The 115,343-nt window shown below is 43.8% G+C and carries 89 protein-coding genes and 1 pseudogene (2 of these 90 only partly in view); 27 read left to right on the top strand and 63 right to left on the bottom strand.

Annotated elements, in window-relative coordinates:
- The 6 genes from MKX41_RS09245 to MKX41_RS09220 form a co-directional block, all read left to right on the top strand.
- A protein-coding gene (locus MKX41_RS09245) for a Ger(x)C family spore germination protein (protein ID WP_076283629.1) crosses the window boundary here: on the top strand, window positions 1–201 show its 3' end. Its footprint begins 990 nt before the window's first position; the window shows 201 of its 1,191 coding nt (coding positions 991–1,191); the start codon falls outside the window, past its left edge; it ends in the stop codon at window positions 199–201.
- A gap of 190 nt (window positions 202–391) precedes the next feature.
- On the top strand, window positions 392–1,765 hold the full coding sequence (locus tag MKX41_RS09240; protein WP_340969814.1) for an extracellular solute-binding protein: 1,374 nt from the start codon (window positions 392–394) through the stop codon (window positions 1,763–1,765).
- 76 nt (window positions 1,766–1,841) lie between these two features.
- Entirely contained in the window at window positions 1,842–2,735 is an 894-nt protein-coding gene (locus tag MKX41_RS09235; RefSeq protein WP_042188566.1) for a carbohydrate ABC transporter permease, read from the top strand.
- 17 nt (window positions 2,736–2,752) lie between these two features.
- Entirely contained in the window at window positions 2,753–3,577 is an 825-nt protein-coding gene (locus MKX41_RS09230; protein WP_042188564.1) for a carbohydrate ABC transporter permease, read from the top strand.
- Between the two features lie 77 nt (window positions 3,578–3,654).
- Window positions 3,655–5,436: a cache domain-containing sensor histidine kinase gene (locus MKX41_RS09225; RefSeq protein WP_340969809.1), complete on the top strand. Its 1,782-nt coding sequence runs from the start codon at window positions 3,655–3,657 to the stop codon at window positions 5,434–5,436.
- Entirely contained in the window at window positions 5,417–6,601 is a 1,185-nt protein-coding gene (locus MKX41_RS09220) for a response regulator (protein WP_340969807.1), read from the top strand. The genes MKX41_RS09225 and MKX41_RS09220 overlap by 20 nt, the downstream gene beginning before the upstream one ends.
- 75 nt (window positions 6,602–6,676) lie before the next feature.
- On the opposite strand, the gene MKX41_RS09215 is transcribed toward MKX41_RS09220, so the two are convergent.
- Window positions 6,677–6,994: a DUF4190 domain-containing protein gene (locus MKX41_RS09215; RefSeq protein ID WP_340969804.1), complete on the bottom strand. Its 318-nt coding sequence runs from the start codon at window positions 6,992–6,994 to the stop codon at window positions 6,677–6,679.
- Between the two features lie 24 nt (window positions 6,995–7,018).
- A complete protein-coding gene (locus MKX41_RS09210) occupies window positions 7,019–7,798 on the bottom strand; it encodes a GNAT family N-acetyltransferase (RefSeq protein WP_340969803.1) in 780 nt (259 codons plus the stop codon).
- A gap of 175 nt (window positions 7,799–7,973) precedes the next feature.
- Here MKX41_RS09210 and MKX41_RS09205 point away from each other — a divergent pair, with 175 nt between their 5' ends.
- Together MKX41_RS09205 and MKX41_RS09200 are read left to right on the top strand one after the other, a co-directional pair.
- Window positions 7,974–9,197 (top strand): MFS transporter, encoded by a 1,224-nt coding sequence (locus MKX41_RS09205; RefSeq protein WP_340969800.1) that lies wholly within the window; start codon window positions 7,974–7,976, stop codon window positions 9,195–9,197.
- Window positions 9,194–9,718, top strand: a complete 525-nt coding sequence (locus MKX41_RS09200) for a GrpB family protein (protein ID WP_076283636.1) — start codon at window positions 9,194–9,196, stop codon at window positions 9,716–9,718. Before MKX41_RS09205 ends, MKX41_RS09200 begins: the two co-directional genes overlap by 4 nt.
- Before the next feature lie 11 nt (window positions 9,719–9,729).
- Here the strand turns inward: MKX41_RS09200 and MKX41_RS09195 are convergent, their stop codons facing one another.
- The gene (locus MKX41_RS09195) at window positions 9,730–10,593 is read right to left on the bottom strand and encodes an AraC family transcriptional regulator (protein ID WP_076283637.1); all 864 of its coding nucleotides are present in this window, start codon (window positions 10,591–10,593) and stop codon (window positions 9,730–9,732) included.
- A 254-nt stretch (window positions 10,594–10,847) separates the two neighbouring features.
- Between MKX41_RS09195 and MKX41_RS09190 the strand changes: the two genes are divergently transcribed.
- From MKX41_RS09190 to MKX41_RS09130, 13 genes are all read left to right on the top strand, one after another.
- The gene (locus MKX41_RS09190) at window positions 10,848–12,146 is read left to right on the top strand and encodes an alpha-glucosidase/alpha-galactosidase (protein WP_340969797.1); all 1,299 of its coding nucleotides are present in this window, start codon (window positions 10,848–10,850) and stop codon (window positions 12,144–12,146) included.
- 130 nt (window positions 12,147–12,276) lie between these two features.
- Window positions 12,277–12,954 carry a succinylglutamate desuccinylase/aspartoacylase domain-containing protein gene (locus MKX41_RS09185; RefSeq protein ID WP_340974854.1) on the top strand — a complete coding sequence of 226 codons (678 nt, stop codon included), beginning with the start codon at window positions 12,277–12,279 and terminating at the stop codon, window positions 12,952–12,954.
- 161 nt (window positions 12,955–13,115) lie between these two features.
- A complete protein-coding gene (locus MKX41_RS09180) occupies window positions 13,116–13,496 on the top strand; it encodes a GntR family transcriptional regulator (protein ID WP_042188506.1) in 381 nt (126 codons plus the stop codon).
- A complete protein-coding gene (locus tag MKX41_RS09175; RefSeq protein WP_340969795.1) occupies window positions 13,493–14,362 on the top strand; it encodes an ABC transporter ATP-binding protein in 870 nt (289 codons plus the stop codon). The genes MKX41_RS09180 and MKX41_RS09175 overlap by 4 nt, the downstream gene beginning before the upstream one ends.
- Window positions 14,355–14,990 carry an ABC-2 transporter permease gene (locus MKX41_RS09170; protein ID WP_340969793.1) on the top strand — a complete coding sequence of 212 codons (636 nt, stop codon included), beginning with the start codon at window positions 14,355–14,357 and terminating at the stop codon, window positions 14,988–14,990. Before MKX41_RS09175 ends, MKX41_RS09170 begins: the two co-directional genes overlap by 8 nt.
- Window positions 14,991–15,007: 17 nt before the next feature.
- Window positions 15,008–15,646, top strand: a complete 639-nt coding sequence (locus MKX41_RS09165) for an ABC-2 transporter permease (protein ID WP_340969790.1) — start codon at window positions 15,008–15,010, stop codon at window positions 15,644–15,646.
- Window positions 15,647–15,729: 83 nt separating this feature from the next.
- A complete protein-coding gene (locus tag MKX41_RS09160) occupies window positions 15,730–16,827 on the top strand; it encodes a HAMP domain-containing sensor histidine kinase (protein WP_042188498.1) in 1,098 nt (365 codons plus the stop codon).
- A gap of 146 nt (window positions 16,828–16,973) precedes the next feature.
- Window positions 16,974–17,396 carry a MarR family winged helix-turn-helix transcriptional regulator gene (locus MKX41_RS09155; RefSeq protein ID WP_231573276.1) on the top strand — a complete coding sequence of 141 codons (423 nt, stop codon included), beginning with the start codon at window positions 16,974–16,976 and terminating at the stop codon, window positions 17,394–17,396.
- A gap of 26 nt (window positions 17,397–17,422) precedes the next feature.
- Entirely contained in the window at window positions 17,423–17,647 is a 225-nt protein-coding gene (locus MKX41_RS09150; protein WP_042188496.1) for a DUF896 domain-containing protein, read from the top strand.
- 276 nt (window positions 17,648–17,923) lie between these two features.
- Window positions 17,924–18,862 carry an alpha/beta fold hydrolase gene (locus MKX41_RS09145; RefSeq protein WP_340969786.1) on the top strand — a complete coding sequence of 313 codons (939 nt, stop codon included), beginning with the start codon at window positions 17,924–17,926 and terminating at the stop codon, window positions 18,860–18,862.
- A 106-nt stretch (window positions 18,863–18,968) separates the two neighbouring features.
- Window positions 18,969–20,150 (top strand): hypothetical protein, encoded by a 1,182-nt coding sequence (locus MKX41_RS09140; protein WP_340969783.1) that lies wholly within the window; start codon window positions 18,969–18,971, stop codon window positions 20,148–20,150.
- 171 nt (window positions 20,151–20,321) lie between these two features.
- Window positions 20,322–22,199, top strand: a complete 1,878-nt coding sequence (gene asnB / locus MKX41_RS09135; protein ID WP_340969781.1) for an asparagine synthase (glutamine-hydrolyzing) — start codon at window positions 20,322–20,324, stop codon at window positions 22,197–22,199.
- A gap of 15 nt (window positions 22,200–22,214) precedes the next feature.
- Window positions 22,215–22,739, top strand: a complete 525-nt coding sequence (locus tag MKX41_RS09130) for a putative immunity protein (protein ID WP_340969778.1) — start codon at window positions 22,215–22,217, stop codon at window positions 22,737–22,739.
- 943 nt (window positions 22,740–23,682) lie between these two features.
- Here the strand turns inward: MKX41_RS09130 and MKX41_RS09125 are convergent.
- The 30 genes from MKX41_RS09125 to MKX41_RS08985 all read right to left on the bottom strand — a co-directional run bounded on the left by MKX41_RS09125 (window position 23,683) and on the right by MKX41_RS08985 (window position 60,663).
- The gene (locus MKX41_RS09125; protein ID WP_340969776.1) at window positions 23,683–24,681 is read right to left on the bottom strand and encodes an NADP-dependent oxidoreductase; all 999 of its coding nucleotides are present in this window, start codon (window positions 24,679–24,681) and stop codon (window positions 23,683–23,685) included.
- A gap of 80 nt (window positions 24,682–24,761) precedes the next feature.
- Window positions 24,762–25,844, bottom strand: coding sequence for an alkene reductase (locus tag MKX41_RS09120; protein WP_340969773.1), 1,083 nt, complete (start codon window positions 25,842–25,844; stop codon window positions 24,762–24,764).
- A 43-nt stretch (window positions 25,845–25,887) separates the two neighbouring features.
- Entirely contained in the window at window positions 25,888–26,586 is a 699-nt protein-coding gene (locus tag MKX41_RS09115) for an SDR family oxidoreductase (protein ID WP_076283650.1), read from the bottom strand.
- 239 nt (window positions 26,587–26,825) lie between these two features.
- Window positions 26,826–27,404 (bottom strand): TetR/AcrR family transcriptional regulator, encoded by a 579-nt coding sequence (locus tag MKX41_RS09110; protein WP_076283651.1) that lies wholly within the window; start codon window positions 27,402–27,404, stop codon window positions 26,826–26,828.
- Between the two features lie 466 nt (window positions 27,405–27,870).
- A complete protein-coding gene (locus MKX41_RS09105; protein WP_340969770.1) occupies window positions 27,871–29,742 on the bottom strand; it encodes a M56 family metallopeptidase in 1,872 nt (623 codons plus the stop codon).
- On the bottom strand, window positions 29,739–30,152 hold the full coding sequence (locus MKX41_RS09100; protein WP_339264886.1) for a BlaI/MecI/CopY family transcriptional regulator: 414 nt from the start codon (window positions 30,150–30,152) through the stop codon (window positions 29,739–29,741). Before MKX41_RS09100 ends, MKX41_RS09105 begins: the two co-directional genes overlap by 4 nt.
- A gap of 75 nt (window positions 30,153–30,227) precedes the next feature.
- A complete protein-coding gene (locus tag MKX41_RS09095) occupies window positions 30,228–30,959 on the bottom strand; it encodes a hypothetical protein (RefSeq protein ID WP_340969768.1) in 732 nt (243 codons plus the stop codon).
- 411 nt (window positions 30,960–31,370) lie between these two features.
- Window positions 31,371–31,766 carry a BlaI/MecI/CopY family transcriptional regulator gene (locus MKX41_RS09090; RefSeq protein ID WP_076283655.1) on the bottom strand — a complete coding sequence of 132 codons (396 nt, stop codon included), beginning with the start codon at window positions 31,764–31,766 and terminating at the stop codon, window positions 31,371–31,373.
- Window positions 31,767–32,315: 549 nt separating this feature from the next.
- Window positions 32,316–34,517 carry a M1 family metallopeptidase gene (locus tag MKX41_RS09085; protein ID WP_340969766.1) on the bottom strand — a complete coding sequence of 734 codons (2,202 nt, stop codon included), beginning with the start codon at window positions 34,515–34,517 and terminating at the stop codon, window positions 32,316–32,318.
- A 334-nt stretch (window positions 34,518–34,851) separates the two neighbouring features.
- Window positions 34,852–35,820: a glycoside hydrolase family protein gene (locus MKX41_RS09080; RefSeq protein WP_340969764.1), complete on the bottom strand. Its 969-nt coding sequence runs from the start codon at window positions 35,818–35,820 to the stop codon at window positions 34,852–34,854.
- A gap of 208 nt (window positions 35,821–36,028) precedes the next feature.
- The gene (locus MKX41_RS09075) at window positions 36,029–38,323 is read right to left on the bottom strand and encodes a chondroitinase-B domain-containing protein (RefSeq protein WP_340969763.1); all 2,295 of its coding nucleotides are present in this window, start codon (window positions 38,321–38,323) and stop codon (window positions 36,029–36,031) included.
- Between the two features lie 142 nt (window positions 38,324–38,465).
- Entirely contained in the window at window positions 38,466–39,596 is a 1,131-nt protein-coding gene (locus MKX41_RS09070; RefSeq protein WP_445671311.1) for a glycoside hydrolase family 88 protein, read from the bottom strand.
- A gap of 20 nt (window positions 39,597–39,616) precedes the next feature.
- The gene (locus MKX41_RS09065; protein WP_042188472.1) at window positions 39,617–40,492 is read right to left on the bottom strand and encodes a carbohydrate ABC transporter permease; all 876 of its coding nucleotides are present in this window, start codon (window positions 40,490–40,492) and stop codon (window positions 39,617–39,619) included.
- A gap of 12 nt (window positions 40,493–40,504) precedes the next feature.
- The gene (locus MKX41_RS09060; RefSeq protein ID WP_340969759.1) at window positions 40,505–41,458 is read right to left on the bottom strand and encodes an ABC transporter permease; all 954 of its coding nucleotides are present in this window, start codon (window positions 41,456–41,458) and stop codon (window positions 40,505–40,507) included.
- Window positions 41,459–41,561: 103 nt separating this feature from the next.
- Complete coding sequence (locus tag MKX41_RS09055) at window positions 41,562–43,232, bottom strand: extracellular solute-binding protein (protein WP_340969756.1); 1,671 nt, start codon at window positions 43,230–43,232, stop codon at window positions 41,562–41,564.
- Between the two features lie 173 nt (window positions 43,233–43,405).
- A complete protein-coding gene (locus MKX41_RS09050; protein ID WP_340969754.1) occupies window positions 43,406–45,760 on the bottom strand; it encodes an AraC family transcriptional regulator in 2,355 nt (784 codons plus the stop codon).
- Window positions 45,761–45,781: 21 nt separating this feature from the next.
- Window positions 45,782–46,963 (bottom strand): polysaccharide lyase 6 family protein, encoded by a 1,182-nt coding sequence (locus MKX41_RS09045; RefSeq protein WP_052404304.1) that lies wholly within the window; start codon window positions 46,961–46,963, stop codon window positions 45,782–45,784.
- Window positions 46,964–47,245: 282 nt separating this feature from the next.
- Window positions 47,246–47,956 (bottom strand): metallophosphoesterase family protein, encoded by a 711-nt coding sequence (locus MKX41_RS09040; RefSeq protein ID WP_042188466.1) that lies wholly within the window; start codon window positions 47,954–47,956, stop codon window positions 47,246–47,248.
- A 996-nt stretch (window positions 47,957–48,952) separates the two neighbouring features.
- Window positions 48,953–49,879: a VanZ family protein gene (locus MKX41_RS09035; protein WP_042188463.1), complete on the bottom strand. Its 927-nt coding sequence runs from the start codon at window positions 49,877–49,879 to the stop codon at window positions 48,953–48,955.
- Window positions 49,880–50,696: 817 nt separating this feature from the next.
- Window positions 50,697–52,445, bottom strand: coding sequence for a S41 family peptidase (locus MKX41_RS09030; RefSeq protein ID WP_340969751.1), 1,749 nt, complete (start codon window positions 52,443–52,445; stop codon window positions 50,697–50,699).
- A gap of 246 nt (window positions 52,446–52,691) precedes the next feature.
- Entirely contained in the window at window positions 52,692–52,844 is a 153-nt protein-coding gene (locus MKX41_RS09025; RefSeq protein WP_340969748.1) for a hypothetical protein, read from the bottom strand.
- Between the two features lie 158 nt (window positions 52,845–53,002).
- A complete protein-coding gene (locus MKX41_RS32300; protein WP_445671310.1) occupies window positions 53,003–53,137 on the bottom strand; it encodes an S-layer homology domain-containing protein in 135 nt (44 codons plus the stop codon).
- Between the two features lie 358 nt (window positions 53,138–53,495).
- On the bottom strand, window positions 53,496–54,071 hold the full coding sequence (locus MKX41_RS09020; RefSeq protein ID WP_340969745.1) for a CPBP family intramembrane glutamic endopeptidase: 576 nt from the start codon (window positions 54,069–54,071) through the stop codon (window positions 53,496–53,498).
- Window positions 54,072–54,216: 145 nt separating this feature from the next.
- Entirely contained in the window at window positions 54,217–54,984 is a 768-nt protein-coding gene (locus MKX41_RS09015) for an ABC transporter permease (protein WP_340969743.1), read from the bottom strand.
- Window positions 54,981–55,754 (bottom strand): ABC transporter permease, encoded by a 774-nt coding sequence (locus tag MKX41_RS09010; protein WP_340969740.1) that lies wholly within the window; start codon window positions 55,752–55,754, stop codon window positions 54,981–54,983. The genes MKX41_RS09015 and MKX41_RS09010 overlap by 4 nt, the downstream gene beginning before the upstream one ends.
- The gene (locus tag MKX41_RS09005) at window positions 55,751–56,473 is read right to left on the bottom strand and encodes an ABC transporter ATP-binding protein (protein ID WP_445671309.1); all 723 of its coding nucleotides are present in this window, start codon (window positions 56,471–56,473) and stop codon (window positions 55,751–55,753) included. Before MKX41_RS09005 ends, MKX41_RS09010 begins: the two co-directional genes overlap by 4 nt.
- Before the next feature lie 83 nt (window positions 56,474–56,556).
- The gene (locus MKX41_RS09000; protein ID WP_340969735.1) at window positions 56,557–57,564 is read right to left on the bottom strand and encodes a sensor histidine kinase; all 1,008 of its coding nucleotides are present in this window, start codon (window positions 57,562–57,564) and stop codon (window positions 56,557–56,559) included.
- On the bottom strand, window positions 57,561–58,238 hold the full coding sequence (locus tag MKX41_RS08995) for a response regulator transcription factor (RefSeq protein WP_339264845.1): 678 nt from the start codon (window positions 58,236–58,238) through the stop codon (window positions 57,561–57,563). Before MKX41_RS08995 ends, MKX41_RS09000 begins: the two co-directional genes overlap by 4 nt.
- A gap of 353 nt (window positions 58,239–58,591) precedes the next feature.
- Window positions 58,592–60,370 carry a peptidoglycan D,D-transpeptidase FtsI family protein gene (locus MKX41_RS08990; RefSeq protein WP_340969733.1) on the bottom strand — a complete coding sequence of 593 codons (1,779 nt, stop codon included), beginning with the start codon at window positions 60,368–60,370 and terminating at the stop codon, window positions 58,592–58,594.
- Complete coding sequence (locus tag MKX41_RS08985; protein ID WP_340969730.1) at window positions 60,364–60,663, bottom strand: hypothetical protein; 300 nt, start codon at window positions 60,661–60,663, stop codon at window positions 60,364–60,366. Before MKX41_RS08985 ends, MKX41_RS08990 begins: the two co-directional genes overlap by 7 nt.
- 227 nt (window positions 60,664–60,890) lie before the next feature.
- Here MKX41_RS08985 and MKX41_RS08980 point away from each other — a divergent pair, with 227 nt between their 5' ends.
- The 3 genes and pseudogenes from MKX41_RS08980 to MKX41_RS08970 all read left to right on the top strand — a co-directional run bounded on the left by MKX41_RS08980 (window position 60,891) and on the right by MKX41_RS08970 (window position 63,436).
- Window positions 60,891–61,022, top strand: a complete 132-nt coding sequence (locus MKX41_RS08980; protein WP_256716327.1) for a hypothetical protein — start codon at window positions 60,891–60,893, stop codon at window positions 61,020–61,022.
- Between the two features lie 572 nt (window positions 61,023–61,594).
- Window positions 61,595–62,743, top strand: a pseudogene (locus MKX41_RS08975) (glycosyl hydrolase family 8); the annotation flags it as partial.
- Window positions 62,720–63,436, top strand: coding sequence for a galactose-binding domain-containing protein (locus tag MKX41_RS08970; RefSeq protein ID WP_340974851.1), 717 nt, complete (start codon window positions 62,720–62,722; stop codon window positions 63,434–63,436). The pseudogene MKX41_RS08975 and the gene MKX41_RS08970, both read left to right, overlap by 24 nt.
- 374 nt (window positions 63,437–63,810) lie before the next feature.
- Here the strand turns inward: MKX41_RS08970 and MKX41_RS08965 are convergent, their stop codons facing one another.
- From MKX41_RS08965 to MKX41_RS08910, 12 genes are all read right to left on the bottom strand, one after another.
- On the bottom strand, window positions 63,811–70,584 hold the full coding sequence (locus MKX41_RS08965) for a stalk domain-containing protein (RefSeq protein ID WP_340969727.1): 6,774 nt from the start codon (window positions 70,582–70,584) through the stop codon (window positions 63,811–63,813).
- A gap of 109 nt (window positions 70,585–70,693) precedes the next feature.
- On the bottom strand, window positions 70,694–71,635 hold the full coding sequence (locus MKX41_RS08960) for a hypothetical protein (RefSeq protein ID WP_076283672.1): 942 nt from the start codon (window positions 71,633–71,635) through the stop codon (window positions 70,694–70,696).
- Window positions 71,636–72,057: 422 nt separating this feature from the next.
- Window positions 72,058–73,014, bottom strand: a complete 957-nt coding sequence (locus MKX41_RS08955) for an alpha/beta fold hydrolase (RefSeq protein ID WP_340969725.1) — start codon at window positions 73,012–73,014, stop codon at window positions 72,058–72,060.
- 18 nt (window positions 73,015–73,032) lie between these two features.
- Entirely contained in the window at window positions 73,033–73,755 is a 723-nt protein-coding gene (locus MKX41_RS08950) for a sugar-binding protein (RefSeq protein WP_340969723.1), read from the bottom strand.
- Window positions 73,670–75,826, bottom strand: a complete 2,157-nt coding sequence (locus tag MKX41_RS08945; protein WP_340969721.1) for a hypothetical protein — start codon at window positions 75,824–75,826, stop codon at window positions 73,670–73,672. Before MKX41_RS08945 ends, MKX41_RS08950 begins: the two co-directional genes overlap by 86 nt.
- 18 nt (window positions 75,827–75,844) lie before the next feature.
- Window positions 75,845–76,261, bottom strand: a complete 417-nt coding sequence (locus tag MKX41_RS08940) for a hypothetical protein (RefSeq protein WP_340969719.1) — start codon at window positions 76,259–76,261, stop codon at window positions 75,845–75,847.
- A 109-nt stretch (window positions 76,262–76,370) separates the two neighbouring features.
- The gene (locus tag MKX41_RS08935; protein ID WP_076283675.1) at window positions 76,371–77,219 is read right to left on the bottom strand and encodes a carbohydrate ABC transporter permease; all 849 of its coding nucleotides are present in this window, start codon (window positions 77,217–77,219) and stop codon (window positions 76,371–76,373) included.
- A gap of 17 nt (window positions 77,220–77,236) precedes the next feature.
- On the bottom strand, window positions 77,237–78,106 hold the full coding sequence (locus tag MKX41_RS08930) for a carbohydrate ABC transporter permease (RefSeq protein WP_340974849.1): 870 nt from the start codon (window positions 78,104–78,106) through the stop codon (window positions 77,237–77,239).
- Window positions 78,107–78,224: 118 nt separating this feature from the next.
- A complete protein-coding gene (locus MKX41_RS08925) occupies window positions 78,225–79,562 on the bottom strand; it encodes an ABC transporter substrate-binding protein (RefSeq protein WP_076283676.1) in 1,338 nt (445 codons plus the stop codon).
- 104 nt (window positions 79,563–79,666) lie between these two features.
- Window positions 79,667–81,103 (bottom strand): response regulator, encoded by a 1,437-nt coding sequence (locus tag MKX41_RS08920; protein ID WP_340969714.1) that lies wholly within the window; start codon window positions 81,101–81,103, stop codon window positions 79,667–79,669.
- The gene (locus MKX41_RS08915) at window positions 81,075–83,099 is read right to left on the bottom strand and encodes a cache domain-containing sensor histidine kinase (protein ID WP_340969712.1); all 2,025 of its coding nucleotides are present in this window, start codon (window positions 83,097–83,099) and stop codon (window positions 81,075–81,077) included. The genes MKX41_RS08920 and MKX41_RS08915 overlap by 29 nt, the downstream gene beginning before the upstream one ends.
- A 102-nt stretch (window positions 83,100–83,201) precedes the next feature.
- A complete protein-coding gene (locus tag MKX41_RS08910) occupies window positions 83,202–85,451 on the bottom strand; it encodes an FAD-dependent oxidoreductase (RefSeq protein ID WP_340969711.1) in 2,250 nt (749 codons plus the stop codon).
- A 127-nt stretch (window positions 85,452–85,578) separates the two neighbouring features.
- Between MKX41_RS08910 and MKX41_RS08905 the strand changes: the two genes are divergently transcribed.
- Entirely contained in the window at window positions 85,579–86,370 is a 792-nt protein-coding gene (locus MKX41_RS08905; RefSeq protein ID WP_076283679.1) for a helix-turn-helix domain-containing protein, read from the top strand.
- A gap of 541 nt (window positions 86,371–86,911) precedes the next feature.
- On the opposite strand, the gene MKX41_RS08900 is transcribed toward MKX41_RS08905, so the two are convergent.
- From MKX41_RS08900 to MKX41_RS08850, 11 genes are all read right to left on the bottom strand, one after another.
- Window positions 86,912–92,518: a golvesin C-terminal-like domain-containing protein gene (locus MKX41_RS08900; RefSeq protein ID WP_340969709.1), complete on the bottom strand. Its 5,607-nt coding sequence runs from the start codon at window positions 92,516–92,518 to the stop codon at window positions 86,912–86,914.
- A 297-nt stretch (window positions 92,519–92,815) separates the two neighbouring features.
- Window positions 92,816–94,024 (bottom strand): GDSL-type esterase/lipase family protein, encoded by a 1,209-nt coding sequence (locus MKX41_RS08895; protein WP_340969707.1) that lies wholly within the window; start codon window positions 94,022–94,024, stop codon window positions 92,816–92,818.
- A 17-nt stretch (window positions 94,025–94,041) separates the two neighbouring features.
- Window positions 94,042–96,258, bottom strand: coding sequence for an FAD-dependent oxidoreductase (locus MKX41_RS08890; RefSeq protein ID WP_340969705.1), 2,217 nt, complete (start codon window positions 96,256–96,258; stop codon window positions 94,042–94,044).
- A 99-nt stretch (window positions 96,259–96,357) separates the two neighbouring features.
- On the bottom strand, window positions 96,358–97,983 hold the full coding sequence (locus MKX41_RS08885; RefSeq protein ID WP_340969703.1) for a response regulator transcription factor: 1,626 nt from the start codon (window positions 97,981–97,983) through the stop codon (window positions 96,358–96,360).
- Window positions 97,980–99,719: a sensor histidine kinase gene (locus MKX41_RS08880; protein WP_340969701.1), complete on the bottom strand. Its 1,740-nt coding sequence runs from the start codon at window positions 99,717–99,719 to the stop codon at window positions 97,980–97,982. The genes MKX41_RS08885 and MKX41_RS08880 overlap by 4 nt, the downstream gene beginning before the upstream one ends.
- 291 nt (window positions 99,720–100,010) lie before the next feature.
- The gene (locus tag MKX41_RS08875; RefSeq protein WP_340969699.1) at window positions 100,011–101,597 is read right to left on the bottom strand and encodes an extracellular solute-binding protein; all 1,587 of its coding nucleotides are present in this window, start codon (window positions 101,595–101,597) and stop codon (window positions 100,011–100,013) included.
- Between the two features lie 66 nt (window positions 101,598–101,663).
- The gene (locus MKX41_RS08870) at window positions 101,664–102,533 is read right to left on the bottom strand and encodes a carbohydrate ABC transporter permease (RefSeq protein ID WP_313636918.1); all 870 of its coding nucleotides are present in this window, start codon (window positions 102,531–102,533) and stop codon (window positions 101,664–101,666) included.
- A 13-nt stretch (window positions 102,534–102,546) separates the two neighbouring features.
- On the bottom strand, window positions 102,547–103,494 hold the full coding sequence (locus tag MKX41_RS08865; protein ID WP_042188436.1) for an ABC transporter permease: 948 nt from the start codon (window positions 103,492–103,494) through the stop codon (window positions 102,547–102,549).
- A 350-nt stretch (window positions 103,495–103,844) separates the two neighbouring features.
- On the bottom strand, window positions 103,845–103,994 hold the full coding sequence (locus tag MKX41_RS08860) for a hypothetical protein (RefSeq protein ID WP_231573272.1): 150 nt from the start codon (window positions 103,992–103,994) through the stop codon (window positions 103,845–103,847).
- An 18-nt stretch (window positions 103,995–104,012) separates the two neighbouring features.
- Entirely contained in the window at window positions 104,013–104,594 is a 582-nt protein-coding gene (locus MKX41_RS08855) for a TetR/AcrR family transcriptional regulator (RefSeq protein WP_076283687.1), read from the bottom strand.
- Between the two features lie 93 nt (window positions 104,595–104,687).
- Window positions 104,688–105,698 (bottom strand): fumarylacetoacetate hydrolase family protein, encoded by a 1,011-nt coding sequence (locus tag MKX41_RS08850; protein WP_340969691.1) that lies wholly within the window; start codon window positions 105,696–105,698, stop codon window positions 104,688–104,690.
- Window positions 105,699–105,853: 155 nt separating this feature from the next.
- On the opposite strand from MKX41_RS08850, the gene MKX41_RS08845 reads away from it, so the two are divergent.
- Window positions 105,854–106,876: an MBL fold metallo-hydrolase gene (locus tag MKX41_RS08845; RefSeq protein ID WP_076299837.1), complete on the top strand. Its 1,023-nt coding sequence runs from the start codon at window positions 105,854–105,856 to the stop codon at window positions 106,874–106,876.
- 163 nt (window positions 106,877–107,039) lie between these two features.
- Here the strand turns inward: MKX41_RS08845 and MKX41_RS08840 are convergent, their stop codons facing one another.
- The 3 genes from MKX41_RS08840 to MKX41_RS08830 all read right to left on the bottom strand — a co-directional run bounded on the left by MKX41_RS08840 (window position 107,040) and on the right by MKX41_RS08830 (window position 108,949).
- On the bottom strand, window positions 107,040–107,864 hold the full coding sequence (locus tag MKX41_RS08840; protein WP_340969689.1) for a hypothetical protein: 825 nt from the start codon (window positions 107,862–107,864) through the stop codon (window positions 107,040–107,042).
- Between the two features lie 85 nt (window positions 107,865–107,949).
- The gene (locus MKX41_RS08835; RefSeq protein WP_042188431.1) at window positions 107,950–108,543 is read right to left on the bottom strand and encodes an RNA polymerase sigma factor; all 594 of its coding nucleotides are present in this window, start codon (window positions 108,541–108,543) and stop codon (window positions 107,950–107,952) included.
- Between the two features lie 283 nt (window positions 108,544–108,826).
- Window positions 108,827–108,949 carry a hypothetical protein gene (locus MKX41_RS08830; RefSeq protein WP_269321747.1) on the bottom strand — a complete coding sequence of 41 codons (123 nt, stop codon included), beginning with the start codon at window positions 108,947–108,949 and terminating at the stop codon, window positions 108,827–108,829.
- A gap of 58 nt (window positions 108,950–109,007) precedes the next feature.
- Between MKX41_RS08830 and MKX41_RS08825 the strand changes: the two genes are divergently transcribed.
- Window positions 109,008–109,535, top strand: a complete 528-nt coding sequence (locus MKX41_RS08825; protein ID WP_042188430.1) for a DUF1036 domain-containing protein — start codon at window positions 109,008–109,010, stop codon at window positions 109,533–109,535.
- Window positions 109,536–109,603: 68 nt separating this feature from the next.
- On the opposite strand, the gene cydC is transcribed toward MKX41_RS08825, so the two are convergent.
- The 4 genes from cydC to MKX41_RS08805 form a co-directional block, all read right to left on the bottom strand.
- Complete coding sequence (gene cydC / locus MKX41_RS08820) at window positions 109,604–111,331, bottom strand: thiol reductant ABC exporter subunit CydC (RefSeq protein WP_340969685.1); 1,728 nt, start codon at window positions 111,329–111,331, stop codon at window positions 109,604–109,606.
- A complete protein-coding gene (gene cydD, locus MKX41_RS08815) occupies window positions 111,328–113,127 on the bottom strand; it encodes a thiol reductant ABC exporter subunit CydD (RefSeq protein ID WP_445671342.1) in 1,800 nt (599 codons plus the stop codon). Before cydD ends, cydC begins: the two co-directional genes overlap by 4 nt.
- A 101-nt stretch (window positions 113,128–113,228) precedes the next feature.
- On the bottom strand, window positions 113,229–114,245 hold the full coding sequence (locus tag MKX41_RS08810; protein WP_042188427.1) for a cytochrome d ubiquinol oxidase subunit II: 1,017 nt from the start codon (window positions 114,243–114,245) through the stop codon (window positions 113,229–113,231).
- Window positions 114,242–115,343 carry the 3' portion of a cytochrome ubiquinol oxidase subunit I gene (locus MKX41_RS08805; protein ID WP_076283693.1) on the bottom strand. 263 nt of this gene lie beyond the right edge of the window, so the window shows 1,102 of its 1,365 coding nt (coding positions 264–1,365); its start codon lies off the right edge, out of view — the gene reads right to left on this strand; its stop codon occupies window positions 114,242–114,244. Before MKX41_RS08805 ends, MKX41_RS08810 begins: the two co-directional genes overlap by 4 nt.

The following is a 115,343-nucleotide window of genomic DNA, read 5'->3' as shown; positions in this document are numbered from 1 at the left end:
ACCCAACAAATCAATGCTCTTATCAACAAAATGCAATCCACTTACAAAGTGGATGTAGCAGGATTCGGAGATTGGTTCAGCATTAAAAAGCCTCATGTCTGGAAACAGATTAAGGATCATTGGGACGAGGAGTTTACTCGGATTCCAGTGACCTTTGATCTAAAGCTTAAGATTACCGATTTTGGTACAACTTCTGATTGAACGAATTTCCAGACAGAATATCGAAAATATTGTTAATCGAAGCACCCCAATTAGCGGGTGTTTCGTTATGTTCGGACATATATTGTATTTTTCTAGAAAAAACAAACCATATATCTTAAATTTGACACCTTGTTGAAAGCGCTTAACAGTACAATAATAAGCCTATAACGAAAATAGGGGGCGTCAAACAATGGTCAGCAAAAAAATGAAGGCAACTTCAACAATTGCGTTATCAGCAGCTTTGGTTTTAAGTATGGCAGCGTGTGGAAATTCAAACAACAACGAGAGTAAAGGCGCTACAGAGTCGAAAGGAAATACAGCTACGAATGCTCCAGATGCCGGAACTACAAAAACCGAAAGCGGTAAGAAGGTCACGATTACTTTTCAAAATATTTACCCGGATCCAGCAACACCTTCTTATAAGATGCTTCATGAATTAGTTGACCAATATGAAAAAGAAAACCCTAACATTCACATCGAACTGGATACTTTAAATACGGACCAGCAAAAGGTCAAATTGAAAACACAAGCCGCTTCCAAAGAAATCCCTGATATTACGATTGTTAACCCGGCTGCACAAATGAAACCTTTCGTTGATGCAAAGCTGTTTGCTCCTCTGAATGACATGCTGGATCAAAATGGACTGAAAGACACTTATCAATCCGGTCTACTTGATTACTACAGCTTCGATGGTAATGTTTATGCGCTGCCAGATGGTAATAACATCGAGGTAGTCTACTATAATAAAGAACTCTTCGAGCAAGCGGGCATCGCAGACACTCCTAAAACATTCGATGAATTACTCCAAGATGTAAAAACCTTGAAAGCAAAAGGCATTACGCCAATCGCGATCGGTGAAAAAGATTCCTGGACGGGTTCATTCTTGTTCATGAATATCCTGCTTCGCACCAATGGAGGCCCTGGTTTCCTTCAAGACGTACTTGATGGCAAAAAAACATTTGAAGATCCTGCTTTCATAGAAGCTGTAGATCGTTTCCAAGACCTCGTGCAAGCAGGTGCATTCCCAGATGGAGCAACTTCCATCGATGCTAATGCAGGTGGTAATATCTTCAAATCCGGTAAAGCCGCTATGTGGGTTATCGGTTCATGGGAAACGGGTGCAATTGACGCATCCTCAGTTGCTGGTAAAGCAGGAGCCTTTCAATTCCCAAGTGTTAATGGTAAGGGGGATCCAAATGAATTCATGCTCGCACCAGGTAGCGCCTTTGCGATTTCTGCAAACAGTGAGCATTTACAAGAAACGAAAGATTTCTTGAATTTCTTCACACTGAATCTTCCTAAAAAACAATTTGAACTTAAAAATGCTGTAGGGATTGGTCAAAAAGTGGATGGAGACCTGAAAGGCGCAGGATATTCTGATCTGGCGATCAACATTTCAGGATTGTTCAATCAGGTTAAAGGTGGCGACTTGGCCTTTGACAACACCATGAACCCAGCTACCGCACAAGTCCATCTAAGCAGTATCCAAAATCTTTTTGTTCAAAAAGTGGATTCCGCTCAAGTAGCTAAAGAACATCAAACCGCATTTGAAGCTAATAAATAAGAAGGTTTTGAAAACGCGATGCGAGGGTGCTTAAACGCTTCTTCGCATCGTGTTTACATTCTAGGGGGCGGAAATAATGAAGGTACTAAAGGTTCCAGCGCGCACAATCGCCGTCTTCGTGTTACCTTGCCTGCTTTTGTATGTGTGCTTGGTGTTTGCTCCTATACTAGTATCCTTTTATACAGGATTGCTGCAATGGGACGGAATTACGACTACGAAAACATTTGCTGGACTTGCTAATTTCAAAGAGATGTTTTTTCATGATCCAGTGTTTTGGCCATCTGTAAAGAGAACGTTACTCTATGCTGTGGCTTCCATGGTGGAAATTCCATTTTGTTTATTGATGGCTATCCTGCTAAATCGGTACGTGAGAAAAGGAAACACTTTAGTTTCTATTTACTTTACACCGGTTATTTTGTCGGTGGTTATCATTGGGCAGCTCTGGAAAACGATCTATGACCCTGTCTCCATGGGCGGGATGTTGAATGGCGTCCTGATCTCTCTTGGGCTGGATAGCTGGACTCATAATTGGATCACAGAACCTAAAATTGCGATGTTCGCGCTTTATGCAGTATCTCTTTGGCAATATTTTGGCTACCATTTGCTGATTCAATATACCGGTGTTCAGAATATTCCAGATGAGCTGTATGAAGCGGCAAAGATTGATGGGGCTGATGGATTTAAAGCCGATCGATATATTACTTTTCCACTGATTATTCCAATCTTTAAAATATCTATCGTACTCGCCTTTATAGGGTCTTTGCAGGCTTTTGATCTCGTTATGGTCATGACAGCCGGTGGACCTGCTCACGCTACAGATGTTATTTCTACACATATGTACAACAGTTCTTTCTTATCCTTTAAATATGGATATGGTAGTGCTATCGCTTCGTTCTTGGTCATACTGTGCCTTGTGTTTACTGCTAGCATTAATACTATCTTTAATAAGCTTGAGAAAAAATTCAGTTAGCAAAGGAGTGCGCGATCATGCGGAATGTCAAGAAAGGACTCGTGTATCTTCTCTTTGCGATTCCTGTCGTTACCCAGCTATATCCTCTGCTATGGCTAATGCTCTATTCCTTGAAGACCAATGAAGAGATTTTGGGAGGAAGTTTTTTCTCATTTCCTAAAGTATTTCAGTGGCATAACTATAGCGAGGCTTATAAGTCCGGTAGCTATTTAAAGTATTTATCTAACAGTGTAGTGGTTACCGGTGTAACGATGATCTTCGTCATCCTGCTTAGCTCGATGGTAGCTTACGCGATCTCACGGTTCCGTTGGCGTTACGGCAACTTGGTCATGACGATCTTCTTAATGGGGATGATGATTCCCATGCAGGCCACCTTGCTTCCGCTGATGATCATTTTCAAAAATATGCATATTCTGAATACACACTTATCGCTCATATTGCCTTATGTAGCTTTTTCAACCCCAATAGCGGTGTTCATATTAAGTGGCTTTATGAAGAGCATTCCGCATGAAATTGAAGAATCAGCCTTTATTGATGGGGCGAGCGTATATCGGATCTTCCGCACGATCATTCTTCCTGTATCTGTACCACCTGTAATGACTGTATGTATTCTAACGTTCATCAACATTTGGAATGAGTATATCTTAGCGGCCACCTTCATTTCCTCCGAGAAATTGAAGACCTTGCCCTTTGGCGTGTACACATTCGTTAGTCAGTATTCTGTAAACTATGGGAATATCGGTGCATTTCTAGTGATGGGTGCGTTACCCGTCATTTTAATCTATTTCTTCTTATCCAATCAGATTACAAAAGGAATGGTGGCGGGCGCAGTAAAAGGATAAATCTATATTGCAAATTACAATAATGGAATTATAATGAAGAAGCAGCAGGACAGATGAGTTTGAGGAGGGAAGCCTTTTTGAGAAACAGCTTTCATTCCATCCACCATCGATTGTTTTTGCTGTTTCTTTTTTGCATGTCTAGCATTCTATTAATTGTGAGTCTGCTCTATTACAACCGGACAACCGTACAGTTTCATGAGAAAATAAGTGATTTGTCGCAGAAGAATGTCGCTCAGACAGCGGATCTATTCAGCTTACTGTACAAAGGGTATGATAGTCTCTCTAAATCACTCAGCAATAACTTTGAATTGATACGTTTGATTAATGAGACAAGCACAGAGCCCGCGGTAGCTTACATCAATGAACAGACGATTACCAATATTTTAGGAGCTATATTTTATTCTCGGGATGATCTCGTAGGTATTCATGTCATTACAGATAAAGGTAAGATCTATAATTACGGAAACTATATGAATGTGGTTGATCCCGAATATATGAAGGAAGATTGGTACCATCAGCTGCAAGCTTCCTCCGGTAAAATGGTCTGGCTCGGCGTCTATGAACATTCTCTTATCGATCAAGTGGAGGATAGTCCTGTGTTTGCCTTCGGACGTCAGATTTACGATCTCAATGAGCACAAACCGATTGGCATTGTTCTGTACGAGACGAATCCGAAGCCTGTTCTGGATGCGCTGGATAATGTGAAGCTGGGTGAGCATAGCCAGGTGTATTTAATGTCGCAGGATGGACGATTCGTATCCTCTGCCGAAGATCAGGAACCTGATTTAACTCAGCTCCCGTCTTTGCAGAACTCCCAGAATGTTGTGGTCGAACAGACAGCCAATCGTCTGCTTGTCGCTTCTAAACTGTCCTTCTCTGGTTGGTGGGTGCTTAGTATCACTCCTAATCGCGACCTAAATGTAGAGTTGGTAGAGATGAAACGTTATCTGTTCATTGTATTTTCGATTCTTGTTCTCGTCTCTACTTTGATAGCTTCTATTGTTTCACGAACGATTTCTTTGCCGCTTAAAAAGGTGATTCGAGAGATGAAACAAGTGGAGATCGGTAATTTTCGGGGAATGGTGAATGTTTCATCTTATCAAGAGATTAATATTCTTGTTGCTTCGTTTAATCGGATGGTTCGCCGAATCGAAGAACTAATCGAGCGGGTAAAACTATCTTCCGTTAGTGAGAAGAATGCTGAGCTTCATGCCTTGCAATCTCAAGTGAACCCACATTTTCTATACAATACTCTGGATATGATTTATTGGATGCTGGATGAGGAAGGGAATGAGCAACTAGGTGAACTTGTTCTCTCGCTATCTTCGATGTTCCGGTACAGCAGTCATTGGGAAGTTGATGTAGAAGTCACGCTAAGAGAAGAACTGGAACAAATCGGGCACTATCTAAATATTATTTCTATCCGACTGGAAGGTCGTCTACGGATTGAGATAAATATAGATGAACGATGGCTTGAGGTTCGCCTTCCCAAGATGACTGTACAACCGGTCATTGAAAATGCTGTAAAACATGGCTTGGAATCGCTCGATCGTCAAGGTATTTTGAAGGTGAGTATACTTGAAGAAACTGGATTGCTGAATATCGTCGTTCAAGATAATGGCAAAGGTATGGATGCAGAGAAGCTGAATGCGCTGGTGGAATCCTTGGATCGACCTACAACGAAAGAAAATGGAAAAATGGGGATCGGTCTTCAAAATCTGCATCGGCGGCTCCAGCATATGTTCGGAGAATCCTATGGTCTTGTGATTCGAAGCTTACCTGGAGAAGGAACCGTGGTTGCTATTATGCTGCCGATTCCGCAGGAAGGAGAGCATAGTCGTGAACATTCTCATAGCTGATGATGAACGGGTGATCCGAGAAGGCATTAAGCGCACTATAAGAAGTATCTATCCAGATTATTGTGTACATGTTGCTGCGTCGACAGAAGAAGCTGTCAAGATTATGGAGGAACAGTCCATCCATATCGTCTTAACAGATATTCTTATGCCCGGTATGAATGGTCTAGAGTTCATGAGGATTTCTAAGCGGCGGTATCCTTATGTCAAATGGGTGGTCATCTCTGCACACAGTGAGTTTGCCTACGCGCAGGAGGCAGTTCGTCTTGGAGCGAGAGATTATCTACTTAAGCCGATCGGTAAAAGCAAGCTACTTGAGATTATTAGTAACTTATCGCTAGAAATAGAGCAGGATCATAAGCTTATTAAAGATGAAGACCGATTAAGGTCAAGTCTGAAATATTTAAGAGAAGGTGTATTTCAGAGGCTCGCTTCTGGTTTTAATCTCGGTAATTTAGACATCAGCCAATTAATAGAAGACCATCAATATTTCTATTTGATTTTGCTGCAAATGGATGCGGGTGATAAAAACATTCGGATAGAACATTTTATTGTAGAGAATGTGTTAACTGAGCTGATAGAGCGGGACGGGAGCGGGTTTGTGGTCAGTTATGACCGACAGAGTCTGCTGGGATTAATCACCTTAAGGGAAGAAGCAAAATTAGAATCTTTTCTGGAAGATGGGCGGACCTATTTGAAGCAATATTTAAGAACACCTTTCCAAATGATCCATTCCGGACTTAGCTACGATATAAATACTGTCCCTCAGATCGTAACGAGCTTAAGAGAGGCGGTGAATTCGCAAGTATTGGATTTAACGCCAGCGAAAGGTAGTGGCGAAAAAGCAATCGACATCGCATTGCAATATGTAAAGGAACACTATTACGAAGACCTTACTTTGGAAAAGATTGCTTCCGTTGTATTTCTGAATCCGGTCTACTTCAGTCAATTATTTAAACAGAAGACGGGTCAAGGCTATAAAGAATATGTGACATCCTTACGATTGGAGCAAGCGAAGCTGCTGCTAGTAAACTCGAAGCTTAAGGTGGCAGAAATCGCCGAACGTATTGGATATCAGGACATGCGACATTTTACACAGATGTTCCGCAAGCGGTTCCTCGTAACTCCTACGGAGTATCGTCAGCAGCTTAACAACGGAACCTACTGAATTCTGTTCATAGGAAAGGAAAAAGGATCTCTGCAGCCATTAGGTTGGCTGTAGAGATCCTTTTTTTTGTGTGGATCAGTAGGGGGTGTAACTTGCTGCTGCGTATATAAAAATAATGAATAATAAAATTAATATGGCGTAAAGTAGAGTGCCGACAATCCCGCATACCAGACCCGCAATAGCTAAGCCTCTTCCTTGCTCATACCGAATCCGTATTTCTTTAAGGGATAGGGCAGACAGAATAACCGCTACAATCCCTAACAAAAATCCGATATAAGGAACAATTATGGAAAGCACTCCTAAGACGAAACCAGCAATTGACTTGCCATTCATCGGTGTTGGTGGAGGCGGGGGAGGATAATAGTTTTGATTCTCGTTTGGCCCATAACTCATGCATATCACCTCCTATCAAACGTGTTATTGGCTGTAGTTAATCCAGTGTTCAAGCTGTACACAAGGAACGAGTCCAATAGATTCAGCTAGTCTAATGGAAGCTTGATTTGTTTCAAGCACATGATAGCGTGGAATAAACCCTCGTTCTAACGTTTCTTGTATGGCGGTTTGGACCACCTTTTTCGCATATCCGTTTCTTTGAGAGGATTCTAAAGTATGTACAGCGCCGATTTCCCAGATGGTTTCTTCATTACGGAACGCTAAGCAGGTACTGACCGGATTGTCGTCTAGGAAAATTGACACGGAAAAAGCTCCGTTTTGAAAATAGTCTACTATTTCGTCTTTCGTGTAATGATTAGCGGCCCACAGCGGAATTAAACTGTCGTCAACTACATGACTGATAACAACATCTTCGTCCTTCGGATAGATTTGTCCCTCAGCTGTACTGTATGAGTAGAACCCCCGGACTTTCTCCATTGAAAAATGTGATGATAATGCCTCTTTATAGTTCACGTCTTGCAGTTTAAAAACAATTTTTGCTTGCGGAGGCAGGAATTGAAACAGAGCCGGAAATACATCTGGGCTGCTGTAATCCATAAATACGATGTAATCCGCTTGAGGATATACTCTATGATCATATGCGTACGCTGAAGCAGGAAGAAGCAATAAAACACCCCATTGATTTCCTTGCTCCACAAGATGAGACTCCATGACTTCATGGAATGAGGTTAGCATTTTTAATAAACTGACATTCTTTAACGGTTCTTTGCGCAATCTGGTTATAATTCGGTCATTCTGGTGCATGTTATTTACTCCCCGCTCAATATATTTCAATATAAATTGCACTTATGCAGATCATTGTATTTAAGATAATTATTATATCGCAGAAATACGTCAGCTTGACAGTGACTGCTATAATGTATTAGGAAAATAAAGCTTGCTGTTTATGCAGCATACGTAATCGGAGGCACAGAATTTCATGACACAATCTATCACACCCGCTGCAGTTCGTGTAGGAGGAGGCCTAACTAAGCAATTCATACTTATTTTAGCCATTGCATCAGGTTTAAGCGTTGCAAATATGTATTACAATCAGCCCCTTTTGGCCGATATAGGACGAACATTCCATGCATCCTCTAACGCAGTAGGATATGTATCGATGCTTACTCAGATCGGTTATGCGCTTGGGATGTTATTCTTTGTTCCGTTGGGCGACATCCGTGAACGAAGAACACTAATATCCGGACTTCTTATTGCTGTATCACTGTCACTTGTTGGTTTCGCTACAGCTCAGAACCTTATTTGGATGTATATCGCCAGTTTTTCTATTGGCATAACTACGGTCGTGCCGCAGGTCATCATTCCTCTCTCGGCGGAGCTCGCTTTGCCAGAAGAAAGAGGTAAGGTTATTGGAACCGTAATGAGCGGGCTATTTTTTGGTATTTTGCTGGCAAGAACAATATCCGGAATTATAGGAGATATGTTCGGCTGGAGAGCCATGTACTGGATTGCCGCAGCTATAATGCTATTGTTATCCCTTATCTTATACCAACTAATTCCAAAGACGAAACCAGAAAATAATTCATCCTATACAGATCTACTGAAATCAATGGGGAATTTGATTCGCAGATATTCGACGCTTCGTGAAGCATCATTGATTGGTGCTTGTATGTTTGGTGGCTTCAGCGTGTTCTGGACTTCACTGGCTTTCTTTCTAGAAGGTGAACCTTACCACTATAGTAGCTCTATCACAGGCTTGTTTGGGTTGATCGGTGTAGCAGGTGCTGCGGGCGCTCCATTTATCGGGAGGTTAGCTGATAGGATCGCACCGAAAAAGATAGTAGGTATACTACTATTGCTGACATTGATTGCTTATGGATTCTTCGGGTTAGCTGGATTTACAATTTGGAGCCTGATTGCCGGTGTTATTATTCTGGATCTTGGAGTACAAGGGTCGCAGGTTAGTAACCAAACACGAATCTATGCACTTGAGCCGGCGGCGCGGAGCCGAATAAATACGGTGTTTATGGTTAGCACTTTTACAGGTGGAGCTATTGGATCAACACTTGGAAGCTTTGCATGGCAGCATTGGGGCTGGAATGGCGTCTGTCTGATGGGTGGAATGCTAATTGTGGCCGCTATATGCATATGGATAGTCTATAGAGGAATTGAGAAGAAGACATTCAACGCAGGAGGTGCATGAGCATCGCTCAGAAGACGAAAGTCGTAGAAGTTGTCCCTTATGATCCAGAGTGGAAGGTAGAATTCGATAGAATAAAAGAACAGTTGTTATCTTATGTTGGCGACCTCATTATTACGATAGAGCATGTGGGGAGTACTTCCATTGAAGGACTCGCTGCTAAACCCATCATAGATCTTGATCTTGTAATGGATAGCTACGATGTACTCCCACAAATCATAGAACGTCTACAACAGCATGGTTATGAACATCAAGGGAACTTGGGAATCGAGGGCAGGGAAGCCTTCAAAAGACGTCAAGCGGACGAATTCATGAAATATCATCTGTATGTATGCCCTAAGGATGGAAAAGGGTATTTGGAGCATATCGCTTTTAGAGACTATCTCCGTTCAAATGCGGAAGCACGTCAAGCATATGCAGAAGTCAAACAGCATTTGGCGGAACAACATCGCTACGATATGGATGCTTACTGTGAAGGAAAGACAGCTTTTGTCACCTCGATTTTATCAAAAGCCATGAAATAACCCATAAGCAATCATATGCCAGATCGAAGATGGCTTCGATATTCACTGGGGGACATACCGCTCCACTTACGGAACTGCTTGGAGAAATATAACGCATCATTGAAACCGACCGAAGAGGATACCTGGTCGATGGTGAGCGTTCCTCCAAGCAGTTCCTTTGCTTTATCCATGCGAACCTTTAACAAATATTGCTTGGGTGACATTCCGATCTTTTGCTTAAAGGCCTTAGAGAGGTGTGCCCTATGATAACCAAGAGAGGATGCCATGTGGTCGATACTGATCTGTTGATGAAATTGGAGAGAGATCCAGCGGATCGCTTGATTGATCTGGCGGTCGATAACATCCGGTAATTGTGCGGATTTAGGGGTGAGCGAACTTATGTTCGCAAGACCGAATTTGTGCACCAGAAGGCGCAGCCACCCAGAAGCCTCCAAGCTTTCCAACCTTGGATAAGCAGACTGCTGAAAGGAAAAACGAATATGCTCATACAAGTTATGTATCTCTACAAGGTTATCTAAGTGTATTAACGGCTTGTCCGGTGTAATCCCCACTTCTTTAAATAGCTGTTGAACGGCTTCCCCTTGCAAGGCCACCCATACATAAGTCCAAGGCTGTTCCATGTCTGCCTGATAGCTGAATAATACCCCTGGGAAAATAACAAAGGTATCTCCTGTACCACATACCTGTGAGTTACTTCCACTCTGAAATATGCCTTTTCCATCTATTACGGTATGTATAAGGTAGTAATCGTGAACGGATGGCCCCATTTTATGTCCAGGAACCGGTTTGCCTTCACCGCTGAACAATACAGTCAGGTCGGGTTCATCTGGAGCAAGATTAAGCCCTGCTGAGAAATGATAATGCTCTGAAGCCATTTGCTTCTGACCTCCTATACATGATTTGAATTACAATTAGATTATAGGACATATCACTAAAATGCAACAAACATCCATATATGAATTGTATTTCTCCATACTCATTGAGACCGCTCTCATTTATAGTGAATAGTGAAGAGAGAGACGGATATCCTCTGACATTCTAGTGTTTATAAGGGGAATTCATTGAGGTTTTCTGAGTGGCTAGCGATGTCGAGACCGTAGAACTCACTACTTAAGGAGGAATATTTCATATGTCCAAAATTACATTTATCGGAGCGGGTAGTACTGTATTTGCAAAGAATGTTTTAGGAGATTGCATGAGAACTCCAGCCCTTCAAGGCTTTGAGCTTGCCCTATATGATATTGATCTTCAGCGCCTGAAAGATTCCGAAAATATGCTGAGTAATATAAAAGCAAGTAGTGGCAGTACTTGTATCGTGAAATCCTATACGGATCGTAAGGAAGCTTTGCGCGGAGCTAAATATGTGATTAATGCGATTCAGGTCGGGGGTTACGATCCTTGTACCATTACAGACTTTGAAATTCCGAAGAAATATGGCTTGCGTCAAACGATTGCGGACACGGTTGGTATCGGTGGTGTTTTCCGCAACTTACGCACGATTCCTGTCATGATTGATTTTGCTGCAGATGTGAGAGAGGTTTGTCCAGATGCTCTGTTCATGAATTATACGAATCCAATGGCAGTATTGACCAATGTGATGAACACTTATGGTGGTGTGAATACCGTTGGATTATGTCATAGCGTACAGCATTGTATTCCAGGCTTATTCGAGCATCTGGGAATGGATCAGACGGGTGTACAGGCTAAGATTGCAGGGATTAACCATATGGCTTGGCTACTCGAGGTTACGAAGGACGGAGAGGACTTATATCCGGAAATCAAACGCCGTGCTGCCGATAAGCAGAAAGAACATCACGGGGATATGGTTCGTTATGAAATGATGCTTAAATTTGGTTATTATATTACGGAGTCTTCAGAACATAACGCAGAGTATCATCCTTATTTTATCAAGCGTAATTATCCTGAGCTCATCGAACGGTTTCAAATTCCACTCGACGAGTACCCACGCCGCTGTGTAGAACAAATTGAACGGTGGCAGCAAATGCGTGAAGAATTAGTAAATAATAAAGAGCTTGTACATGAACGTTCGCATGAATATGCGTCCTACATTATGGAAGCCATCGAAACGAATGTACCTTTCAAAATTGGTGGTAATGTTATGAATACAGGTCTTATCACCAATCTTCCGAAAGAAGCATGTGTAGAAGTTCCGTGCCTTGTAGACCGCAGTGGCGTTACTCCAACCTTCGTGGGAGATCTGCCTCCGCAGTGTGCCGCACTGAATCGTACGAACATTAATACACAATTGTTAACAATTGAAGCAGCGATTACTCATAAGAGAGAGCATATTTATCACGCAGCTATGCTCGATCCGCACACTGCCGCCGAACTGTCGATGGATGACATTACGAATATGTGTGATGAGCTGATCACAGCCCATGGAGATTGGTTGCCCGCGTATAAATAAAATTTCATATTGTTACAATTTTATAATTCTAAAGCCTGAGAAATCAGGCTTTTTTTGCTTATCTGTCTAGGACAACTGGGGTCCTACGGAATACAAATATATGGACACCTAAATGCGGAGGTGAAGCATGATGATCATTGAGAACTATACCTTAGCATCGTCCACATCCCATGCCACCCCTTATTACGTGATCAGTGGCGGGCTCCCTGGTCCTGTGTTTATGGTGGTGTCCGGCATACACGGAAATGAAACGGCAAGCATTCGTGCGGCGAAAAACATCGTGAATCACTTAAGACAAGGAGAACTATATATTTACCGTGGTACGCTTATTATTGTTCCCCTCATGAATCAAAAAGCTTATCGCAAACGAATTCGGGGCGTGCCCGATTTGAACCGAACGTTTCCGCGTACTCGGAATGGATCTGCCAAACATCCGTTATCCGTAGCCTTGCTTCAATTAGTACGGCGTTATCGCCCCACCTGGTACCTTGATCTCCATGAAGCGAACGGTTTGTCTCAAAGAAATCCGAAACGCCTCGGTCAGTCTATTATTATTAAGCCGGGGAGCCAAGGTACGGTTACGGCAAGACGTCTCATAAAAGACATTAATCGTACAATCGCTAATACTTCTTATCATTTTAATATCCGTTTACGAGAGCGCCCCGGCTCGTCACGTTCAGCCGTCTCCCGCATCATAGGAGCGAAGGCATTTACTGTGGAAACATGCTGGAGTCTTGATCGTGACCTTCGTATTCGCTATCAGATAGACATTGTTAGTCGCTTTTTAAGAAGTGCTGGATTGATGTGATGATGATTATATATGCTGAATGTCAAGCAAGCTGACCCTGAGTTCATAGGAATCGGCTTGTTTTTTGTGGATTTTGAAAGATCATTGACAACAATGAGTATAGTGTATATATTACATATATACATTGAACACACATAAACTAGGAGTGAGGGCACGAGTTCATGAACATATTGATATCCAACACTTCCGGTGAACCCATCTATGCACAGATTGTAAGTCAGATCCGCCAGATGATCCTGCAAGGAGAGTTAGTCTCAGGTACGCCTTTACCTTCTATTCGACTGTTAGCTAAAGAGCTGCAGATTAGCGTAATTACAACAAAACGAGCTTACGAAGAACTGGAGAGAGAAGGGCTTATCAATTCCATTGTGGGAAAAGGCTCCTTTGTTTCTGGTGCGGATCAGGAGTTTATTCGTGAACAACGGTTACGGATCATGGAGAACAAAATGAAGGAGATTATCGACGAGAGTAAAATGTTAGGGATTGATTTTGCTGAGTTCAGTGAGATGTTGAAATTGCTGTATGAGGAGGAGACAGAATGAACGATGTCATTCAATTGAATCAAATATCTAAAAAATATGGCCATTTTAGCCTATGCGAACTTACGTTCGGTATTAAGGAAGGGTATATAACGGGGTTAATAGGACCCAATGGGGCAGGGAAAACAACATTAATTAAAATGATGATGGGTATGGTACAACCCGACCAAGGAAATATCGAGATTTTCGGCAAAGAAACAACCGTAAAGAATGCAAAGTACAAAGAGCGAATTGGGTATGTTTCCGATGAGAATCACTTTTACGAGCAATTAACCATCGATCAGATGAGTAAGATGATTGCTCCCTTTTATAGTCAGTGGGATAAAGAGACTTATAGGAAATACATAGAGATGTTTAAGCTTTCCCCGCGGAAAAAGATTAAGGAGCTCTCCAAAGGGATGAAAATGAAGTATTCGCTCGCCATTGCTTTATCACACGGTGCAGACCTGCTCATCATGGACGAACCTACTGCAGGTCTTGATCCCATATTCCGAAGAGAACTGCTTGATCTGCTTAGTGAGCATATCCAGGATGAGAAGAAATCTATTCTTTTCTCCACGCATAACACGACTGATTTAGACCGGATAGCGGATTATATTGTTTTTGTGAATGAGGGGAGGTTAGTTTTTAATGAGATGAAAGAATCTCTCCCTAATAAATATATGCTGGTAAAAGGCAACAAGGAGTTGCTTGATCGGGATGTGCGGAAATGGTTCATCGGGCTTAGAGAGACGGAAGTTGGTTTCGAGGGTCTTCTGAACAATCGCTCTGAGGGCGAACGATTCTTTAGAGATCATGCCATATGCGAGACACCTACTCTGGAAGAAATCATGTATTTTACGGTAAAGGGAAACGCTTTGTATGTTTAATCTCTTGCTGTTAATTCGGAAAGACATTATTCTCCTGCGGAATTTCATTCCTTTATTTCTCTTGAGTATTTTGTTTGTTGCATATGTACAATTGGATAGCTCCAGTATGTTTGCTACCTTTCAATCTTTACTACTGCTCGTATACTCCTGTTCAATGGATGCGCAGAATAACAATACAAAGTTTGTTATTGGACTGCCAGTAAGTCGGCAAGAGTTTGTTTTGGCTAAATACTTATCACTGATTCCTTATAGTTTCATCGGTTTGGTTTGCTCTTTTGCTTTGTTTCTAATTTCCTTTTCATTTGGATATTCCATTAGCCCAGTGTATTGGATAGGGGTATCTTTAACGTTACTTATGATTCCTTTGACTGCGTCTATTTATCTGCCGATTCATTATTGGCTTGGATACAAAAACTATTACTTCAATATCTTTTTTAATGTAGTTATAACGATAACCACCATAAACGCTGGATCTTCACTCTCACATTCATCAGTTTTCTCAAAAATAACCCATTTAAAGCTGCAAGATCATCTGGTGCAGATAGGTTTGATAGGGATCGTTTATCTATTCATCTTGTACTTCTCATATAAGATTTCACTACGATTGTTTAGCAGGGAAGAGTTATAAGCTAAGGAGGACTTATAGTGTATCATTCATTTTATCTTATTCAAAAAGACTTCATTCTTCTGCGTAAATTTCTGATGCTGCTAATCCCTTTCTTTATTTTTATAGCTTACTCGAACTATCATAGCTTCAGTTTATTTACGCTAATGCCACCCATGCTGTTGTTGATAAGCTCCTGTTCTATGGATACTCAGCAGCTGACGCAACGGTTTCTCGTTAATCTCCCTGTGCGGAGACAAGAGCTTGTCCGTGCTAAATACTTCTCAATCCTTCCGTATGCTCTTGTTGGGCTGGCAGCAACTGCTTTTACCTATCTCCTGATTATTATGACAGGTAAAGAGGTAACCCCTCATTTTTGGCAAGAGGTTGGTATTGCGATATCTATTTTCCCACTCCTCGCTATGCTTTATTTACCGATTCATTACTGGTTAGGGGCTAAAGGAACGCAAGTGGTTAATCTCGTATTTATGATGATTATAATGGTTGGTCCGAACGTGATCGGCAGCTTGCTTCAATGGTTTCCTGACCTAGAGAACTGGCATAGCTCTGGAGTGAAGTCTAACTTTATTCCTTATATCATACTAGGACTCGCTTACGTGTTTTTACTCAGCTGTTCTTATCTCATTTCTTTGCGGATTTTTGAGAAGAAGGATCTCTGATGCTAATAATTTGAGATTTAGATTGAATTCATATACCATTATCTCTACAAAGATAAATACTGTAGGGGAAGGGTATACATCCAATGCCTAAAATGATTTATAGTTTTCGTACAAAAATGATTATGCTGCTGATGGCCAGTATGCTAGTATCCGGTGGGATAACCTTTTTAATCTATAAGGCGCTCCAGCGATATTATCACTCTGAGGTGAAATTTGAGAATCCACTAACCAAAGTTCGCTATGTAATAAGAGATATTGGAGATGTGAATACATTTTTAATTATCTTTATACCACTAGCCATTCTATTTTTCTTCTTATTCACTAAGCCGTATGCAAAATACTTCAAAGAAATCTCAAAGGGGATTCATCAACTAGCGTCAGGTGATTTCTCTGAACGAGTAGATATACCCTCCAAAGATGAATTTGGAATGATTGGTCATGATCTCAATCTAGCCATTGAGAATATGCAAGAAGCCATTGAGCGGGGAGACATTGCCGAGAGCAGTAAAGATCAACTCGTGTTGAACCTGGCGCATGATTTGCGTACACCCCTAACCTCGGTTATTGGTTATTTGGATTTTATTTTGAAAGACAATCAGTTAACTCCTGAACAGACCAGGCATTATACGACGATTGCTTATACTAAATCTCAACGTTTAGAAAAATTGATTGATGAGCTGTTTGAAATTACAAGAATGAATTACGGCAAGCTTAAGCTTGAGAAATCCTCGATTGATCTCAGTGAGCTTCTCTTACAATTAAATGAAGAATTATATCCAGTCTTTGAGAAAAATGGCCTAACCTCCAGATTGGATATGACACAACCTCTGATGATTTACGGTGACGGGGAATTGTTAGCTCGTGTATTTGAGAACCTTCTTACGAATGCGGCCCGATACGGAAACGATGGTCAATTTATTGATATTCACGGTTACTTGGACGCTAACGAGGTAGTCGTTGAAGTAATTAACTATGGGAATTGTATTGAGCCGGAAGAGCTGCCACGAATTTTTGATATGTTTTACACGGGTGATCGTGCACGAACACATCCAACAGGAAGTACGGGACTTGGCTTGTTTATTACTAAAAATATAGTAGAGCAGCATAATGGAACAGTATCTGCGCAAAGCAGTGTGGTGCGGACAATCTTTGAAGTGAGACTCCCGAGAAACAGTAATTGAAGACCATTTCTATATGATGAAGTACCAACCTAAAGAGGATTCGTTGGTGGGTGATATCTAAAAATCGTCCACCTTTGAAATCCTCTTAAAAACATGATATAATTAGCATGCTAATTAATTTGTAAGGTGGTTCGGGGGAAAAAGCTGTGATTGAAGATGAGATAAGAGAACTACTGGATAGAATTTCAGCGGAAATGCGTAGAGATTATGCAGCATTGCTTAGAGAATTTAATCTTCATGTGGGCCAAGAACAGTTATTATGCCGGTTATGGAGATCAGATGGAATGACACAGATCCAGTTAAGCGAAAGTCTGAATTGTGAGCCTCCAACTATTACGAATATGGTGAAATCACTTGAGAGTCATGGGTTTGTTGTTCGAAAAAGAGATCCTGAAGATGGCAGAGTAAGCCGAGTGTATCTAACTCCAGCCGGACGTAATCTTTGTGAACCTGTGGAACGTATATGGAATAAGCAATTGGATAAATTATTAACAGGAATTTTACCCGAAGAACGTTTATTATTAAGAAGGCTTATGAAACAGATGGTTGTAAATTTATTAGCAAGCTAATAAAAACTTAGAAAAGAGGAACATAGATGATTACCAGTTTGACTCGTATTAATGAACTAGCCAGGAAAGAACGTGAAGAAGGTCTGACAAAAAGTGAATGGGTGGAACAGATCGCTTTGCGTGAAGATTATCTGCGTGAAATTCGTGGACAAGTTCGTAACAGTCTATCGGGAGTAACGATTGTAGATCCTGAGGGAAATGATGTTACGCCTGAAAAAATTCGTTTATCGCGTAAAGAAACTTTGAACTAATATTATCTAATGAAGTGAATTTACACCTTTAGAATATCGTTGAATGGTCTTATGGGCTAATCAGCGAATATCTAAAGGTGTTTTTTTATGATATCAAATGGACGAAAGTGGAATCATATTTATAAAAGTTATCTTAACGGAAGCTTAATTTGATTTCGTTAGCTGATGCTGAAAGTTAAGGTTCACTTAAACTTGTGTTTCACAGGATCTAAGACTGGATTGTTAGAATGAAATGGACAGAAGAGAAGATATAAATATGTGGGGAGCGGGAAATACATGATGAAAAAGACATTTTTCTTTTTACTGAAAGCAATAGGAGTTATAGTCATAGCCATAGCGCTTTTTCTAGCCATTGTTTTTACTGTTAATGTGATCTGCAACAAAATCGAGAAAGGAAAAATTGAACCCTATGGTCAGCTTGTACCTGTAGATGGAAAAAAAATGAACGTCACGATTCAAGGAAATGGTGAAGAGACGGTAGTATTATTACCAGGATATGGAACTGCAGCGCCGGGTATTGATTTTAAGCCGCTTGTAGACGAGTTATCTCCATTTTACAAAGTGGTTGTGATTGAGCCATTTGGCTATGGATTAAGTGATATCACGGAAAAAGAACGAAGTACTGAAAATATAGTGAGTGAGTTACATGAAAGTTTACAACAATTAAATATAGACCGTTATATTCTGATGGGACACTCCATATCCGGAATTTATGCTCTAGACTATGTGAACAAATATAAAAACGAAGTTAGTGCATTCGTAGGGATCGACAGCAGTGTTCCGGCACAAGGAGCCGGCGATGAACTTCCAACAGCAGCCTTAAAATCACTTAAACAATCAGGTTTCTACAGATTGCTGGTTAAACTCTCGCCTGATCAAATCATTGCACCCGATGTTGATGATGAAACGAAAGAGCAAAATAGAATGCTTTCGCTTAAAAACATGATGAATCCGAACATCATCAACGAAGCAGATCATTTCTCAAGCAACTTCAAAGCCGCAGAAAACTTAAAGTTCCCTAAAGAACTTCCCGTGATGTTCTTCTTAGTAAAAGATAATTCGGATGTTGAGGGCTGGGCAGCTTTACATGAAGAACAGATCAAAGATTCCTTGCATGGGAAGATGATGATGTTTGAAGGCGATCATTATTTACACCATACTAAATCGAAAGAAATCGTGGAGAACTTCAGAAACTTCATGAGTGAGATAAAATAAGAGTGAATAAGAAAACGTCGAACGATTCATATAGTGAATCATTTGACGTTTTTTTTAGCTTATATCATACTACTCATATAACAAGAGATAAACAGCGAGGTAAATCATGAGCAAAAGAAATAGAAAAAGAAACATTCTATTAACGATATTGGCAGCAATAGTTGGAATATGCACGGTATCGATTTTATTAAATAAGACCTACCGTACTACGTTTGAATCCTTGCCTGAAACCGATCGGCGGATGCTGACAGAGTTATCCGAGTTGTATAACCATTTTGAGCAATCCAGTGATCAGCTCTGGAATAAGGATTATCGATTTGACTCCAAACCCTTGTTACTGGTACGAACGACTAAGGATAGCGGTCTGTTTCGTAGCGAAGGGTTTGCCGTGAATGTGCCTATGAAGAAAGGGATTTTTGCTCAAGAAATCAGTCTGCCTGAGTCGATGGGCTTACCGAAGGTATATCGTATCAGTCGTTTTTCACCGACAACCCTCTCAGCATGGTTTCCAGCTAATTTTGGAACGCTAAATCTGAAAGGTATGGAAACAATGTATTTTAAGTATTATCCCAAAATGTTCAGCGATCCCGCGCTGTATTTTGATTTTTCATCTTTTTTATTGCACGAAGGGTTTCATATCTTCAAACAAAAAGACTGGACGTATGATGCCAATGGTGCTGAGCATATCGAAAACTATCCTATAAATGAAGAAAATTACGCATTGATGGGTATCGAATTCAAACTGTTGGATCAAGCAATGGCTGAAAGCAATCCTGAACTCGTTCAACAGTATTTACATGATTGGACAGTTGTACGAAATTACAGATACTATAAATGGCCGCAATTAATTGGCGAGACGAAGACAGAGGCTATCGAAGGTTCTGCAAGGTATTTGGAATATCGTTATAGTAAGTTAACTGGCCGTAATTTAATGGTGCTGGCCACTAAGCAGGAGCCTTACCATGTGACATTTATGCAAGCATATGATTTTATTGCTAACGGACAAGCGGAGTCGCCTTCTTTCTTAGAAAGAAGTATCCGTTATGAAACTGGGGCTGCTTTGGAGCTAACGATGGATAAGGCAAACTTACCATGGAAAGAAGCGATAGAAGATGTACCTGGGAAGAAACCAGGAATGACACCGTACGAGATTTTGAGTAACTATTATAAAATGAATGATCTAACTACTATTGAAAGCCAGTTAGGTGAAATTAAAGAAGTATACGATTACGATGCCTTACGCAAACAGGGGGCGAAGATCGTTAAGCAGCTTATTAGCGAACAGTAACTTTATATAGCCTTATCCAAACACGTCGAACGATTCATATAGTGAATCATTCGGCGTTTTCTTATGGATTAAAGTACGATTCACCTGCGTGATTCTAAAAAAAGATGATTGATCAACGCAATTGTGGGCACTCTATATCCTAATCTTTACTATAGGAAGGACTACAATAGCATGTGCGGAATAGCAGGAATCTTAAAATGTAATGGACAACCCCCGCAAGAAGAAACCTTAAAACAAATGACAGGCGCAATGAATCACCGAGGTCCTAATCATGAAGGCGTATGGCTCGATTCTCGAATTGGGCTCGGTTTTCGTAGGTTATCCGTTATAGATTTACGTGATGGAAATCAACCGATGACGAATGAAGATCGTTCCCTTTGGATTGTTTTTAATGGTGAAATCTATAATTATAAAACACTACGAGATCAGCTTAAGTTAAAGGGACATCACTTTCAAACGCAATCAGATACAGAGGTCATTGTGCATTTATATGAGGAATACGGTAAGGACTGTGTCCATCATTTACGAGGAATGTTTAGTTTTGCGATTTGGGATGTTAAGGAACAGACGCTTTTTGCTGCCAGAGATCATTTTGGCATCAAGCCTTTTTATTATTACAAAGATGAGAATAACCTTTTATTTGCTTCGGAAATTAAAAGCATTCTTGCAGTTCACGGAGTACCAAGAAAGCTTCAGTATCAAAGTTTATTTAGCTACTTAACTTTTCAGTATGTGCCGCAACCGGATACGATGTTTGAACATATTTATAAATTAGGACCTGCAGAGCGAGTATTTGTTAACGCTAAAGGTGAAATGAAGATCGAGAAATATTGGGAACCCCATTTTCATCCGGTAAAACGATCTTTAGCAGACTATGCGGAAGAAATTCAGTGGAAATTGAAAGAGTCTGTAAACCTTCATTTACAAAGTGATGTGAATAGAGGATGTTTTTTGTCCAGTGGAATTGACTCTACAGCTATAGCTGCAATGATGAAAGCAGTAGAATCCACAAAGACCTTTTCGATTGGATTTGAAGGGGTAAACAATGAAACGATCATTGCAAATCAAACGGCAGCTAAACTGGGAACGGATCATTATTTTCACATTTTATCTACAGAAGACTTTTTTGATAGTATTCCGAAAACGGTATGGCATCTAGATGAGCCTGTCGCGGATCCTTCCGCCATCGCTCTTTATCATCTCAATCAGCTTGCAAAAGATCATGTCACGGTTGTCCTATCCGGGGAAGGCGCTGATGAATTATTCGGAGGATATCGGATCTATAGAGAGCCAGATGCATTAAGACCCATCACATGGATGCCCAATTTCATAAAGGATTCGTTACGAAAATCATTGTCTATATATCCATATCATTTTTATGGAAAAAACTATTTACTTCGGGGGCTGACACCTTTAGAGGAACGCTTTTTCGGTAATGCTAATATCTTTAACAAAAGCGGAAAGATGAACTTGCTCCACGAATCGGTACACGCTCAAAATAGCTTTTTACATCCGACGGATATCGTTAAGCCTTTTTATGATAAGACAGTGCACCTAGATCCTACGACAAGAATGCAGTTTATTGATATGAATTTTTGGTTGCCTGGCGATATTTTGTCAAAAGCAGATAAGCTGTCTATGGCACATTCATTGGAATTAAGAGTCCCGTTTTTAGATAAAGAGGTTTTCGAAACGGCTAGTAAAATTCCAGTCTCCAATCGGATTGGCAAAAATACAACAAAACTCGCTTTGCGTAAAGCTATGGAAGGAATTGTTCCTGATGCTATTGTGAATCGCCCGAAATTAGGATTTCCCGTACCGATTCGTGATTGGCTTAAGACCCCGATTTCAGATATAATGTTTGAGCAAATACGCTATAGTGGTATTGAAGAAATTTTCAATATGAATATCATCGAAGAAATGTTTGTCCAGCATCGGAATAATAAAGGTGATTATTCGCGTAGAATCTGGCTAATTTACATTTTTTCAGTGTGGTACACGCTTTTTATGAAAGAAGATCTGAAACAATTAAAGAGTGCCGTGCTGTAATGGGGGAGTGATCGTTTGAATATTGAAAAATATGCATGGAATAAACATGAGCAGCAAATAAAATCAACTAACGAATTTACTTACAGTATTCCTAAGATAAAGATTGTAGACAATAATGAATTAAGAAATCAACTTGAAGAAACGCTTGAAAAATTACCGCAGAAGTTCCTGGCCAAATGGGCTTTGAGCGTTGCTGTTGAACACCTGGATCATCTGGATCAACATCTTATAAATGACCCGCGCATTGATTTAGGGATAGAAACGCTAGAAAAACGTATAGCTGGTGGTATCAGAGCCTTTGACTTAAGAAAAGTTGGATTCATAGTCAATGAATTAGCGAAAGAGTCCACAACCGAAGCAAGTAAGTATGCTGCTCGTTCTTTTGCACAAGCCATTGCAACTGGACATATGAGAGGACATGCTATGGTAAGCAGTGACTATGCTGTTAAAATGGTAAACATATCCAATAATTCCTCAGTGGCCGAGTCTGCCACTAAAGAACGGGAAAGACAATTAAGGATAGCTAAAGAAATGTTTTAAAATTGAAGCTATAAGACTGAACGGTATAAAGATACTGATATAAGTTAATTAATGGTAATAATTAGCTTTTTTATTTAAGAGGTACGTAAAGAACAATCAACAATAAACATATAAATATAACTACACAAAGTTTAATCCGAGATTCTGATACACTTTAAAGTTTAATACTCGTTAGAGACAAATCAATATCTAAAAAGAGATTCAATTGTTCATGAAAGGGAAGCTAGTATGAACAATTTTGAATATTGTATAGATATCAATTATGGACAGCTAATTGGCATTAGTATGGTTTAAATTGGCTTGCTCCATTAATTTATATACTACTTCCTCACAAAACCCGTATTTTGTACATATGTCTATGAGTTGGAATAAGCCCTGTTTACATCTAGGATGTTGTACAATGTACAATGACAAAAAGTTACCTACATATTATAAATGTCACCCTCCCTATAATGATAACAAAAAATCTATCATCAAAAAAAATTTTTCTTCAATCAAAAAGACTATCTCCATTAGGTAATAGCCTTCGGTATTTAGAAATCATGATTTTGCCAGGAAAAACCCTATTTAACATATCACGCATTTCTTAATGGATATTCTCTTATGTAGCGGTTCTTTAATGTTGTTCTAATTCAGTCAATTTATCTTCGAGATACAAGTACGAGTCAATCCCTCGATGGAATTTTTTTCGAACCGTTACACGCTAGATTTTAGGGTCCGAGCCGTACTCTCGTCTAGTAAAGGTTATGGCTGATTGGGATCCAATTCGCTGGGTAACCTTGTTTTGTTCTCCCCCATTCGAATCCGCCATCTCTTGAAATGGACGAGGTAGCTGCTGAGCAAACTACCAAGCACGTCTCAGCCGTTCATCAAACCGTATGCAGAGTGAAACGAAGTAGTCTTCTTCTCGGTCACAGACAGTCGGCTAGATTCGCTCTCTCCCTTAGAAAGTTATAATAACTTTGCCTTGTGAGTGACCAGTAGAAACTTGTTGTAGCGCCTTATTAATATCATCAAATTTGTAAGTAGAATCAATTGAAGGTTTAATATTGTCATTTTCAATAAGGCTAGTAATCTCTTGTAGCTGTCTTCCATTGGCTTGCACAAATAAAAAGTGATATTCTTTTTTATCTCTTGCTGCTAAACGGTCTAAACGTGCACCTACTAAAGCAAACAACATTTTTTTCCACATTGGAAGATTATTTTCAACGGCAAAGCGATAATTTGGTAAAGCCTTCAATGATACTAATTTTCCTTGAGGTTTTAAAATATCAAGTTCCCTTTTTATTTCGTTTGTACCCAAGGTGTCTATAACATAATCTATATTGGATAGAACCTCAGCATAGTTTTCCTCCTTATAATTTATAAATTCATCTGCTCCAATCGACAGTACACGTGATCGACCTCTTTCACTGCCACTTGTAATAACGTATAACCCCATTGCTTTAGCAATAGGGATTGCCATAGCACCGAATCCGCCAGTTCCGCCAGGAATAAATAGTTTTGCATTAAGCTGAGCGTTGAGCACTTCTTTCAATGCTTGATAAGCTGTTAAAGCAGTAAGTGGGACCGCAGCTGCTTCAATAAAGGATAGATTTTTAGGCATTTTAAATATAGCTTCATCTTTGACCGCCACATATTCAGCGAAAGCTCCTATTTTATTCACCGGCAACCTCGTATAAACTCGGTTACCAACCTGAAAATCAACAACATCTTTACCACATGCTTCTATAACACCAGAAAGTTCATTGCCTAATGTTAATGGGAAATCATAATCAGCAATCATTCGGATACTGCCATTTATAATAAGAATATCTAAAGGATTTACACCTGCAGCTTCTACTTTAACGAGTACCTCACGATTATCGATTTTCGGTATTTTAACATTGTTTATTTCCAAATGAATTTCTTTTGAGTATTTCTGTATTTGAGCAGCTCTCATGTTCTGCCAGCTTCCTTTCCATTTGTAAATCTTATGGCGTACAATTTTCAGTTGTACGCCATTTGTGGTTTCACTTATACTTATTGCTGTTGAGCTTTTAATTCTTCCATTATAGGGTAGTCTGTATAACCTAAGCTTCCGTTACCAGCGTATAATGTTTTAGGATCAACTTCATTTAAAGGTGTTCCTTTTTTTAGACGTTCCACAAAATCCGGATTAGCTAAAGACCAGATACCGACTGGCACCACATCAGCAGTACCACTATCAATATCTACACTAATATCTTCAAGTGCCCGCCCTGCTCGATTGACCAATAATGGATTTGACCAAATTGAACGAATTTCACGGAGCAGTATTTCATTCCCTAAATGCATAACATGGAGGTATGCTAAATTAAACTTAGCTAATTCTTTTACAAGATGGCGATAAACCTCTGGTCCTTGTGCGCCTTCATCAATCCCACCAAGAGGTGTTCCTGGTGAAATCCGGAAACCGGTTCTTTCTGCTCCAATTTCTTCAACTACTGCTTTTGTTACTTCGATTGCAAAACGAGCACGATTCTCCACAGATCCACCGTATTTATCGATTCGTTTATTAGAATTCTCACCAATAAATTGATTAATTAGATAACCGTTGGCTCCATGAATTTCAACCCCATCAGCACCTGCTTTAATAGCTGCTGCAGCTGCTTTTCGAAAGTCTGCAATAGTATTTTGAATATCTTCTTCGCTTAGCTCTCGTGGAACGGGTATTTCCTGCATTCCTTTATCAGTAAACATTTCTACACCAGGTGCGATCGCTGAAGGTGCAACTGCTTGTCGATGATGCGGAGTATTGTCGGGGTGCGATATACGGCCCACATGCATTAATTGTATATACATAAAGCCCCCTGCTTCATGTAATGCATCGGTAACCTTTTTCCAACCTTCTATTTGCTTTTCAGTATAGATGCCAGGTGAATTTAAATAACCTTGTCCATCATCAGAAGGTTGTGTACCTTCACTAATAATTAATCCCATTGATGCTCTCTGAGCATAATAAAGGGAGCTTAGTTCTCCCGGTGTGCCGTCCTTTTGTGCTCTACTACGTGTCATAGGTGCCATTGCTAATCGATGAGGTAATTCCATATTTCCAATTTTCGTATTACTCCACAATTTGTTCATTTTGTAGTCTCCTCTATAAATTAAGTTAGAAATGAAATTGTTATTAAGAAAGATGAGGGTACAGTGCAGGAACGCCACCTGCAAGTCCACCTTGTATCATTCGGCTGTTATCATCAGCAATAATTTCAAAACTGCCAGATTCTATGCCATCAATAGCTATTTTTGCGATATCTGCAGGACTTACTTTGGGAACTTCTAAGCTGGATGTCATGTCTGTCTCCATAAAGCCAACATGTAATCCTGCTACTCTCACATTATGTGGATACAAGTTTATACGTAAATCGTTCGTCAATGCCCATGCTGCAGCCTTCGCGGCTGTATAAGCACCCGCAGTTCCGGAACTAAACCAAGATAATGCGGAAAGAATATTTAAAACCGATCCTCCCCCGTTTTTCTCAATGATCGGTGCAAAAGCACGAACCATGTATAGCGTACCGAAGAAGTGCGTATCAAACTCCAACTGTATTTTGTCCACATCACCTTCCAGCAAAGAAGCGCCAGTAGATGATCCTGCATTGTTGATTAAAAGCGTAACGTCCTTAGCGAGGATAGCAGCTGCTTCAACTTCTTGAGTGTTGGTAATATCAAGCTTTACAGGTATAACGCCTGGAATATCAATGGTTTCCGGATTTCTTGCACCTGCATAAACCTTAGCCCCTCTGGATAGAAGTTCAAGGGTGAGATGGCGGCCAAAACCTCGGTTTGCTCCAGTTACAAATGCCACTTGTTCAGAAATCATCATTTTATTTACTCCTTTTATTCATCTTTTAACTACTATATGGGAATGATCATTCTAAAATGAACACAAGAATAGATCATTCATGAAAGAAAACTAAAGCAAGGAAAGAAACATATTTTGAGAACGATCATTCTAAAAAATATTCAAGAAGGATCGTTTAAAGAGATCTATAAACGAGACAACACTCAGTTATGAGAACAATCATTCTAGAATATGCATAAGCAATTATTTTTAAATAATAATTACTTATGTAAAAGTTTAATTGATAAATCGGCTATTCGATGTAATTTTTCTTTAGGCACGGAGGTCCTTGTCATTACCCTTAACCCCACACAAACAGAATGCAGATGTTCCGCTAGATCGTCGGCATTGTAATCCGAGCTAAATTCTTCATCCTGCTGCCCCCACAAAATAATATCTTTGAGCAGCTTCTCTGATAATGTGAACGATTCAGTGGACTTCAAATCCACATTGGCATCGCGCATTGCTAGTTCCACGGCTGAATTCACCATCAAACAGCCTGAGGGCGAATCTTCTTCACCATTTATTATGAAACTAAAGATAAGCTGAAGTGCCTCAGTTGCAGTCTTGGAACGTTTAACTTCCCTCGTAAGCTCAGCATTCACTTTATCGCGAAAACGGTCCATGGCTTTCAAAAACAGCGTATGCTTGTCGCCAAATGTGTCATATAAACTTCTTCGATGAACTCCCATATGCTCTACAAGATCTGTCAAAGATGTCTTCTCGTAACCCTGTTCCCAAAAAAGCTTCATCGCCTTATCTAATACTTCGTTCTCTTCGAATTCTTTGCTTCTTGCCATTCGATTCCCTCCCTAATAGTAAATGTAACATATTGAGAACGATCAGTAAAGAATAGATTTTCTAATCACAGTTAACGATGTGATCTCTTAGCTTTCTTCTTTACTCCTTCCGACTGGTCTGTGGTGACTTACCTCCGAGCGGATCCCTTCCCTGTTCCTTTTATTTATCTTGGACTTTTCATACAGGACATTTCTTAGTGCATAAATCATCATAGCGCGACTATGTAGGTAACTTTAAGTCAATAAACCACAATGTAGGCACTTTTGTGTCATTGGACAGTAATAGTTCGTAACTTCATCCATCGAAGCAAACCGCAGTGTTGCCGTCCACTGGCCCATCACTCACCTCACTTTTTATATGATAAGCAATTTACTAAGATAATCATTCACTTATATCAATTGCTCCAAGATAAAAAACCCATATCGACCCTAGTTCTAGGGTGATATGGGCGCCTGCCTTGAGATGTTATTTTTTAATTGCAGCTTTCAGAATTTCGATCTTCTCTTGTCGTGATAGATCCGATGAGGTTGAAATGCTATATCCAAATTTACCGCCATCTTGCCAAAAAACATATTTTGGGAAAACATTAGCCGGTAAATCATCGTCAAAAAATCCATTATTCTTAGTTCCATCGGCGTCCACAGTATACTTCGTAATCGCAAGCGTATCTTTCCCGTTCGTGTATTCCAGGCGAATATCGTCGGCTTCTTTCCAGTCCATTTTTTTCGTGAAGACCGGTTTGCCGCTCTTCTTCCCTTCAGCTCTCAAATCATCGATGAACTTGCCTCCCAAGGATCCTCCGATTCTCGCTTTGGAGAAAGTGTAGCCTTCTGGCAGGTTGGAAGGCTCTTGCAAGACAGCGCCTTTTAAGGTTGCTGCTTTCTGAAGATATTCATCGAAGGAAGCATATTCCTTCGTCAGCCCCCAATAGCTAAGATCAAGTCCGCTGTTCAACGCTTTATATTTATGATAGATAACATACGTGTCACCCGTCTCTTTAACCAATTCCTTCACGCGATTGATTTCATCGTCGATATATTTTTTATCCTCTGCTGGAAGTGCCTTAGCTGCATCCGCCGCTAGTTTATTCATTTTATCCATTTCTTGCTTATACAACGCACGGTCTACCTTAGACCCATTGAATTCCTCAGGATAGGTGATATCTAATTGACGGTCCCCAGCTTCTGATTGTACTGAAACAGCTATCGTTGCGTTCCCATCATCTTTTTCCTTGGCATTGACCAGCGTCACGCTGCCAAGCGCGAGAATGATTGTCATCCCTAAGATAGAAAGGCGATATGATTTTTTATTGAATTGTTTGATCATGATAAGTCTCCTTTTCATTTGTTTATGTGTCGCAGATAGGCCGGCAAGTCCCGGCAGGCGATGATCTCCCGAGAAATGTTCCAACACTTGGATGATCGTCTGCCCATACGCATTATTTTGCTGTGGTCTCATTCGATCCAGCACGAAGGCATCACAGGCCATCTCTTGATCTTGTCGCGCTCTGTTCACTGCAAGCCATACAAGTGGGTTGAACCAATGGAGAATCAGAACCAAGTGCATGATCCAATTCACGGCTACATCCCTGCGACGGACATGAGCGAATTCATGCGCCAAGATATACTGAAGCTGTCCTTCATGCAGCGACATCAGTAGACTTGGAGAGATGACGACTGTCGGCTTACAAAACCCAACGACGGCCGGACCGGGAATACGCTCGCTGGAAACAAATTCAACTTTGCGCTTCACGCCGAGCTGCTGCCGTGTATCATGGAACAAGGCCAATAACAAAGGCGTTTCTATACGGCTACCAGCGCGCAGGGCATGTTGCAATCGCAGCTGATCGTATATGGTTTTCGCGACGAGAAGCAGTACACCCGTAAGCCAGATCAGTACCAAGACTGGAACAAAGCCCATCGATGTAATTTCATTCCACCAGAAACGGTTCTCCGGCTTGCTTCCCGATGTATCCGTGGATGCGGTTAATTCCGTTATCCCAACTACAATTCCATATTTCTCCGGAACAGAACCCTTTACGTGTTCTCCTGTCTCGCTTGCACTTATCGATGGATCTTGCATTTGCTGGTGAATGCCAGGCATGAAGGATTCCAGAGATAATACATTATAAAGGCTAAGAGAAGACTCTGGTGCCCAAGGAAGCAGCAAGCGGATCGCCACGGGTATCCAGAGCAAATATTTCCATCTGGCTTCCAGTTTGTTTTGGAATAAGAATTGCAGAATCAAGATCAGCATGACTAGAATGCCTGCCATGAACGATCCCTGGATCACCCAGCCGAAGAATGACACAACAGTTTCGTATAAGCTTGGACTCATTTAGATTCTCTCTTTTCTAGTTCCCCAATTCTGCCGCTATTGTCGAATAACGTCTTCAAATCCTCAATTTCCTGCGTATTCAGCTTCTCATCTTGGAGGAAATTAGCCAACATCGGCATAATGGAACCACCATACATCTTCTCCATGAAGGAAGTAGTCTCGGAACGCTGATATTCTTGCTCGCTGAACCGAGGATAAAATAATTGCATACGCCTCGAACTCTGCTCCAGCTTCACGCCCGCCGCTTCCTTCTGTACCAGTCGGCTAAGAAGCGTTCGGGTCGTATTCGGGCTCCAGCCCATTCGATCCGTCATTTGTTGAACAACTTCACTAGAATAGCAATCTGGATTTAGCCACAATACCCGCAAAATTTCGAGCTCTGCATCCGTTATGGATGGTATTCGGTTCATATATACAACCTCCAAATCTAACTTGCGCAGAATGCATAGGATGGGTGAACTGCTGCGCATGCTCAAGGCAACCTATCACTTCTTGACCGCTGCTTTTAGAATTTCAATCTTCTGTTCTCGGGTGATATCGGATGAGGTTGAAAGGCTGTATCCGAATTTGCCGCCATCTTGCCAATAAATGTATTTTGGGAAAATGTTTGCTGGAAGGTTATCGTCAAAATAACCTTTCTTCTTCCCTTCCTTCGCATCCACCACAAACTTCGTAATCGCAAGCGTATCTTCCCCGTTCGTGTATTCCAGGCGAATATCGTCGGCTTCTTTCCAGTCCATTTTTTTCGTGAAGACCGGTTTGCCGCTCTTCTTCCCTTCGGCTCTTAAATCATCGATGAACTTGCCTCCCAAGGGTCCTCCGATTCTCGCTTTGGAGAAAGTGTAACCTTTTGGCAGGTTGGAGGGCTTTTGCAAGACAACGCCTTTTAAGGTTGATGCTTTCTGGAGATATTCATCAAAGGAAAAGTATTCCTTCGTCAGCCCCCAGTAGTTAAGATCAAGTCCGCTGTTGAGTGCCTTGTACTTATAATACATGACATAGGTATCTCCAGTCTTGGCGGTCAAATCCTTCACTCTCTTAATTTCTGCGTCAACCACCTTTTTTTCCGCTGCCGTTGGAGCTTGATCGGCTGCTTTTTTAGCCGTCGACTTCTGGGCTGACTTGGAAGAAGCCGCGTCTACCTCAAGGTTCATCGATGAACCCAATAGTAGAACACTGCTGAGGGTTGCGATGGCTAATTTTGATGCTGTTTTCATGTGAAAAACTCCTTTCTGTGATCCTGTTTTAAAACTACACGTGTAGTTATAATTCAATACTACAGTTGTAGTTATATTTTGTCAACACTATTTTATCGGACCCTTTTCGAGTATCCATGAAATAAAAAAAACTCCTCCGGAGAGCAGTTTGATCGTACGATGGATTCGTTATTGCTGTTTTTTTCCACCCCAAGGTTCCGGTTCCGGCGAATCTGGCGTTGGAAGCAGTCCTAGATCATGGAAGATTAAATCGGCGATGCCGGTCTTTACATAAATTGGTTTTTAATTAAGGGTTGTTGCATCGTCTCAATTGTATGCTGGGTAATTTTGTGGAATTATACTAATAAAAAAACCGCGATTTACGCGGCGGTTCGACGTTAGGCTGAATGGTTCTACCTTTAATCAATTTTCTTATCGATCATCGTTGTTGCGACTCTCGTCAAACAAAGCTTTCAAGTCATCAATTTCTTTCTCGTTCAGCTTCTTATCCTGCAAAAAATTAGCGAGCATGGGTTTCAATGCGCCGCCATACAGTTTCTTCATGAACGATTTAGTCTCCGACTTCAAATATTCTTGTTCGCTGATGAGTGGATAGAACAAAAAGTTCCGTTTGGATCCCTCTTCCTGTGTTGTTCCCGCCGCTTCTTTCTGCACTAAACGGTTCAGGAGCGTCCTTGTCGTATTCGGGCTCCACCCCACTTGTTCCGCCAATTGCTTGACGACCTGGCTGGAAGGACAATTCGGACTGGCCCACAATACGCGCATCACCTCGAGCTCCGCATCCGTGATGGGTGGTATTTTTGTCATGCCTAAACCCTCCAAAATCAAGTTATGACTACATCTGTAGTCACACTTAAATAGTACAATTGTGGTCTGATCTTGTCAACCTGCATTATGTTTCATTCTAAAAATAAAGTTTTGCCGAGCTATTATCAATTGATAAACCAGTCAAATGCAGGTTAATAGTTATATTCTCATCTTGTCCTTCGTTTGTCCATGAAAACATAGCCTCCTCTTGTCCATTCTCTTGCTCAACATATTCCTCTATGTTTAGTATCAATTAAAAACAGAATTTTCTCCATTTTTAAAGCTCGTAAAAATAAAAAAGAACATCGGTTAACTTTGAGCAAGCCCAAATTAACCGGTGTTCTTGAAATTATCCAAGTTCCCTACGTTTTGGCTGCCATGGAACACACGAAATGATCCTTGAAAGTTAATTCCCGAAAACAGTACAAACGTTTGTTTTTTAGATTTTCACCTGTTGTGCGGTTTTAAATTTTCCTGAGAATCCTTATTATGTTAACAAAAAAATACGACCATGGAGCTCCCTCGGGACTAAGACTGCCCTGTCATTTATTATTCTGCAAATAGTTTCGCATACGGATTTTCGATCTTTTGTTCGCTGCTACTCTTACCTGTGTTATTCAGAACATAATATTGATAGAAATGGTTTGAAAAATTCAATGATTCCAATGCTTTAGCCATAAATGGATCTTCCGTCTGATCACTCAATTGGTCCCCTGTCCAAAAATAATGTAACATGAGACGATTCTGGTTATACGGATGTTTGATAATGTAGGCTCCGGATTGATTAGACTTATTCATGATTTCCTGCCATTTAAAACCGACTGTATCAGCACGCTTGATGATGCCGGACTTCAAGGCTTGTACAAACCCATTCGCATCCGGTTTGCCGATGACAATGATATTACTGTCCCCTAGCTCCTTCTTAAGCTTGTTTTTTAATACTTGACGTTCTGTTATAATCGTTGGTTTTATTCCTGCTATTTGGAAGAAGCCTTGAAACTGGTTGAGCAGCTGATCCTGTTGTTTTGTTGCTTTGTCCGATGTCAAACGGTCGCTCAAGATAATCGTTAGCGGCTCGCCCTGCAACGTTTTATCGATAATTCGACTCATCGTTTCAGACGGAACCTCTGGAAACTGCACAAACACTGAATGGTATATTGATTTAAATTGCTCGTACATATAAGCGGCTTCCTCGTCCGCTGTTAGACGATATTCAGACTTCAATGAATAATTGGGCTGGCGCAAATCCACTTCCCAATCATCTCTGACCTTTTTGCCCGCTTTGTTCTCAACAACCTGAAGCAGTCCTTCGATCGTCGCATTTTTGTATACATACTGGTCAAAATATGTCTGCATCAGCTCATCAAACTTCTCTTCGCCAAGCGTACGATACAACTGATAGATGGCTTGACGGCCTTTTTTATAAAAAATGGCGTCGGGAGAATCGCCAACCTTATCATTGGATGCATCAAGCGGACTATCTGACGATACTTCATCGAATTGAATCACCTTGAATCCATTTAACGGATTTCCTTGTTTCTCATAGAAATATACCATAGAGAAATCGGCAAATCCTTCATCTAGAAATGATTCCTTCTCGGAATTATTTCCAATTAATGCGTGGAACCATTGATGCGCAATTTCATGGACAAATGCTGAATGGTTTGAAATATCTGGCTGACCCTCGATCATGCCCATCTGAATCATTCGCGAAAATTCAACAGCGATCCCTTCAACGTACGATTCAACAATTCTGAACTCCGGATAAGGATATTTACCATATTTTTCGCTGAAGAAGTTAATGACTTTAAACGCTTGATCAATATATTGATCGATAATCTGTTTTTTGTCTTTCTGATTATCAAAGTAATAGTATTGTATGGTCAGACCATCTCGTGTAACACTTTCTACTTTAAAATCCGGACTCGTGAAGAAGACAAATTCTCTCGTATTATTCGCAGTGGCCGTTACCATCTTGCGGCCTGCTTCGGCATCCTGTACGGTCAGTGTTCCAGGCATGGAAATCTGGTAATCGGCGGGTACATTCATGGTTACCTGATAATCCGCAGAATCATAATAATCGGATTCAAATGTAGTGCTGTAAGGAGTTTTGTCCCATGTATGATCTGCAGGGTTATAGACCGAAAGCACAGGGAACCAATGAGCACCATTGATGATATTCTTGTAATGGGACAACCGCTGTGAGCCATAAGGAATTTTTACGTCGAATTCAAGTTCCAGTGTGATAGATTGCCCGGGCTGCAATGCTTGTCCCAATGCAACCTTAAGTGCCTGATTCGTATTATCGAACTTCAAGGGTTGACCTAACGACTTCACATTGTTAATGTCAATGCCGCCCAGGAAATCTTCAGGTTTCTTATCCGGGTTTTCCTTTGCCATTCGTTCATTTGAATTTTCGAACATACCCGACTGTGTATCCTTTGAACGGTTTGCATCTGCAAAGGTGTGAAATACAATATTGTCCAGTGTATCCTTCGTGTTGTTTCGATAGGTCACAGTTTCTGTACCGTGAATTGTCATCTTCTTCTCATCAAGCCTTGCGTCTACTTGATAGCGCGCAAGCTGATGAACAGCCGCATCGGCTTCTAGCAACGAATCGTTCTGAATCGTTGGTTTCGCCGCCATCGCTATCCCCGTCCCGAAAACAGGGCCTGTACTTAATGCGACAACAAGACTGCCGGCAATCATGCACTTCGGTAGTTTAGTATTCCAATGTTTAAGTTTATTCATGTTGCTCCTCCTAATGATAAGTTCCTAATCATGATCGTAGATTCTCGAGTATGTACAAAGACTAGTATAATGCTCTTACTTTACACGAGATTTAAAGGAACCTTACATTAACCTTAAAAAGGAATCACTTATAGTTTTTTAAAACAGATACTCTGCACAAGTGTATTGCACTAACTCGATAAAACAGCGTTCCAAGGAGGTCCGCTCCCGCACTTGGCTTGACAATACATCTAGCCCAACAGGCTGCGGGAAGCTCCCAACGTAATGGCATTTAAGCTTGTAGCTGCAGTCTTGATCACCGTATCCGATAATAATTTGCCACAGCTCCAGTGAATCATTGCTTCAAAGGTATAACCATGTTCCACGTATCGGAAGCGTCCTTAAAACCATCACTGCCGTCCGAGACGGCCGCGAACAAATGAGTCGGCTTGCCGTTCTGGAACAACAGGAACGGCCGCTCCAGATTGCCCAGCGTCTGCACCGTACCGTCATCCCAACGCACCGTCCGGGAATAGCCTTTCGGCTGCCCATGCAAGCTCCATTTCAGCCCGTCTGGTGACTTGGCGTAGATGCCGCCGTATTTTTCTCCGCATAGATGCCCTTCCATATCTTTGGCTATCAAATTGAATCCTTCATTTGTTTGCCAGATGAAAGGGTCTTCGATATGGAACGACTCTGGAGGAAACACCGGCTCGTCACTCAGCACCCGGTACAGCCCCTCGTAGTGATCCGCATACGCAACTCCAATCGTCATGCCGCCATGAAGGTTGCCTTCGTAGTGACGTGCCTTGTAGATCAGCAGCACGGAACCGTCCTCCCTGACACACGGAGCCGGATTGGAGGTCAGAAAGCTATCGAATCGGCCGGGACGTGTTGGCAATATCGGTTCGTCCGCTCTGCGCCACGGGCCCAAAACGCTGTCCGCTATAGCCAAACCTACCCGTTTGTTCGCCCGTGCCACGATGCATTGAGGATCGGTTAACCCGAAATTCCCGGGCGGCTCTGGCTCGCTTAGCGGATGGGTCGAACCCGTATAATAAAGCAAATATTTGTTGTTGTGCTTGACGATATGGGGGTTGTGCGTGCAGCGTCCATCCCAATATTCCGCTCCCCTCGCCGGAAGCACCACCTCGCAGAATCGGTACGGTCCCTCGGGGGTATCCGAGTCTGCCCTGACAATCTCTGAAGCCGTCATCCAACCGGGATGCATCGGCAGTGTCTTCGGCCAGCGCGAGGCAAACATATGGAATTTGCCGTCCTCACCCTTCACGACGGAACCGCACCATACCCAATAACCTTCCATACGGAAGCCGCCGCCACGTGGAGCCGGCAACATTGTGCTAGTATGCATGTACAGTCACCTCGTTTTTTCCCGCTGCTCCATAATTGCTGTGAAACATGGTCTCCCATCCTTCCAAATGAAGTGAATAACAGGACTGCTCCATATATCAATGGATCGACAAAGTCATGCCAGCGAGCCAACCGCCGGCATGCTTGCACATATATCGATCCTAAGGCGTATTCAGCCCCACATCGTCGGCCGCTAGCGGGCGATTCAGTAGAGGCGTGCCGGAATATTCGTCTGCCCCCACATCTACTGTCGCCCGCATTTGACTTTCCATATCCGCCAGCACGAACGCGTATGTTCCCACAGCTGCATCAATTGCCGGGCTGCTCGCGGACAGTTTCTGAATGCCGTTCACCGCAGTCAGCAGAGGATTGATATTTCGGATCTGCTCCGAGCTGCGCGATATGTTGCTAATAGTGCTGCCAAACCCGATGTTACCTTGGAACAGCGTATTTGTTGTCGCCGCCTCGTAATAAAGCGTGCCGGTGTTGTTGTATACGATATTGTTCGCCACGACGGAATCCTGCGGAGCATACGTTTTACCCGAGCCGATGACGATACCGGTTTTGCTGTTTACAATCGTATTGTTGACGATAAGTGCCCGGTAAACTTTCCATTGTTTGCGCAATTGTTCGACCGTCGGATTTGGAGGTGAGCCTCCAGTACCGCCGTCGAAGTCTCCGTTAGGCAAGTAGATTGCTTCGCTAGTCAAATTCTCAAAGTAGTTGTTATAAATCTTATGATCATTGCCGAACATCCGGATGCCTTCCTGATCCGACTCCACACCGTCCCCGAGGAAGAAGTTACCATATACGCTGTTGTTATGGCCATGCCGCAGCGTCAGGCTGCCCTTGGACGTGCGGAATGTATTGAAGCGCACCGAATTGCTGCTGCTCTTGACCGATATGATTTCCGGCTCTCCATCGCAATTCTGAAATACATTGTATTGTATCGTATTATAGCCGTGGGAGAGCGTAAGACCCGACAAGCCGAGACGAATTGTCTCTTTGCCGTTAGCTACCCATGGGCCTACATCATGGAAATAGTTGTATTCGATAATATCGTATTGCGAAATTTGCCCTGAGCCATCCTGTCCTTCGTAAGCGATCAGCGGTTCGGTGTCGCTCTTCAGTCCGAAGTCGTTCCGGTCGATGCGGTTATGATGGCTGTTCGTGCCCCGCACTTGCAGCCACATCAAGCCGCTCCCCGAGCTGGGAAGCGCAAACGTATTACGGGTCAGCCGCGCATGGTGCGAGCCTTCCAACACCACTGCGCCATTGCTTGTGTTCGTAAACTTTAATCCGTCCAGCACCACATGCGAGGAGTTCTCGATGCGGAAGCCTGACGCTCCCGAGATGATAGCCTGACCGCGGCTTTTCGCTTTAATGACGATTGGCGCGGTGGCAGTGCCGTTTTTGTTTTGAACAGCAAACGGGCTTGTACGCGAATACGTGCCGTTTGCCAACACAATCGTTTTACCCGCCGTAGCGGTTGCAAGCTCGGCAGCCAACTGCGTGGAAGTGCTAACTTCGACGACCGTCCCTTCGCTACCGCTGCCGCTTGAATCGCTACCATAAATTTCGACCTCGGCAAAGCTGTTCCAGGCGTTCACCGAGTTGCCATGGCCAACAATACGAACGTAGCGGACGGGGGCAACATCGGCAAAATCAAACGTCTGCAAGCTGTTGCTCAGACTGCTGACCGCTCCCGAAAGCAATGTACTGAAGTTGTAGCCATCATATGAAGTCTGGATATCAAAAGCGAAAGTTCGCTCCGCCCCGTTGGTGAAGGCGATCTTCACGTATTCCACCTGCTTGCTCGAAACAAGGTCGTATTGGACCCACTCCCCTTCGCCACTCGCTGACCAGCGTGTGTTAAGATCGCCGTCGATTGTATATGCGACGATATTGCCGTCATCTCCGCTGGCCATAAGTTGTGGCACGGTAATCGCCAACTTGCTTGCGCCTGGCGGAGATCCGTTCGCGGTGCCGTAGAGTTCAACTTCAGAATAACTGTTCCACAGGTTGGAGGAATTGCCGTGCCCAACGATCCTCACATAGCGGGTAGAATCGACATCCGGAAAATCGAACGTTTGCAGACCTTCCACAAGGCTGCTCACAACTCCGCTGCTGACGGTCGTAAAGGTGGAACCGTCCATTGACGTCAAAATATCAAAAGTAGAAGTGCGGCTTGACCCATTCAGAAATGCAATTTTGATGAAAGACAATTTGCGATTTACGCCCAAATCGTACTGGATCCATTGCATGTCGCCATTCGCCGACCAACGTGTTAAGAAATCGCCGTCCACCGTGTTGGCTGGAACGTTGCCGTCATCTCCGCTCGCCGTCACGTCGGAGCTGCCAATTGTGAACTTTGTATCAGCCGCACTTGCCGTTCCTGGTATTAACGCAACCAGCATACAGATCAAAATAATGAACGTCATACTTTTGGTTCCCATAATTCATTTTCATCCTTTCCATTATGAAATGATGGTTATTGAATCATTCCCTTCGTTCCGTCCGGCACCTCCTCTCAAGAATACGAAAGCCGGGAGGAGCTTCCTGTCCTCCCGGCTTCGTGATTATGGCCTTTGACCCCGCTTAAAAAACATGCTGGCTCCAGCCTTTGCTCTTCGCCAAAGCTTCAATATAATAGTAATCGCCGTATATCAGCGATACGTTGATGTTGGTATTGACTGGTTTATGACCGGTTGCGCCGAGCAGGATGCCTTCATACTCCGGCTTGTCGAGCGCACTGTAGTTGTTCGACAGCGAGCGAAGAATGCGCGTGGCCGCGCGCTGATATAAAGCGGCTTCCTCAGGAGCCACCTGCGACGCGATATCGATCAAGCCAGATGCTGCGCAGCTCGCCGCTGAGGTGTCGCGCGGCTCGTCCGTCAAGTCGGTCGCCGCACGGAAATCCCAATGCGGCACATCGTCTTCCGCCAACGCGCTGATGAAATAATGTGCCACCCCCTTCGCCGCATTCAAGTAACGTGCTTCTCCCGTATAGCGGTAAGCGCAGCTCATCCCGTAGAGCGCCCAAGCTTGGCCCCGCGACCAGGACGAATGCGGCGCGAAGCCCTGTCCGCCGTCATAACGCTCCACTTCGCCCGTCTCCGGATCAAAAATAACGATATGACGCACCGAGCCGTCGCCTCGGATGAATGAGCGAAGCACCATATCTGCATGGGCGACCGCAATATGCTTGAAGCGCGGATCATCGCTTTCTTCACTCGCCCAGAACAGAAGCGGCAAATTCATCATCGAATCGATGATCGACCAACCTGTCTGGTTACGGGGCCAGGCTCGAATGAACTGTCCTGCCGGGTTGTACCTGCCCGCCAGAAAGTTGGCGGCGAACAGCCCGCGCCGCCGAGCGTCCGGGTCACCGGTCAGCTTGTAGCGGATAACCGATGTCGGCAGGAACTGAAAGCCAACATCGTGGTGGAAATGGTTGTCCCGCAAGTAACATTGCTCCATGCGTTCGTCCCAAGGCTCCGCCTCCTCCCGATAACGTTGCTCACCGGTCATATCGTACAGAATCCACAGAATGCCCGGCCAGAAGCCTGAAATCCACTGATCCACTTTGATCTGGTCATATTTGCCCGCCGCCGAAACATGCGGCGCTTCTGTCCAGCCTGCTTCGATCATATGATCAACTTTAATCTTCACTTTATCCCACCAAGCCGTCAGCTCGGATGGTTTCAGGTTCACATTTTCATTGCTCATCTCTGAATTCCACCCCTTCTCTAACCTTTAATGGCACCGATCAAGGCGCCTTTCACAAAATATTTTTGCAATAGCGGATAGACCAAAAAAATCGGAAGGGTTGCTACCATAATCGTGGCGTATTTCAATGTTTCGCCCAATATGATGATCTCATCCTGGGAGGCTCCTTCCGCCATGGAGTTTGCCTCGCCAATAATCAAAATTTCTCGCAGGATCAACTGCAACGGATACAGCGACCGATCCTGAAGGAAGATCATGGCGTTAAACCAGGAGTTCCAGTGGCTTACTCCGTAATACAGGCCTACCACTGCAAGCACGGGCTTGCATAGCGGCAGGAAGATGCGGAACAGAATGCCAAAGTCATTGGCGCCGTCGATCTTGGCCGACTCTTCTAGCGCATCCGGCACTGCCTCGAACGATGTTCGCATGATAATGAGGTTAAATGCGCTTATTGCGGTAGGCAGGATCAGCGCCCACAGTGTGTCCGTAATGCCCAACCCTCTGACCAGCAAGTAGAACGGAATTAATCCACCGCTGAAAAACATGGTAAATACGATAAACAACGTAAGCTGCTTGCGATATTGCAATGTTTTTCTGGACAAGGCGTATGCGGCAAAAGAAGTAAGCAGCAAATTGAGAGCCACGCCTACAATGACAATAAATAATGTGTTGCGGTAGCCGAGCAGGATCATCGGGTTGCTGAATACCGCCTCATATGTTTCAAGCGAGAAGCCCAGCGGCTTCCAAAGAATGCCCTTATGCGCCATCATCAGCGCTGGTTCGCTGAATGAAGCAAATGCCACGTATAGAATTGGGTACACTGTTACAATCATGAGCGCGGACAAAAACAGCGTATTGCAAACCCGGAATATATGTTCACCCAAGCTTACTCGCATGCGAACCCTCCTCTACCACAAACCCGTATTGTTCAACTTCCGGCTTATCCAGTTGGAGCCGATAACTAGCGCGAAGTTAATCACGGAGTTGAACAATCCGACAGCGGAGCTGAAACTGAATTGAAAATCTTGAAGCCCGATCCGGTACACATACGAGGAAATGACATCCCCTGTCACATAAGTGGTCGGGTTGTACAACAGAATAACTTTCTCGAAGCCAACGCTCATAATTCGGCCAATGTTCAGGATGAGCAATATAACGAAAACGGGAAGCAGGCCGGGTAGGGTAATATGAAGCATCTGCTTCCAGCGTCCACCCCCGTCGATCTTGCAAGCTTCATATTGCTCGAGATCGATCGCAGACAGCGCGGCCAAATAAATAATTGTACCCCAGCCTATATGCTGCCATATATTCGACGAAACGAAGATTGTCCGGAAAAAAGACGGCTCCAGCAGCATCGTAATCCGCTCACCACCGAAAAATGCGATAATATCGTTAATGACGCCGTCACTGCTCGTAAAATCTTTGATCATGCCGCAAATAATGACAAGCGAAATAAAATGCGGCAAATAAGTAATCGTCTGAACCGAACGCTTGAACAGTGCATTTTTCACCTCATTAAGCAACAAGGCGAGAATAAGCGGAGCGGGAAAACCGAAAATGAGATCGTACAAGCTAATCATCAGAGTGTTTTTTAACACCCGCCAAAAATACATCCCGCCAAAAAAGTCTTTGAAATGCTCAAGTCCTACCCACGCGCTGCCCCCGATTCCAAGCCGGGGGTTAAAATCCTTGAACGCAATAATCGAACCGTACATCGGGAAATAATGAAAAATAATGAAATATAACAAAACAGGAGTAAGCATCATGTACAAATACTTGTTCTTAACCATGTCTTTCGCAATATTAAGCGGCAGACGACCGGCATGCGTGACTTTGCTGCGTCCCAGCTTCAATTGAGCCATCTCCTACTCCTCCTATCCAAATCCAGCATTATCGGCAGGGGATGGCTGCACCATTCCCTTGCCCCACGGCAGCCTGCAGCCAGCCGTGGGACGATACATGGAGTTATCTGTTGTTGTAGCGATCCAAAGCGCCTTGATAGATGTCGATTACATCACGAATCCCCATATCTTCCAGCTGCTTCACAAAGCTGTCGAACTTGTCGAGCGGCTCGTTGCCCATTACAAATTTGATGAACATTTCTTCCAGATACGTGTTGATTGCCGTCATCGTCTGCGCTACCTTCTTGCTCTCATCTACAGTAGGCGTAATGAACGCGGGCAAAATATGTTTCGCCGCATCGGTCTCCGACCAAATCTGGACCGCCTCGTCCTGTTGTGGGAACGTGTTGGTCGTTTTTTGCTCATGCATCGGAAATGGACCGTTCGGAACCGTATACTGCGCCAACATCTGCTGTGAAGTGTACTTATCGTTTTTTACGATCATATCAGTAAATTTCGGAACGCCATTGTCCAGCGTGTAGCTTTCGCCTTCAACGCCGAAGTTGTACATCATGGTTCCTTGCTCGCTAAATGCGAAGTCCAGCCATTTTACGATCGTTTCCAGGTCTTTCGCCGATGTCGTCACGGCCGCGCTTGCTTTCGGGTTATATTTGAAATCGCGCTGTCCGGTGAACGGTTTTTCGCCTGCTTTCAATACCGGATAAGGAGCCGCTACAAGATCAAAAGCCGGATTTTGGGCTTTACCGGACTCCAGCCATTTGCCCATGCCGCCGCCCAGCAGGAAAACAGTCGCGCCGGACTCACTGTTCAGAAGCCGCTTATCCAGCGTGTCGCGTTCGACGATCGGGAAGTCTTTATCAATCAGCCCTTCGGAATACCACTGGCGGAACAGCGTCATAACATCCTTGTATTGCGGATCTAACGGACCGTATTTCACTTTGCCTAGGTCGTCAATATAGAAGCCGTGCGATGTTTTGAATGCGCCGAAGAACGCGTCCTGCAAATTCATTTTGTTCGCGTATAGCGCCGTCAGCGGTGCTACGGCGCCTTTTTTCTCTTTGAACGCCGTCAGAACCTTATGCCAATCGTCTATCGTTACAGGCAATTGAAGCCCTAGCTCATCCAACCAATCTTTGCGCAGCATTGGTCCGCGGAAGACTAATCCTTCCTCGTTTCGCACCATCGGGAAGACGTAATATTGGCCACTGTCGGTCTTCACCATTTTATCCAGCTCTGGATTAGCTTCCAGCATCTTCTTCAGGTTAGGCGCATATTGGTCGATCAAATCGTTTAACGGTACGATAACCCCGTCTGAAATCGCCTTTTCCGGTCCACCCGGATAAATACTCCAGTCGTACTCCAGCACATCCGGCAGCTTGCTGGAAGCCAGCAACAAATTAAACTGCTCTTCAGCTTGACTTTCGGTCGGATGGATGTAGTTCACTTTCACGCCGGTAGCTTCTGCAATCGCCTTCCCGATCGGCGCTTCCGCCAGATTCGTTGTAAATGTAATCAGGTTTCCGTTGATTGGAGCCCAGTATGAGAAAGTATCTTTTGTATCCAGCGGATACATCGGCTTATCCGATCCCTCGTTGCCTTTGCTTACACCCTCGCCGCCCTTATTGCTGACGGCGCTTTGAGTCGGCTCTGTCTTATCCTTGTTTCCAGAGCCCCCATTACTGGAGCATGCGGTTAACAACAATGAAAGTACCATTGCGATCCCCAGTGTGAGCTGCAGCCTCTTATGAGTCTTGACGTTGCGATTTTTCGCCATTGTGCCCTCCGTTCTTTTCGTCTCGAATATGTTGGTGTGAATACGCTTTCAACATATCGTTAATCCGGTGCCGCAAGCTATCGTTAAAACCTAAAATATACTGCAATTTCTCAAAAATGAGGGTAACAAAACCGCATGTATGCCACTTTTTCTTGAAAAGAAAAGCCCTAGAGCTACTTGACTTCCCTGTAGCGCCCGGGCGTTATCCCTTCAAATTTTTTGAATATACGATGGAAGGTATTCACATCGTTGTAACCAACCTTCAGCGATATTTCGCTGACCGTATATTTCCCGCCGATAAGCAGCAATTTGGCCTGCACCAGCCGCGTCTTGTTAATATAATCGAGCAGAGATTCGCCGGCAAGATCCTTGAACAGTTTGGAAACATACGACGGCGTCATGGAGAAGGCTTCCCCGATCATCGAAATGTTCAGGTTCTCGTCCTGGTAATACTCGTTGACATATTTCATGACCTTATCGATTAGCGGATTGCTGCAGTATTCGCGGTTATTATTAACGTAGCCGCACAGAAGCTCTAGCATATCGTAAAGCTGGCTGCGCATCTCCCCTACCGTCTGGCATTGCATCAGGCGTTCGATGGCGCGCACTCCGTCAGGCATATCCGGCTTGCCCGCGATGCGGATTTCGCCGATTACTTTTTGCAGCGTAGCCATTAGATCAAACATGAGACATTTGGCAGTATGAAAAGGAAACGGCTCCTTCGTCACATTTTTCTGAATGATCTCCCCGACGAACGCTTTTGCCTTATCGAGCTGCCCTTCGCGAACCATAACGATCAATTGCTGCTCGACCTTGAGCGGATAAAAATAACCACCTGGAGCAGCCCCTAGGTTGTCGTTACCGCTCAGGTCCCCATAATGAATAATGCCCCCGCTACCTACAATGATTCGGTATTCCATCGCCTCGATTGCTTCCTGGAACGCCTGGAAGATGCCATATTCGCCCTCCTGTTGCGCGCTGATGGCAGCGGTCAACTGTACATGAGCATGATTGGAGATGAACGACATCGTTTCTTCCGCGATGTGCCCCAGCTCCCCCCGCTGTTCCGTCGGCGATGCAAGCTGATGGTTGACGATGCAGGCTAGCAACTCCTGGTCTAGCTCTACCGCATAGGCGTTTACTGACTTTCGTGCGACCTCCTCGACCACGTTGGCGATCAGGAAGTGCAGCAATCGCTTATTATGGACCTGATCCTCATCCTTCCGATGGAACTTGCCGAAGTGCTCGATGCGCAGCAAAATAACAGAAAATCCGCCCAGCGGGAAACGCAGATCATAGGCTGAGAAAGATTCGTGCAACGGGATATGGCTGTCGAGTTGCCCCTTCAGCAGCCGCTGCAAAAAGTGCGATCTGAGTGTATTGTTATGCTGATTCAGCTTGTAATGAAGCTCCTCCTTCTCATGGAAGGTGCTGCTCAGCGCCTGCTCTAGAAAGGAGTATTCATTGGAGCCGCGATCAAAGGTAAAACCCGCCTTGAATGACAAGCTCTGGATCAGTGCATGGATCGGCAGGTAGTTCCGTTTGAGGAGCCAATACGTCACGCCACCGCCAACAATAAGGCAAAGCAAGATGCTGGCGATCGTCAATTGCTCTACCACGTTCATTTTCTGGTGATATACGTTCTCCGGCAGCGTCATCACATATTTCCATCCCGTAATGGATGAGGTTGTGTAGGATGCAACAAGCCGGTGACCGTCAGTCTCGATCTCAAGTTGCCCCGATTCTTTCGACATATCGCTGTATAATAGAGCAGGTTCCGACAGCGAATCGCCCGTAGACGCAATGAACCGGTTGTCTTTATCCAGAATAAAGATCGTACCTTTCTCAGGCGCCGAAGCTTGCTCTAGCAGCTTACTGCGGTCAATCATGAACAGTAAGACAGCTCCAGGTTGATTCATGATTGTTGAGTTCACATTTTGGGCATACATGACCGTTGGCCGCCACTCATTCTCTTCAGACACAACAACGGAGTGGTAGCCTTTAATGTACCCTTGGTCAAAATATTCTCGTAACGACTGGAAGGGCATATGCTCTTCAAGGCGAATATGGTCGTATAACGCTTCGATGTTCATACGGTTGTTGCGTGCGATGACCGTATCGCTATTTTTGTAGTAAATATAAATACCTTCAAGAAAATCGTTAGCGATTTCGTATACGCGCAAATCATTAGCGATTTGGTATACATCGTAGTGGTCCGAATCAGACAGATTGGTATCGGCCGAAATAAATGCTGCGATTCGCCTGTTGAGGCTCACCTCGAGGCTTAGATTCTCGATTCCTTTGAACTGGCTATCTATGGCTTGCTCCATCTGAAGAAGAATAGATTGGTTGGCACGGTTAATTTCAGCCTTTACAACGTTCAGCGTCGCGCCGTATATAACGCCGCTGATCAGAATGGGCACGAGCAGCACCGAGACGTAAGAAAGCATCCAGGTCATGTATACACTGCGATTTTTATGCCGGAGCTGCTTCAGATAGATTGTCCACCGGTTTCGAGTTTGGGCCATAGGTTCTCCTCCATGTTAGCTTTAGTCGGAGTCGGGACCGACGTCAATTCTTGTCAGAATAGCCGGACAACGAATATCCGCGACATCCGCTTTATGATTGTTAATACAAACCGCCGGAGACGGCCGGTATTCATAGATGGCCGGCTGCTCTTTGCCGCATATTCGATTGTAAGCGATTACACATTGCTCCGGCGCATAAGGAATCCGCTTGCCGAGCGTAATGCCGTGACGACAATTGACAATCGTATTATTCACTACGCTGGCTCGATAGACGCGCCAATGTTTCCTCAGTTCCTCCTGCGTCGGCGCCTCGGGATAGCCGTCCGATCCGCCATCGTAGTTGCCGCCATCAATGAGCAGCGCATCCAACGTCAAGTTTTCCATATAGTTTTCAAAAATGTGATGGTCGTTGCCGTAAATGCGAAATCCGCCCATTTCTTCCTTCACGCCATCGCCGATAAATACATTATTATGAAAGCGATTTCCATGTCCGTGACGCGCTGTCACTTGGCCGGCGGAGTTAAGGAACGTGTTGTACCGGACTGTATTATAGCAGCTTTTTACCGAAATAATCTCGGGCTCTCCGTCGCAATTTTCAAACAGGTTGTGTTGAATGGTAATATAGCCGTTCGAGAGAGAGATGCCGGACAGGCCGAGCCGGATCGCTTCAAGCCCATTGACGACACGCGGGCCTATATGATGAAAATAATTATATTCAATGACATCATGCTGCGAGATTTGTTCACCGTCGCCATCAAAAACAACGAGCGGTCCAAGGTCGGCCTTTGGCCCGAACTCGTTGCGTTCGATCCGGTTCCAGCCGCTGCCGCTTCCCAGCACTGACAGCAGGCTATACTCCGCCCCAACCTGTCGCGGCTCAAATCTATTCCGCGCAATCCTCACATGCTGCGAACCGTCCAGAATGATAGATTCGCGCTGCCCGACCTGGAAATGCAGTCCCCATACCTCTACATAAGCAGAGTTCAAGATGCGTATACTTGATTCTCCAGCGATCGTCGCTTTTCCTTTATTTACAGCGCGAATGCTTAATATTGCGGTGTCCGATCCTACTTTGCCTTCAATAATATAATCTTCATTCCGTTCGTAAACGCCGTCTGCCAACAAGATCGAAGAACCAGGTTCTGCCCGGCCAATGGCTGCCGCCAATTCGTCGCTACTCGATACCCAATAAATAGTAGTCATTTTCCCACCTGCTTCCTATAGAATAGGCGGATATGAACCGCAGCCTCTTCAGGATCATATCCGCAACTTCACAACCTCTATTATGAAAGATACGTTTCCCATGCCATAGTGTAAAAAAATGAAGCAATCATAAAAATGTAAACTGAGGCACAAAATGAGCGGGAATTACCGCCTTGCCAGCTGTAAATCGCAACCTGCCGGTGTACAATAAATGAGAAAGGACGTATCCCGACACCAAATCGTGGATACGTCCCCATTGTTGTTGCCTGCTCTGCCGCCCGCTTACCCGAAAAAGAAGTACGCAACCTTCATCTCTTCTTCTTTCAACAGCAACTTTTGTGCCGCTTCGAGCAAAGGCGTGCGGTCATAGACAAGACTTTTCATCGCTATTTTGCCATCACTAATCGTGAAATAGTGAGCTTCTTTCGATGGATCGTCGCGACGGCGGTAGGACACGCTTCCTGGATTCAGCCACAAACTGTCGTCACTCAAATAATGAATGCATCTGCGATGTGTATGTCCGAAAATAATGCGGCGATCTTCTTTGGCCCCAATTGTCCTGACGTTGCGTTCCGCCCAGAAAGCATCGTACTTGGGCAAGCTATCAATCGTCAAATAGTTTTCGTACAGATGTTGCATTGTATAGCTATAGCCGTCCATCTCGAATGTGCGGTAGACCGGTATGCTTTCGAGGAAGGAAATTTCCGCTTCGCCGAGCAGCCTTGCATTGTAATGCGCCCACTTGATCTCATCCTCCGCCACATCGTGACCGCTATTGCCGTTTCGGTACAGGTCGATAATAATGTCGTCATGGTTACCGCGAACACAATTCGCATCGTTCTTATGCACCCATTCGATAACTTCCCGCGGGAAAGGCCCGTAGTCTACAAGATCTCCCGCGCAATAAATCACGTCACAGTCGGATTCTGCCTTGCGTATCGATTCCAGCGCTTTGACGTTGCTGTGAATATCCGAAATAATTAAAGCTTTCATAATCGATTCAACTCCCTAAGATTCAACATTCTCAGCAGTACCGTCACCACATCCGCCACGTAGCTTTATCGTCTGGCATGAAATGGTCCCGCGGCAGACGCACCTCAATGATTCCGGCGGCAGACGCCAAGGAAACAGCCTGTCTTTCCCAGTCGGGGGTGTCTCCACTGTCCTCAAACCACTGCGGCGCAGGGGCGCCGTCCACAACATTGGCCGGGACATAATTGGAGGCTGGTTGCGACAAATTGGCCGTAACGGAACATGCGTGTAACCCTATTTGACGATTCCCTTCAGTCGGTAGCCTTCGGACAATATTCTGTTGACATTGCGTATCAGGCTGTTCTCCCATTTGTCGAGTGCACTCTCCCTCCTTTATATAAAAAGATGGAACCTTGATAAATCGTCAAAAGCTAAAATCGCCATCAAATAGTCCAACTTCTTATCTCCAATTTTTGGAATGAACATCAAATCTTAAAAAAGTCACTCACATCTCACGAATATGCATAGAAACATCTTTGTAGCTATTTTTATATACAGCATTCAATGTTCTTAAAACAAAAGTATCAACAACATGATCCTTTTTATTTGGAGAAGTAAACAAAACGACATCCGACCTTAGATGTTTTAGCAAGATTTCATTTTCACAACTCCCTATGTTCATTTTAATTATTATGTTTCTTGCCCTGGTCATATATTGTTTGAAGCCAATTTTGTAGGTCAGATCTTATATGCACAGAATCCTATAGTTGGGGCTCCGCCAACATTTTAACGAAAATATACGCTTAGCCCTGAATCGCGTCCAGCTTGGTGTATTCTCATACTCTTAGGTGGTCCGGGACGTATCACGAGCGGACGCAACGAAACGTATTGGACAATCATTTGGAAACATTAACGCGGTACTGTATTAAATGATTATGATATAAAAAAAAGCTGTCGAGACTTTCTTGACAGCCTTGCCGCGATTATCGCGGTTTCTATATGTTGCGTGTTTGTTCTTCACTCCCACCAATGCTTCATTTCACTGAATCCAACGTCCCATAGTTTAGCGTTCCCAGAAACGATAATCGTAATTTCGTTCACCTTGTCATAAAATGGTATATTTAAAGGTTCTGCTCCATTATTATATTGTTCATTGTACTGATAATGAACTCTTTGGTTTCCATCTACCAATATAGTGAGTTCTCCCTTGGAATCTCCCTTGTCTGGAATGCCAAAATAAGAATAAAACGTCACATCTTTTTTGTTACCCAAGATGTAGGTGTACGATTTTCTTTTATCTCCTTCACTGTAATACACGTTCATTTTGGGTTCTATTTTCTTGCCTGCCACGGTGAAACTTGGAAGATTTTCAGTCATAGGCATGGTTCCATTCATTTCTTTCACATCGTGTAATGCTTGAATTGGGCTTTCTCTTTTCGCTACAACATAATTGATGGTTTCCGAGATCACGATTACTCCAACAAGAAGAACACCGATAGATAGGGCTGAAGCAATAAGCTTTTTATAAGAAATTTTTGAAGAACATCCAACTTTATAGGCGATAAATCCTATCGCTGCACCTAATGTATTGGATATAACATCATCTACATCAAAGCTGCCAAGATGAGTTAAAGCCTGCATCGTTTCCAGAACGAGAATCGTCAAGACAAAAAAGGATATGAACTTCCCAAAACTGGAACGATACAACAGAGGAATTACTACTCCAAAAGGGATAAAGGCAGCAATGTTTCCAAAGTTGTATACCCATGAAAAAGTTAGTTTTGGAAATCGAAGTGGAACTCCTTCTGGAACAAGTATAAATGTGTATCCATAATCGTTGTTCCAATGATCTAATCTACTGAAAGCAAAAAACATAAAATATAATATCAACAGCGTGTACAAAATTGTTCCTACAAAGAGGAGTTTCCGTAATTTCACTTCCATAATATCTCCTTTAATAATTCATCGATGGGTTTAGTGTATCTTCCCAAAATGACATTAAAGTGACATTGAAGTGACATTTTAGTCACTTAAACGCTTATTAAATGATTTGTTTGTAAAATCGAATCCGAAATCATGCCTTTATTCATCCACTCTGGACATGAATATCTCCATCTTTCTTGGTTTAATGCTGTAAGCCATCGTAAGACCAATGCAAATGCTACCCTCTCTAGCATTCTTGTCTTATAAAGCGTAATAGAACAATTTTAATCTATCTATTGGAAAATGGAAAAAACTCTTGGTCTCAAGCGTATTCGGGAAATAATCTTAACAATTAGAAATGACAATATTATATTCCGATAATACCGCGATTATCGCGGATATTATTCGTACAACATTCTTGTCAACTTACATGTTTTTCTTAGAAAACACCGAAAAATTCTTCAGTATTTGATGAAGTACTGGTTACGCCTGTTTGGATATCGCTCCAAAATCTCTCGTACCAATTCGTGATTCCCATAGGAATGGTTTAATTTCACCAATATAAGGCTCGTGGCAATAGGATCATGGTCTTGTCCATTTTCGGCAATAGGTACAAGTTCTTGTCTCGAGCAAAGGACAAGAACTTGTACCTATAAACTAATAAAACCGCGCTCAGCGTGGATTTCAATAGGCATATGTTCTTGTCCTCTTACATCAGAACAAAGTACAATTAAGCTGATTAATATGACCCGTCTACTCTTCATCTCTTTACTCCCTAAAAAAATCAGGCCCCAGAAGTGTATAGATGTTCATTTATATTCCAAATACACTTTCATAATTAATAACCACCTTTAATTAATTCAACAGCTCTCTCAATATACTCGTCTCTGCCTTCCATAATCCCTTCAATGGTAGGATCAAGACGAATATCTGGCTGCAATCCTATTCTTTGTGTTGGGTTTTTATCTGGATTAAATATGCCGAGTCCACTTATAGCGGTTTTTATTTTTCCTGGAAGCATAATGATACGTATATCACCATCAGTTCCAGCTGACGGCCTACCGAGAACTATGGAGTTATCTGTATTTCTAAGAGACATCGTTGTAAACTCGCCTTGACTAGCAGTATGTTCATTGATTAGAATCACTACTTTCCCTTTATAAACCTCGGCATTTATTTCTTGGGGCTTCCCTGAAACCATAGGCTCAAGGTAATAAAATTCACCGGGTATTGTACGATTGGGGACCGATACTGTGGCAAACTCTTTTTCAGAAGCGATCAGATATTTGGCTAATTCATAAGTAAGTATGCTAGAAGGGTAGTTTCTAAGATCTACAATTAGCCCTTTAGTGTTCCACCACTTTTTCATGATTTTATCAATCTCTCCATCTTTCAAAAGACCAGCATTAATATAGTAGATTTCTCCACTCTCCATTGCTTGTGATTTCGTATCAACCAGGAAATTAATGTCTTGTTGATTGCCTACTGCACTAATGTTCATCTTATTTTCCTGCCGAATTACAGTAACGTCCGTATTCTTCTGTTCAGTTCGGAATAAATCAAGAAAAAATAAGTTGGCCGTGTCTTCTCGCGACTGTGATATATATTTTCTTCTATCTTTTAATAATTCATCTATATTTTTGTCACCTACTTTTAATACAATGTCTCCGACCTCAAGTCCACACTTGTTAATTACTTTATTTATAACAATCTGATTGTTAATTTCGATAAAGTTTACGGGAAGCCGATACGTTCCAAAATAATCAGTAATCGTCTCTCTATCTTTGCCGACCAAATATGCATGAGAATCATGTATTCTAGTTGTCAGTTCTGCTAAAGTCATAAAATAGGAGTCATAATCCGATCCATCTACCATTTTAGGGATAAACTCCAGAAGCACTCGATCCCAATTTTCTCCGATGACATCTTTATACGGATAGTAATATTCGATAATATTCCAGTAGCGGAATAAACCTAGCAACCTGTAGCCTGTATCATCGAAATTCATATTAGAGTACGGGTTTTCATTTCCCATAGACGGAAAGAATGAATCTTCCTTAAAACTAACATATGCATATTCTCGTTCTGAAATATTAGAATCCAGAAGCTTCGATAATTCAAGACTCAAGTCTGTTCCGAGATATTCTTCATCCTTGGACCAATCTGTAGATGGACTGAGCTGTATGGAATCTTTGGAAAATTGATATTGATCATCAAGCTCTCCAGAAATGGACTCGCTGCCTAATGAATGAACCCACTCATAGAGAATTGAATTCACATCTGAATTTTCTTCTAAAATAGAGGGCACCACCCGAAACAGCTCATAATCCCAATTTACATCTCCAGATACCACCTTAGGATGATAGTATTTCACCACTCCCCATACCTTACTGATCTTAGCTAAATCCACGATCTTTTGTTCAGAAAGGCTGGAAAATTTCATTCCACTTCCTTGGTCAAATTCCTGCTCCTTCTCTCTCCCGAGTTGATGAGTCTCTTGGGATGTAGAACATCCTGCAATAATAAAAATAAGCAACATACTGAAAAACACCAGGGAATTCCAGTTCCTTATTTTTCCTTCTCCCACCTTTTTTCCACCTTTCAGCTCAACAATTTATCTTTTTGTAATTCTTGCAAATCTAGGATCTGCTTCACCTATCACTGCAAATCTACATGTCGTTTTTAAATAAAAAACCAGCCTTATAGCTCTTATCGTAGGCTGGGGCGTATGTTGTCTGAGCTTTCACCCTGATTATACATCTAATAAAACATAAAGGTGATAACCCATCATCAAATAATGACAGATTAGATTTGTGTGTTGTTCATTCAGGCATTAATGTTCCTCATACAATAATTCATTCATAAATTTCCAGGCACTAATGATCCCTTCTTTTCGCTTCCTCCAGAAAGGAATGACAGCACAGCCAACCGTGAAACAATGTCTCTTAATGATCTTGCTTAGTCCCATAGAGTTTTCCATTCTCATTCTTTACCACCGTTGGACTATATAGAGGTGCCGACAGGCATCGCATTATTCCATGCAGATATTTTGTTGCCGCCCAAGGAATGGGCTGTACGTAACCTAAATTAATTATCCACACAAATTAAGGCGACTTTCATTGTGTGGATTACAATTTAAGTCGTTTAATCATTTATCAGCATATACACTATTTTAGCCATTTCTGCCCGCGTGACTTTACCTTTTGGGTCAAAACGAAGGTTAGCTTTGCCCTTGATTATCCCAGCCCATTTCCGTGCTCGACAGCTTATTTTGCCCAAGAAGATACTTGGTCTTGGTCAGAAAATATACTGACCTGCCCGTTAGATTAATGAAGAAAAGAAAGCAGTAAATACTTATCTAATCGGAAATCGGGACAAGAACTTGTACCGATAAAACAAAAAAAGCCGCTAAAATAGCGACTTTCATTGGGACCATGTTTTTGTCCCTCGACTATTGTTGTCCGATGACAAGAATATAGTCCGATTACTTCTATATCTCTTCTTTCTCTGCATACAAAAAAGGCTGATCTTTAACAAATAAAAGATCAGCCTTTTTCTAATTGTCCTTTTTAAGAATTTAATCCGATTCTATGTTTAATCGTCGTCGTAGTATAGTCTTATTCAACTAAAGCACCCGCTAGTAGAAGAGTAACACTAACGAATTATACAAAGAATGAATAATAATTACTGACCAAAGAGAATTACTTTTCTTATATACAAACCCAAATATAATACCCAACACAAAAACTGTTAATATGGAACTTAGTATATAAGGGAATTCAAACAGACCTTTATAAAACCAAATAGGAAAATGAATCGATACAAAGAGTAAAGCTGTAACTGTATTTGCTATCCAGAATCTAAAAGAATCCATAAGCTTTCTTAATAAAAAACCTCTAAAGACAATTTCCTCAGTAATACCAACCAATAGAATAGTATTAAGCCATCCGTTAAATCCTATTTGAAAATCGATATTATTATTTAAAACGATAAGATTTATTACAAAATAGAATAGTATCAAGGCTAAGGATACCCAACCTGTCCATTTTAGACTTTTTCTAAAGTTATGATGTAACTGTAAATAGGAAAATGGTTTACTTTTTTCCATAATTATAACTAATAAAATAACAGGAATGACCCAAACAACTATTTTAATAGTGGCTGATGTTATAGCTCTTGGAACGGGTTCCATCAAATCTAAATATTGAACCAACCATAATTCTCTGATACACCATAGGGCGTAAAATATTATGAAATATACCCAAATATAATTTTTATTTACTTTGAATTCTATCAGAAACTCCTCCTTTACTTCTTCGATAATCCTGCCCCGTTAGTTGAATAAGATATAATTATAACTAGGCATCTCGTTTACGGTAAAATACAATAGCTACTGTAATAATGCTCAGTGTCCATAACATTGAAATACCTGTCCCTTGCATTGGTGTAAGGACACTTATTTCATCAGAGGAAGACGGCATATACATATAAGATCCTGCCGTATCCGGAAAATAATTCAAAAAATTTTTATTACTAGGTAGAAAAACCCTCGTCAATGGACTGACAATGAAATAATAACCAAGCAGTACCACTAAAGCAGGAGTGGTTCGTCTTAATAAAGCACCTACAGCTGCACTGAGAAGTGTGGTTAATGTTAGATAGCCCGTTGCACCTATTAATGTTGTTATCATTGTGTCTATTTCTATCACTACTGTTGTGTCTCTCATCATAATAAAAGTATAGAGTACACCAGATGCAGCAATAATAAACGCCACAGGAATGGTTATAATCGCCAATGCCAAATGCTTCGTGGATAATTGAAACCCACGCCAAGGTATCGTAATTAAAGTAGTTCGAATCTGTCCACCAGTATACTCCGAACAAGTAGCTAAGATTCCAAGAATAATGAACCCTGCTTGAAGATATCCCATAGAAGCAAGTCCTATATTCAGTATATTTTGCGTACCTGTTGCCCCTTGTACACCAACAGAAGTAAAAGCTGCGGCTAAAACTAAATTTAGAATGAATGTACCCATAAGAGTGAACCATATCAATGGTAATGTAACTAATTTATCCAGTTCAGCACCAAGGATTTGTGTTAACTTTCTACTAGATGTGACACTCATGCTGCAACATCCCTCCTATGGAATACAACAGCTGCAACAATGAAAAAAACGACTACCCAGGCAAACATGACTAAACCGCCTGTGAAGGGGGTGTGAAACCCGTCGAATAAAGTGCCTGTGGACGTGTTGTCCGTAAACATAAACATTTCAGCGCCAGCCCTATCTGGTAAGTAAAACGCCAACTTTGTAACCCTATACAACAGGACACTAAATGATACAACGGATGAATTTATTATGAGCACAGCAAGCGGGAGGATGCCATTCTTAGTTAGAAAAGTAATTCCAAGTGCTAAAAGAGCAGTGAATGTCCAGTAACAAACTGCACCGATAAGTCTGGACCATTCAAATGCGGGGGCATATTCACCAAGAATAAGATGCGTTGCTGACACAGTTGTCATAATAGCAACAATACAAAGCAGTATGCTGATCACAGTCACAGCACCTGCTTTTGCCAGTAAAAAATGAAACCGGGATGAAATAACAGTTAAACTCGTTGTTATCTGTTGTCCTCCACCAGATTCACTGCTCTCTGTTATATACTCACTGCTGACAGCAAGCACACCAAGAATAATAACGCCTTGCACACCAAGAGCTAACCCGATATAGCCAACTTCTGATAGCCTCGTGCTAACTCCAGCTATAATCTCCTCTTTTTGTGCTATGCTGTCCAAGGCAGCAATAAGCGCTGGTGCAAACGCTCCAATGAGAAAAGCAAGCCAAATACCCGGTAAGGAGAACAATTTAGATAGTTCCGCGTTAAATGCTCTCATACAACATCACCTGCAATTTCAGATGTCAGGGCAAAAAAGGCTTCCTCCAGCGTGGAATGGGTACCTATTACTTCTTCCAACGTCCCATCTGCAACGATGGTTCCATGCTTAATAATCACCACATCATCAACCGTCTCTGCAAGCTCTCCCATTAGATGACTGGATAATAACACCGTATTTCCAGATTCAGCACGTTTACGTAAAAATGTCCGAATCCACCGAATTCCTTCTGGGTCGAGCCCATTTACGGGTTCATCTAAAATCAATATTTTTGGATCACCAAGTAGCGCAGCTGCTATTCCCAGTCTTCTCCCCATACCAAGAGAATACTGCCCAACTCTTTTCCCAGCGGCATTAGTAAGACCTACTATTTCCAGAACTTCCTCGACACGTGAGTTAGACAATCCTGCAGCACGTGCAATCCAACGCAAGTGTGCCCGTCCTGTTCGCATACGATGAGCTCCAAAGCCATCAAGTGCGGCACCTACTGTTGCTAGAGGATTATGTAATTCTGCGAATGGCTTTCCATTAATGAGTGCGCTCCCTGAGGTAGCGCGGTCTAATCCAAGCAGGATGCGAAGTGTAGAACTTTTACCTGCCCCATTTGGACCTAAAAAACCAGTTACTCTACCTGGTCTAGCTTTAAAACTGATACCTGATAAAATTTCCCTAGTTCCGCGATGTTTGACTAAGTTATTAATTGTAAGCAACCATAACACTTCCTTTCTGTTATGGTTCTAATTATAAAGAAGCAAAGTTACATCTCGGTTATCATGCTGTTTACTTCTGGTTTAACTTTAGGTTAAGATCTTCCGATAGCTACTCTTGTGCCACTATCATTTGATGTAAAATCAGCTTTCAGCTTCATTTTTTTCAACATATAATTTGAAGTCGATAAACCAATCCCCGCCCCACGCTCATAGGAAGAGTTATCCATACCTGGACCTCTGTCTGCAATAATGATTTGTTCTTTTTCTACATCAACCACAATATTTACATATTTCCCCTCTGCTGCATGACGAAGAATATTCTGAAATAAATTATCCAGAACCCGTGTCATCCATTTAGGATCTGCTTCCCAATAAAAAGTCGCCTCTGTCGGTAAATCAACCTCGATCTGGATTTCTTTTTCTTCAAATACAGGATACCACGCAGCAACAGATGCTCTTACTAAACGTCCAATATCTGTTGAAGTGGGCCTAAAAGGATGTTTCCCTGATGTAAGCAATGTATAGGAAAGTAAATCATCCATTAGATCCCCCACTCTTGTAATCGTATGATTCATTTCTGTTAATGAATTTTGTCCTTCTAGACTCATTGATTCTTTATTTAATCGGGTGACATGTCCTCTCAAAATGGTAAGTGGCGTTCGTAAGTCGTGAGATAAATTCGCTATGAGTCGATGTCGTAACAATTCCTCTTCATGTTCTCGCTTGCGGCTGTCTTCAAGCTGCTGAATCATCCAATTAAAAGAATTGCCTAACTGGTCTATTTCATCCATACGATCACTTTGAACAGATATTGGTCTAGGAAATGAGTTATGATTAGCTGAAAATGACATGGCTTCCTGTAAGCGGGTGAGACGGTTACGAAGTCTTAAGAAGAAAATCCAAGATATTACAACAAATGCGACAATAATAAAACCAAACAAAAGTAGTACAACGTAAAATAGATTTAACGCATTCAGCTCTTCACCATTAATAGGAGATTCAATGAACGCAGATAAGAAAATAAGTATAATTGGAGGCAAAAAGATAAATAGAAAATGTCCTTTTAGAAAATGACGAAATAATGATTTAGTCTGTTTCATAGTTTCACCCGATAGCCTATTCCCTTCAACGTTTCAATAATCTCTGGGGAATCTGGATGACGTTCCAACTTTTGACGCAGTCGATGGATATGTACCATTAGTGTTTTATCGCCAGTTATATATGTTTCTTCCCAGATGGCTTCATAGATTTGTTCTTTTGGTAAAACTTGATTAGGGTGGCGTAAGAAGTACATTAAAATATGATGTTGTTTCGCTGTTAATAAAATTTCTTCTCCTGTGCGTTTGTCAAATACCATTTGGCCTTCTGAATCTACTTCAATATAATTTCCTAATGAAATGCGTTCGGAATGTGTTCCGCCACTTCGACGGATTAGTACTTCTAATCTTGCAACTAATTCATCCGTATGGAATGGTTTCGTTAAATAATCATCAGCAAATTGTAAACCTTCTACCTTATCATCTATCGATGTTCGAGCTGTTAACAGCAAAATAGGAACAGCAGGAGCTGCCTTTTTTAATCGTTTCCCCACAGTAAATCCGTCTAAACCGGGTAACATGATATCCAAAATAACGATTTCATGCTGATTTACTTCTTTTTCAGCTCCTTCACCAGAAAGCAGCCACTGAACTGAAAATCCCCGCTGTTCCAATTCTTCTTTTAGAAAGCTGCCTATTTTCTCATTATCTTCAATGTATAATACATTTCTTTTCAAGTAACATCCCTCGCTCTAAATTGAATTCACTATTAGACAGATTAACACAATCTAAAAAATATTTGTTTAGATGCTCATGAAATCGGCAATGGGATCAAGTTCTTATCTTAAGCAAAGGACAAGAACTTGATCCCATAAAACAGAAAAACCGCGCCAGGCGCGGATTCTAATGGGACTATGTTATTGTTCACCGACACCAATCCATAGTCCAGATATTGAGCCTCCGACCGTTTCAAAATAAAAGCCCTAATCAATCAACAATTTTCTGGCCGCCTGCATTATTTTTTTTCGGTCAGATCGGGTGCGGAGCGCTGCGCGGATGGTGCATTCTTGACGGATATGGAAACACTGCCTCAATCGCCCGATGTAACTTTTGGCACCCCCATATATGACAATGCTTCGGATACGATCTCTTTAAACACCGGCCCCGCCGCAGCACCACCGCCAGCTGCATTAGCAGGCTCGTCAATGCCGACATAGACCACAATCTTCGGATTATTAGCCGGTGCGTATCCGAGAAAGGACGAGTGCACCTTATCGCGGTCATACCCTCCCTTACCGTCGGGTTTAATCGCCGTACCGGTCTTACCTGCTACACTATAGCCTTCAATGTATGCATGGCGGCCGGTTCCATGGACCAGGTCTGCAACGACCTGCTCCAGATAGCTGCTGGTTTCCCTGGCGCTTTCCTCGGAAATAACCTGACGTACCACCTGGGGCTGGGTTACGGTAGTCTTGCCGGTATTCGGATCGGTGGTCGCCTTGACCACGTGCGGCACCATCAGTTTTCCGCCGTTGGCGATGGCCGAGATGGCGGTAAGCTGCTGAATCGGAGTAACAAGCACTTTGCCGTGCCCGAATGCAATCGTCGCGTTCTCTGAAGCATTATTCGGAGTCGGATTGACGATTCCGCTGATTTCGCCCGGCAGGTCAATACCGGTAAGATCGTTAAATCCGAAATCATCCACGTATTGCAGCAGCCTTTCCGGACCGAGCATTTCATAGCCAAGCTTGACGAAGGCCACGTTACTTGACCGCTTCACGCCTTCCAGGAAGGAGATTTCGCCATAACCGCTTCTCTTCTGGTCATACAGCGGCTTGCCGTACCCCTTGATGCGGATAGAACCGGACATGAAGGTTGCGTCCGAATCGAACAAATTCTCCTCCACCGCTCCTGCAAGAGGTATAATTTTGAACGTGGAGCCTGGTTCAAATCTTGTTTTGATGGCATGGTTGAAGAATACCCCTGGATCAGAGGCATATTTCCAGAACTCATTCGGGTTAAAGGTCGGCATATTCGCTAGCCCCAATATCTCCATGGTGCTGGGATCCGCGGCAATTACCGTAATACTCTTGGGTTTATATTCTTCATAGGCCTTCTGCATTGCCTGCTCGATATAATACTGGATTGTGCTATCAATCGTCAGCTTGAAAGTACTTCCATTGACCTCCGGCTGGTAAGTGTCCTCCGAGTCAGGCAGCTTGATGCCTTTGGCGTCGCTCTGGTAGAATAGCTTACCATCCGCGCCCTTAAGCTGTTTGTCAAAATACTTTTCGAACCCCATCACCGCATTGCCATCGCGGTCCGTATAACCCAAAATATGTGCGGCCAGTGTTTGTTGCGGATAATAGCGCTTCTGCTCCCTAATCAGGCCAACGCCAGTCTCCAGAGTGTCATGTTCATCCTTCAGTTTCTCAATGAACTCGTTGACCTTGTCGCGCAGCTCCTGGTCAATCTTCCAGCCTTCATTACGGATCTCCCGGTTCTTCAGATACTTTCCATTCTCGTCTTTGGCTTCCACGAGCGCCTTAAGCTCATCCTCAGGCTTGCCGAGCAGTTCATGTAGGCCGGTGATAACTTCTTCCCCGATACTGAGAGCGGTAATCGCTTCCGGATTGACCACTACCGTGTAGGCGGGCACATCGCTAGCCAGCATCCTGCCGTTGCGGTCCTCGATCGTGCCACGCACCGCTTTAAACACCGAAGTATGGGCCCATTGCTTTGCGGCCTTGGTTTGCCAGAAATCACGATCCAGCACCTGAATCCAGAACACTCTGCCGAGCAAAACAAGAAAAAAGAGGGTAATACACCCTCCTATAAACAGCGTACGAAGTTTTATTCTCTTCACCATAAGCAAACCCCACAAACATATATATTGCAATTTTCGGCAAATCGCTCGTTAATAGTCACCGCGTTTTGTTCACTGTTATGAATGGTACCGTCGGCATTCGCCTTCTGATATCCCATATCCATGGCTAGCTGAACAACCTTGGCACGGGATTGCTGTTTTTCCTTGTCCCAGTAAGGCTCATTATTGTAGGCATAGGTAATGCCAGGTTTTTTATTAGTTTGATAAATGATCAACATAATGAACACCAGGCTCGTTACACATTGTACAATGTATAACAAGGTAAAAACAACCATTTTTGTGAATCCTTTGTCATTACGCTTTTCGGGAACTTAGGCTACATGTAATAGACAATTGGAACATCTTTGTGAATTCTCCATTTCACTGTATGCGGTCATTCAGATAAGGAGCGCTTAGCCAGCATGAGGTTGAGCAAAAATAAATTCAACGGCTGCCTGCTCGGCTTTATCAATGTAATCTGCTAGAGTTATTCCTTTCCTTCAAGGGTGAAGGATTTAAAATTGTGGCGGCTTTTATCTTCTCAATTACCGCCATTTATGCCAAGAGATTAACAGCGTCTATTGATGTCCTGATCGTATCCAGCGCCAGTCTGTTCACCGATGGACTGATGCTCATTTTTCTGACTATGCTATGAAACCGTATGAATATTTATTTTTCTTTTTGGATGATTTCAGAATGTTCCTCGTGCCATCTAATCCAGTATGACCATGTTGTTTACTATAATCTGTTTAGTATAAACGCTTTTATTTTATGAACATTACTTTTTAATTTATTTTAAAGTATCTAGACACGGCGAAAATAGTTGTGTTACATTTGTGTGAATAAAGTAATGCTGTTTGGCTGGTGATTTGTAACCTGTAGGTGAAAAGTGACGTTGAGGATGCGATGATTTCCTATTGAAGCGCGTACCTTCAAATCTCTTCAGCATATATGTAAAATGTCACTTCCGCCCAAAAGTTAAAGCGCTTAAACTTTAGAAGTGTGAATAACACTTATTGTTAAGCGGTTTACTTTGGAGATCAGTCTAAAGGGAAGGAGGATTCATTGACGTTAATTAAACTAACCATCACTAAAGGAGGAATTTTTGTGTACTCATTGAAATCGACCTCAGGCACAATGAAAGTGATGTTACTTGTCATGCTTTCGGCGGTTATGCTTCTAGCGACATTAGCCGCCCCTGCACCGCTTCAACGGAAAGCTCATGGAGCGGGTGAATTGAAACCGTTTCCTCAACAAGTCAGCTATCCGGGTATCATTAAACCAAACCACGTCAGTCAATCCTCGATGAACAGTTCTGTATCTTCCTACTATGACTATTGGAAGGCTACTTATCTTAAAAACAACTTGTCCTCGCTGCCAGGAGGGTACTATGTAAAAGGTGATATTACTGGCGAAGCGGACGGCTTCGATCCTCTCGGCACATCGGAAGGCCAAGGATACGGTATGGTTATTACCGTGCTAATGGCTGGATACGATACGAATTCCAGAACAATCTATGACGGTTTGTTCAAAACGGCTAGAGCGTTCAAGAGCTCTAATAATCCGAACCTGATGGGATGGGTAATAGCAGATAGTACTGGGGCTCAAGGGCACTTCGGTTCAGCAACAGATGGGGACCTCGATATCGCTTACTCCCTTATTCTAGCTGATCGCCAATGGGGCTCGACTGGAACGATCAATTATTTGGCTGAAGCCAAAAAGATGATTGGCGCTATTAAGCTTAGCAATGTGACAACTAACAACAGGCTGAACCTTGGTGACTGGGATACGAAGAGCGCCTTGAATACGCGTCCCTCCGACTGGATGCTCAGTCATCTACGGGCTTTCAATGAAGTTACTGGAGATTCAACTTGGCTAAATGTCATCAATAATCTGTATAACGTATACAGCCAATTTACAGCAGCTTATTCGTCTAGCACAGGTCTGATTTCGGACTTTGTGGTAGGCAACCCGCCTAAGCCGGCACCCCCAAACTATTTGGAAGAGTTCCCTGAAACAAATGAATACAACTACAATGCAAGCCGTGTACCACTTCGTATCGTAATGGATTACGCCTTGTACGGAGACACCCGTGGTAAGGATATCGCTAATAAAATGGTAGTATGGATCAAAGGAAAAACAGGCAACAATCCGAACAATGTGAAGGACGGTTACCAACTGAACGGTTCGAATCGCGGTACTTATGCGACAGCGGTATTCGTAGCGCCTTTTATCTCCGCAGCGACGACTACCAGCACGCATCAAGCTTGGGTCAATGCAGGCTGGGACTGGATGAAGAACAAAAAGGAAAGTTACTTCAGCGACTCCTTTAACATGCTGAACCTACTGTTCATCTCGGGGAACTGGTGGAAGCCTACCTACAGTGCAGCGGATACTCAAGCTCCCTCGGATCCAACGAATCTGAACGCAACAGCAGCTTCAAGCAGCCAAATTAATCTGAGTTGGACTGCTTCTACCGATAATGTCGGTGTAACAGGCTACCGGGTATTCCGTGACGGCGTGGAAGTAGGAGCGCCTATAGACACATTCTTCAGCGATACCGGACTTACCGCATCGACAGCTTACAGCTATATGGTAAAAGCTGTCGATGCCGCAGGCAACCTGTCTGCTAACAGTAATACCGCATCAGCAACTACAAGTTCAACTCCTGCTGCCGGTATCAACCTTGCGCTGGGCAAGACAGCGGTAGCCAGTTCTATCGAAGGTGTAGGATTTGAAGCTTCCAAGGCAACAGACGGCAACTCTACTACCCGTTGGGCGAGCATCGAAGGAAGCAACAATGAATGGATTTACGTCGATCTGGGCGCAACCCAAAGCGTAAACCGCGTCAAGTTGAATTGGGAAGACGCTTACGCTAAAGGCTACAAAGTTCAGGTGTCTAACGACGCAACAACATGGACGGATACTTACGTAACAACGACCGGTAATGGTTCTATTGACGATATTACATTTACCGCAAATAGCGGACGTTACGTCAGAGTGCTCTGTACTGCTAGAGGGACCGTATACGGATATTCGATATTCGATTTTGAGGTTTACAGCTCTTAATTGAACAAATCCTGGCGGATATGACTCTGTCAGGATTTGTTTGTCTAAAAGAGCAGAATGTAACTTCTCGGGGGGTTTGTTAGTAAACGAATGGCCTCTTTTTGTGATCTCATTTGAGATGTCTTAAACTTCTACCCTTTAATCGCCATAAAAATGCACCCCCTAGAATTTCATCGGACAAACCAGGGGGGTTATCCAATATCTATTCTAAGGGGTGCATTTCAGTTATCATCAAGACTTTTTTGATGATAACTGAAAATGAAATATTCATAATTATTCAGCGATTGCCTTTTCAACGTCCTCGAAACGAATCTTTATGAGACGCTGCAGTGCATGTTAGAGGGTTCGTGTGTAGCTGCTATTGTTAGCGAATACTACTTCATGATACTAATGGATTTCGTAGTATTATTGAAGAATACATCTGCACCAAAATATTCAGCAATGAAGCGTAACGGGAGCATAGTACGTCCGTTTACAAGTTCAGCTGCAACATCCATTCCTGGTGCAAGTTCACCGATCGCAATGGACAAAGTCTGACCTTCCAAGGTAATCATTACGGTTTTCGTAATGTTATCCCAGCCTACATTTGCTCCTAAGCTCTCCGCAACGAAGCGCAGTGGCACTAAAGTTCTGCCTTTAACTACCATCGACTCAACATCCATACTCATTTCGATTCCGTTTAATTTATACCCTTTCTTACCTAGAGCAAGTTCTAATTTCACAGGTTCAGGCTTGGTTGTAACAAAGATATAGCCTAGTCCTTTTGCCGTGAAGGTAAATTTACCTGTCTTATGGTCATATTTGCCGCCTAAGCGTTCCATGTTACCGTCTAATCGAAGCATGACACCGCATAACATGCTAATATCGTTAGTCGACAACTTCTCTTTTGTCAGATCGAAGGTTACTGGTATAAGCCCTGTATAATCCGTTACTTCCCGGCCATCTGCGAAGATCTTCAACTCATATCCCCGCCCTATAACTCCGTCTCTATCATTTACAGGTTTAATGACAACCTTCATACTCTTGCCTGTATTCAACTGCTTCAACAATTCAGGGGACAATTCAACAGATACGGTGTCATTCGTAACGGTTAGCGGTTTGTTGGCTTTAATAATCGCACCGATCGTATCGTTTTGAATCTCAAGCTCATCTTTTCCGGCTGACATCGTCAATGCAATGGAATTGCCTTTCATCAGCTGCTCTTTGATTGTAGCATCAATAAGATCTGCTACCGGTGATTCTGGAAAAGGAGTCGGCGTGCTGATTTGGCCACCTGATCCTCCGCCGTTATTATTTGCAGTAATTACGATAGTTAACTCTATCGTATCCATGCCAGCATGGTTAGAAGCCGTAACAGTGAATTTGTATGTTCCCGCTTCATTAGGCACCCCTGAAATAACACCCGTAGCTCCTTCTAATTTCAACCCTGCAGGTAAATAATTATCTCTCACTGTCCAGGTAATCGGTTCGTCGCCGTATACCGCTAATGTTACCGTATAAGGTTCTCCAACTTTGCCGCTTGGCAGATTCTTAGTGATAATCTCCGGAGCTGTTTCCACTGGCTTATCCTCATTAATCTCGATGCTCAATACTCGCTTATCTATACCAAAATCATTCGTTGCGCCAACAGTGAATTCGTAATATCCTGCCTCTTGAGGCGTACCCGAGATAACGCCTGTTGCTTCATCTAGGTTCAAATCTACTGGCAAATCTCCTCCCTGGACCTTCCAAGTAATCGGTTCGCTGCCGTATACCGCTAATGTTACCGTATACGGTTGTCCAACTTTGCCACTCGGCAAAGTCTTAGTGATAATCTCCGGAGCTGTGTCAACTGAGACATCTTCAGTGATCACTATATTGAACGATTTCGAGTCACTGCCTGCGTCATTGTTAGCTTGAACTTTAAATGTAAATTGACCCCATTGATCCGGTGTACCCGAGATAACACCTGCATCTTCATCCAAGCTCAATCCTGAAGGCAATTGACCATCTACAACAGCCCATTTGATCGGCTTATCGCTGTCAGTGGTAAGAACTGCCGAATAAGGTTGTCCTACCTTGCCATCAGCAAGCGATTTCGTCGTAATCGATGGTGCAGTACCTGCGTCTTCAACCCATTTCGCATATAATTCAATATCCCTTGTAACAGGATTAGCAATGAAATCCCAGACATCGTTTAATTCTGCATCTTGATACCAACCGCTGAAAACAGTGTTTTCTTTTGTCGGCGCTGTTGGCTCGGTAATTGTCCCGCCCATATCTGCGAACTTCATCACCACTTCGCTGCCACCGTTGGAATCAAAAGTTACCGCATAAGGGTTGTGTGCGCCGATGGAAGGCGTTCTGCCGCTAAGTAGATTGCCGAAGAAGTCTGTCCTCTCTGTCATATGAGGCAGAGCGTTCGCACGATCCACATATGGGCTTACAATCTCGGCACCTGCACCATAGGCTAAGTTATTACCGTCAGCAAGACGGAACCCGTTCATCGCACTGTAATCAAGCTTGGCATCAACTGTTCCGCTGTTGGTAATCCAATGTTCCGGCGCAGATTTATAATCATTTAATATAGAGTTAAGTTCCTCTTCCGATACATAGCGGTTGTCAGTTGCTGTTACGCCTGCACCTAGATACCCGCCTCCGCCTGCGTTCATGCTACCAAAAAGATTAGCCGGATATACAATGTTGTTCGTAAAACGTCCGGCTGCAAATGAAGCTGATGTTCCCCCACCTTTCAGACCAACCTGGTTGTTTGCTCCAGTGTAGGCAAAAATATTATTTTGGAAATAAATATGCAAGTTGGAGGCCGTCGGATCAAATACTAACGAACTGCTATTCTTCAATGGTGTGACGATGACATTGTTATAGTATAATCCGCTTAATTCCTCGCTCGTTGAAGAACCTCCCGCAAGTAATATAAGACTGTTAAAGCTCTTGTTAAAATCCGGGCTGCGACCGTCGTTCACGCTAATGTTATAGCGAACGATATTGCCCTTGGCAGCATTCATCTGTAAGTACCAACCGCCATAGTTATTTCGGCTGTAATTGTATTCATACACATTGTCCTGACAATAGTTGTCAATGTCCCATGCCATACCGTCATTACTTGCATGATAAGGGTTGTCCACGGCTTCATTATAGCGGAAGATCGTGCCTTTACTTGCCATAATCCACGCTGCCGCATAGTTTTGCGAACCTAGATATGTTGGCGTTGTATTATTTGGCCCCCAGTTCGTAACCAGGTTGCCGCTCTTATCGCTTAAATAGCTGTATCCGCTGTCTGTGACCACATTTCGTTCCACAAGGGAGTTGTTCCCGCCGGACATAACAATACCATCTCCAACCGAACTAGAAATCCAGTTGTTTCTAAACACAGCGTTTGATGCCCAAGGATAGCTTGAGTTACTCCAAGTAATGCCTGTGTTATTCGTCCCTGGATTGCTTGGCCCGTAGGCATTGTTGCGAATACCTTCGTTATCGCAGCGAAGGGTTTTATTTCCTTCAACCAATATATCTATATAACCATTAATAATGATGCCGCCGGATACCTTACTTGCTCCATTTGCTTGGTGCAGCCCATTAACATCATGAACGTAGTTATCTCGAATGACGATTCCTTGCATACGAGCATCAGCATAATCTTGAATATTAAACTGACCTTGTCCCAGTTTAGAAATCCGTGACATTACAGCGATACCGGAACGGCCGTCACCTGCTTTATTGCCGATGTTCGTTACTTCAATTCCACTGACTACCCAATAGTTGACGTCATATAACTCAATTGTACCGTTTAAGGAAATCCCTGATGGGCTTGACGCTGTTCCTCCACCATTAATTATCGGGCGTTGGTTAGGGTCGGTCGTATTATATTTTGTAAGCGTAATCGGATTTCCTTCCTCACCATTGCCGCGCAGTCTGATTTGTTCATTCCATACGCTATTCGCATCCAGATAAATGGTTGAACCTGGCATAAATACATATTCATTAATCTTGGAGATTGATTTCCATGCCGTAGCCGGTGTGCGTCCATCTGCATGATCGTCACCGTTATTGGAGAAATAATAATCACGGACTTCAAGTGGTAGAATGTTCAACTCGAATGTGATTTCGGCAGGATTCAGATCCAGTCTAACGGTATATTTTCCTGGCACGATATTATTTCTTGCGAATGATTCTTTGTTAATTTTCAATACATTACCGCTAACCGTATAATCCACATCCCGCTGCAGTGTTACAGCGCCGATCTCTACTCCAGCTAGATCTGCTAAATCAGGATTTACGGTGATATTATAGTCGTCCAGACCAATAACATATGTGCTGTCTTCCAAGTGGCTATACTCTTTGGGCATGAGCTTTAGTGTAATAGAAGATGTTCCGGTTTGGGCTGTTATTCCACTATCGATAACATATACGTCATCGATAAAGTGCCTGTTCTGTATATCCTTAATCGTTCCAGCCTTGTTGCCCCAGTTCGTAGCAAGCTGGAATGCATCGATCTTGGAAATATTGTTCTTAACTAGGGTATCAAAATTGCCGCCATCTGTTGATTGCCTTTGAATGTCTTGTCCATCGATTTTATAGGTCGTTCCCGTTGATGTAACGAACCATTGGAATTTATGCCAGCCTTCGCTTCGCTTGACATCTACAGGATAGAATCTCCCGGATGAACCGGGTCTGACTGCGTAATTGGTCAGATTTGCGGCCCAATCGCCATCTCCATTGCCATAATTTATTGCGATATGTTCATTGGATGATGGGGTTAAGCCAAAGACAGCGTGGTCATTGGAAGCCGCTCTGCCATCATCATAGTACCAAGCAGTAACGATTGTTGTCTTACCGGTTGCAGGGGCGTAATTATAGGTACCTGGAACAGTAGCCACCTGACCGGCGCCGCTTGATGTTGCGGCTTTTCCTCCGGTACGGGACATCACATCGCTGTGAACATATCCGTTCGCACCATTTGAAAATTTCTTCTCCCCTTCAAATCCATCGTAAAACATAGTGTCAGCCTTATTGAAGTAATCAACGCTTACTTGAACAGTGACCTCTTCGCTCCCTGTTGGAACATAACCTTTCTTAACCGTCACGAATCCGGCATCATCAACTTCAATCTTATCCTTGTCTTGATCTGCCGGGCTGAAGCTGATGTTATCAGCAACAAACACATCAGAAGTATCAACGATTAACCGCGTTCTATCTCCAGCCCGTAAAGTATCGCTCTGGCGAATTAGCGCAATGTTGGCTGAATATTGTGCACTCTCTCCTGATTCATCAGAGTCTAAGAATCGTGACGTTGCGTTGCCGTTTGCTTTTATTTTAAATGTATCATTTAAAGTCGGGGACAAAGCCGCATCATTGCTTGTTGCTGCAATCGGGCTTCCTTTAGCCACTCCATTACTGAAGAGTTGAACCGAATAGGCAGATGCGTTAGCGACACGGTCCCATGTAGCGTATGTGCCGTTCCATCTGACATTTACCGGTACAGGCAATTTCTCGATCTTTAATATTCCGGATGCTGCAACTTCTTCACTGATGTCCCCCGCATTATTAATGACAATGGCTGTAACCGTGTAGTTGCCCACTCCCAGTGCCCTTGCATAGGGCAGAACATGATGCCTTTCATGATTGTTAGGCTGGTCGGGTCCTCCATTTTTCGATAAATAATAACCAACAGGTCCACCGTCTTTGAACAGCGTTACAAGGGTATCACCGTAATTGGAAGCGCCACTATAAATGCCCGTGTCCGAGTCAAGCGTCGGGTTAATTGGCGCATTCACCTGTGTATTGGTGGTTATCAACAACGGTACAGCATTGGATTTCACCACAATTCCGTCTGCCGAAGACACTTCGCAATAATAGAAATTGCCTTGTTGTGAAGCTGCGTCCACATTGGGAAGCGTTAATAGCGCCTTATCAGCTCCGCTGACTTTTGTCCCGTTCAAGCCAGACTCGTCGTCAGATACATACCATTGATATGCTGAAGCAGCGGCTGATGCCGCAACGCTAAATGTTGCCGTCTCACCTTGTTTCACTTTTTCCGCTGTTGGCTGAGTGATTATTTCTAAATTTGGCAATCCACCAGGAGGTACCAAATTCAATGTTAATGTTCTGGTTCCTGTTGTTGTAGCCACATCTTTAACAACATAAAAATCGTCGATTAGATGTTTATTTTTAATATAAGCTTTGTTACCTGACTGGTTGTTCCATCCTCCAGCTATTTTAGGCTGAATGGTTGTACCGCTCTTCATAGTTTTGTAAATATTACTTTGCGCTGAATCGGATATTAATGTTCCGTCTATTTGTAAAGTCGCACCATTCGGTGTAATGAGCCACTCGAATTTATGCCAGCCTGTGGAACGTAAAGCCCCGCTATCTTTCCAACGGTTGCCTGCTGTACCCGCTGATGATGGTGCATATGCCCAAGTATATCTAGTCGGGTTATGAATAACATCAGCCTCTGAACTTTGATAGAATGTCCCTGCAAAGGTGGCATTTTTGCCATCTACAATAGCAAATTGAGTTCTATCCGTCGCTGTCTTCTCCTCATCAGGATACGGGTCAAAATACCATGCTGTCATCTTATAATTGCTACCTGTCGGCAATGCCACGTCTTGGGCTACATTTTCATTATTCGTATCATTCGAAGGTGTAATCGCTTTCAATCCAGAACGAGACTGAGCATCGGAAAGCGTGTATGACGAACCTAATTTGCCAGTTGATGTCATTGGACCATTGTTGTTCTCGAAATCCTCCATGAATAATACATCTGAGTCATGGTAATAACTCGCCGCGGCCGTGATTGTCACCGGGATGCCTGGAGCATCTGGCAACGCAAATGTATAACCGCTAGCTAAAGTAATGTTCCCCTGATTATTAACAGTTAAAAGATTCGCATTGCTGGAATCATAATTAACCTCGTCAATAACCGGTCCTTTCACGAGACTGCTTAAAGGCGAACCTTTATAGGTAAGATTCACCCTGCCTGCCTGACCTGCCGCTTGTGTCAATTCTAGTACAACAGAGTCAAAAGATTCGCCCCCTCCCGCAGCTGACACTTCAGATGAAGGCGCCAAACCGAACAGACCAGGGAACACCAACGAAGTTGCCGTAATCATCGACAAAGCTTTTTGCATCCATTTCGATCGTATCATCCCAAAACTTCCTCCCTTTGAAATTAATAAATTAATACTTTATAAAAAATCTCCATCTATGGAAGCCTCAATAGACATAGATTTTTATAAACTTAAAAACATAACTATTCTAGTTCACTACTAATTCACTAAATCGATTACCGTTATATACGATCTTCAACTTATTCGTATTTGCAATTAACGCTCGCAAGTCAGACTCCGCCGATCCGTATAGAATGGAATCTTTCACTTCTTCCAGTTTAAGCTTGGTGATTTCCGGTTTTGTGGTTAATGTGGCAACGACATCCTCGCCCATATATTTACCGATTACTGTCTCACCTACAGAAGCAGCAGCTAAAGACTCCCAGAACTTAAGAGACTCGGTTTCTTCTTTGGATATATCCAAACGGTTTAGCACTTTCTCTTCCTTGGCCTGTCCCGCTGTCGCTAACGCAGCCGTCAATTCATTTGCAACACGAACATATTCCGCACTTTTTGATGCATACTCAACTTGCAACTCTGCTTCGCTCATTTTCGTTTTTTTAACCTGCGTTTCTACCAAATCCGGCCAACGGGCGCCACTTAAATATTGCATGTATTGATTTAAATCAAACTGAGGCAATCCATAGTAAGTCCCTTCTGAATCTTCCATCTTAGCTCGCTTAACATTTTCATCTTCCATGTCGGATTTTAGCTCATCAAAGCTTTTGTAAGGGGCGATCCCCCGCTCATCTGCAATAAATTGCTCCTGCTTGGTCTTTAGCAATGCAGTCATTGCAGATTTTTTGGCGTATTCAGTTGGGGTTTCATGGTTTTCTCCGTATTGACGTGTCCAGAAGCCCTCATCTACTTGGACCCCATAAATTCTGAAGAAATAGTCTGCCGTTATAGCTCTTTGCTCCTTGACATAAAATTGAAATTCGTCCTCTGTTACGGCGTATCCATCTACTGTAAATATCCAATCTTCAGGTAGCTCCGCCTTTTTGTTAGTTAAGCTCAACACGAGTAAAGCAAGAACAATCAGAGTGGTAAACAAAATAATCACGGTTGCTTTTCGTCTAGTAAGCCCCATGACGCCCCCCCTTTCAAATATTCAACCTAGCTTTGCAAGAAAGCTTATGACAGTGAAATTCATCGCCGTTGCTGGAGAAGTTCCCAAATTTAAATGGTTAGACATAATTGTAAGTTTAGCTGCCCTCTAATGTAAGCGCTTATTTAGACTGAATTAAAACAAATTTGACTATTAAAAAAAACAGTTCTAGTTCGCAATTTTGTGTGTGCTAGGGGATCAATATCTTATAAAGGAACTGTCGTTTTGACAAAGTAACACCTCAATTTTGGTTTTCAAAAGACAGCCTAAAGCGAGCTGTCCGTTATAATCCCCAAAACACTAATGGCTTCGCCCTCTGAAAACAAAGGACGAAGCCATTAGATATTAACGTTTAAATGTAATTATGGGTGATTATTTTAATGTTGATATCTCGTTCTGATTCATTACTCCAGGAAAAATTGCATCGTCCGGTCGGACGAACCCGGTAAATACTCATGTCCAAAGTCAGGATAAATAACAAGCTGCTTCATCGTGTTCATTTTATTGTATGCTGTAAATTGCGTAGATGGCGGGCATATGGTATCCATTAGCCCGACGCTCATCATGACCTCGCCACGAATTCGCTCAGCTAGAAATTGTATGTCAATGTAGCCGAGCTTCTCAAATACATCATGTTCGCGTTCATGAAGCACATCATAGTAGCGAAAATACGTACGCAGCTCGCCATAAGCTTCTTGATCTAAATCCATGTCCCATGTACGCTTGTAATCACTAAGAAAAGGGAAAATCGGTGCAAGCTTCTTCACTCTCGGCTCCAATGCAGCACAAGCTATCGTAAGTCCACCTCCCTGAGATCCCCCTGCAGCGTAAACGCGTTCAGGATCGACTTCAGGTAGCTTCATCGCTATTCCGGCAAGCTGTGCAGTATCTAAAAAAATGTGACGAAATAGCAGTTCATCCGGGTGATCATTTAACCCGCGGATAATATGTCCGTGATGCGTATTTCCCTTTACCCCTCCTACATCCTCCGAGGTTCCCCCCTGGCCGCGGCAATCCATGGCAAGCACAGAGAAGCCTAACGATACATAAGCCAGTTTCTCGCTCCAATCCCCGGCATGGCCGGAATAGCCGTGAAACATAACGACAGCCGGATGAGGGGTTTCCATATTCTTGGGGCGCACGTACTTCACATGAATTCGCGCTCCCTTCACGCCCGTGAAATACAGGTCAAAGCATTCGGCATGGGGTACTTGAAAGCTGCTAGGCACCAGCTCAAGCTGCTGATCAACAGTCCGCATCTCTGCCAGAGCACGCTCCCAATATTCATCGAAATCCGCTGGGCGTGGATTCGTTCCTTCATAGGTTTTCAATTGTTCTAACGGCATATCAACAAGTGGCATAGTTCTTCTCCTTATTGCTTATTGGGTCGGCATCATCCACTGCATGGAGCGGAATAAACTCGGTCTTTTCTCGGAACCGATGCCCCTTGCCCATTCGATCCAGCCTCGTCCCTGTCCGTCATTCTCATTCACGAGCAGCGAGAAGCTCATCACATCTCCATGCTGAGGTGCAATCGGTGTCAGCTCCGACCAAGGCAGAGCTAGCTTATAAATCGTCAGCTTCTGTTCCTCATTCCTGGTTACCGATGCTTCACCATGTTGCACCAGCCCTACTGGCAATCCCCCCAACGCCGTCCAGCGATAGACTTGCGGACCATTAGGCGAATCCGATATGCCATACTCATACCATCCCCGGCTCTCACCCGGAATTCCCGGAGATAACGCAAACTGAATGCTGTCATTATTCCATATATTAGCATCGGAAGCTGCAGCCGAATGAACATTATCATTAATTTTGGCCGTCAGGTACAGGTGATCCTGATCAAAGTGAAGCCAGGCTTGACCGCTCACGCCAATGGTTCCGCTATGGCCGGAGAGCAAGACAGGCTTACCCTGCGACAAATCGATTGTAGGCGCCAAAGCTTCAATTTCCGGTTCGATATGGTCATTGACCGCAATCGTCCCCCGGTTGACCGGATTAAAACTAAAATTCCCTTTATAGACGTATGGCTCCTGCTCCGCAAACTCGACGCGGATGGACGTCGGTTGATCTCCTCCTAGCGTGATCGGACTGTTCTCCAACCTGCCAAGTCACCCTGTCGACAGTAAGACCGGCGGCCTTTCTGAAGTTTTCTACATCGATATTTAGCGTTTGACTGTACTGTCCTTCCTTCTGTTGCATCGCAGGTCTGACCGTAACCTTGTGTGGTAAGCCGGTTGCAACGCTATGCTGTAGCTTGCCTATCTTGTTGCCAGCTTCGTCCAACAAGTGAATGATTACCGAACGGAAACCTTCTCGCGTCTCGTTAATGCTTAGAGTAAGCGCTTCTGTTTGACCTTGCACCGCTTCAATCGGATAGCTATTCTCCTCCATCTTCGCTGTTATAGTCAGGTTAGGGAGATCATCGTTATTAATCGTTAAGTTGAACGCATGCGGATCTCCTACTGCTGTTTGCCCTCCAGCGATTGTAAATGTGCCGTCCGTAACGATCCGGTTGATGCTTCCTTTGATATAGAATGGCTCTCCCGTTATCGTCATATAGATCTTGCCATGATGCGGGGAGTAAAATTCTGTATTTCCCATAAAATCAGTAATTTCTAGGTTGTTATCCGTTTCGATAACGGCTTGAGTGTCACTCTGCGCCCAGACAACTCTAAGATTTTCGCCACCTTTTGTGAATAAGTTGCTTCTGATCGGATCTCCGAATTGCTCAATTTCCTCGAATACTGCACCGGCAAGTTGTCTGCTCATTGCGGCATAACTCGCATAGGCCGGCTTCGGTGTATAGGCCCCCATCGGGTCATTCTTATGTCGGACCAGTCCGAAATTATCCTCATTATAATCATCTCGAAGTCCGTCATTCATAAAATCATACCAAGACATCCGCTCTACGCCGAGACTCAATCCCGATACAAAACCACGCGGCAAATAATTGGCCTGGGTCTTCTCATCGACGCCTTTTGCAGATTGATGTGTCGGTGATCCGAATTCTGTTACCCAGATCGGTACCAGATTGCCGTTATTGTATTGCTTAATCAAGGTTTTCAGACCTTTCAATTTTGCAAATACGTCGTCAGGTGCGTTCGGGTCCATATAGGTCTGTACAGAGACAGCATCCAGATATTTCAGTCCTGCGTTTTTGTCCTCGCCTTCTCCTACGCCTTTCAGTACACCTTCAATCCAGTTCAGGTCGACGCCTCCTGAGACGATACCGACAACCGGCACATTCGGATGGACCGGTTTAACGACATTATAGGTCTCTTTCATCAGATTGAAGTAATAGTTCGGCTGCGAATTGGCAGGACTGTTGCCCCTTTTGCCGAACCCGCCATTGAACTCATTGTATACATTGAAACCGATGAGCTGATCCTTGTACTGCTCTATATAAGCTTTAGCGTATTCCGCAAGTCCCCTTCTTCCTATATCCGTGTAGGGTGTTGCATTATTATCGTAGAATGGGTTGTTAAATGCCGCCACAAAAAGCAGCTTAAGATCATTCTCCGCAAGCTTCTGCATATAATCATCCGGTGAAGGGGCGAAGGTATAGATGCCTTTTTGTTTCTCGATGCTGCTCCATTCCATGCCATCCCGAACGAAGGATGCGCCCATATAACGGATCAGTTTACTCAGCTCTTTGCTCCATCCGGAGGCAGTCCAGTTCAAATGCGTGCTGACACCAAACGGTGACTCCCCATTACCGGGTGGCAATGCTGAAGAAACAACGGCGTAAGCTGTACTTCGGACCAGTGGTTCACTGCCGGGTCTCTCCGCAGTAACTTCAAGCGTAAAATAGCCCAATTTGCTGAAAGGCACCGTGATCTGAGCTTTCCCGGCGACCGGACTCTCGCTTCCCGAAGTAATCTGTGCGCCATAAATATCATATGTGGCCCAACTTACTGATGGTCTGCTTGTTCTTACAATAAAAACGTTCGGTTCAGAATCCAGAAAAATATTGCCAAGTGCTGTTTGCTGAATTTTCAGCTCTGGCTGCCAATCACCCATCTGAGCCGTCATGTGGTCAACCAGGATAGTGGCCGGTAACGCGGCGTTCTTCATATCAAATCGGTCGAAAAGGATTGTGATGGCGTTTGCCGGTTTATGCCATACACCGTCATTTGCTCCATTCCAGTAAGTAAATGTGTTCGATCCCATCTGACTTACGACAACCTGCTACCAATTCGATGTATTTTGCAATGTAATGCGCTGTTGGAATGTTTGCCCTGTCGAATCTGTCGTTCGGATTCGCAGTGATTTCAAGTCCGAGGTTTTGACCCAGAACGCCAGTTGTTCAATATCTAGCTCATCCACCTCTTTTTTTATGGATGCAAATGGCGATCCCGTTGGTCTTAGACTGAAATCTGCTTTTATTTGTCCCATATGGGCTCCGTTATAACTCTCAGCTGATTCGATCCGATTGAAGCTTCCCTTCACTTCAGGCGAATCCCCCATAGCAAAAATCCAGTTATCGTCTCCTTGCTCAAAATCACTCAGTACATGATTGAAATCCGATGCTGCATGCGCAGGACTGTAGAACAATACCAGATTGGACAATAAAACCACGACAATCACAATCGATATCCTCTTCATACAGACGAAATTCCTCCTAAAACATTTTTGTATGCGCTATCATAAAACATTTTGAATGGACCCCGAGGCGTCTTTAATCTCCGTCTATCTCTATTGTTCGTATCGTTGTTTATCCTTTGACGGCAGAGCTTGAGAAGCCTTGAATAATATACTTTTGGCCCATGAAGAAGACAATGAGAAGCGGCACGACTCCCGCTGTAGCGGCAGCCATCATCATGTTATAATCCACTCCCGCTTCCAGCATGAAATTCTGCATGCCTAGCGGTACCGTGAACAATCTTTTGTCTAACAGGAAGATCAAGGAATTCTCGTAATCGTTCCACGTCCATGTAAAATCAATAATTGCGAAGGTTGCAAGCACTGGTTTGGATAGCGGTAGAAACAGTTGAAAGAATATCCGGAAATGACCGGCTCCGTCAATGAAAGCCGCTTCCGATATTTCATGGGGAATGCTCATGAAAAATTGCCGAATCATGAAGACGCCGAATACCGTAAATAAGCCTGGGAGGATGAGCGCCCAATGTGTATTATAAATTTTCATCCAATCAAACATGATGAATTTCGGGACAAACAACACTTGCTGTGGAATCATCATCAGACACAGATACAGCAAAAAGATGGCGTTCCTTCCCTTAAATGGAATCCGACTGAAACCATATGCGGCAAAAGCGGCCAACAAAGGAGCTCCAATCATCAAAATCAAAGATATTTTCAAGGAATTGAAATAAAAAAGCGAAAATCCGTCTCCAGTCGTCCAAACCTTAAAATGGTTGGTCCATACAGGATCGTGCGGAATCCACTGAATCGGATAGTTAAAAACGTCCTTCGGCTTCTTAAACGAAGTGCTGATCATCCAGATCATTGGTGACAGCAGCAGCAGACTGGCAAGCGCCATGATGATCGTATTGAAGGTTCTCATCACCCGTGTTCTGATTACTCTTACATTTCTCCTAGCCATTGTGCGTCTCCTCTCTGTTAGTAATGGACCCATTTTTTCTGACCAACCCATTGAATAAGCGTGATGCACAGGATGATCAGGAACATAGTCCACGAGACAGCCGACGCGTACCCCATTTCATAGAAGTTGAAGGCTTTTTTATATGCAAAAATCGAGAAAACCGTCGTACTATTGCCCGGCCCGCCTTGGGTAATTGCATAAATCATGCCAAATCCCTTGATCGAGCCGATAAAACCAGTAATCATTAAGAAAAACGTCGTTGGACTCACTAATGGAAAAATAATGAGATGCAGCAGTTGCCCAAATGTTGCTCCGTCTATCTTCGCGGCTTCCAGTTGCTCGGCGGACAATTCCTGCAAGGCAGCTAAATAAATGATCATGTTATAGCCAATGCCACCTGCGGTCATCATAATCAGCACTGCATACATTGCTGTATCCGGGGAAGCAAACCATTGTGGAGGATCAGTTATACCAATGGAGTGCAGGAAGGCATTTATCGGACCACTACTAGGCTGAAATAGTACCATCCAGACGAAAGCAATGGCTATGCCACTGGTAAAATACGGAGCGAAAAAGAACGCTCTAAGTGTCTTTTGAAAATACGTCCGATTATTAAGCATGACAGCAATCAGAAATCCAAGCATGATAGAAATCGGTACAGGGATCAGTAGCAGCAAGGTGTTTTTAACCGATACTAGGAATAAATCATCTCTCACCAGCATCCTGAAATTATCCAATCCAACGTAGTTCGGGGCTTCCCCACTAGCGAATACCCAATCCGTAAACATTAAATAAAAGGAGAACAGGGCTGGAATGAGCATAAACACGGTCATTCCGATAAGATTGGGAGCGATAAACACATAACCAATCAGCCTCTGTCGCTTCATCCAGCTCACGATCGGTCACCGCCTTTCTCTCTAAATAGGGTAACTTGCATCATCAGGCAGCTAGCGGTGTATAGAGGGATACGGTACGAATCACCCGCCCCTCCTTGGCCAGGTTGAGCTATTTCGATGACGCCTGCAAATTCTTGTTATGCACCCGTGCTAATTCTTTCGCACCATCTTCAGGTGTCAGCTTCCGAGAAAACACGTTGTCATAGATAGCTTGTTGCTCGCTTCCTGTCTTCCGGTCCAAACGGCTCAGACCCAGCGGCAGATCACCGAACATCACCCGTTTGATTGAATCCAGATCATACGTGTCTTCCACACCTTTGAACATTAGCGCGACAGCCTCATCGACCGGGAAGTCCTTGGAGGAAGGTACTCTTCCGCCCGCCGCCATCGGCAGCATCCCTTCATCCGCATACCACTGTATAAATTTCCAGGCAGCTTCCTGATGCTTGGAGCTCGGATTGATGGAAATCACATCTCCCAGGCCACCGGCGTTAATATAATCGGTCTGATCCTTGTTCACTTTGGGAGCTGGTGCCGCTGCCACCTTGAACGACCGGGGAAATTCAGCTATATTATTCGTCGTGCGGAAGATCTGGTTCGTGGAGAACAACATTGCGGCTTCTCCTTTCACGAACATCTGGTCCAAGGCAGGCTTCGAAGTGATCTGCTCCGTATGAGGCATCAGGCTCTTATCGGTGAACATCATGTCCGAATAGACCTGAAGCGTCTTGACCGTTAGCGGGTTATCAAAAGCGGAAGTTCCATCGTCTTTTGTCAGTTGCAAACTTTGCTTCTGTAAGGACCCGTTGATAGGCACGGTGAAGTAATAATCGCTCTGTGCCAATCCCCATACCTTGTCACTCTTCAGCTTGGCAGCGTAATCTCTGAACTCTTCCAGCCCCCAATCCGTCGGAACCGGCAGTCCTTTTGCATCGAGCATATCCTTGTTCAACCAGACAAAAGACAAGCCTTTTTGGGTAGGCAGACCATAATACTTGTCGTCTACTTTCCATAGCGCAGCGCCTTCCCCCATCTTATCGTCCACGTTGTAATCGGAGAATTTGCCCAAATCAAGTGCGTTGCCTGCTTTAATCCGCTTCTCGTAAAGGCTGAAATCATAGTTGACGTACATGTCCACGGGCTGATTAGAGATGAGAGCTGTATCCAGCTTCAGGTTCCCAGCATCGTCATTGACGAACCGCACATACTCCACCTGAACATCCGGATGTTGCTTATTCCAGTTGTCTACGACCTCTTGTGGGCCATTCTCGGATGGTACCGCTCCCCACAGGGTAAGTTTGATCGGCTCACTGCTGGTCTTAGTTGCCCCAGGAGAAATAGCTCCCTCTGCTTGCTTCCCGCCCCCGCTTCCACCACAGCCGGCGAGTGCCAGAGGCACGGTCATAAACAGAGCAAACCCTGTCATCATCCATTTTCTGTTTCTCATCTTCCTGCAACCTCCCTTTGATTGGATTGTTTGATTCCACCCAACTATACCAATCAATCCCTTGCCTCATTAGGGTTGAAACTTACAGATGAACAGTACAAAACTTAGGTATTATTCTCACGCCTGAAGGAGCTAGGCGTTTGTCCAACCATGCGCTTGAACACCTTAATGAAGTATGCATCATCGGCAAAGCCTGTCTGAAAAGCGATCTCCTCCACATTCAGTTTGGAATGCAGCAGAAGACGCTTCGCCTGCTCGATCCGGATGTTTTGCAAATAGGCGATCGGTGTCAGTCCGGTTTTTTTACCAAAAACGGTGCTTAGATAGTCGACGTTAATGGATACCAGCTTGGCTAAATCCGCAATCTTGATATTTTCTTTGAAATGCTCCAGCATATATTGAATCACCCGATTCACCTCAGGATGATCTGTAAAACTTACATGTTCTTCCTTCAATTGCTGGATTAGCTTATGTATGACTTGCTGTACATGAACAAGCAGCGACGCATGGCTGATGGCTGAGTCAAGTTCCTGCCGGTACTCCGATTTTCGTCCTGCCAGCATGGCTAGCATATGAACAAGATGGGCAGCCAGTATCTTCACTTCTACATGGGAGAACAAAGAGGCTTCCATGCTCTTCCACATTAAAGCTGTCACCTCGGTGCATTGGCGTTCGTCGCGTGCTTCGAAACGCCGGATCAGCTCTGCTTCCAGCTCTGCGATCGGCGGCAGTTCATGCCGCTCCTTCACCTGACCTCCCATTGAGCCGTACCAATATCCGTTCAACTGATTCAGTGCTAAGCGCCAATCCTGGGACAACTGGCTCAGACTGCTGCCGTAAGCCATTCCAATCGAAAGGTTATGTTTATGTCTGTTTGCACACGCTGCCTTCTTCCCAAAGCTCCAGCAAAAGAAAGTTGTCTGTCCTCCTTCATGGAAGGGTTGAACCAACAGATATTCCTCTGTCTGAATATTCATCTTTTCCGCTGCAGCGGGTACAGCTCCACTCAGTATGGTATAAATTTCAAGTTCTAAGTCGTGGAATTTCTCCGTTATCGCAATTGTTCCGGTCTGATCTTGATCGGACGCTGCGACCGTTCCCCGGATACCCGACCAAATACGGTGATAATAAGGATAAAGTGCCTCACCAGCTACGCTAAGCTCCTCAAGCAGTTCTCCCTTAATCCGTGCCAGATTCTCGAGCAGAACTTCATCATTCAAGGAAAGTTTCAAGAGATAGTTGAAGGCCCCGTATTGAAGGGCATCCCGGGCATATTCAAAATCGCTCATAGCCGTCAGCATAATAAACCGGCTGCGGATTCCCGATTTCCGTGTCTCCTTCAACAGTTCAATCCCGTCCATCCCCGGCATAACAATATCCGCGATCACGACGTCAGGCTTAAGCTCCAGAATAGCCGTAAGAGCTTCCTTACCGTTCCCAGCCTCACCCACAACGTAAAATCCGTGCCGTTCCCATTCCACCGTATCTCGTAGGGTCTCCCGGACAAATGCCTCATCTTCCACTAGTAAAATCGCCCACATGCCCATCGCCTCCTTCCTGTGAATAAGGTGTTGCTATCAGTAAAGGCAGCCGGAGCCGGACAAGGGTCCCTTCCGCGCCTGAAATAATCTCCATGGAACCTTCCCGCTTAAAAAGCAATTGTAGCCTTTCTCTCAGATTACTCAGTCCGATGCCATGACCGCTTCGTCTTCCCGGTTTTAGTGCGGCCGCTTCCATGCCGATACCATTATCCTCCACCTCCAGGATAAGTTCTCTACCCTCCGCTCTCACCCTCACCCAAATCGTGCCACACCCGTCCGTCATGTCAAAGCCATGGACGATAGCATTCTCCACCAGAGGCTGAAGACTAAGCTTGGGAACGAGAGCATGTTGAACCGGCTCATCCAATTCATAGCGGACGATGAAATGATCCCTGAAGCGAAAGGACTGAATGGATTCGTAGGAACGCAGCAACTTCATTTCTTCTTTAAGGGGAATCAGCTCTATTTCCGAGTTCAGGCTGGCCTCCAGGATTAGCCCCAAAGAAGTGCAGATGCCAGCGATCGCTTCCTGCTTTTCTTTTCTGGCGATCCATTTGACCGTATTCAAGGTGTTCAACAGAAAATGCGGGTTCATTTGGGAGAGCAGCATTTGAAAACGTACCGCCTGCTTCTGCCGCTCCTCCAGCTTAAGCTTGTTAATGAGTGCGATGACATCATCTATCATGTGGTTAAAGCTGTCACCCAGGGAACGCACCTCGTCAGTTGCCCCCTTTCCGATACTGATTTTGACATTCAGCTTTTTGTCCAATGCCTCCTCCATGCTCCGCTCTAAGACAACCAACGGCTTCGTCATACGAGCCGATAGGATGATGGTTACTAGCACGTAGACGATGACCAGAATCGTCAAAAAGAGGAATGCGATAAACCTTAATTGCCGGATTTCCTGCTGCAGTTCGCTTAACGGCATTTGACTGACTACATACCAATCCAGATCTTCAAGATAGCTGTAATTGACTAGGGATGAGGAACGTTTATCCTCATAGTGTCCTTCCTTTGCCTGTAGCGACGTAATTCTATGTAACATATCCATACTGAAGGTTGTTTTCTTACTTTGGAGAATAGTCTCTCCTTGTCCCGTAAAGATGGTCAAATCCTGGTTAGCCGGACTATCCTTTAATGTGCTCAGGAACCATTCCTGAATATTGATGCTGATGCGAGCCAGTCCGAAGTTTCCACGCAGTGGGTCATCCAGGACTATGTACAGGCTTAAAACCTTGCTTCCTTTACTGCCTATTACGTCATTCCAATCATCAGCCACCCATCGGTATGAATGTGTCCCGCTATGTAGCTTATCCTGCCAATCTTGTAAGGTTTTGAGCTCGTTAGTCAACCGGCCGGCAGGTGCATAGGAGGTGTATACATTGCCCTTCAGGTCGATGAATCTAAAATACAGTTCTGTCTGATGGAAGAAGAAACTGTTGTTGATGCCAAACATCTTACTCTCGATGACTTTCTTTCGCTCAAGGGGATCGTAATTGTCCGGATCGTGCATAATTTGGATCAGGCTCTCGTCCTGGCTCAGCATAATATTCGCCTTATAGGCGAATGCCATCATATCTGTCAAGGACACATGAACCTGCTGCATGTGCTCGGACATCCGATCCATCATATCCTTCTGACGAATCGATTCAAAATGCTGGAACAGATAAAAAATAGCTATGCACAAAGGAATCATTAGAAGGGTGATATAAGCCATGATTAGCCTGTACTTCAATTTGTTCGGAAGCAAATAGCGCCAGTTGAACATCGTGTAGGATCCACTCCCAAAAATGTAGTTGAATGTTCTTATCGTCTGAAGAGTTTCCAGATTTCTCGAATAGGCAAAAAAAACCTCTGTTTCAAGAGGTTTTTTTCCACAGTCAATCGTGGGTATTGGTTTATGGAGTATGGTTAACAATACTAGCCTTGCAGAGCCAGTTCCGATACTTAAGTCAGGCTCATTCATTGATCTTGTGATGAATCTTTCTTTATTCATTCGATTATATCATCTTAAAACGAATCCAGAAGATATAAAACTTGTTGATTCATATAACGATTCTTGGGAGTTGCAGAACTGCAGACAGGTCTTTGTTGTCTGCTATTCGTATACGCGAATCTCGAAGATCTCGGCTCTCGGGCAACCGTTCGTCGCTTCTACCACAACGCGGAGACGATCAGAGGAAACCAGCTGATCTAATGAATGGACAACTCTTCGTTTACGGTTGTTTTTGCCTTCGGCAACGGTAATCCATTCGCCATCCACATCAACCTGCAAAAGGTAATCCTTGACCAGTTCAGGAATTGTTTCGAACGGTGTACGGTGATGATGAAGATTGATTAGATCCTCGTTCACATCGTCGTTAAATGTGATATGCACCGTGCTAATGTTAACTGGTGCTGGCCAATTGAGCTCCAGCCACTCCGGAGAGTCTTTCCGAAGCGAGTCTGACGACCACAGATGCGGCCCAGCAAACGGTCGGTGATATCCGTCGATTACCTTTTCCGCTGCGTATGCTTGCGTTGGCGAGAGGAGGCGGAAGCAGATCGGTTTGCGGTTAAATGGACGCATATTCCACTGCACGACCGGCTGACTTGGCTGTTGATCCCCGAGATTAGGGGAAACAATGGGGCGCTGCCCTTTCGCAAACGCAAGTACACCAAATTGTTGCTCATTAGACAGATGTAAGGCAAGCCGTTCGTTGGCTTTGACCACGAGGAATGCGTTTTGTGGGGTGGCCGGCTTCCAATGGAGGTTCACGCTCACATATTGTCCTGTGCCTTTTGCTACCGGAGTCAATGTCGCCAGTTGTTTCGTATGCGGGACATAGTTTTCACCGCGACCGGTGTCCCATAGCTCCAGTTCCAATGTCGTGTTCTCTGCCGCATCGACGAGTAGAGCGATTCCTTTCAGCTCCGGGTCGACCGGCAAAATCAGGCCGGTGTCGGAAGCAAGTGGATAGGTTTCGATCGGCTTCTCCACAACTAGTTGCGTCAATGTACTGGAAGCTTTTAATTTTGCGCTCCGTGCCAAATCGGTCACATCATCATTGCGTAGACCGATGATGGACGCACCTTGGTGAAGCAGTGTTTGCTGAAGTTCACGTAGATGAGTCTGGTATAGCTCACGTGGGACGACCCCTTTCTCAGCGCATAATGCAGCCCCAGTGCCGGCAGCCTCGCCGATGACGGCACATGTAGCCATGACACGGGTCGTTCCGAAAGCCACGTGCGATGCGCTGATGTTGCGGCCGGCCATGATCAAATTGTTCACGTTGACAGAATACAGGGAACGGAACGGAATATGATAGACTCCGTCTGCATGCAAATGCTTGGAGCCACTTTCAGTCGAATACATCCCTTGTGGCGGGTGCAAATCGATAGACCAACCACCGAAGGCCACACCGTCTTCAAACTCGCGCTGAGCAACGATATCGTTCTGGTTGAGCATATAATCACCAATGAAACGACGGTACTCCCGCTTGCCTGGAATCGAGCCCACCCACTCCAGCGTCATGTTGTCGGCATTGAAGTTGCCGGAATTTTTAATATAGTCCCATAAGCCATAGATCACCGCCCATAACTCGTCACGGATACGTTCGTTGTCGAGAACCGTATCCATTTCACCGCCCCACTCGATCCACCAATAAGCGCATCCATTATCGCCACTGCGGATGACGCGCGTCATCGGAATGGTCGTCTTCGTGATATCCTTCGCAAAACTTGGCGGTATAAACTTGACCTGATGGCCTACATCCTTCGTATAGAAGAACATTGTACTTCCCAGTGTAATGTCATCCGCAACGGGCGGTGCCCAATCCTCGTTGTACTCTTCCCTCGCTTCTCGGCCGATACGATGCTTGGCCCCGGCCAGAAATCCAACCAGTCCGTCGCCCGAGCAGTCTAGAAACATGCCACTTTCAAAACGAATACGCTGCTCTGACCCCATCATCCAACCGGTAACTGAACGGATGACCCTATTGTCTGTATCGCCGTCAGCTTCCACCTCATGAACATCGGTATTCAAAAACAAGCGGATATTGGGCTCTGCGCGAACCGTTTCAAGGAGAACCATATCCCAAATATAAGGATTCCCGTCGATATTGCAGTACTGGTTTTCAAGAAAAAGCTCACCCATTATGCCGGTTTCTCGCGCATACCGATTCGTTCCGTGAGCGGTAGCTCCGCACACCCATACACGTACCTCGCTGCTTGAATTTCCGCCTAGCACAGGACGATTCTGAATAAGTGATACGGACCTTCCCAAACGGGCTGCAGCAACAGCTGCACTTACTCCCGCCAAGCCGCCGCCGACGACTGTAATATCTGATATGATAACTTCCTGCCTCATGATTGAACATCTCCTTTTAAAGAACTATAATATCCATGATTTCATCGTATGTTATCAACTTTTCAATTTCCATACACCATGTTACGATAAGGCATATACTTTATTTCATAACATTGGTGGCGATAAAATGCGAAGTGACTTTGCGATCCGGCTAGTGACTCACTTTTATTGGGACAAGAAAGAGTCGTTTGCTCTCGACCGGGATATTTATTCCTATTGGACAATATTGGCTGTGGAAGAAGGCCGATTCACTTACCGCATTGAAGATCAAGAAGGCGAAGCAGGGTTCGGCAGCTTGGTGGTCTGTCCTCCAAACACCTGGTTTCATAGGAAGACACTTGAGCCTTTGACCTTTCACTTTATTCATTTCACATGGAACACGGAGCCTTCGCTTGAAGAGCAGCGCTCGTTGACTGGCAATCTGATGATCGCGGACATCGAACGCCTTTGCTCCGACTACCGCTACTTGCGACTAATTGCGTTGGAACAGGATAAGGCCGCAATAGAGCGAAAACAACACCTCGTAAGCGATATGTGGCGTTTGTACGAGCTGGAGAGGAACGTGCCGAAGGAAATAGGGTTAACAGTGGTGATTGCTGATGAGGAGATGCGGAAGGCGGCCCACTTCATCACCGCCAATATTTTCGGTCCGGTCGATATGAAGAGCTTAGCGCTCTCGCTACAGCTTACCCCGGTGCAGTTGACGAGACGTTTTCGTGCGGCTTACGGAATGACCCCCTCTGAATATATGACTCGGCTACGGCTGGACAGGGCTAGCAAATTGCTGCTAGAAACAGAGTTTAGTATCGACAAAATTGCGCAGCTGTGCGGATATGAGAACGGCTTCTATTTGAGTCGTATATTCCGAAACAAACGGGGGATGCCCCCTTCACAGTATCGTAGCCTGCCTCGCGTCTAGGCTTAGATCCGACGGATGAATTCTCTTGCACAAGCAATTTAGGGTATATGGGGAGAATGAATACAATGCAGTGGTAACATCAGTTAATATAAGAACGACAATCGGAGCATACTCTTGGCTCTTTTCGATTGAATAAAAAAACCGCGATTTACGCGGAAATTAATCGGTATATGTTGTTGTCGCTCGACACTCGGATCTTGTTAGGTTGTTTCTCTTTCAACTATCCTGCCCTTGGGACTTGATCCCGAGCGCCATAATGTTCACCTCTACTTCTCATGACCATAAATAAAACGGACCGCCTTCAGTAGACAACACTGGAGTTGGTCCGTTCTCCATCTAATATCCGACGCCTTCTCCCTCATCCGGGTGCAATCCTGCTTGTTTCAATTCCTTAGCTAGGATTTCTGAAGCACTACTACCTGTTCGTGTAAATATCACTCAGTTGAGAGCCTTGAAAGATTAGCATTTTGCATAGTTCAATACTAAATTCCAAGAAATAAAAAAGCCGAATGGATCGTTCTCATCCACTCAGCTCATAGGTTTATTTTACAATAATCTGTATAGTATCACTTTCCGTTGTTCCACTTCCATTCATAAACTCACAGCGATATTGATAGATGCCAGGCGATTTCCCTGAAATTTGTGTAGTGGCCGATTGAGCACTTGGTGTTTGTGAAGATAAAGATTGCGTTTCAATAAGTTCGCCATTTTCATATAATCGATACTGTGTTGCGTTCGTGCCCCACCACATATTAGCAGCAATGTTATAGTCCCCATCTTGATCCCAGTTGTCACTAGACAAAACAGGTTTGCCGGGCTTCGCATCAGTCACGGTGACGGTGTGTGGATCACATGAAGTCGTTCCATACAAATTCGATAACTCACATGTATACACATAGGTTCCATTCGGCTTTCCTTGAATAGGAATAATGGAAGTCTGGGCAGCTGGCGAAACATCGGCGAGTGACTTCGTTTGGATCAATTGGTCATTCTCGTACAACTTATACAATGTGCCATTGTTTCCCCACCACATATTCATCGTAACCTCATAATTGCCATCACGTAAGCCTGTCGCAACACCGCTATTATTCGATAGTGTCGGTTTATCTGGCACCCCATTTGCAAGCAACGGCAGACTACTGGAATGCCGTTCGAACTTGACTGCATCAGCCCTGGTATAAATCATATCGGCAGGTAGAGTTGGCGGATCTACCGTTGTCGGAGTAACCCTTGTTAAACGAACATACTCGCTGCCGTCTCCAGTAAAGTCGAACGTTCCTAGATTAACCCAACCCGACGAGCCAACGGTTGCATCGATATACGTGACCTCGGTAACCGACTGATGCTTCACTTCCACTTTGACATAATTATCGTTTGCCGTCGTATGGACGAGCTTGTAGATGGAGACCGTATATTTCCCCTCTGGAAACTGGCCTTTCCACGTCGCTGAAGATCCTTGAACGGTAGAGTAACGGGACTTAACCCCAATTTTGTATCCGGCTAAATTGCTTTGGCTCCAAGACCCTTCTGTCGTGTACAACCCAGTCGTATTCGTGCTGTCGACAATAACCGTTAGGTCCCTGATCGCAATTGTCAAAGGCGGTGTTGTTAAGGTCACCCCGTCAATCGTTACAGTGGCCCATACCTCAATGTGATCCGTTTCTCCGTCGAGACTTAGAAGGGTCAACAAACCGCTACTGTCCACTTTAGCCAGATCGGTTCGATCAACGAAATACTGCACATTTGCCTGTGATAGATCACCAATCAGACCGTTATCCAAATAGCCGGTTACGCTTAGTTGTGCGGTTTGAGTCATCTGCAGTTCGTTCCGATCCGACAGGATCACCGCAGACTCCAATTGCGGCATCTTGTTCGGGTCCACCCACATCATCGCATCGGCAACTACCCGTGACTTATTGGCCTTATTGGTTAATTCCACGTACCCACTATCGCCTGCTGCAAAAGGATAAGCACCCAGGTACACCCAAGTCCCATTGGCCGCTGTCTCATCTACTGTAACCGTCTCGGAGCCTCCGCTATAATAAACGGTAAATGAGGCATTCGTTGCCCAATTTTCACTGGCAGCGGTTATTTGCGGAAGCTTATAGTAGACACTGTAAGTAACACTTTCCGGCAGCTCAGGTCTCCATTTAATTCTGCTTGTCGCTGTGCCGGCAGTCGATTTGGCATACACATAGTTATCATAGTAATAGTCGTTAGCCGTTGTATCCCGTATCCAGACGCCTGCTGTCTCTGCCTCCGTATTATCCACAATGATAGTTGAACCCTCCTGCCAATCCGGTTGAACTGGAGTTTCGGTTACCTGATCAGGCAGATAGAGTGTCCGCTTGCGGGTCTGTTTCCCGTCCGATTCCACATAATAAGTGAAGGTTTGGGATAAATCGTTTACCCGTATCGACCATTCCATCGGATAGATCTTATCTGGAATGGTTGTATACGTAGCCCCGCCATCCAAGGAATAATGGATCGTCGCTGGTTTCGTCGTTTTTGCCTGCACATAAGCATCGTAGGCCGTTTCGTCGGGCTTGACGATCAGCATGCCTTTAACCGCATCTATTGGACTGTGGATATCAAAGAAATAGCTTGCATCCGATGTTTCAGCAGTTCTGACCTGGTGCAGCGGCACTTCAATGTTGAGTCCTTCCACAATGATAGCGGTTATTCCCTTGCTTGAAACCGTGGCTTGAATGATTCCGCCACTCATAACCGCTTGCTCTGGTGTGCCATTGTCGCGGATGATGGTTACGGTATAATCTTGTGCCGGGTTGAACCCAATGATTTGCGCATTCAATTCGATCGGAGTCTGAACTTCAGCTGCCGATTCGTTGCTTAACCCGATGTAGAATTTATTCCCGCTCTCTCCCGTTATCCAATTCAATTGAGAATGGTTGGTCTGAATTATCCCCTTAGGCATCCAGAGCCAAACGTTGGAATTACCGTAAAAATGACCTGGTTTATTTCCATAGAGGTGATATTTGAACCATAAAAAATTAGTTTCAAATACAGAAGGAAATGTAATACTTCCATTCGATTTCAACGATTGTTCGCTGATCAAATAATCCATCGTTTGCCCGAGCTGTCCCGGTATATGGTGATAATAGATGGATGTAGCCCCGCTTGGGCCTTCCAGAGGAAACTCCGGTTCAAGTTGACTAACGGCGAAGCCCTTATAGTAATAACCTGGATAGCTGGAATATCGTCCGATGACTGCATTATGAGCAATATCCTGCAGCAATTTATCGCCTGTATAGAGCGACAATCTCAGCATGAATGGAGCTTCCTGAGCATTCATCCGATAATAACCAGTTGTACTTCCCGCTTCAAACGTCAATCCATTGGGAGAGACAAGCAAACTATCCGCTTGTACGCCTCCGGCTACATCTTCTGGGAGCTTGATCCGAGGATATTGATATTTACCACTTTCCGGCCAATGGAACGACTCCGCGTAATTATACGTCTCAGGCTGCGGAATCGTAACGGCTCCTTCTGGAACCGGACGAGCAACGAACATCGTTGCATACCGTTTGGCTTCTTTATAAGCAGCATTCAAGTATTTGGGATCCTGAGTTTCCTCGTAAAGCTCCAAGATCTCCATCCACAGCTTGCTATAATAATAAATGAACTCATTTTTACTCACATTTACGGATGCAGGCGTATCAATATGCTGCATGATATAGCTGTCGGCTGCAGCCTTGGCAGCCTGTAAATACTGCGCATCTCCCGTCATACGATACATCATCAGGGGCTGAATGACAGGACCCCGGTCTTTCTGGTCAGGATCACGCACGAGGTACTCTTCCTGTGCCAGCGCTCCAATTCCTGCCGTAGTCCCCATCATCTGATTGACAGCGGCTACGCTAGAAAAATCAAATGGCAAGGTTGCCATTTTCCATAACGACGGCACACCGTATACTGGCTTCTGCGTCGGAGACCAGCCTATACCATTTCGCGATAAGCCATACTGGACGGACGGCAATGCTCTCGTATCGTAAAGCTGGTCATCCCCAGTCAAATAGTAAGCCCCCAAAAGAACCGCATTCGAGCTTGTTCGAACACTATCCTCGTTTTCGATGTCAATAAAGCCCTTGGCACGGCTCCACCATCCGCTGGGTGACGGGACATAATCAACAGAGTCATCCCCTTGCGGCTCTATCTTAAGTAAATCGATCATATTGAACATCGCGTCAGTAAGCGACTGATCTGATACATTTTCCCGGTATGCAGAATAACCATACTCATTGCGAAGAATATCCGCGTAGGACTCATACAAATTGATTTTTTGAGCGATTAGTCCCATATGAAATTGATAAGTGCTTTCTGCGGCCATTTGCGAATAAGTCCCTAATTGAGGAGCATACAAGATTGGCTGCACGCTGCCTTCGTTGTTGACAAGACTCATGCCAAGCCTTTGTTTCGTAACACCTCCCGTCGGTTCAAATTCAACCGGAAGCTCATCCGAAGGTACAAATACCCCATACGTCAATGGATTGCCCGAACCGTCATTCTTTTCAACCAGACTCATTGGAGCGCTTAGCTCCCTTAAGCTTGTTGATTCCACCGAACCTACCATTTTGGCGTGTGACCTGAAACCATTTAATACTTCATTGATGCCAGAGATTTGCTCAGTTGTGAAAGACTGATAGCCGATCACATAATTACCATCCCGGCGGGGTGTAAAGTCGAAGGAAACATCAGGTTTGTCCCCTGACATGGACCAGTTCACTTGTAAATCATAATCGCTCCCATGTGAAGAATCGGTTAATATCGCCGTGTGGCTGTCAGGGAAATTAATCTCGTCGAATGTAATCCAGCGTTTGTTCATCGTGTCGTAGTAATTGGTTAGACTCCCCGCATTCCCATCCAATAAGACCCATTGCTCTTCAAGTCTTTCCGCCACATTATTGACAGGCACCCAGTTCCCCGTATCCGTGTCCTTGTAGAACATATCCCGAACGATGGATTTGCCACCATCCCAAGCTGCCTCATAGAAGGTTACTTTGTAGCTGGCATTCTCGATGCTGCCTTTTTCCGTGTAACTGAGATTCGCCAATGTACGGCTGCGCAGCGGAGGCAACGGCGGAGCTTGCTGCCGGATATTCCCTTCAAACTTGACCGCATCGGCCCGCGTAATGATCTTTCCGGTCGTAGGTTGCGTTCGAGTCAGTCTGACAAATTCGCTATCATCACCACTGAAATAATAGGACCCCAAATCAACCCATCCGGCCGATGGGCCTGACGAGGGCCTCAGATCCATAAACATGACATCCGTAATCCCATTGTGAACTATTTCAATTTTAACATTACTGTCTGCTTTATCCGCCCAATCAAGCTTGTTGAATGAAATTTTCGCCGTCCCTGCTTCCAATCGCGGATTCCATGTGATGCTTCTTCCTACTGCATCGGTAAATTTGGAACTGGAATTATTATATCCCTTCACTCCCGTACTTGTAGTCCAATAAGGAGCGGAGAACCCGTTATTTGCGTTATCTACATCAGTGGTGACGACATCATCAATCGTGATGCTTCCATCATCAATGATGATCGTCTTATGCGGCTCTTTTTGCTGAATATTCCCTTCAAACTTGACCGCATCTGCACGAGTAATTATCGTGCTGGTTGTGCTGGTAGACCGAGTTAATCTAACGAATTCTTTACCAACTCCGGAAAAATAGTACTCTCCCAAATCAACCCATCCCGCAGGAGCACCAAATGAAGGCCGCAAATCCATATAGAGAACATCGGTCGTTCCATTGTGGACGATTTCAATTTTTACATTGCTATCTGCTTTATCTTCCCAATTAAGTTTGTATAACGAAATTTTCGCCGTTCCCGCTTCCAATCGTGGATTCCAGGATATCGCTCTGCCTGCTGTACTCGTATATTTAGAACTGGAGTTATCATATCCCTTCACCCCTGTACTTGTGGTCCAATTCGGAGCTGAATATCCGTTGTTCTCGTTACCCACATCAGGTGTCACAACATCATTGATCGTGATGCTCCCGTCATCGATGATAATCGTCTTATACGGTAAGGGCTCCGCGTATGCGGTCCTTATTCCGACTAGGCTGAAAGGAACTAATATCGTCACGATGAAAACGATTAAGAAAAACAGCTTCCTTTTTATCATACAACTCACAGCCTCCCTTGTGTTGATAACGCTTTCAAAATAATGTTGCCCTCCTTTGTTCGAAGATCGTATAGAAGCAATTAGCCTTATCCCTCTGACTACGCCCGCTCTGTCGGTTTTATCATAGCATGTTACAGAACTGTGAAATTTCTTTAATTTTAAGAATTTCTTATAAGATTTTAAGCAAGAAGAAACGACTTTGTCGTCCTTTAAAAAAGAGACCTACATCATAACTGCCCGCTCAACTGCAGTCAGTTATGATGTAGGTCTACCAATTGTACAAAGCCTAATGATTAATTATAATGGCGGCTGCACTAATAACAACTTCCCAAGCTGAATCACCGTTTGATCATACCAATCTGGATGCTGCCGAACATGCTCTCTACTTCGTTCATTGCCGCATGCTTCAAACACGGCCGCTTTGTCTGTCTTCTCGGTATCGATTTCAAAGCGAACCGTATGTTTTCCATTCGGGAGCTCCGGCAAGAATACATACTGATTTCGATTATGATCGTTGTATAGTGTGAATCGATCGATAATAAAGGGTTCCCCGCCATCCACCGACACCTTCAATCTGCCAGAATCAGGCCCCCCGATATCGAATAACCCGATATGGGTGCCCTCGAACTGCACCGTGATAGCCTCTCCAGGATCGACTGCTCGCCATAGGCCGGGGAACAACCAATTGTACTCGCGCACTAAAGCAGAATCATCGGGCGTCATGTAAGACCATCCTGCGGAAAAAGTAGTAAGACTATCCAGTGACAGCATGGTCGCATACTCCCAAGGATTAGCCGGAACCAACGGATTCTGAGGTAAGTGATGTACTAACCTTCCCTGTTGACCTCTGAGTTCGATAATTGCCTCAAATGACCGGGTGATCGTATCCGTGTAAATCTGGTGTCCTTCGGGAATAGTCGGATGGATCGAATCATGCGTAAAAACAACGGCTCCAGAAATGGACACGTCTTCCCTTGAGGTAAAAACGAGTTTTCCCTCCGAAACCAAGTGACTGACCGCTACGCCCAGATGAATCGAAGGAATACCATAATAGTCGGCCACTTCCTCTTGCATTAGAGCCCCCTTCTGGTATTCCCCAGACTGAAATAAGGCCACATCCCGCTCCTTCAGCGTATAAACGAACAGGATATCGGTAAACCGGCTCCGCTTGCGGATCTGACGGACAATCCCTTCCATCCGCGCCTTGGATTCGGGATCTCCGCCATCGTTACCGACAAATTCAACAAATACTAGATCTGGCCGATGACGCAGTACATCTGTCTCCAAACGGGCACAACCCAAATCCGATCCTGTCCCATTAATGCCTGCATTCACAGTGCGGATATCCGCCTTAGGATATTTCTCACGAAGCCAATCCGCCGTCATGACCCTGTAGCCTTCAGAACGGGTATTACTGCCGCCGAAATAGACGATTGTTACGGTATCCCCATTTTCCAATTTCTGAATTATATTGGGGAGCCCATTACGTGGGAATAATTCCTTCATCGTTACTTCACCTGACCTCATTTATCAATTTTAGGAGCAAACAATTTTACTGCAAACACTTCAAAATAAGGCGAACCATACGTTGCGCAGAAATTAATCCGGATTCGGGTTACATGTTTCGCATCCACCTTATGTTTATTCAACGTGAGATAATTCCCACGAGTTATGATTGTCCTCTCGGTTCCGTCTTCTAAGGTCAAGGTCATATCATAATCTTGGATAAGGGACTCGATCGGGTCGTTGAAATGCTCCAAATCCAACTGTGAATTGAAAACAAGATGGATTTCGTCTACATTTTTGGGGCTTGCAAAACAGAATTCCAACCATTCCTGTTCTTCCGTACGTTCAGAAATCCAGCCGTTCGGTAGACCATAAGGTCTGGAGAAGCCGTTGACGACATTCTCGGGATTATACATACTCTGGGACGGTAACAGATCCTTGAAGCAAATGCTCTTATTGAATTTCTTCAGCCTGGACGGCTCTTCCGGCCTATAATGGAAGCTGACCGCTCCTGTTATTTTTTCTTCATTGCCGTAGACGGCAAGGCTCGCCGTACCTTCCAATACGATGTAGATTTTGTCGTCAGCCGGTTTCTTGCAGCCCAAATTTAGCGTAATCCAGTCGTCATGACCGGCTGCAATATCCAAGCGGTAATCTTTCAACTCGCTGGTGGGAATGTAGTTTTCCTTCCGTTCCCCGGCAAACAGCTTTACATGCAAAGTTTCCGAATGCTCGGACCTATTTTTAATTTTGATCCGTACACTTTCAGCCACGGATGTCTGAATCGGCAAGACCAAACATAACCCTTTCTCCAAGGGAATCTCTTCAGTTGGATGAAGATTATCATAGCTGCGCTGAGACGAGGCACGAATAGTTAATCCGTCAGCGAAGTAAAGATTCAATTCCTCTTGAAGCCCTACAATCGTTTGGCCATCTCGAAGCAGCAGCGCCTGCAGCTCCTCCATATGAGATTCGACTATGGCCGCAGGGTCTATCTCATATTTCAAGCATAACGAAGCTGCCGTTCCAACCGCCTGCCCCATACAACCGCAGGTTGCCATTACCCTAGTAGATCCGAAAGCCACATGGGTAGCACTTATATTGCGACCAGCAAACATGAGATTAGGAATATTTCGTGAATATAAACTGCGGAAAGGGATATTGTACAATCCTGGCACGAAATTCCATGCTGTAGCTGGCCCCTCATCGTAGATGCCCTTATTCGCATGTAAATCCATATACCATCCACCGACGGATACAGCATCTTCAAAATGCGGCTTTGCTGTAAGATCGTTCTGAGACAACATGTGGTCCCCTATGAACCGCCTCGACTCCCGCTTTCCAGGAATCGGGCATACATAATCCAAGATGAGATTGTCTACATCATCAAATTCGCCGCTATTTTTGATATAATCCCAAATCCCGTACACCAATTTCCGCAGTTCCAATGCGATGTCTTCATTATTCTTGATAATATCCATATGTCCACCGTATTCCAGCCACCACAATCCGCCAAGCCCATTGATTTTTCTTGGTAAAGCCCGATGGTTTAAGCCTTTTCTGATACTATCGAAAAAAGCCAACTTCGTAATATCATACGCAAAGCCAGGCCTTTTGAATGGAACGGAATATTCTACGTCACGGGCTTGAAACAGGATCGTATCGCCCATGGTGTAATGGTCCGCCACTTCAGGAGCCAGTTCTTCCATGTATTCATGCTTCGCTTCTCTCCCCCAGCGGAAGAGAGCGCCAGCTTGATATCCGACAACTCCATCTCCGGAGCAATCGATGTAGGTTCGGCTTTCGAAACGAAATTTTCTTTCGGAAGCCAATTGAAGGCCCTCCACCCATTTAATTCTGCCGTTCTCCATGCCCGTTTCATGCACGCATGTATTCAGAAATAGAGAAATGTTAGGCTCAGCATAAACCATATCCAACAAGACCGTATCCGAAAGCGAAAGCATAAGCTTCTTGTTGTATAACGGATTATAGTGAAAAATCTTCAACTTGAGTTCTTCCACCAATCCGCCCTCGCGTGCATAATAGGATGGACTGTTTCCGAGATATGCTGACCCGTTGATATGAACCCGGACCTCGCTGCTCGCATTTCCTCCAAGAACCGGCCGATCATTAATAAGTGAAACCTGCAGCCCTTGGCGTGCGGCAGCAATGGCAGCGCATATCCCAGCAATACCTCCGCCTACGACGGTTACATCTGCTTTAATAAGCTCCATTTTGATAACCTCCATGATTAGATCCTTCTATCATGGTAAGCCTTTTGATGCTCTTTTTTTTACATGATTTCGCGAGAAATTTATACATTTTTTGCAACCTTATTTGGATTCATACCGTGTCATTTTTATCCGATATTGCTTAGGCGTATCACCCGTATATTCTTTAAATAGTTTACAAAAATAACCTTCATTCACAATTCCTACTTCCTCACACAATTCCAATAAAGAATAATCCTGAACATTTAACAGCTCGAGAGCTAAGTGAATTTTTTTGCGGTTGATGTAGCTGATAACGCCCTCGTTCATTGTTTTTTTGAATAAGCTGCTAAAATAAGATGGAGCTAAATTCACTTCCTCGGCAATCGCCTCAAGCGTTAATCTCTGTTTCAGGTTTTTCTCTATAAACCGCATAGCACTCATGATTTCTATACGATGTAAAAGTTGGCCAGCGTGTACATATTCGAATGTGAAGTCGCCAATATAGGCAAGCTGCTCCCGAAATGTCATGAATTTTATGGGAAACTCTGATGCATCCGTGGTCAACGAGTTCCCCGATTTAAATTTCGCAGTAATGTCTCTGTACAAGCCTTGAAGCATAGGTGCCATGATGGACTTATGAATTTTATAATCTGTCACAAATTGGTTTAAGGCAGAGAGTTCTTTCTCCAGCGCTTCCTTGGAAACTTTTCTTTGTATCCATGTGAGAAAATCAGCCAGTTTCAGCTGAAAGTCCTCCTTTTTGTCATTACGGTAATGGAACCGATGCATGGGTGTTTTGACTACTTTCTCTTCATGATAGTAGAAATCCTCACTCACGTTATTAGCTTCCATGTAAGCTTGTTTGATGGATTCCCAGCCTCGGTGCGGACCTCCAAAAGCTACGGATACCCTTTGATTCAAATATTGATGTAAATGGGAGACGATCTGACTGCCCAATGAATGGCAAGCATATTCCGTGTCCATATCGCTGCGATTATTTTCCCAGGAAAGAAAGCCAATAAAACGATTATCGGATAGATCCGCAGCTACACCTCTGCCACCGTTCACCACAGTTTCTTCGATTATATTCGTAATCGCATATTTCAAGATGTTTTGATCAGACGCTGAATAATCGTTTCGGAAACTTTCATACAAATTCATTTCAACAATGAAGCAGCAATAGTTGGCTTGAAAGAAATGGAATTGCATGCGATTGGCAAAATCCGATGCCCGATGAGAAGGAATTTCGCCTCTGATAAGCTCATTAAAAAATTGCTTTCGGACTCTATATTTATTTTCAAGCACGGATACGTTTAACGATTGAAATTCCGCTTCTTTTTTCTTAACCTCATTTAAAATCCCGGCTGCCTTATCTAAAGCGCGATCTAAATCCTTTTCCCTGAGCGGAACCTTAACAATGTACTCCAAGACGTTGGCTTGAATAGCTCTCTGGGCGTATTCAAAGGATGAATAAGCGGTCAAAAGAATGTATTGGGTATGGGGAAGCTTTGGTTTTAGCTGCTCAATCATGGAAATTCCATCCATTCGAGGCATAACGATATCAGATATCACGATATCCGGCTTAAGCTTTACGATCTCCTCTATCCCCTCTAGACCATTTTTTGCTTTTCCCACTAAATGAAATCGCTTATCCCTATGGGAGAGCTCGTTAAAAAACAATTCCAATCTCTGAATGATTAGATCTTCATCGTCAACAATGAAGCAGGTGTAGTCTCTCACCATCATGCATCTCCTTTAAACGAGCCTGCTGGGAATAAGGCTTGAACACGGGTTATTTCCTTAGGTATGCTTATGATTTGAAGCCCGAATTGTTCTCCGTAGTGAAGTTTTATTCGGTCATGAATATTATTTAACCCGATTCTTTTCCTTTTCAATTCCACATCACTCGGTTCTGAAATCAAAATATGCTTTATTTTATCAGTTGGAATTCCCTCGCCTAGATCAACTACTTCTATGATGACGATGCCGCCCTTCCTGTACGCATGAATAGTAATAGGGCCTTCGATCCCCCCTCCGTTATAACCATGGAAGATACTATTCTCCACAAGGGGCTGCAGCAGCATTCGAAAAACTGGGAAATCTATTAAATCTGCTTCGATATTTTCAATCAAGTGGAAGTTCCTGTTATAGCGGATGTTCTGGATCGCGATATAGTCCGATACATTTTGCAATTCCTGACGTAGTGAAACCTTCTCCGAAGCATCAGCTATCCCATATTCCAATATTGAAATGAGAGACTCGATCACCACATCTACTTTCTCTATTTGTCCGAGTCGTATGACATTGCTGATAGAACCAAGCGTGTTATACAGAAAATGAGGGTTTATTTGAGACTGAAGCACTTGGATTTCCAGCTTCCGCTCAAGTTCATTATGTAGCTCTGCTCCCCGTATCAGTTCCACAATTTGCTGAAGCATACGATCGAATGCGCGGGAGAGATCTCCAAACTCATCGTTTCGGTTAATCGATATTGTAGTTGTGAGGAGGCCTTGCTCCACCCGCTTCATTTTTGTTTTGAGCGCATAGAGAGGGGTCCTTATATATTTGGCAATAAAAAAGGAAATGAACAGACTTAAGAGAAGACCTGCAGCTAGAAGCCCGATATAATAGGTTTCCAATCTGGACAAAGCAGCTTTCAAGCGTGATTCATCGTTGATCGAGATGATGGTCCAGTTGAATTTCTCCGTCGGTTTTTTCAGAAGGGAGACTGGAATACCATCCTTGGTATGTAGTTGAAGGCTTGTTTCTGTAGTATCCAGAATTTGTTCCGCCGTCGTTTCACCGATTGAAAAAGTATGATCTTGAATATTCATGGGTCCTTTATTTTCCGAAAATCCGGCAATGATTTTTCCCGATGCGGTGATTAGAGCCAAATCCATTTGTTCTTTTTTATTAATCTTGAACAAGGTTTCTTCAATGGCATTTAGATCCAAATCTACAGCAATGGCCATAGGAAACGGAGCACTGTTCAGATATCGAACCATCGTAACTGTCCAGCCGGAATATTTAGATTTGTAAGGATCACTGACAAATGTAGTCCTTCTATTCTTGTCAGCCGCATCAAACAAAGGTTCTCTTTCAGCTAGAGGTTCATCGAATATTCGGGTAGGTGTACTCCCGCCTAGAATGGATAAATCGCTTTTGATCAAATAAATATTACTGACGTAATTACTATTGAGTTCATACAGCTCTCTTAATTGCTTTTTAATTACTTCTGTATTGTCAATGTTGGCTTTCACCGATGTTTCGACCGAGAACAGGATCGTCTGAAAGGAGGAAAAATTAACTGTGAAATACTGATCTACCTTGTCTAGTATTTGGTTGGTGTAATAAATGTCAGTTTTTCTTATTTCCTTTTGGACATAGTGGTAAGACAATTGACTTATCAAGATTATGCAGCTTAATACAAATGCAAATACGATAAAAAATAATTTTAAAGGCAAGCTGATTCTTCTTCGCATCTATCATCTTCCTTTTAAATCTGTATTAAACAAATAATAGCATATGATAAGAAGAAACGCCTTCGGCGTCCTTTTTAAGGACGATAAGCGTTTCTTCGAAAAATAGAAGGAGAAAGTATAAAGTAAAACTTATACTTTCTTATATTTCAATAAAGAGAGGGGCTATTTATAGCCTCTCTCTTTATTTAAAAGATAAGGAACATTTATATGCTTCGCGCATAAATGTTCCTTATCTTTCTCGCTGAAACGGTACCGTCCTTTAAAAGGACGGCGAAGCCGTTTCTACTTGATTTACTTAATTAAGCCCGCTTCTTTAAATTGCTTGATTACTGTGTCCTTATATTTCTGCATGTCAAACTTGGTATCCAACGTATTGAGGAAATTCTCCCAGTTAGAAAGAGGATCTTTGCCGGTCATAAATTTGACCAAACTTTCATTAATGAAACGTTGGCGGTCAGCTGCCAATGTATCGTTCGGGTCTTCAGTCAGTAAATTCCCGGGCAAAGTAGGCGCCACGTATTTCTGATTGTTCTCAAAAGCTTCTGCCGTCTTAGGATTCTGGAAGCTGAAGTACTCAGCATCATCACCACGACGCGGCATTCTATAATGGTCAACCCATAGGTACTTTTCTTTCATTTCCTTTGATAATTCGGAGGTTTTATTCTTGATCTTGCCGTCCACTAAATCCCAATGAATTCCTTTAATTCCGTATGCAAAATTCGGATATGCTTCTTTGTCCGTAAAGAGATAATTCAGCATGGACAAGATCCGAATGATTTTGTCCTTATCCGCTTTCTTGGATATGGCCCATGAATTGCCTTGGAACGATTTTCTCTCTACAATTTGATCACCATAAGGACCTATCATTGGAGGAATGACGATCCATTCCGGCACCTCTCCACTGATTTCTTTCATTTTCTGCTGATAATCCGGTTCCAGCCTGCGTGCATCTCTTATCATGAAGCCAACTTTACCCTTAAATAACTTTTGGTCCAACAAATCGGGAGTATTCATTGTCACCCAGTCTGGATCTACAACTTTGGCTTCCATCATTTTATTGATATAAGCGAGCGCCTCTTTCATTTTTGGGTCGGTATACAGGAACACCGGTTCATTGTCTTTCACATCAATGGCTGATGGAGGATTGACGCCAAACATCCACATCAAACTATCGAAGCCGTAGGTTTGCAGATTGCCTTCTTTATTCATGCCGCCTATGAATCCGTAAGTATCGTTTTTGCCATTACCGTCCGGGTCTTTCTCTGTAAAGGCTTTCATAACTTCGAATAACTCGTCAGGTGTCGTTGGCACTTCCATATTCAGCTTTTTCAGCCAATCATTGCGAATGAAGAAGCTTCGACTGATACCATTTACATTATCATAACCTGGAACCCCAATGGTTTTTCCTTGATAGGACATCGCCTCCCAGGAGTCGTTGCTAAAACGTTTCTGTAATTCAGGAAATTGATCCAGATACGGTGTCAAATCCGCAAGAACGCCTTGGTCATAATATTGCGCGAGATCAGCCCGGCTTTTCAAGAAAATCAAATCTGGAATATCTCCTCCAGCAATGAGCGTATTTAATTTAGTCGTTGCTTGACCTGATTGAGGAATCATCATTTCCAAGTCGATATTTACTGCTTTCTCCAACATTTGGCGTTGGATATCTTCTTCACGGGGAGGAATCGGAGCAGCAGCATTGAAAGTACCTTGGTTAAACATCGAAATTTTCAATTTGGTTTCAAAGGGACTAGACTGGCCTTGTGAATTACCCGTAGCTGACGATGTAACCTCTTTTTTGTCCCCACATCCTGACAATACCGTTCCCACACCGACCATTGCTGTCAGAATAGCAAATGTAATCGCTTTACGTTGCATAATGACCTCTCCTTTGCTTCTATATTATCACGGTTTCCCCGTAACAACTCAGGTTGGAATATCTTTTTAACCTTTAACCGATCCCAAGAGTACACCTTTGGTAAAATGCTTTTGCATAAATGGGTAAACGATCAAAATCGGAACTGTAGTCACGACAACTGCTGCCATTTGTATAGCGAACGTACTAACAGCTCCGGTATTGGCAAGCGAATCAGCACTTTGTGTTGCGACGTTAAGCAGGATGTTGCGCAAGATCACTTGAAGTGGCATTAAGTTGGAATCATTGATATAAACAATAGCATCGAAATAACTATTCCAATGCCCGACTGCGTAAAATAAGGAGATTGTGGAAAGGACGGGCAAGGACAAGGGTAAAATGATCCGCCATAACGACTGAAGCTCACTTGCACCGTCTACCCTCGCTGATTCCTCGATTTCAGCAGGCAATTGCTCGAAAAAGCCTTTAATGATCACCAGATTAAATGCACTAATGAGATTTGGAATAATCAATACCCACGGACTGTTTAGCAATCCCAGAGAGCGGACTAGTAAATAAGTCGGAATTAATCCTCCCCCAAACATCATGGTGAAGACAATGAATAGTAAAAATGGGCTTCGACCCGGCAAATATTTTTTGGATAACGGGTATGCCGCAATTACCGTAAAGAACACATTGAGAGCAGTTCCTACTATTGTTCGAAACAATGTAATTTTATACGCCTGCCCGATACCATGAGAAATGAATACTTCTTTATAGGCTAGAAAGGTAAAGGTTTCTGGTATAATAACAATTCCTCTTCTTAACACTTCCGATTCTGGCGTCACTGAAACAGCAACCACATATAGAAAGGGTAGTAAGCAAAGTAGAGCTAGCAAAATAAGAATAAAATAAACGACTGCTTGCCAGACTTTCTCTCCGATTGTCAAATTGATCATATTGATAACCACCTCACCAAATTTGCCCATCGAATTTTTTGGCGAGCTTATTCGCTGCCAACACTAAAACAAATCCGATGACCGCTTTAAACAATCCCACAGCAGTAGCCAAGCCAATCTTAAGTCGCTCGAGCCCTTCACGGTATACCCATGTGTCGATAATGTCGATCTTCTCCTGATTAAAGCTGTTGGCAAACATGAATATTTGGTCAAAACCAGCATCCAGAATATGGCTTAATTTAAGGATCAGCATCAGAATCATCACGCCTCGAATGCCGGGAAGTGTTACATGCCATAGCTGTCTCCATTTGGAAGCGCCATCAATTCTAGCCGCTTCATATAAGCTTGGATCGATTCCTGCTAGTGCTGCAAGGTACAATATCGCTCCCCATCCAATATCCTTCCATATTTCAGATAAGATGATCAGCAGTCTGCCCCAGGCAGGTTCCGTTAGGAATGAGATGGGTTCAACTCCAGCTTCCTTCAAAATCATGTTAAAAAGACCATCCCCTGGGGCTAATAATGCCACCATCATTCCATAAACAATGACCCATGATAGAAAGTGGGGTAAATAAGTGATCGTTTGTACGATTTTCTTAAACCATTGGGTATAAACTTCATTGAGCAGCAAAGCAAGTATGATAGGAGCTGAGAAACCGAACAATAGCTTATACAGCGATATGATTATCGTATTTCTCATGATGTCCCAGAAATAAACGCCGTTCATAAAATCTGTAAAATTTCTAAATCCCACCCATGGACTATCCCATAGTCCCAATGCTAGGTTATAGTTTTTAAAAGCAATAATGATTCCCGCCATAGGAACGTATTTGAAAACGGCAAAGTAAAGTAATGCCGGGAACAAGAGAGCGTACATCACTTTATACTTTTTTATCGTTCTTATCCATGAATTTCGCTTTTTGGTGAGGGGAATGGCGTCCGCTGCCAATTTTGCTTGCATATCATCACCTCGTCTTTATTTATATTTGTATAATAGCATCCCACTACCCGAATAAATTTCTGTGATTTCAAGAATTTCTTATAAGATTTTAAGTAAGTACAGCCTTGGATAATTCCAATACAATAGGCATGATTGTCTTGATTTAAAGCTGTACAATAACTCTGACTCGAAAGTTTGAGTATAGACCAAATACAATCCTGAGGTCCCAAACAAAAAAAGCCCTAGAAAAAATTGGGCTTAATTCAATGAGACATGTTTTTTATATAATGCATCCACGTATTTTATTTTCCATTACTAAAAACTACATTCATGAGCAAAAAAGGCTTCCTCCAGCGTGGAAGGATTACCTTTTACTTCTCCAATGTTCCATCAGCAACGATTGTTCCATGCTTAATAATCATCACATCATCAACCGTCGCTGCATGCTCTTCCATTAGATGAATGGATAGTAACACCGAGTTTCCAGCTTCAGCCCGTTCTCGTAAGTTTAGACTTCTCATTAAATAAATCAATAGTGCTTATGACTGAGCCAAAATTCCTTTAACAAACAATGAGACACTGTGCTTGTAGAACTCTTCCTCGGTGACGAGTTGGGATTGATATTGCCGGTGAATCAGCTCGCTCATCTGAAATCCGTAGCACATCGAGAGAAAAGACATTGCGACAAGACGCTCATCCTGTCTGGCTATAACTTTTTTATTCTGCAAGCGTTGAAAATATTCAACCAGCAAGGAGTGAAGCTTCGCCGGCGGATCGGCTAGCACTCTGTCTAATTCGGGAAGCATTCCTTTGTCGCGGATGCCAATCAAAATGATGTCCGCATTTTTATGGAAAAACATACGGTACTGCTGGCTTACATTCAGCAGATCAACTTCCGGATTATCGGTCGCGTCCTCTTTTAACAGCTTCTCAAATTGCGGGATATCCGAATGTCTTTCAATGATGGCTTCCAATATGCCTTGCTTGCTTCCAAATTGCCGAAAAATCGTAGATTCATTGACTTTAGCTTCCGTTGCAATGGCTTTGGTGCTTACTCCCCGATAGCCATTCTTTTTGATGAGCTGTGTCGCGGCTTCAATGATTCTGTCTGAAGTTTGCATTGTACTTCTCCTTTTGCATATGTTAATCCTATTCTACTACAAGTTTTGCATATGCAGCAGGGTCGGGGTTCATCATTTTGATAAACGTTTTTTTTAAGGCAAATCACTTCTTTTTTCCCAGCGGCTTGGTTCCGTAATCTTGACATGATCAGGCACCAATTGCGTGAGCGTGCCTAATTTATCAAATGTAATCTGGATTCGGTCAGAGGGCAACAGCCATTCTTCGGTCTCGATTGCGCAGCAATCCGGTATCGTCCCCATTCCTATAATTGTGCCCGGGAGTGGCGTGAAAACTTTGAGAACCTCCTCCATCACTTTTGCAGGGTGTGCAGAATACTCGGATGTGCTTCCCTTCCAGTGCAGTCTCTCCCCGATGCGTACATCCACATCCAGTGCCAGCGGGTTGTCGATTTCATCCGGCGTTACCAGAAATGGTCCTATTCCTTTGCTTCGATCGAAATCTTTGCAGCGCGTCGGTCCGGTCATCGCCTGGAAATCCGGCCACTGCACATCGCGGACAGTACTGTCGTTAAAAATAACATAACCTGCAATGCAGTTCCCCTTCCCTGTAACAAAGGCCAGCTCCGGCTCGATATCCAGGTAGGAAGAGTACGAAGGCCAATGAATCGTATCCCCATCGCCAATTAATGCATTATGGTTACACTTATAATAACTGAAAGTTACTTTATTCAGATCTTGCTGGAATTTTTCGGAAATTTTACGTGTAAGCTCTTCTCTTTCCGGCCCTGTATATTCTCTTTGCAGCAGATTTACGCCAGCATTTCTCAGATGTCTTGGCGTCAGCCCGAAATCGATAAGCGCAGCCGGATTCGGAACCGGCGGTAGCAGGTTTACCGCTGCAATCGGGCTGATTTCATTTTCATTGAATTGATGCAACTGTTCGACAGCATATTGCATCATTTCCTTAGCGGCATCATAACTTGCCGGCAAATAATGAAGATAGCTGTCCATACTTTCAAGACTGTCAACGAATGTTCCCTGCTTTTTCATGATTGCGGCAAAAGACACGACAAATTTCTCGTTAATTACAAGCCCAAACAAAGGTTCCTGGGATATTTTGGTTTGAAAGGTTACTAGCTTCATGTTGCAGCGCCTCCATACATGTAGTGTGATGTTGTTCTGTTACATCATATTACATGGAGCAAATGCATGCAAGTACATGCTTGCAATTATGTTTTCCACTCTCTATAATAAAGGCATGCTTTACCCCAAAAACATATACGCAAAGGAGAATTTTCATGAAGTATGGACGTATTATCCAAAAACCTCGCGTTAAATTTTTTGAAGTCGCAGATGGCGTCTTTGCCGGTATTTCGCCGTATCGCGGGATCAGTTGGGCCAATGCCGGGTTCATCAACAAGGGTGAAGGGCTGGTGTATGACACGTTCTTCGATTTGTTCCATGCACGGGAAATGCGGGAGGCTTTTAAGGAAGTAAGTAACGGTGGCTCTCCCGCATATGTGGTGAACTCGCACTATAACAGTGATCATGCCTGGGGAAACAAAGTGTTTGAAGATGCTTGCATTATTATGCACAAGGAAGCGTCCAGAGAGCGTCTCACCGAAAATATCGCCTGGATGGATAACGTCATCAGAAGAGGAAAGGATTCTCCGGAATCGACTTCGGGCGAGCGGTTTTTTGCAGCAGAATTTGAAGGATTCGACCTGGAAGGCGTAGAATGGGTGCTCCCGAATATTGAGATAAAGGACGATATCAACATCCGTCTTGGCGATACGGAAGTTATGATTTACAACGTAGCTCCGGCCCACTCTGACAGTGACTTGCTGCTGTGGATGCCTAAAGAAAAAGTGCTGTTCGCCGGCGATGTCGTGTTTAACGGGTGTACGGCATACAGCGAAGAGGGAACCCACAATTGGGTTAAAGTGCTTGACCGCATTATTGATGAAATTAAACCCGAAATCGTTATTCCAGGACATGGCGCCATCTGCGGCCTGGACTTCGTGAAGGAGCAGAGAGACTACCTCCTGAACTTGATCAGCGAGTTCAACAAGCATTACAATGACGAAATTGATGCCTTGTCCCTGACCAAGCAAATTGATATTTCCCGCTTCCTTCATTGGATTCAGCCAGAACGCTTGTATGTTACAGTGGATATCCTATTGAAAAGCAAACGAGGGTTACCCCCCTTTCCAATTTGGAACGAAGTGCCTGCTAAGCTGGAAGACATGAAAGCTTTTTTGGCTGGAAAATATGGCAATCAGATCAAGCCATGGGACCCTATGAGTGTTTGGCAAGAATAGCAATTTACAGCTAACCTATGAAAAACAAAAAACGGCCCTGTCGCAAACGATGCGAACAGCGGCCGTTTTTTTGAATTGTTCAACGGAATTAAATGGGCGCTTAGAACCGATTATGATCAACCCCAACTAGATTTGGAGAAGATTCCCGTTGTTTTAATATTTATTATTCCAAATAGCCTTTTGCAATTTTCATCAAAGTTTCTTTGCTTACTTTATTTATGTCTCCACGTAAAGTATAGGCGTATTTCACCTTTTTGTCTGGGCTCTCGTATACCCATTTCAGCTCGTGCGTCTGCGAAGGAGCAAATTCTGTATGCAGCATTTCTACTCCCTTCACTTGAACCTTCTCCTGCTTAAATTCAACCTTCTCGTCAATATACATTGTAGGATCGCTCTTTCCACTCAGATTAGTGATATTAACCCCGATTTTATCTTCGCCATTTTGATACGTAGCAAAGAGAAGGAAAAACTGATCTGTCATTTCAACCGGCATCATGGCATATCCCTGATTGGATTCTTCCGCCTGCTTTCTCAGCTTTTCTGCCATTTTCTTTTTTTCTTCCGAAGAAGGAGGATTCACTTCCTGAGCATTTTTAAAGATTACGTCCGCCTTTTGGAATGTATAATTTCCATTGACTTTGTCTGCGATCTTAATGGATTTATCCGTAATCTTATCTCTCAATTGAGAAAGATCTTGGAAGATAGTCACCTTCGTTCCAAGAATTGTTTCATGATTCGGATTATTGGCAACCATATAGAACAGCCCAGCTTCCCCGTTCTTTAGCACCTTATCCTTAAGTTCATAAAATGCCTTGTAACGCTCTATCTCATCTTTCGATTCTGCTTTTCCGTAATCTTTCGTCGATTTAGTCTCATATACGACTTCGCCATCCTTATTCGTCAAAGAATGATATTGAACTGCCGCATAACCTGTGGAGGCCATTAACATCATCCCTACACACGCAGTCAAAACAACTTTATATTTCATAAAAAACCTCTCCTTTTCTTTTGGCTTAGCATGTAATATTCTCATTACTTTTCCTGTCAAGTCGGCGTCGGGAATGCGCGGGTCATCAAACAGTCTTTTCAAATCCCGATCCCTGTCCATATTCATACACTCCCACTCCCTTCACTTGAGCATAATACTTTCGAAATTTTGCAGATGCACGTTCGTATTTTTTACGAAGGCTGGCACTGTTTTTGCCGAGAATCAATCCGATCTCCTGGTAGCTTTTATCCTCGACACAACGTAAGATTAACAAATTACGCTCTTCCGCCGATAATTTTGCCATGGCTTGATGTACGGATTCATCAAAATAGTTGGCTTCAATATGCAAGTCGACTTCATTATTTTCTTTCTCATCCTGGTAAAAGAAAGGCAAATATTTCACCAACTTTCGCTTACGGATGATGTCGATACATTGATGGTAGGCAATCTTGTATACCCAGGCGCCAAAATCTATTTGATATTGGGTATATTTCTTCAAGGTGCGGAATGTCTTCAAAAATACTTCCTGTGCGTTATCCTCGGCTTCGGCGTAATTGCCCAGCATATGATAACAGTAGAGAAAAATCGGTTTTTGATAAACCTCCATGATTTTTTCGAATTTTTCTGTGTCCCCATCCAACACATCTGCAATGATCTGACTTAACTCCGTATCATTCAAGCTGTCTCCCCCCCTTTCACTCTATACAACGAAGAGCTCGACCCAAAATGTGACAGCAATTGTTTATGTATTAAGCCATAGCTAATTACTTCAAAGAGTATGCCATCATAAACCTTAGGAATATCATAACTTTGTATCACCTCATTTTCTGTAGTAGATTCAAAGAAAAAACGAATTTTGGTGTTTACCTAAATCTTATATAAAAAACGAAAGGTGCCCTAAACAGCCATAAAATGGCTTTCGGGACACCGCAAGGAATTAATCAGTATTTTGTTTTAGATATTCATCTAGGTACGATTGGTGAAATGAAACTGTAATAAGTAGTTCTTAGCACTTCATAAATCCAGATCGTCAGTTTACTCATGAGCAGCCCAATCGATTCGAAATTGTTTCTCTTGATGTCCATTTCCTTCTCCTATTAAACTGCATACTTTATTCTATTAACAAGAAGGGAGCTGAATGCAATGGGACTTAGTTTTCGTAACAATACGAGTTTAACTGTATATGTTGCCTTCGCATATTACTCCTCTGCAAGCTGTAATCAGGGCTCTAACCCCTTGATACCTTGGCCCAGCTGGTATGAAGCGGTAGGTTGGTACACAATAAATCCAGGTCAAACGGTAGAGGTATTGAGTGGGGCAGTCAACAATCGAGAGATATATTACTATGCTGAATCTACAGATAGGAGTCTTGTATGGTCAGGTGTTAACTATCTTACTCTACCGCAAAATGCTTTCAAACTTTGTGGTGGCGCAGGTTACTGTGATGCTCCGCTTTGTAGAAGGCTAGGATTGAGAAAAATCAGTATTGGTAACTTCAGAAATTACACAGTTAATATTGTATCTAGTAATACTCAAAGTCAATCTAAGTTTTTAAATGTCAACACGGCAGTTCCTGGTAAAAATAAGAATGTTGGCCGGAGTACCTCTCCTATTAAAGGTCTTCGAGTTGTACGGCCTGCTGCTGGCAGAAAATCTATCTCGAAACGTTAGACGTAAAAATGCAGAAACAGTCTTGGGCTTTCCTATTCAGTTCAAGACTGTTTCTACTTTTCAAATCTTCACACTCCAACTTCTCCGATCATTTGCTGTTCGATTTGTTTCATCTCATAAAAATAGCCTTTTTGCCCCATCAACTCCGAATAGGAACCCGTTTCGACTACCTTGCCTTGGTCCATGACCACAATTCGGTCCATCTCTTCCAATCCGGTTAGCCGATGACAAATCAAGAGAAGCGTATCATTAGCCGCCTGTGCGTAGAGATGCTTCAAAACGTGATGCTCTGTCACATAATCCAGCGATGAAGTTGGTTCGTCCAGAAGCCATACCCGTCCTTTGCGGAGCATCGCTCGCGCCAGAGCCAACCGCTGCTTCTCGCCGTCTGACAGATTCTCTCCTTTTTCATACACCATATCGGTCAACGATGTATCGGGCAGCTGCATTTTAGCTAGCACATCCAACAATTGTTCGTCAGTATGTTCTTCTCCATTCAGCAGCAGGTTGTCCCGGATCGTTCCCCGGAAAAAATGACTTTGCTGAAACACTACATTAGCCGTTTGCCAAATGCTCGTCTCATCCAGTTCCTTCACCGAAGTACCGTTTAATCGTATATCTCCAGCCGTTGGTGTTCGCAGTTTGAGCAGCAATTCGATAATTGTTGATTTTCCTGACCCACTCGGCCCGACAATCGCCGTTTTGGAGCCAGGTATAATGTGCAGGGACACATCCCTGAGCGCCGGTCTCCACTCCCCATCATATTGAAACGTAACATCGGATAGTTCCATCGTAACAGCATGATCAACAGACAATGTGCCACTTGGCTGCGAGGACTGCTCATCAAAGGTCTGAACTGTTTCCGTCAGTCGTTTGGCTGCGTGTTCGCTGTCCTCTTTATACGCGGGTAATGTGGCCATAGCCGTCGCTTCTTCAAATACGGTTTGTGATGCCATAACCAACATGGCAAGAAATACGCCTGCAAGCGCTCCTTCCATAATTAAATAGGCGCCGAGCGTCAGCACTCCCCAGGAAACGAGAAACGTAACAAAAGTGTGCATCGATTGCCCGCGCAACAAGTGCCCGGCTGCTCGTTGCTGTTCAGTTGCCAATACAGCGGAAGCGTGCTGAAGCTGTTCCTCCCGTTGTGCCAATTGACCGTATACTTTCAAATCCCGGAAACCGTACAACACTTCGGTAACTTCCGTAGATAGCTGCGCCCTCTGCTCACGAACGCGTCCATGTATTCTCCGCTGCCCGAGTAACACAATTCCCGGTACAACGAATGCCGTTATCAGCATACCTAGTACAAACAAAACGGCAATCCAGATCGAAAAGGTAGAAGTAAACAGCACCGTAGCCAAAAACACCATAACGACCATGATCGGAGGATAAGCGACTCGCAAGAAATAATTTTGTAAACTTTCGACATCCCCAACGATCCGCGCAAGCAAATCCCCGCTTCGATTTTTGTTCAATATACCAGGCGTTAAAGGAATAAGCTTGGCAAAAAAGGATGTACGTAAACGGCTAAGCATGGAGAATGTCGCCCGGTGAGAATATAAGCGTTCTCCATAACGACTCGCCGCCCGAAGCAGACCAAGCAGTTTGACCATCGAGGTGAGTACAATTAAAGTATAAAGCGGTGGCGCAAATACCGTTTGCGAAATTAGATACCCGCTCGCAGAAAAGAGTGCCACACCGGCTATGCCGGCGATAAATCCACCCAAAATCGAAAGAATGATATCCTTACGCTCCTGAATCATCGCCTTTGACAGAACGGCCAGTTCATTCATGAGGATATCCCCCCTTTCCGCTCTACATCAATCATCTCGGCATATTGAGGCAGGCGCCCCAGAAGCTCTTCATGCCGTCCGGAGTCCACCAACACTCCATTGTCCATAAACAAAATCTTGTCGGCTTGTTGAATCGTATATAATCGGTGAGCCACCGTAATCATCGTAGCCGTTTTTGCCAGTTTGGCTATGGAGCGTTGCAGTACCCGCTCGGTGTGCAAATCCAGTCCAACTGTGGGTTCATCAAACAAAATGATAGCAGGACGCTTCAAAAAAGCGCGTGCTAAGGCAAGCCGCTGCTTTTCCCCACCAGACAGTCCCCTGCCTCCTTCACCAACAAAGGTATCAAATCCATGCTCCAATTGGGCTGTAAGCGCAGTGAGTCCTGCTTCCTCCCCCGCCCGCTCAATTTCTGCCCTGGAGATGCTCCCACGAGCACCAATCGCAATATTTTCAGAAAATGTGCCTGCAAAAATATACGGATGCTGTGTAATGTAGCTAACATGTTCGAACCATTCGGTTTCATCGTATTGCGAGAGTGGACTTCCATTCACCAGAAGCGTTCCAGATTCTGGTTTCAGCAGACCGGCAATGAGATGGAGCAAAGTCGTTTTACCGGAACCACTTTTACCTACAATCGCAATATGTTCTCCCGGTTTAAACTGGATCCGACCCGTCTCAAGCTTGAATGAATCTGGAGCATATTGAAACTGAAGATGATCTATTTCCATGGATGGCGGTACTGAAAGATCATTGGAATTTCCAATTTCTAATTTGCTTCCCCTGTCGACCCTATCCATGCTGTCGATCTCGTTAATTCCATCGGTTGTTAATGCTCCTTCAATGCTATTCGCGTCCCTGCTCTCCCCTGCCGGTTCTTCAAGCATCTGTTCCACCTTACGAACCGCACCCATACTTGTCCGGCCACTGTGAAAGGCCGTTCCCGTATTCTTTAACAGGTTGTAAAACTCGGGAACGAGCAACAACACGAGAAAGGCGGTGTGGAACGTCATAGATTTGAAAACAAGCAATTGGATGGCCAGTTCAAGAGCGACAATGCCAATGCTTAGCATCACGATCGATTCCAGCATGAAGGTATTCGTAAACGCAATCTTCAAAATGCCCATTGTGGCATCACGGTAACTAAGGCTACTGTGTTCAATTTTCTGTTGCTGACGGTGTGCTCGTCCAAATATTTTTAACGTCACCAGCCCTTGAAGAGAATCCAGAAACGTACCTGAAAACTCGGCCAGCTGCGCATATTTTTCTTCGGATTTGTTCTTCGTTTTCAGTCCTACCAAAATCATGAACAGTGGGATAAAAGGAGCTGTAAACAATAGAATGAAACCTGTGTTGGCATGTTGGATAAATGTAACGACCAAAATCAGAATCGGGATGATAGCAGCTTCCATCATTCGCGGCATGTATTGACTGAAATAACTATCAGCCTCATCCACAGCATCAAGAGCAATACTGACCTTGCCTCCCGTCTGTCCACGAAGGGTGGAAGGCATGGAAGCATGGGTCAAGTTTTGCAGCACGGCAGCGCGCATATTTGTCTTGGCGGTGGCAGCCATGTGCAAGCCAACTTTACCGTTTCCATATGACAACAGTGTGCGTGCAGCCATAACAGCCAGAAGAATGCCGAGCAACACGATTACCGATGAAAATGAAGCTCTCTCCACAAAAATCCGTTGGACTGCTTCAGCAAGCAGTCCAGCCTGACTCACAATAGCAGTACCAAGCGCGAGCGAAAGGATCGCGAGGAGGGCCATATTTTTTCTTTGTGAAGACATTTGTTGAGAAATCAGACTGGATTTCCTCGGCACAGATCACACCTCCTTTATATATAGGCTTATAGAGAAACCTCAAACACACCGTAATGGATCAATTAGCTTTATTTTTTCCCTTTTACATAATCCGCATCAAATAGGAAGAGCTTGAAGACCAGAATAAGGGATGGGATCAACAGGCACAGACCGCCGATAAACACAACAACTAACGCTAAGCCCATTGCTGGTGAAGTTGCACTGCTCTGAATCGTGATATACGGATCGAGAATATAAGGGTATTGCCCAATCCCATAAGCGAAAAAGGCACAGAAAAATTGCAGCATGATGCATATGAAAGCTAATCCGTAACGGCGTCCGTTATATAAGAGCCACATCGCGATCATGAAGAAAGCAACGGAAAGTGCCAAGAGCCACCATAAATCCATCATATTTTGAAAATGCCGCTCATTGTGTTGACCCAAATAGATAAATGCTGTCAGTGCGAGAATTATCGTCGGTGTGCTCCAAAACAGGGCGTAGTTCCGCATCAGCTTCAACGCGGAATGATCCTCTGCACGAGATGCGTAAAAAGTCAGAAATGAGCCGCTTATGAACAAAACGGACACGATTGCCAGTCCAACGATGCTCCACGATAACGGATTGGTAAACAGCGCCCAGTAATCCAAAGAAACCGTCTCAGCCTGCTTTACAATAAAGCCGCCTTCAGACAAAGTAAGTGCCACTGACAACGAAGCCGGAATAAGCAGACCTGTAGCTCCGTACAAAAAAAGATATACTATATTTTTCTTGGAACCATAATTTTCAAAAGCGTAGAACGAACCGCGAATCGCAAGAAGAATAACTGCAATACTTCCCGGAACAAGCAGCGCGGAGCCATAATAATAGGCTGTGTCCGGAAAAAATCCGACGATGCCAATATAGAAAAAGATAAAAAATACATTTGTAATCTCCCATACGGGTGATAAATATCGGGAAATCAGACGATTAATGAGATGATCCTGCTTCGTCAAACGGGCATAAAAGGCGAAGAATCCCGCTCCGAAATCAATGGAAGCTATAATTAAATAGCCGTACAAGAACAGCCAGAGCACCGAGATGCCAATTATTTCGTAACTCATCATTCAGTGCCCCCCTTTTCCACAGATTGATTAGGATGTTCCTTCATCCATTTCTCCATCTCAACTTCTGCCGGATTATTGTTGAACAAACGTCTTAGCACGATTACACACATACTGCCGAGTACGATGTACAAGAGCAATAAGGCGAAGAATATAATTCTTACATTCGGTGAAGTCGTGGCAGCCTCCTCTACACGCATATATCCACGGATAATCCACGGCTGTCGCCCAACCTCTGCATAAAACCAGCCCAGCTCTACAGCTAGAAACGCGAGCGGTGCGATCAGTGCGATGATGCCAAGCATCCACTTGTTAAGCACATTGCGTTTTTTCCAGAACACAAACAGGAAGTACAGGACCGAAATCGCGAGCAGAGCAAATCCGATTCCAGCCATTAAATCAAACAGGTAGTGAACAAGAAGCGGTGGCCATTCTTCCTTGGGGAATTCCTCCAGCCCCGTTACCTCCGCATTAAAGTCTCCAAAGGCCAGGAAGCTGAGCACTTTCGGCAAATGAAGAGCCCCTATCACTTCATGCTCTGCATTCAGCCATCCCATTAGAACCAAGTCCACACCGCTACCCGTCTCAAAATGCCACTCTGCCGCTGCAAGCTTCTCTGGCTGATGCTCGGCCAAAAACTTGGCGGACACATCACCAGCTAATGTGTTCAGCAAGCTGAACAGCAAAACGACCGCCATCATGAGATTCAAGGATTTTTTGTGGTATGCGGACACTCCTTTTCTCAGCATCGCAAAGGCTGCAATCCCGGCTAACAAGGCAGCTCCTGTCAAATAGGCCGAGCTTAATACATGGAATACCTTGGAGAACGTCGCCGTATTCAGCATCGCTTGCACCGGGTCAATCGCTGTGAATTGGCCCGCTTCCATGACAAAGCCTCCAGGCTGGTTCATGAATCCGTTCACCGTCGTAATAAAAACGGCAGACATGCCTGCCCCGGCGACAATCGGAATCGTCAACAGCCAATGGATATACGGATTTTTAAACCGATCCCACGTATACAAATAAATGCCCAGGAAGATGGCCTCAAAAAAGAACGCGAACACTTCCATGAATAACGGAAGTGCAATAACATTCCCAGCC

The organism is Paenibacillus sp. FSL R5-0475, assembly GCF_038004585.1.
GTDB lineage: Bacteria > Bacillota > Bacilli > Paenibacillales > Paenibacillaceae > Paenibacillus_AQ.
The sequence above is the reverse complement of the archived record's forward strand: the minus strand, read 5'-3'. Positions and strand labels throughout refer to the sequence as shown.

Excerpts from the sequence above, each read along its gene's own strand:
- MKX41_RS09240 (WP_340969814.1), top strand. The coding sequence starts at position 392 with ATGGTCAGCAAAAAAATGAAGGCAACTTCAACAATTGCGTTATCAGCA.
- MKX41_RS09235 (WP_042188566.1), top strand. The coding sequence starts at position 1,842 with ATGAAGGTACTAAAGGTTCCAGCGCGCACAATCGCCGTCTTCGTGTTA.
- MKX41_RS09230 (WP_042188564.1), top strand. The coding sequence starts at position 2,753 with ATGCGGAATGTCAAGAAAGGACTCGTGTATCTTCTCTTTGCGATTCCT.
- MKX41_RS09215 (WP_340969804.1), bottom strand. The coding sequence starts at position 6,994 with ATGAGTTATGGGCCAAACGAGAATCAAAACTATTATCCTCCCCCGCCT.
- MKX41_RS09210 (WP_340969803.1), bottom strand. The coding sequence starts at position 7,798 with ATGCACCAGAATGACCGAATTATAACCAGATTGCGCAAAGAACCGTTA.
- MKX41_RS09205 (WP_340969800.1), top strand. The coding sequence starts at position 7,974 with ATGACACAATCTATCACACCCGCTGCAGTTCGTGTAGGAGGAGGCCTA.
- MKX41_RS09200 (WP_076283636.1), top strand. The coding sequence starts at position 9,194 with ATGAGCATCGCTCAGAAGACGAAAGTCGTAGAAGTTGTCCCTTATGAT.
- MKX41_RS09195 (WP_076283637.1), bottom strand. The coding sequence starts at position 10,593 with ATGGCTTCAGAGCATTATCATTTCTCAGCAGGGCTTAATCTTGCTCCA.
- MKX41_RS09190 (WP_340969797.1), top strand. The coding sequence starts at position 10,848 with ATGTCCAAAATTACATTTATCGGAGCGGGTAGTACTGTATTTGCAAAG.
- MKX41_RS09185 (WP_340974854.1), top strand. The coding sequence starts at position 12,277 with ATGATCATTGAGAACTATACCTTAGCATCGTCCACATCCCATGCCACC.
- MKX41_RS09180 (WP_042188506.1), top strand. The coding sequence starts at position 13,116 with ATGAACATATTGATATCCAACACTTCCGGTGAACCCATCTATGCACAG.
- MKX41_RS09175 (WP_340969795.1), top strand. The coding sequence starts at position 13,493 with ATGAACGATGTCATTCAATTGAATCAAATATCTAAAAAATATGGCCAT.
- MKX41_RS09170 (WP_340969793.1), top strand. The coding sequence starts at position 14,355 with ATGTTTAATCTCTTGCTGTTAATTCGGAAAGACATTATTCTCCTGCGG.
- MKX41_RS09160 (WP_042188498.1), top strand. The coding sequence starts at position 15,730 with ATGCCTAAAATGATTTATAGTTTTCGTACAAAAATGATTATGCTGCTG.
- MKX41_RS09150 (WP_042188496.1), top strand. The coding sequence starts at position 17,423 with ATGATTACCAGTTTGACTCGTATTAATGAACTAGCCAGGAAAGAACGT.
- MKX41_RS09145 (WP_340969786.1), top strand. The coding sequence starts at position 17,924 with ATGATGAAAAAGACATTTTTCTTTTTACTGAAAGCAATAGGAGTTATA.
- MKX41_RS09140 (WP_340969783.1), top strand. The coding sequence starts at position 18,969 with ATGAGCAAAAGAAATAGAAAAAGAAACATTCTATTAACGATATTGGCA.
- asnB (WP_340969781.1), top strand. The coding sequence starts at position 20,322 with ATGTGCGGAATAGCAGGAATCTTAAAATGTAATGGACAACCCCCGCAA.
- MKX41_RS09125 (WP_340969776.1), bottom strand. The coding sequence starts at position 24,681 with ATGAGAGCTGCTCAAATACAGAAATACTCAAAAGAAATTCATTTGGAA.
- MKX41_RS09120 (WP_340969773.1), bottom strand. The coding sequence starts at position 25,844 with ATGAACAAATTGTGGAGTAATACGAAAATTGGAAATATGGAATTACCT.
- MKX41_RS09115 (WP_076283650.1), bottom strand. The coding sequence starts at position 26,586 with ATGATGATTTCTGAACAAGTGGCATTTGTAACTGGAGCAAACCGAGGT.
- MKX41_RS09110 (WP_076283651.1), bottom strand. The coding sequence starts at position 27,404 with ATGGCAAGAAGCAAAGAATTCGAAGAGAACGAAGTATTAGATAAGGCG.
- MKX41_RS09105 (WP_340969770.1), bottom strand. The coding sequence starts at position 29,742 with ATGAGTCCAAGCTTATACGAAACTGTTGTGTCATTCTTCGGCTGGGTG.
- MKX41_RS09100 (WP_339264886.1), bottom strand. The coding sequence starts at position 30,152 with ATGAACCGAATACCATCCATAACGGATGCAGAGCTCGAAATTTTGCGG.
- MKX41_RS09095 (WP_340969768.1), bottom strand. The coding sequence starts at position 30,959 with ATGAAAACAGCATCAAAATTAGCCATCGCAACCCTCAGCAGTGTTCTA.
- MKX41_RS09090 (WP_076283655.1), bottom strand. The coding sequence starts at position 31,766 with ATGACAAAAATACCACCCATCACGGATGCGGAGCTCGAGGTGATGCGC.
- MKX41_RS09085 (WP_340969766.1), bottom strand. The coding sequence starts at position 34,517 with ATGAATAAACTTAAACATTGGAATACTAAACTACCGAAGTGCATGATT.
- MKX41_RS09080 (WP_340969764.1), bottom strand. The coding sequence starts at position 35,820 with ATGGAAGGTTATTGGGTATGGTGCGGTTCCGTCGTGAAGGGTGAGGAC.
- MKX41_RS09075 (WP_340969763.1), bottom strand. The coding sequence starts at position 38,323 with ATGGGAACCAAAAGTATGACGTTCATTATTTTGATCTGTATGCTGGTT.
- MKX41_RS09070 (WP_445671311.1), bottom strand. The coding sequence starts at position 39,596 with ATGAGCAATGAAAATGTGAACCTGAAACCATCCGAGCTGACGGCTTGG.
- MKX41_RS09065 (WP_042188472.1), bottom strand. The coding sequence starts at position 40,492 with ATGCGAGTAAGCTTGGGTGAACATATATTCCGGGTTTGCAATACGCTG.
- MKX41_RS09060 (WP_340969759.1), bottom strand. The coding sequence starts at position 41,458 with ATGGCTCAATTGAAGCTGGGACGCAGCAAAGTCACGCATGCCGGTCGT.
- MKX41_RS09055 (WP_340969756.1), bottom strand. The coding sequence starts at position 43,232 with ATGGCGAAAAATCGCAACGTCAAGACTCATAAGAGGCTGCAGCTCACA.
- MKX41_RS09050 (WP_340969754.1), bottom strand. The coding sequence starts at position 45,760 with ATGGCCCAAACTCGAAACCGGTGGACAATCTATCTGAAGCAGCTCCGG.
- MKX41_RS09045 (WP_052404304.1), bottom strand. The coding sequence starts at position 46,963 with ATGACTACTATTTATTGGGTATCGAGTAGCGACGAATTGGCGGCAGCC.
- MKX41_RS09040 (WP_042188466.1), bottom strand. The coding sequence starts at position 47,956 with ATGAAAGCTTTAATTATTTCGGATATTCACAGCAACGTCAAAGCGCTG.
- MKX41_RS09035 (WP_042188463.1), bottom strand. The coding sequence starts at position 49,879 with ATGGAAGTGAAATTACGGAAACTCCTCTTTGTAGGAACAATTTTGTAC.
- MKX41_RS09025 (WP_340969748.1), bottom strand. The coding sequence starts at position 52,844 with ATGAGAATGGAAAACTCTATGGGACTAAGCAAGATCATTAAGAGACAT.
- MKX41_RS09015 (WP_340969743.1), bottom strand. The coding sequence starts at position 54,984 with ATGAGTGTCACATCTAGTAGAAAGTTAACACAAATCCTTGGTGCTGAA.
- MKX41_RS09010 (WP_340969740.1), bottom strand. The coding sequence starts at position 55,754 with ATGAGAGCATTTAACGCGGAACTATCTAAATTGTTCTCCTTACCGGGT.
- MKX41_RS09000 (WP_340969735.1), bottom strand. The coding sequence starts at position 57,564 with ATGAAACAGACTAAATCATTATTTCGTCATTTTCTAAAAGGACATTTT.
- MKX41_RS08990 (WP_340969733.1), bottom strand. The coding sequence starts at position 60,370 with ATGGTGAAGAGAATAAAACTTCGTACGCTGTTTATAGGAGGGTGTATT.
- MKX41_RS08985 (WP_340969730.1), bottom strand. The coding sequence starts at position 60,663 with ATGGTTGTTTTTACCTTGTTATACATTGTACAATGTGTAACGAGCCTG.
- MKX41_RS08965 (WP_340969727.1), bottom strand. The coding sequence starts at position 70,584 with ATGATACGATCGAAATGGATGCAAAAAGCTTTGTCGATGATTACGGCA.
- MKX41_RS08960 (WP_076283672.1), bottom strand. The coding sequence starts at position 71,635 with ATGGGGCTTACTAGACGAAAAGCAACCGTGATTATTTTGTTTACCACT.
- MKX41_RS08955 (WP_340969725.1), bottom strand. The coding sequence starts at position 73,014 with ATGCCACTTGTTGATATGCCGTTAGAACAATTGAAAACCTATGAAGGA.
- MKX41_RS08945 (WP_340969721.1), bottom strand. The coding sequence starts at position 75,826 with ATGGGATCGAACACATTTACTTACTGGAATGGAGCAAATGACGGTGTA.
- MKX41_RS08940 (WP_340969719.1), bottom strand. The coding sequence starts at position 76,261 with ATGAAGAGGATATCGATTGTGATTGTCGTGGTTTTATTGTCCAATCTG.
- MKX41_RS08935 (WP_076283675.1), bottom strand. The coding sequence starts at position 77,219 with ATGGCTAGGAGAAATGTAAGAGTAATCAGAACACGGGTGATGAGAACC.
- MKX41_RS08930 (WP_340974849.1), bottom strand. The coding sequence starts at position 78,106 with ATGAAGCGACAGAGGCTGATTGGTTATGTGTTTATCGCTCCCAATCTT.
- MKX41_RS08925 (WP_076283676.1), bottom strand. The coding sequence starts at position 79,562 with ATGAGAAACAGAAAATGGATGATGACAGGGTTTGCTCTGTTTATGACC.
- MKX41_RS08920 (WP_340969714.1), bottom strand. The coding sequence starts at position 81,103 with ATGTGGGCGATTTTACTAGTGGAAGATGAGGCATTTGTCCGGGAGACC.
- MKX41_RS08915 (WP_340969712.1), bottom strand. The coding sequence starts at position 83,099 with ATGAATAAAGAAAGATTCATCACAAGATCAATGAATGAGCCTGACTTA.
- MKX41_RS08910 (WP_340969711.1), bottom strand. The coding sequence starts at position 85,451 with ATGAGGCAGGAAGTTATCATATCAGATATTACAGTCGTCGGCGGCGGC.
- MKX41_RS08905 (WP_076283679.1), top strand. The coding sequence starts at position 85,579 with ATGCGAAGTGACTTTGCGATCCGGCTAGTGACTCACTTTTATTGGGAC.
- MKX41_RS08900 (WP_340969709.1), bottom strand. The coding sequence starts at position 92,518 with ATGATAAAAAGGAAGCTGTTTTTCTTAATCGTTTTCATCGTGACGATA.
- MKX41_RS08895 (WP_340969707.1), bottom strand. The coding sequence starts at position 94,024 with ATGAAGGAATTATTCCCACGTAATGGGCTCCCCAATATAATTCAGAAA.
- MKX41_RS08890 (WP_340969705.1), bottom strand. The coding sequence starts at position 96,258 with ATGGAGCTTATTAAAGCAGATGTAACCGTCGTAGGCGGAGGTATTGCT.
- MKX41_RS08885 (WP_340969703.1), bottom strand. The coding sequence starts at position 97,983 with ATGATGGTGAGAGACTACACCTGCTTCATTGTTGACGATGAAGATCTA.
- MKX41_RS08880 (WP_340969701.1), bottom strand. The coding sequence starts at position 99,719 with ATGCGAAGAAGAATCAGCTTGCCTTTAAAATTATTTTTTATCGTATTT.
- MKX41_RS08875 (WP_340969699.1), bottom strand. The coding sequence starts at position 101,597 with ATGCAACGTAAAGCGATTACATTTGCTATTCTGACAGCAATGGTCGGT.
- MKX41_RS08870 (WP_313636918.1), bottom strand. The coding sequence starts at position 102,533 with ATGATCAATTTGACAATCGGAGAGAAAGTCTGGCAAGCAGTCGTTTAT.
- MKX41_RS08865 (WP_042188436.1), bottom strand. The coding sequence starts at position 103,494 with ATGCAAGCAAAATTGGCAGCGGACGCCATTCCCCTCACCAAAAAGCGA.
- MKX41_RS08860 (WP_231573272.1), bottom strand. The coding sequence starts at position 103,994 with ATGAGAAGTCTAAACTTACGAGAACGGGCTGAAGCTGGAAACTCGGTG.
- MKX41_RS08855 (WP_076283687.1), bottom strand. The coding sequence starts at position 104,594 with ATGCAAACTTCAGACAGAATCATTGAAGCCGCGACACAGCTCATCAAA.
- MKX41_RS08850 (WP_340969691.1), bottom strand. The coding sequence starts at position 105,698 with ATGAAGCTAGTAACCTTTCAAACCAAAATATCCCAGGAACCTTTGTTT.
- MKX41_RS08845 (WP_076299837.1), top strand. The coding sequence starts at position 105,854 with ATGAAGTATGGACGTATTATCCAAAAACCTCGCGTTAAATTTTTTGAA.
- MKX41_RS08840 (WP_340969689.1), bottom strand. The coding sequence starts at position 107,864 with ATGAAATATAAAGTTGTTTTGACTGCGTGTGTAGGGATGATGTTAATG.
- MKX41_RS08830 (WP_269321747.1), bottom strand. The coding sequence starts at position 108,949 with ATGGACATCAAGAGAAACAATTTCGAATCGATTGGGCTGCTCATGAGT.
- MKX41_RS08825 (WP_042188430.1), top strand. The coding sequence starts at position 109,008 with ATGGGACTTAGTTTTCGTAACAATACGAGTTTAACTGTATATGTTGCC.
- cydC (WP_340969685.1), bottom strand. The coding sequence starts at position 111,331 with ATGAATGAACTGGCCGTTCTGTCAAAGGCGATGATTCAGGAGCGTAAG.
- cydD (WP_445671342.1), bottom strand. The coding sequence starts at position 113,127 with ATGTCTTCACAAAGAAAAAATATGGCCCTCCTCGCGATCCTTTCGCTC.
- MKX41_RS08810 (WP_042188427.1), bottom strand. The coding sequence starts at position 114,245 with ATGATGAGTTACGAAATAATTGGCATCTCGGTGCTCTGGCTGTTCTTG.